Below are 112,933 nucleotides of genomic sequence, written 5' to 3' on the forward strand. Positions count from 1 at the left end.
CGGGCCGCGAAGTCCTCGTAACCCCGCTCGATCATCGCCTCGGGCGCCGGCGGGAACATCGCCACCAGGTGCCAGATCGCGGAGCCGGTGAAGCCGATGACGGTGTCGACGCCGAAGGCGGCCGCCGCACGCGCGGTGTCCTTCATCCGCTCCGCCGCCCGCCGCCGCACCCCCTCGGGCTCGCCGTCGCCCCACACCTCACCGGGCAGGATCGCCTCGTGGCGCTCGTCGATGATGGCGTCGCAGACCGCCTGCCCAACCAGGTGGTTGGAGATCGCCCAGCACTTCAGCCCGTACTTGTCCAGGAGCTGATGCCTGGACTCCACATAGCCGGGATCGCTGAACGCCTTGTCGACCTCGAAGTGGTCTCCCCAGCAGGCCAGTTCGAGACCGTCGTAGCCGAAGTCACGGGCCAGACGGCAGACCTCCTCCAAAGGCAGATCGGCCCACTGACCGGTGAAGAGCGTGAAGGTGCGCGGCATGTCCAGAGGCCTCCTCAGACCGCTATGGGCGTGTAGACGGAGTTCTTCTCGGCGCTCTCCTCCACCGCCGCGAGGACGCGCTGCACCTGGAGCCCGTCGGCGAAGGAGGGATCGGGACTGCGGCCCTCGGCCACGGCGTGGACCAGGTCGCGGGCCTGGTGGACGAAGGTGTGCTCGTAGCCGAGACCGTGCCCTGGCGGCCACCAGGCGTCCATGTAGGGGTGGTCGGGTTCGGTGACGAGGATGCGGCGGAAACCGGCATGCGCGCCGGGCTCCGTACCGTCGTGGTACGACAGCTCGTTGAGCCGCTCCAGGTCGAAGGCGAGCGAGCCGCGCTCGCCGTTGAGTTCCAGGCGCAGGGCGTTCTTGCGGCCGGTGGCGTAGCGGGTCGCCTCGAACGAGGCGAGCGCGCCGGAGGGGAAGCGGGCGGTGAACAGGGCCGCGTCGTCGACGGTGACCTCGCCGGTGCCCCCGGTCGCCGCTGCGGTCAGCCCTTGCGCCGCTCCGGCCAGCGGACGCTGTCGTACGAAGGTCTCGGTGAGCGCGGAGACGCCGGACAGCTGCTCGCCGGCCACGTACTGGGCGAGGTCCACGATGTGCGCGCCGAGGTCGCCGAGCGAGCCCGACCCCGCGTGCTCCTTGCGCAGCCGCCACGTCAACGGGAACTCGGTGTCCACGAGCCAGTCCTGAAGGTACGTCACCCGCACGTGGCGCAGCCGGCCGAGCCGTCCCTCGGCGACCATCCGGCGGGCCAGCGCGGTCGCGGGAACCCGGCGGTAGTTGAACCCCACCATCGCCAACTGTCCTCGCTGGTAACCCTCTTCGGCCGCCCGCACCATCGCCTCGGCCTCCTCGACGGAGTTCGCGAGGGGCTTCTCGCACAGAACGTGCTTCCCGGCGGCGAGCGCGGCGATCGCGATCTCGGCGTGGCTGTCACCGGGCGTGCAGATGTCGACGAGGTCGACGTCGTCCCGGGCGATCAGCGCCCGCCAGTCGGTCTCGGCCGCCGCCCACCCGTGCCGGTCGGCCGCCGCGCGCACCGCGGCCGCGTTCCGTCCGCAGATCGCGGCCAGGACCGGGCGCCGGGGCAGGTCGAAGACGCGCCCCACGGTGCGCCAGCCCTGGGAGTGGGCGGCGCCCATGAAGGCGTAGCCGACCATGCCGACGCGCAGCGGCGGCTTCTCGGCCTCGGCACCTTCTGACGCTTGCGGCTGTGCCATGCGGATGTCCTCCTCGTGCTTCGTCGGGGGGTGGCTCACCTGGGGCCTGCGCCACGGAACGCGGCGCGGGCCCCCGGAATGGCACGGCTCACTTGAAACCGGTGGGCATGTACTGGTCGACGTTCTCCTTGTCGACGACGGCGGAGTACAGGGTCAGTGAGGCAGGGATCTCGAACTCGGCCAGCCCGCCGACCCCCTTGCCCTGACCGAGCGCGCGGGCGAGGTCGATCGCGGAGGCCGCCATCGTCGGCGGGTACAGGACCGTCGCCTTGAGCACCCCGTCGTCCTGCTTGATGGCCTGGAAGGCGGAGAGCGCGCCCGCACCGCCGACCATGAGGAAGTCGTCGCGTCCGGCCTGCTCGATGGCGCGCAGCGCGCCCACGCCCTGGTCGTCGTCGTGGTTCCACAGCGCGTCGAACTTGGACTGGGCCTGCAGGAGCTGGGCCATCTTGGCCTGCCCCGACTCCACCGTGAACTCGGCGGCCTGGCGGGCCACCTTCTTGATGTTGGGGTAGTTCTTCAGCGCGTCGTCGAAGCCCTGGGTGCGCTGCTGGGTGAGCTCCAGGTTGTCCAGGCCCGCCAGTTCTATGACCCGGGCGCCGGACTTGTCCTTGAGCTTCTCGCCGATGTAGTGCCCGGCGTTCAGTCCCATGCCGTAGTTGTCGCCGCCGATCCAGCAGCGGTAGGCCTGCGGGGAGTTGAAGATGCGGTCGAGGTTGATGACGGGGATGCCCGCGCGCATCGCCTTCAGGCCGACCTGGGTGAGGGCCTTGCCGTCGGCCGGGAGGATCACGAGGACGTCGACCTTCTTGTTGATCAGCGTCTCGATCTGGCCGATCTGGGCGGCCGTGTCGTTGGAGCCCTCGGTGATCTCCAGGGTGACGTCGGAGTACTTCTTCGCCCGGCTCTTGGCGTTGTCGTTGATGGCGTTGAGCCAGCCGTGGTCGGCCTGCGGGCCGGCGAAGCCGATGGTGACGGGCTTGCCCGGCTTGTCGTCGGCGGCCGGCTGGTCGTTCGCGGCCGGCTCGTCGTCGGACTCGTTGCTCGTGCACCCGGTCAACAGGGCGCCGGCGGAGACGGCGGCGGCCCCGAAGAGCAGCCCTCTGCGGCTCGTAAGCTCTGACATGGCGGTGAACCCTTTCCTCAGGTCGTGCTCGCGGTACGGCGCTGGACCAGCACGGCGGCGACGATGATCGCGCCCTTGGCGATCTGCTGGACGTCGCTCTGCAGGTTGTTCAGGGCGAAGATGTTGGTGATCGTGGTGAAGATCAGGACGCCGAGCACGGAGCCGACGATGGTGCCCCGGCCGCCGCTGAGCAGCGTGCCGCCGATGATCGCGGCGGCGATGGCGTCGAGTTCGTAGAGGTTGCCGTTGGTGTTCTGGCCCGAGCCGGACAGGATGATCAGCAGGAAGGCGGCGATTCCGCAGCACAGCCCGGACAGCAGGTAGAGGTAGAGGCGCTGGCGGCGGACGTCGATGCCGGCGAGCCGGGCGGCCTCCGCGTTGCCGCCGACGGCGACCGTGCGGCGGCCGAAGGTGGTGCGGTTCAGGATCAGCCAGCCGATGAGCGTGACGACGGCGAAGACCATGACGAGCGGCGGGACACCGAGGACGTAGGCGTCGCGTTCGCCGAGGTCGAGGATGCTCGGGATGGTGACGATCTGTGTCTTGCCGTCGGTGATCTGCAGGGCGAGGCCACGCGCCGAGGCGAGCATGGCCAGCGTCGCGATGAACGGCACCATCGCGCCGTACGCGATCAGTAGGCCGTTGACCAGTCCGCAGCCGACGCCGACGAGCACCGCGGTGAACAGGACGCCGGCGAAGCCGTACTCCTGGGTCGCGACCGTCGTCGCCCACACCGAGGCCAGCGCGACGATCGCGCCGACCGAGAGGTCGATGCCCCCGGAGACGATGACGAAGGTCATGCCGACGGTGACGACGCCGATCACGGAGGCCTGGGTGAGGACGAGTTGGAGGTTGCGGGTGTCGAGGAACTCGTCGGGCTTGGTGATGCCGCCGATGAGGATCAGCGCGGCGAGCACGCCGAGGAGGGAGAGGGTGCGGACGTCGGCGCGGGCCCACATCCCCCGCCACGCCCCGGTCTGGCTCGCGGGCGGTACTTTGTCGGCGCTGTCCCTGGGCGGAGACATGGGCTGCGTCATGACGCCGGACTTCCTTCCATGACGAGGTCGAGGACACGGTGTTCGTCGAGGTCGCGGGCGGCCGCGGTGTGCACGACCCGCCCCTCGCGCAGCACCAGGACACGGTCGGCGAGGCCGAGCACCTCGGGCACCTCACTGGAGACGAGCAGCACGGCGAGGCCTTCGTCGGCGAGGCGCCGTACGACCGCGTAGAGCTCGGCGCGGGCGCCCACGTCGACGCCCCGGGTGGGTTCGTCGAGGAGCAGCACCCGGCAGCCGCGCAGCAGCCAGCGGGCGAGGACGGCCTTCTGCTGGTTGCCGCCGGACAGAGTGCGCACGGGCACGCCGGGGTTGTCGGGCCGCAGCGACAGCTCGCGGGTGGCGGCGCGTGCGGCGCGCAGTTCGGCGCCGCGGTCGAGCCAGCCCCCGCGGGAGAAGCGGGCCATGGAGGAGACCGAGACATTGCGGGTGACGGACTCCAGCATCAGCAGGGCCTGGGCCTTGCGTTCCTCGGGGGCGAGCCCGAGTCCGGCGCGGACGGCGGCGCGGACGCTCCCCGGACGCAACGCCTCGCCGTCAACCAGGACTTGGCCGGTCGAGGGCTTGCGGGCGCCGTAGATCGTCTCCAGGATCTCCGAGCGTCCCGAGCCGACCAGTCCGGCGAGACCGACGATCTCGCCGGGCCGGATCTCCAGATCCAGCGGCTCGAACTCGCCCTCCCGGGAGAGCGCTTGGACCTGGAGCACGGGCTGGCCCGTGGGTGCGGAGTCCGGTTGAGGAGGGAAGACGTACTCCACGTTGCGGCCGGTCATCAGCGCCACGACGTCCCGGGTGGGGGTCGACTTCGCGGGCAGTCCGACCGCCACCGCGCGGCCGTCCTTGAGCACGGTCACCCGGTCGCCGATGCGCCGGATCTCCTCGAGGCGGTGCGAGATGTAGACGACGGCGACGCCGTCGGCGGTCAGGTCGCCGACGATCCGGAACAGGTTGTCGACCTCGTCGGGGTCGAGTGCCGCGGACGGCTCGTCCATCACGATCAGCCGTACGTCGTGGGAGAGGGCCCGGGCCATGGAGACGATCTGCTGCTGGGCCGCCGACAACTCACCCACCAGCCGCCCGGGATCGATCTCGGAGTGCCCGAGCCGCTTGAGCAGAGCGGCGGTCGACTCACGCGCGCTCCTGCGTCGTACGACGAAACCGGCGGCCGTCGGTTCATGGCCGAGGTGGACGTTCTCGGCCACGGACAGGTGCTCCACCAGGTCGAGTTCCTGGTAGATGGTGGCGATGCCCAGCCGCATGGCGGCGATCGGCGAGCGCAACGTCACGGGCTTGCCGCGCCAGTTGATGGTGCCGTCGTCGGGCTGGTGGGCGCCGGCCAGCACCTTGATGAGGGTGGACTTCCCGGCGCCGTTCTGGCCGAGCAGACAGTGCACCTCCCCCGCCTGGACGTCGAGGTCGACACCGTCGAGGGCCCGGACACCGGGGAAGGACTTGGTGATGCCGGACATGCTGAGCAGCGATGGTTCTGGTGCCATGGGCTCCCCTTGGCGGGCGTGCGGGCCGGTTCAGGGCAGGGCGAAGCAGGGCGCCGTACTGGAGTGACTCGTGTAACGAGGTGATTGCGCGGGCTGTGGAAGCGTGCGGTTACGCGGGTGAGAACAGGTGGTCGCTGATGAGCCGGGCCGCGCCGATGACTCCGGCGGTGGGGCCCAACTCCCCCAGCACGATGGGCAGGTTGCCGGTCGCCAGGGGCAGCGACTGGCGGTAGACCTGGGTGCGGATCGCGGCGAGCAGAGTGTGGCCGAGGCCGGTCACCCCGCCGCCGATCACCACCAGGCCCGGATTGAAGAAGCTGACGAGTCCGGCGATGACCTGGCCGGTGCGGTCGCCGCCCTCGCGGATCAGGTCGAGGGCGGTGGCGTCGCCCGCGGCCGCCGCGGCGGCGACGTCGGCGGCGCTCAGGTCGCCGTTCGTCTCGAGCCGGGCTGCGAGTTCGGCCGACCGCCCCTGCTGGGCCGCCTCCAGGGCGTCCCGGGCGAGGGCCGCGCCACTGAAGTGGGCCTCCAGACAACCCCGGTTGCCGCAGGCACAGGGCCTGCCGTCAGGGACGGCCTGGATGTGCCCGATGTCGCCGGCGCTGCCCGTCGTACCGCGGTGGACACCGCCGCCGACGACGATGCCGCAGCCGATGCCGGTGCCGATCTTGACGCAGAGGAAGTCGTTCACGGAGCGTGCCACGCCCGCGTGCTGCTCCCCCATCGCCATCAGGTTCACGTCGTTGTCGACCATGACCGGGCAGCCGAGTTCCTGGCTGAGCGCCTCCCGCACCGGGAAGCCGTCCCAGCCCGGCATGATCGGCGGGGCGACCGGGACGCCCTCGGGAAAGCGGACGGGACCCGGGACGCCGATGCCGGCGCCGTCGTACCCCTCCGCGAGTCCGGTCGCCCGCAGTTTGGCGGCCATGGCGAGGACCTGCTCGAAGACCGCGACCGGGCCCTCCCGCACGTCCATCGGGTGGTTGAGGTGTCCGAGGATCTCCAGCTCGGCGTTGGTGACCGCGACGTCGACCGAGGTCGCGCCGATGTCGACGCCGAGGAAGCGGAGGCCCGGGTTGAGCCGGATGTTGTGGGAGCGCCGGCCGCCGCGCGATGCGGCGAGACCGTCGGCCACGACCAGGCCCGTCTCCAGCAGCCGGTCCACCTCCACGGCCAGCTTGGACCGCGACAGATCGACCTGATCGCCCAGCTGCGCCCGGGAGTTGGGGCCCCCGTCACGCAGCAGTTTGAGCAGCCGGGCCTGATGGGCGTTCGCGGGTCGCGCCGTCATCCGTCTCACGTGCCCCTCCCCGCCTCAATCGGCCACCGTTGCCGGGCTTTCGAGGGGAAGGTAGCAGCGGCTGCCGTGGCTGGGAAGAATCTGTGCACGAATTGCTGACGACTTCTTCCACTCACAGGACAAAGGGCGGCGCGGACAACCCCCGCAGGCGTACGGAGTGACCCCCGCAGGCGTACGGCGTCATGACCGCTGGCGCGCGTGGTACGACGTCCGCGTGTGCTCGGTGTGCTCGCGCATCAGCTCGGTGGCGCGCTGCTGGTCCCGGTCGGAGATCGCCGCGATGAGGCGGCGGTGCTCGATCCAGGACTGCTGCCCGCGCTGCCGGGCCACCGGCGTGTAGTACCAGCGCACCCGCCGGTCCACCTGGGCGGCGAGTTCGGCGAGGACGGCGTTGCCCGCGAGTTCCATGACCTTCGTGTGGAAGCGGGCGTTCATCGCGACCGCGCCGTCCACGTCGTCCGCCTCCACCGCGCGCTCGCCCTCGGCGCACAGTTCCTCCAGCACCGAGATCCCGGCCGCCCCGGCATTGGCGGCCGCCAGCCGGGCGGCCTCGGCCTCCAGCAGGGTGCGCACGGTGAGGAGCTGATCGGCCTCCTCCTCGGTGGGCTCGTGCACGAACGCGCCCTGGGCGGGCCGCAGATCGACCCACCCCTCGGTGTTCAGGCGTTGCAGCGCCTCGCGCACGGGCTGCCGGGACACACCGAGATGACCGGCGAGTTCGCTCTCGACCAGATGCTGGCCGGGGCGCAGCGCGCGGGTGGTGATGAGTTCGAGCAGGGCCTCGTAGACACGGTCCCGCAGCGGCCCGGGCCGTTCGAGCTTGGGCACCGCCCCCTGCGGAAGTCCTGTCGACAACATCGCGGTCCCCCTCCAGAGCCGTCGGACAGCAAGTATGGATTGTCTTTCGTCTACAGTCTACGGCGCACAAAGGCCAGGGAGAGGGGGAGTTGGCCTCGTCACACCCGGGCGAACGGCCCGCTCAGGGGCAGCGGACGACCTGTCCGGCGTACGACAGGTTCCCGCCGAAGCCGAACAGCAGGACCGGATCACCGGAGGAGATCTCCCCGCGCTCGACGAGCTTGGAGAGGGCCAGCGGGATGCTCGCCGCGGAGGTGTTGCCGGAGTGGGTGACATCGCGGGCGACGACGGCGTTCACCGCGCCGATCTTCTCCGCGAGCGGCTCGATGATCCGCAGGTTGGCCTGGTGGAGGACGACCGCGGCGAGATCGGCGGGCCCGAGCCCGGACCGCTCGCAGGCCTGCCGGGCGATCGCCGGGAGCCGGGTCGTGGCCCAGCGGTAGACGCTCTGCCCCTCCTGCGCGAACCGCGAGGGCGTCCCCTCGATCCGCACGGCATGCCCCATCTCGGGCACCGAACCCCACAGCACGGGCCCGATGCCGGGCTCCTCACCCGCGGAGCAGGCCTCGACCACGGCGGCCCCCGCCCCGTCGCCGACGAGCACACAGGTCGTCCGGTCGGTCCAGTCCGTCACGTCGGACATCTTGTCGGCGCCGATCACCAGGGCCCGGGTCGCGGCGCCCGCGCGGACGGTGTGGTCGGCGGTGGCCAGCGCGTGGGTGAAGCCGGCGCACACGACGTTGATGTCCATCGCGGCGGGCGAGGGGATGCCGAGCCGGGCGGCGACCCGGGCGGCCATGTTCGGGGAGCGGTCGACGGCCGTGGAGGTGGCCACCAGGACCAGGTCGATGTCGCTCGGCGCGAGCCCCGCCGCGGCGAGCGCCTTCGCGGCGGCCTGGGCCGCGAGCTCGTCGACGGGTTCGTCGGGCCCGGCGATGTGGCGCGTACGGATGCCGACCCGGGTGGTGATCCACTCGTCGCTGGTGTCGACCATGCCCGCCAGGTCCTCGTTGGTGAGCACTCTGGCGGGCTGATAGTGGCCGACGGCGGCGATGCGGGTGCCGTTCATCGTTGGTGATCCCCTTGAACCTCGGGTAGCGGGATTCACCAGTCTGATCAGTGACTCACCGGTACGGCGGCAGGTGATGCCACAGGAAACGGCCGCCGGCGTTGTCGGCTTCCGTCAGACTCTCGGACACTCGAACACTTCTCGAACGACTACCCGGTGAACAGCTGCGTCGCCTTCTGTACGAGTTCGTAGAGCCCGTAACACAGGGGTGCCCCCACCCACAGCCAGGCGAAGGCGATCAGGCCGCGCCGGTCAGGCGGACTCTGGCTGCTGTCGTTCGACATCGACGGCCTCCTGACGGGGTGCGGGGATGTGGTGGCGGGCGTGGACGGGCCGGACCAGTTCGTTGGCGACGAAGCCGACGGCCAGCAGGCCGATCATGATGACGAAGGAGAGTCCGTACAGTGACGCGCCGGTCTTGCCGGCCTCCTCCTGCCGGTCGGCGATCCAGTTGACGATCAGTGGCCCGAGGACACCGGCGGTGGACCAGGCGGTGAGCAGCCGGCCGTGGATGGCGCCGACCTGGTAGGTGCCGAAGAGGTCCTTGAGGTAGGCGGGGATCGTGGCGAAGCCGCCGCCGTAGAAGGAGAGGATCACCAGGGCGCAGAGGATGAACACCGGCTTGGAGGAGTCGCCGAACAAGGCGATGGAGGCGTACATCAGCGCGCCCACGCCCAGGTAGAGGCGGTAGATGTTCTTCCGGCCGATGAGGTCGGAGGTGGAGGACCAACCGATGCGGCCGGCCATGTTGGCGGCGGAGAGAAGGGCGACGAAGCCGGCGGCTGCGGTGGCTGACACCGTTGTCGACGTGTGGGCGAAGAAGTCCGTGATCATGGGGGCGGCCTTCTCCAGGATGCCGATGCCCGCGGTCACGTTCATGCAGAGGACGATCCACAGGCACCAGAACTGGGGGGTGCGGATCGCTTGGTTCGCTGTCACCTGTGGGCCGGTGAGGCCTTGTCGCGCGGTTCCCCGCGCCCCTGGTTCGGTTCTCGGGACCCTGACCAAGAGGACGCCCAGCGCCATGAACACGGCATAGGACAGGCCGTGGACCAGGAAGGCGAGGGCGATCCCGGAGGAGTCGCCGCCGAAGGACTCCAGCATCCGGGCGCTCCACGGCGAGGCGATCAGCGCACCCCCGCCGAAGCCCATGATGGCGATGCCCGTGGCCATGCCGGGGCGGTCCGGGAACCACTTGATCAGGGTGGAGACCGGCGAGATGTACCCGATGCCGAGGCCGATCCCGCCGACGAAGCCGTAGCCGAGGACGATCAGCCAGTACTGCTCGGTGGCCGCGCCGAGGGCGGACAGCAGGAAGCCGGAGGAGAAGCAGCACAGGGCGACGGTCATCGCCCAGCGCGGGCCGTTGCGTTCGACGAGCGTGCCGCCGAACGCGGCCGACAGGCCCAGCATGACGATGCCCAGCTGGAAGGGAAGCGCGCTCTGCGTGCCGCTGAGGCCGAGCGCGGATTCCAGGGGCGGTTTGAACACGGACCAGGCGTAGGCCTGGCCGATGGAGAGGTGGACCGAGAGAGCGGCGGGGGGAACGAGCCAGCGGCTCCAGCCCGGGGGCGCGACGGGGGGACTCATGATCCCGAACGGTAGGAAGCCGGCGGGTAGTTGAAAAGTGACCCGTCGACCGTATGCGATGAGCGGTATCCAACACGCGACGAACGGTCGGCCCGAACCCTTGTCGGCTCAACGGGCATACTGTAGACAATATTTCGTCGACACAGTTTCGACAGTGCGCCATCTCCGCGGTATCCCTCGAACCGAACGGAGCCCCCCGTATGAAAGTCGCAGTCCTCGGCGCCGGTGCGATCGGCGCCTACGTCGGTGCCGCGCTCCATCGCGCCGGCGCCGATGTGCATCTCGTCGCCCGTGGACCGCATCTGGCGGCCATGAGGCAGCACGGCGTGCGGGTGCTCAGCCCGCGCGGCGACTTCACCGCCCCGGTCCACGCCACCGACGACCCGGCCGAGATCGGCCCGGTGGACTACGTGTTCCTGGGGCTGAAGGCCAACTCGTACGCGGCGTGCGGGCCGCTGATCGAGCCCCTGCTGCACGACACCACGGCGGTGATCGCCGCCCAGAACGGCATCCCCTGGTGGTACTTCCACCGGCACGGCGGCCCCCACGACGGTCATCGTGTGGAGAGCGTCGACCCCGGCGGCGCGGTCAGCGCGGTGCTCGCGCCCGAACGGGCCATCGGCTGCGTCGTCTACGCGGCCACCGAACTCGAAGCGCCGGGCGTCGTACGGCACTTGGAAGGCACCCGGTTCTCCATCGGCGAGCCGGACCGCAGTGTGTCCAAGCGCTGTCTCGCCTTCGGCGAGGCCATGATCGCCGGTGGCCTGAAGTGCCCGGTCGAGCCCGACCTGCGCAACGACATCTGGCTCAAGCTGCTCGGCAACATCTCCTTCAACCCGATCAGCGCGCTGGCCCGCGCCACCATGCGGCAGATGTGCCTGCACGGCGGCACCCGCAAGGTGATCGAGACCATGATGGCCGAGACGCTCGCCGTCGCCGAGGGCCTCGGCTGCGAGATCGGCGTCTCCATCGAACGCCGGATGGCCGGCGCCGAGAAGGTCGGCGACCACCGCACCTCCACGCTCCAGGACCTGGAGCGCGGCAAGCCGCTCGAACTCGACGTCCTCCTCGCGGCCGTCGTCGAGTTGGCGGAGATCACCGGCGTGGACGTGCCCACCCTGCGCACCGTGCACGCCATCTCGGACCTGCTCGCGCTGAGGAGCGCCGCATGAGGAGCTTCCCATGAGGAAACGGCAACCCAAGACCTACACCCGGCTCACCCACCCGCTCGTCCGCGACTCCCGGGACGAGCCGTTGCGGCAGGCCGGCTGGGAGGAGGCCCTCGACCGCGCGGCGCGCGGCATCGAGCGCCACCGAGGCGCCTTCGGCATGTTCTCCTGCGCCCGGGCCACCAACGAGATGAACTACGTCGCCCAGAAGTTCGCCCGGGTCGTCATGGGCACCAACAACGTCGACTCCTGCAACCGGACGTGCCACGCGCCGAGCGTCGCGGGTCTGTCGGCCGCCTTCGGCTCCGGCGGCGGGACCTCGTCGTACGAGGAGATCGAGCACACCGACGTCATCGTGATGTGGGGCTCCAACGCCCGGTTCGCGCACCCGATCTTCTTCCAGCACGTGCTGAAGGGGATCAGGAACGGCGCCCGGATGTACGCCGTCGACCCGCGGCGGACGTCGACCGCCGAGTGGGCCGAGAGCTGGATGGGGCTGAACGTCGGCACCGACATCCCGATGGCCCACGCGATCGGCCGGGAGATCATCCACGCGGGCCTGGCCAACGAGGCGTTCATCGGGCGGGCCACCACCGGCTTCGAGGAGTACAGGGCGCTCGTCGAGCCCTGGACGCTCTCGCTGACCGAGAAGGTCACGGGCGTACCGGGCCCCGCGATCAAGGAGTTGGCGCACGCCTACGCCCGCGCCGAGCGCGCCCAGCTGTGCTGGACCCTCGGCATCACCGAGCACCACAACGGCACCGACAACGTCCGGGCGCTGATCAACCTGTCCCTGCTGACCGGGCACGTGGGTCGCTACGGCAGCGGGCTGCAGCCCCTGCGCGGCCAGAACAACGTGCAGGGCGGCGGTGACATGGGCGCCATCCCCAACCGGTTGCCCGGCTTCCAGGACATCCTCGACGCCGGGACCCGGCTGAAGTTCGAGGCCGCCTGGGACACCGTCATCCAGCCGCACTACGGGCTGAACCTGACGGAGATGTTCGAGGCGATGGAGGAGGGCACGCTCAAGGCGGTCTACTGCATCGGCGAGAACCCGGCGCAGTCGGAGGCCGACAGCGAGCAGGCGGTACGGCGGCTGCAGGCGCTCGACTTCCTGGTGGTCCAGGACATCTTCCTGACGAGGACCGCCGAGTTGGCGGACGTCGTGCTCCCCGCCACCGCCGGATGGGCGGAGACCGACGGCACCACGACCAACAGCGAGCGGCGCGTCCAGCGGGTGCGGGCGGCGGTCACCCCGCCCGGTGAGGCCCGCGAGGACATCGACATCCTCTGCGAGCTGGCGGCCCGGCTCGGCCACGACTGGAAGTACGCCGACGCCGAGGCGGTCTGGAACGAGCTGAGGTCGCTCTCCCCGGACCACTACGGGATGACGTACGAACGCCTGGAGGAGCACCAGGGCATCCAGTGGCCGTGTCCGAGCACCGAGGAACTCGAACCCGGTTATCTGCACGGCCGGTTGTGGGAGGCCGACCCCGCCAGGAGGGGCCGCCGCGCGCCGTTCGGCCTGGTCCAGCACGATCCGCCGGTCGACCTCACGGACGAGGAGTACCCGATCCGGCTGACCACCGGACGGCGCCTGGACTCCTACAACACCGGTGTGCAGAGCGGCGGTTACGCATCTCCTCTGCGCCGGGGCGAGTACATCGAGCTGTGCCCGGAGGACGCCGAGCGCTACGGCGTGGTGGTCGGTGAGGAGGTCCAGGTCAGCTCGCGTCGGGGATCCGTCGTCGCGCCGGTGTGGATCGACACCGCCCTGCGGCCCGGGCTCGCCTTCATGACCATGCATTTCCCCGACGAGGTGGACACCAACCAGCTGACGATCGAGGCGAACTGCCCGATCGCGGGCACGGCGGAGTTCAAGGCCTCGGCGATCCGGATCGAGAAACTCCCCGTCGCGACCATCGTGAGGTGACGCAAGTGGACCTGCACTTCGGCGACAGCAAGCCGACGGACGACGAACGCGCTGCCGTCGACGCCTTGTTGGGCCCGCCCGAGTCCTCCTGGGAGGGCGCCGACCGTTGCGACGCCGACCTGAGGTGGGCCAAGGGCGGCCGGGCGGCCCGGGACCGGAGGGACCTGCTGCTGCCGGGGCTGCACGCGATCAACGACCGCGTCGGCTGGATCAGCGACGGCGCCCTGGACTACCTCTGCCGCCGTCTGACGGTCCCGCCGGCGGAGGCCTACGGCGTCGCCACCTTCTACGCGATGTTCTCCGTCAAACCCCGTCCGGCCACCGTGCTCCACGTCTGCACGGACCTCGCCTGCGCGGCGGCGGGCGCGGCCGGGCTGTGCGCGGGCGTCGAGGCGAGCCTCGGCCCCGGGGTGCGCGTCGAGCGCAGCCCCTGCCTCGGCCTGTGCGAGCGGGCTCCGGCGGCGTTGGCGATCAGGGCGGGCGATCCGGTGCGTGCGGCCGTCTCGGCCCCCACGACCGTGCACGACGCCGTGCTCGCCGCGACCTCGCCGGACTCGGCGCCCGAGGAGCCGCCGGCCGCGCTGGCGGTGCCGCAGGCCGGGGACCCCGGACTGACCCTGCTCAGCCGCGTCGGCGTGGTCGACCCGGCCTCGCTCGACGACTACCGCGCCCACGGCGGCTACACCGCCCTGCGCCGGGCCTTCGAACTGGGCCCGGCCGGCGTGATCCGCGAGGTGACCGACTCGGGGCTGGTCGGGCGTGGTGGCGCCGCTTTCCCCACCGGCCGCAAATGGCAGGCGACGGCGTCCCAGCCCGACCGTCCGCACTACCTCGTCTGCAACGCCGACGAGTCCGAGCCCGGCACCTTCAAGGACCGAGTGATCATGGAGGGGGATCCGTACGCGCTGGTCGAGGCCATGACGATCGCCGCGTACGCGACGGGCGCCCACCGGGGCTACCTCTACCTGCGCGGGGAGTACCCGAGGGCGCTGCGGCGCCTGGAGCACGCCCTGGCGCAGGCACGTGCGCGCGGGCTGCTCGGGGAGGACATCCTCGGCCAGGGCTACGCCTTCGACATCGAGATCCGGCGGGGCGCGGGCGCCTACGTCTGCGGCGAGGAGACGGCCCTGTTCAACTCCATCGAGGGGTACCGGGGCGAGCCGCGCTCGAAACCGCCGTTCCCGGTGGAGAAGGGCCTGTTCGGCAAGCCGACGGTGGAGAACAACGTCGAGACACTGGTCAACGTGCTGCCGATCCTCACCATGGGCGCACCGGCGTACGCGGCGATCGGCACCGCGGGATCCACCGGCCCGAAGCTGTTCTGCGTGTCGGGGAGCGTGGCCCGGCCCGGCATCTACGAGCTGCCGTTCGGGGCGACGCTGGGCGAGCTGCTGGAGCTGGCCGGGGTACGCGCCGGGCTGCGCGCGGTGCTCCTGGGCGGCGCGGCGGGCGGCTTCGTACGGCCCGACGAGATGGACATCCCGCTCACCTTCGAAGGGACGCGGGAAGCCGGGACGACACTGGGTTCCGGGGTCGTCCTGGCCTTCGACGACTCGGTGCCGCTGCCCCGGCTGCTGTTGCGCATCGCCGAGTTCTTCCGCGACGAGTCCTGCGGGCAGTGCGTGCCGTGCCGGGTCGGGACGGTGCGCCAGGAGGAGGCGCTGCACCGGATCGCCGAGCGCACCGGTGCGGCCGCCGCCGAGGACATCGCCCTGCTCAGAGAGGTCGGCCGGGCGATGCGGGACGCCTCGATCTGCGGTCTCGGACAGACCGCGTGGAACGCCGTGGAATCCGCCATCGACCGACTGGGGGCGTACGAATGACCGCGATACCGCTGGGTGTGCCGCGCCGGCTCCTGGAGTTCACCGTCGACGGGGCGGCGGTGCGGGCCCCGGAGGGCTCGACGATCCTCGACGCCTGCCGGGCGGCCGGGAAGGACGTGCCCACGCTGTGCGAGGGGGACACGCTGCGGCCCAAGAACGCCTGCCGGGTGTGTGTCGTCGAGGTGGAAGGGTCCCGGACGCTGGTGCCCGCCTGCTCCCGGAAGGCCGAAGCGGGGATGGAGGTGCGGACGGGGACGGAACGGGCCCGGCACAGCCGGAAGATCGTCCTCGAACTGCTCGCCTCCTCGGTCGACCTGTCGACGACGCCCGAGGTCGCCGGCTGGATCAAGGAGTACGAGGCCAAGCCCGAGCGGTTCGGCCCGGACGCCGCCCGGGTCGACGAGGAGCCCAGGGTCGACAACGACCTGTACGTGCGCGACTACGGCAAGTGCATCCTCTGCTACAAGTGCGTGGACGCCTGTGGCGACCAGTGGCAGAACACCTTCGCGATCTCCGTGGCCGGGCGGGGCTTCGACGCCCGGATCGCGGTGGAGCACGACGCTCCACTGACCGATTCGGCGTGTGTGTACTGCGGGAACTGCATCGAGGTGTGCCCGACCGGGGCGTTGTCCTTCAAGTCGGAGTTCGACATGCGGGCCGCGGGCACGTGGGACGAGTCGGCGCAGACGGAGACGACCACGGTGTGCGCGTACTGCGGAGTGGGCTGCAACCTCACCCTCCACGTGCAGGACAATGAGATCGTGAAGGTCACCTCGCCGCACGACAATCCGGTGACCCACGGCAATCTGTGCATCAAGGGCCGCTTCGGCTACCAGCACGTCCAGAACCGGAACTGATCGGGGCTGATGGGGACATGGGACGAGTCACGGAACGACGCAAGGTGCTCCGCATCCGGGACGGGGCCGTCTCCACCCGCCCGGACACGCTCGTCGCCGAGGAGCCCCTGGAGATCCGGCTCAACGGCAAGCCCCTCGCGATCACGATGCGGACCCCGGGGGACGACTTCGCGCTCGCCGCCGGGTTCCTGGTGAGCGAGGGGGTGCTGGGGGCCGCTTCCGAGCTGCAGAACATCGTGTACTGCGCGGGGGCCACGGCGGACGGGTCCAACACGTACAACGTGGTCGACGTGCGGACGTCCTCGGGTGTCGTCCTTCCCGACATCACGCTCGAGCGGAACGTGTACACGACGTCGTCGTGCGGCCTGTGCGGCAAGGCCAGCCTCGACGCCGTGCGCACCACCGCCCGGTGGCCCATCGCCGACACTCCCCCGGTCCGCGTCGAGCCGGAACTGCTGGCGAGCCTCCCCGACCGGCTGCGCGCCGCCCAGCGGGTCTTCGACCGGACCGGAGGGCTCCATGCGGCGGCCCTGTTCTCCGAGGACGGGGAGCTGCTCGACATACGGGAGGACGTGGGGCGGCACAACGCGGTCGACAAGCTGGTCGGGCGGGCGCTCCAGAGCGGTGACCTGCCCTTGTCCCGCGCGATCCTGCTCGTCTCCGGACGGGCCTCCTTCGAGCTCGCGCAGAAGGCGGTGATGGCGGGGATTCCGGTCCTGGCGGCCGTGTCGGCGCCGTCGTCGCTGGCGGTGGACCTGGCGGCCGAGACCGGGCTGACCCTCGTCGGCTTCCTGCGGGGCGCCTCCATGAACGTGTACGCGGGTGAGGACCGGATCGCCCTGCGGGCCGCGGCCGCCCAGGGCTGACCGGTCCTGCCCCGCGACACGGCGGCGGGGCCCCGAAGGGCGGGGAGCGCCCCCTGCGCCCGAGGGGCCCCGCCGTGTCAGACGGTGAATCTCAGCTCCGCCGCCTTCACCACCGTGCCCAGTCTGGGGAAGTCCAGCCGGACCGAGGCCTCGTGCTCCGGGGCGGTGAACGCCGTCATCGCGTCCTCGACGAAGACCAGTTCGTAGCCGAGGTCGCCGGCCGCGCGTGCCGTGGACTCCACGCCGAGATTCGTGGCGATACCGCCGAACACCAGCGTCCTGACGCCCCTTTGCCGCAGCAGGTCGTCGAGGCCCGTGCCCTGGAAGCCGCCGATCGTCCGCTTCACCACCTGAAGGTCGCCCTCCTGGGCCAGGCCATCGGCCAGCGCGCTGCCGGGCGGCTGCTCGGCCACGTGCGGGCGTTCCACCCGGATCAGCGCCACCGACGCGCCCGCCGCTCGGCAGGCCGACGCCAGCTCGGCGCAGGTGGCGAGCACGTCCGTGCCCTTCCGGGGTTCCAGGGGCAGCGCGACGATGCGGTCCATCAGGTCGACCAGGACCAGAGCGGTGCGCGCGGGATCGAGTGCGAGAGGTGGGGTCATGACGGAACGTTAGCCCTCATGTGCCGTCGGTGCCGGAAAAGCCCGATCAACGGGCCCGTGAGCGCGGCGCGTTCGCGAGGCACCATGGACCCCATGCGCGTCGCCCACTAACGTCCGGGAGCGTGTCCGACGACGCGACGGCACGACACCGGACGGGAACCGGGCTCGGCCTGCTGCTGGCCCTGGTTCTCGGCGCCGTGCTGCTCACCGCCCTTCCGGAGGACGAGGGCGGGGGCGGGGACGCCTGCTCGGCCCGTACCGTGCGGGCCTGGGCCGCCGATGAGCGCCTCACCTCGGAGTTCGCGCGGTACGGCGACGACGCCTCCCGCACGGACGACTGGACCGGCGGGGACGGCACCCACTCGGTGCGGCTGCCGGACGGGCGGCTGCTGTGGCTCTTCTCCGACACCTATCTGGGGCACGTGTACGGGCCGCCCAATCCCGTCGGCGAGTCCTACGCCTGGCGTGACGCGGGGGCCCCGATGGTGCGCAACTCCGGGGTCGTCATGCGGGACAGGCGGCTGGAGAGCACCCTGCCCGCTCCCCTCTTCGGGGACCCGGCGCCCGGGCAGTGGCGCTGGCCGGTGGGGGCGCGGGTGGAGCCCCGGTCGCCCGGTTCCTCGGACCGTGTGCTGCGGGTCGTGCTGTGGGTGCGGACGACCGGTCAGGCTCCGTGGATCTACGGCGTCCCCACCGCCACCGAGGTCGCCACGCTGTCCCTGCCGGAGCTGCGGGTGGAGTCGGTGGTGAAGGTGTTCGACCAGCAGCAGGTCGCCGATCCGGCCCGGCGGGTGCTGTTCGGGACGACGCTGGTGGAGCGGGGAGGCTGGACGTACGTCTTCGGCGGCGACGACCGGCAGGCCGCCTCCCGTCCCGTGTCGCGGGCGTACGTGGCCCGGGTACCGGAGGGCGGGCTCGCCGATCCCGCGGCCTGGGAGTACTGGGACGGGAAGGAGTGGGCGGCGGGGGTCCGGCCGGGCGCCGTGCTCGGGGACGGCCGGCGCACGGGGGTCGGCAGCGCGTTCTCGGTGGTGCGGGAGGGGGGGACCTATGTCCTGTTCACCATGGCGGCCGGCTCGGCCGGGCTGACCACGGTGACGTCCTACTGGGCCTGCTCCCCCACCGGGCCCTGGCACGGTCCTGCCAGAACCTTCAGCCCCGCGCTGCCGGACGGACAGGTGGCGGCGTACAACCCGCAGACCCATCCCGAGCTGAGCGACGAGGGGCGGCTGGTGCTGAGTTACGACGTCAACTGGCTGGAGACCACCGGCGCCGCCGCCCAGCTCAGCCGGAACGTGTCCCTGTACCGACCGCGATTCTTGACTCTGCGGCTGGCCGCGCCTGCGGACTGACCGCTTCCTTGTCGTGCGAGCGGCGCTTGGCGATCACCGCGCAGACCATGAGCTGCATCTGGTGGAAGAGCATCAGCGGCAGCACGGCGAGAGAGGCGTGGGCGCCGAACAGGACACTCGCCATGGGCAGTCCGGAGGCGAGGGACTTCTTGGAGCCGGCGAACTGGATGGCGATGCGGTCCTCGCGGCCGAAGCGCAGGGCCTTGGCGCCGTACCAGGTGAGCAGGAGCATCACGGCCAGCAGTACGGCCTCGACGGCCAGCAGTCCGGCCAGCCGGCCGGGGCTGACCCGGTGCCAGACGCCCTGGACCATGCCGGCGCTGAACGCGGTGTAGACGACCAGCAGGATCGAGCCGCGGTCGACCAGGCCCAGGACCTTCTTGTGCCGGGTGACGAATCCGCCGATCCAACGGCGCAGCAGCTGTCCCGCCACGAACGGCACCAGCAGCTGCAGCACGATCTTCACGACGGAGTCGGCGGAGAAGCCTCCGCCGTTGCCGCCCAGCAGGCTCGCGGCGAGCAGCGGGGTGGCGACGATGCCGATCAGGGAGGAGAAGGAGCCCGCGCAGATCGCCGCGGGCACGTTGCCCCGGGCGATCGAGGTGAAGGCGATCGACGACTGGACCGTGGACGGGACCAGGGTGAGGAAGAGCAGGCCCTGGTAGAGGGGATCGGTCAGGATCACCGGGACCAGTCCGCGGGCCGCCAGGCCGAGCAGCGGAAAGACGAGGAAGGTGCAGGCCAGGACGGTGATGTGGAGGCGCCAGTGGCGCAGCCCGTCCAGCGCCTCACGGGTGGAGAGCCGGGCGCCGTAGAGGAAGAAGAGGAGGGCGATGGCGGCGGTGGAGGCACCGGAGGCCACGTCGGCGCCCGTCCCGCGGGCCGGCACCAGCGCGGCGAGGCCCACCGTCCCGAGGAGCAGGAGGAGGTACGGGTCGATCGGCATCCAACGCGGCCAACGCAGGCGTTTCACAGTGCTCCACTACTTCGCTGTACGTCCGGTTCCCGGGCACGGTCGTGCCCTCTCCATCGTCCTCCGCGGGGAGGCGATCGGGAATCCGGCATACCACTCTGACTGTCATCACGTTCCGCGATAACCTTGGGGCGTGTACGACCCCTCTCAGCTGCGGACGTTCCTGGCCGTGGCGCAGACCCTGAGCTTCACGCAGGCAGCCCGGCGGCTCGGACTGCGGCAGTCGACGGTGAGCCAGCACGTACGGCGGCTGGAGGACGCGACCCGGCGGCAGCTGTTCGCGCGGGACACCCACTCCGTGGAGCTGACCGAGGACGGCGAGGCGATGCTCGGCTTCGCCCGGCGGATCCTGGAGGTCCACGAGCAGGCGGCCGCCTTCTTCACCGGGACCCGGCTGCGGGGGCGACTGCGGTTCGGGGCGTCGGAGGACTTCGTCCTGACGCGGCTGCCCGAGATCCTCGAGGGCTTCCGGTACGAGCATCCGGAGGTCGACCTGGAGCTGACGGTCGAGCTGTCGGGAACGCTGCACGAGCAGCTGGCCGCGGGAAAACTCGATCTGGTGCTGGCCAAGCGCCGGCCGGAGGATCCGCGGGGCGAGCCGGTGTGGCACGACCGCCTGGTGTGGATCGGGGCCGAGCGGCTGCGGCTGGATCCCGAGCGGCCGGTGCCGCTGATCGTCTATCCGCCGCCCGGCATCACCCGCGCCCTGGCCCTGGAGGCGCTGGAGCGGCAGGGGCGCGAGTGGCGGATCGTGTGCACGAGCGGGAGTCTCAACGGCCTGATCGCCGCGGCCCGGGCGGGGCTCGGGGTGATGGCGCACTCCCGGGGCCTGATCCCGCCGGGGCTGGTGCGGATGCCGGAGCGGTCGGGTCTTCCGGCCCTCGGACGCGTGGACTTCGTACTGGTCCACGGGCAGCGGCGGACGGCCGCGCACGGGGCGGCGGAGGCTCTGGCGGCGTCGATCCTGGCGGGCGGGGAGCGGCTGCACCGGCGCTAGCGAGGTCGTACAGATTCCGTGGAGATTACGGCGCCGAAACTTACGCAACCGTCGGTTTTCTGTCCGACCCTTCCCCATGTGAGCGCATTTTCTGTGACTGACCAGTGCCGATCCGGGGCGCGGCCGGTCTTCCGCCCCCTCCCGCCCGTCCGGAGGGTGGGGTAGCTTTCACGGCCTGCGCGGAGCGTCACAAGGGAGCGGGAGCGGGGTTTGCGCGAGTTCACCAACCCTCCGTCGGCGTTGGCACCGCCGGTGGGCGGACTGGCCGACGTCGTGTTCCAGCGTGCCCAGGAGGATCCGGGCCACGTGGCGCTGGGCCGCAAGGACGAGGCGGGCAACTGGCGGGACGTGACCGCCGCCGAGTTCCGCGACGAGGTACTCGCCCTCGCCAAGGGGCTGCTCGCCCGGGGGATCCGGTTCGGCGACCGGGTCGCGATCATCTCCCCCACCCGTTACGAGTGGACGCTGTTCGACTTCGCCCTGTGGACGATCGGTGCCCAGGTGGTGCCCGTCTATCCGACCTCCTCCGCCGAGCAGTGCTTCTGGATGCTGCACGACGCGGAAGTGACGGCGGCGATCGTCGAGCACGAGGACCACGCGATGACCATCGCCACCGTCATCGACCGGCTGCCGCGCCTGCGCGAGCTGTGGCAGCTCGACGCGGGCTGCGTGCAGGAGCTGTATGACGCGGGCGCCCACCTCGACGACGAGGTCGTGCACCGGCACCGCCGGGCGGTGACCCCCGACTCGGTCGCCACGGTCATCTACACCTCGGGCACCACGGGCCGCCCCAAGGGCTGTGTCCTCTCGCACGGCAACTTCATGTACGAGGCGGACACGGTCATCGAGCGCTGGGAACCGGTGTTCCACTCGAAGAAGGGCGACGAGGCGGCGACCCTGCTCTTCCTGCCACTGGCCCATGTGTTCGGCCGTATGGTGCAGGTCGCCGCGATCCGCGGGGGTGTGCGGTTCGGGCATCAGCCGCAGATGAACGCCGCCGCCCTGCTGCCCGACCTCGCCGCGTTCAAGCCGACCTTCTTCCTCGCCGTGCCGTACATCTTCGAGAAGGTCTTCAACGCCGCCCGCCGCAAAGCCGAGAAGGAGGGCCGGGCCGGCGCCTTCGAGAAGGCCGTCGAGGTCGCGGTGAAGTACGCGGACGCCATGGAGGCCAAGGCCTGGGGGATCGGCCCCGGTCCTTCGGCGGGCCTGCGCATGCAGCACCAGCTCTTCGACAAACTCGTCTACGGCAAGATGCGCGCCGCGATGGGCGGGCGGATCCGGCACGCGATGTCCGGCGGCTCGGCGATGGACCGGCGGCTCGGACTGTTCTTCGCGGGCGCGGGGGTCCACATCTACGAGGGGTACGGCCTGACCGAGTCCACGGCCGCCGCCACCGCCAACCCGCCCGAGCGCACCCGGTACGGCACCGTCGGGCAGCCCATTCCGGGGATGACCGTGCACATCGCGGACGACGGCGAGATCTGGCTGAACGGCCCCAATGTCTTCCAGGGTTACCTCAACAACCCGAAGGCCACCGACGAGACCCTGCACGACGGCTGGCTGGCCACCGGTGACCTCGGCGCTCTGGACGAGGACGGCTATCTCACCATCACCGGGCGCAAGAAGGAGATCCTGGTGACCTCCGGCGGCAAGAGCGTCTCGCCCGGCCTGCTGGAGGAACGGGTCCGCGACCATCCGCTGGTCTCCCAGTGCATCGTCGTCGGCAACGACCGTCCCTACATCGCGGCCCTGGTGACCCTCGACCACGAGGCCGTGGAGCACTGGCTCGGCATGCGCGACAAGCCGCCACTGAGCGCGGTCGAGCTGGTGCGCGACGCCGACCTGGAGACGGAGGTGCGGCGGGCGGTGGTGGCCGCCAACACGCTCGTCTCGCAGGCCGAGTCGATCCGTACCTTCCGTATCCTGGCCCAGCCGTTCACGGAGGAACACGGGCTGCTCACCCCGTCGTTGAAGCTGAAGCGCAAGGCGATCGAGAGGGCCTACTCCGGCGAGGTGGAGGCCCTGTACCAGGCCTGACCTCAGACCAGCTGGTAGCCCTTCAGGTTCCGCAGCAACAGGTGGCAGTCCTGGAGCGAGCCCGAGGTGTCGCCCAGGGAACGGTAGATGCCCCACTTGGGGCGGACCCGGTCGGCCAGGAAGGTGTCGACGCCGGTCCTGCTCCGGTCGATCACCGTGGTGCCGCCGCTCCTGAGGATCCAGCGCACCGAACCCGACGTACCGTCGCCGACCTTGATCTGGAAGTCGACGTCGGTCCAGGAGTCGTGCAGCGGGGCGAGCGCGGTCCGGCCGATGAGGATGTCGGCGATGTGCAGCCTCAGTTCGACGGTCTGCACGCCGTCGACCCGGCGCAGGGACTGCACCACGATCGGCTGGGTGCCGGTGCCGGGCTGCTTCATCTGCATGATGTGCGTGAAGCTGGTCGTGGCCTTCAGTGAGCTGGGGATGTACATCCCGTACGTGATCCGCCAGGTCTGACCGGGGAGCCAGCGCAGAAAGCCGCTCGACGACGTGCGCAGGCCGGTGACCTCGTGGCGCTGGCGGTCCGTCGAGGTGTCCCGGTCCACCATGTGCATGGTGAACCGCCAGTTGTCGCCCTCCGGGCGGATGTGCGGCTGTCCGGCGGGGTGCGAGTCGGCCCGGTCGTCCTCGACGGTCTCGAAGGCGCCGAGACCGTCGCGGCTCGCCGACGGCGACCACTTCAGCTGCCAGGAGGCGGCCTGGGCGGGGCCGGCGGGCAGTCCGACGGCGGCGGCGCCGAGAGCGGCGCCGAGCAGGGTCCTGCGGGTGGGGGTCATGGCTGCTCCCTCAAGACGGTCGTACGAGTGGGGGGTTCATGTACATGTACGACGTTCACCATCGCGTTCGATGGCAAGACAAGAGGGTCGCCGCATGACGGGCCACGGTCAATACTGCGGACATATTCCGCGATCAGGAATGCAACACGGCCCGTGATCGTTGACGATGGGGAGTACCACCTGACGACAACCGTAAGGATCAAGAGCTCGTGAGCAGCAAGGTCCCCCCGATCATCCTCAACAACGGCGTCGAGATGCCCCAGCTGGGCTTCGGGGTCTGGCAGGTGCCGGACGACGAGGCGGAGCAGGCGGTCGCGACGGCGCTCGAGGCCGGGTACCGCAGCATCGACACAGCGGCGATCTACGGCAACGAGACGGGCACCGGCAAGGCCATCGCCGCCTCCGGCCTGCCCCGCGAGGACGTCTTCGTCACCACCAAGCTCTGGAACGCCGAGCAGGGGTACGACTCCACCCTGCGCGCCTTCGACGTGTCGCTGGCCAAGCTCGGCCTGGACTACGTCGACCTCTACCTGATCCACTGGCCGCTGCCGTCGAAGGACAAGTACGTCGACAGCTACAAGGCCTTCGAGAAGCTGCACGCCGACGGCCGGATCAAGGCGATCGGCGTCTCCAACTTCCTGCCGGAGCACCTGGAGCGGCTGATCGGCGAGACGTCGGTCGTCCCGGCCGTCAACCAGATCGAGCTGCACCCGCATCTCCAGCAGCACGCCTCCCGCGAGTTCCACGCGTCGCACGGCATCGCCACCGAGGCCTGGTCACCGCTGGGCCAGGGCAAGGGCCTGCTGGAGGTCCCGGCGATCGTGGCCATCGCCCGCAAGCACGACCGCACCCCGGCCCAGGTCGTGCTGCGCTGGCACCTCCAGCTCGGCAATGTGGTGATCCCGAAGTCCGTCACGCCGTCCCGGATCCGGGAGAACATCGACGTGTTCGACTTCAGCCTGGACTCCGAGGACCTGGCCGCGATCAGCGCGCTGAACGAGGACCGGCGGATCGGCCCGGACCCGGCGGCGTTCGACGTCGCCTGAGCCGGTTGTGCGGGTGGGCGGTCCGGGTGTCACGGGCCGCCCACCGGCAGGTCAGTTGGGCTGCCCGATCGGCCGTACGACGACCGTGTTGACGTCGACGCCCGCGGGCTGGCGGATCGCCCAGACGATCGAGTCGGCGAGCTGCTCCGCGGTGAGCAGATGGCCGGGCGGCAGGCTGCCGTAGCTGTCCCAGAACGGCGTCTCCACCCGCCCCGGCGCGATCAGCGTCACGCCGACCCCCCACTCGGTGACCTCGCGCCGGGTGTTCTCGGCGAGCCCGGTCACCGCCCACTTGGTCGCGCCGTAGATGTTGCCCGGCGTGGGCACGAACCCGGCGACACTGCCGACCAGCACGATCCGGCCCCGGGTCTCCTTCAGGGCGGCGATCGAGGCCCTGATGAGCAGCGCCGGACCGAGGACGTTGGTCAGGACCATCTCCGTCCAGCCGGCCGGGTCGCCCTCGGCGACCGAGTCGTGCGTGGCGATGCCCGCGTTGGCGACGACCGTGTCGATCCGGCCGAACGCCTTCAGCGTGGTCTCCACGGCACCCTGGATCCCCGCGTAGTCCGCGGCGTCCCCGACGATCGTCAACAGCCCCTTGGGATGGCCGAGTTCCTCGGCGAAGCCGCGCAGCCGGGCCTCGCCCCGGCCGGTGACGGCCACCCGGTGCCCGGCTTCCAGCAACTGCCGTGCCGCGGCGGCGCCGATGCCGCTGCCGCCGCCGGTGATGAGCGCGACCGGAGAGTCGGTGGTCATGGTGCGTTCCCCCCTGTGTGTCGATGTGTGCGGGGAGTCCATCAGTTGGAGCGCTCTCGAAGTCAAGCGTCTTCGCAGGTCTTCCGGTACGGCACCGAGGGCAGGAAGCGTCGCCACTCGGCCTCCGTGGCGCCGCCCTCCGCCCGCTCGCACACCTGCGCCGCCGCGCGTTCCGGCGCCAACGGGCTTGTTCTTACGGGCAGATGAGCGGTCAAGACGCGCAACACCCCTGAGCCGAAGGCGAGGTTCAGCACCGGGCCGTCTCCGACGGGCACGGTGGCGGCGGGGAGGGAGGGCGTGGCCGTCTCCCAGACCCGTACGGAACCGTCGAGGGCGCTCGCGGCGAGCAGGGAGCCGTCGGCGGAGAACGCCAGGGCCGCTCGGTCGAGGGTGGACGCCCCCGGGCGCAGCACCGCAAGTCGGCGCCAGGCCCGGGCGTCCCACAGGGTCAGCCGGCCCACGGTGTCCTCGGCTGCGAGGAATCTCCCGTCGGGGCTGAAGGCGGCGGTCCGCAGAAGGTCCTCGCCGGTGACACCCCCGGCCGCCGCGAGCGGACTGCCGTCGGTGGCGTCCACCAGGGTGCCTTCGCTCGTCAGGGCGGTACGGCGGGCGGGGTCGACCGCGACGGCCTCGACGCCTCCGACTCTTGGCGGCTCGCGCCCCGGTGCCCTCCGGTCGGTCCACGCCCGGTCGGCCAGCCCGTGCAGCGAGACGGTGCGGACGACGCTGGTGCGGCCGGTCTCCCGGTAGCGCAGGACGCCGGCGGCGAGATCCAGGCGGACGTCGCCGATCGCCGAGGAGGCGACGGGGACGGTGAGCAACGGCGCGGGTGGGCTGTCGTCGGCCGGGGCCGGGAGGTCCGGGCGCCACAGGGTCAGGGCGCCGGGGCCCCAGGCGAGGGCGTGGGCACCGGCGAACTCCACGCTGAGCGCGCCCTGCGACAGGGGCAGCCGCGGCCGTTCCCGCCGGGTACGGAAGTCCCAGGTCACGATCCCGTCGGCGGTACCTCCGGCCACGGCCCGCCCGTCGGGCGTGAAGGTGAGCGACTCCCCTTGGCAGAGCGCCCGCTGAGTGGCGCGGGGTGCCCCGGTGGGGACGGGGGTGCCGCGCGCCACGTCGAGGATCCGCAGCCTGGTGCCGTCCTGCCCGCACCAGGCCAGGTGCCGGTCGTCGCCGCTGAGCACCGGAAGAGGCCCGTCGTCCTCGCCGTCGGCGTAGTGGAGCAGCTTGCGCTGCCGCCGCGGGTCCCACACCTCCAGCGTGGCGCGCCCGCCGCCCGAGGCACGGTCCAGGCGCCGTACGAGGATGGTGCGGCCGCTGGGTCCGAACGCCATGTCGGTGTCGGTCCACGCACCGGTCGGCAGCCGGCGCCCGCGTCCGTCGGCCAGACCGACGATCACCACGCCGTCGCGGTCGCCGGACGGGCGCCGGGCGAGGAACCGGCCGTCGGGGCTGACGTCGACCACGCCCGCCGACAGGCCTTTCCGGGCCACCGAGCGCAGGCGCCGCTGGCGGGGCACATCCCACTGAACGGCCCTGTCCCGTAACACGGTTGTCAGGATCCGGCCGTCGCGGCTGAGCCATGCGGGCGCGTTCAGGGCCCGTCCGCCCTCCTCGGGCTGTACGAAGGCGGCTTCCTCGCTCTGCGCGGCTGCCGAGCGCAGGGCCGTGCGGGTCTCCGGCAGATCGGCGGTGCGCCAGGCGGCGAGGGCCAGCCGCATCGCGGTGCGCGGCTCGGTGGCGCGCAGGGTGTCCGCCAGAGCGGCGGCCCGACGGGCCTCGGCCTCGTCACGCTGTCGCGAACTGACCTCGCTCTGCCGCCAGGCCGCCGCCCCCGCGACCACCGCCAGACAGAGCAGCACCGCGAGGGCTCCGGCCAGCGTCCGCAGCCGACGGGCCGCCCGGGTCGCGGCGCGTCGGGCGGCCTGGTGGGCCTCGGCGCTCGCGGCGAGGAAGTCGCGTTCCAGGCGGCTCAGCCCGGTGCCGCCGCCACCGTCCCGGAAGGCCTCTCGTGCCTCCGTCAGCCGTATCCCCCGGTACAGCGCGTCCGCCTCCCGATCCAACTCCGCCCAGGCGTGGGCGGCTTCCGTGAGCCTGCGGTGCACGCGCAGCCGTTCGCGGTTCTCCTCGATCCAGCCGCGCAGCCGGGGCCAGGCGCGGATCAGGGCCTCGTGGGCGAGCTCGACGGTGTCCCCGTCGACGGTCAGCAGGCGTTCTCGCACCAGGCGTTCGAGCACCCGGGTGGTGGTCGTGTCGGCGTCCAGCTCGGTGCGGGGCACGGGCCGCCGGGTGTCCTCGGTGCCGTCGCCGGGCTGCACCAGGCGCAGTAACAGCCCCCGGGCCGCGATGGCTTCGGCGGGGGTACAGGTGGCGTAGGCCGCCTCGGCGGTGTGCGCGACGGCGCCGTGCACACCGCCGATGGCCTCGTAGGCGGCGAGGGTGAGGGCCTTGCCGGTGCGGCGGCGCCAGACCTCGCGCAGGGCGTGCGCCATCAGGGGCAGTCCGCCCGGCTCGCCCGCCACGTCGGCGACGATCCGGGCCGTCAGGGCGCGTTCCACGACCAGCCGACGGGCGGCGGCGGGCCGGACCACGGCCTCGCGCAGCCCGCCCGGCGACATCGGGCCGACCAGCAGGGCCGCGTCCCGCAGGGCCTCGGCGAGCGGGCCGTGCTCGGCGCAGCGCCCGTAGAAGTCGGCGCGGACGGCGATCACCACGCGCAGCCGGGAGGCGGGGTCGGTCGCGGTGAGCAACCGCGCGAGGAAACGGTCCCGTTCGGCCGGGTCGGCGCAGAGGGTGAACAGTTCCTCGAACTGGTCGACGACGAGGAGGGTGTCACCGGGCGCGTCGTACGGCGTGAACAACGGCTCGTGGGTACGGGCCGGATGCGGGCCCGGGGTGAGCAGCCGTATCGCCGCGGGCTTCAGGTCGTCCGCCGTCCGCAGGGCAGGCACCAACCCGGCCCGCAACAGGGAGGACTTGCCGCTGCCCGAGGCTCCGACGACCGCCGTGAAACGGGCCCGGGCGGTACGCCGGAGCAGTTCTCCGATCAGGTCGTCCCGGCCGTGGAAGTGGTCCCCGTCGCCGGTCCCGAAGCGGGCGAGGCCCGGATAGGGAGAGCCCTCCTCGTCGGGGCCGGCCGGAGCCCGTGTCTCGGCGAGCGCCTCCCGCAACCGCCGCGTCCACTCCTCCGGTTCGCCGCCGCACGCGGTGACGTACGCCGTGAGCACCGCGAGCGAGGGCAGGCGCACACCACCCGCCGCGGCGGCCAGGGTGGGCGCCGAATAGCCCGCGCGCCGCGCCATCGCGCGGTAGGTCAGTCCGCCCGTCTCGTCACGCAGCTTGCGCAGTTCGAGCGCGAACCGCTGGACCGGCCCCTCCCCCGGGTCGAGCGGTTTCTCCCTGCGTCCCATCCATGTCTCCCCCCGTTCGCCCCCATCACAAAGCTAACAACCCTCCCCCGGCGCATTGTTGGGCACCGCGGATCGGGGCTGCCCAACAATCCCCCGGCGCCTGGACTCGTCGGTGCACCTTCCCCTCACCGCACCGGAGCCGGCCATCGCCACCGCACACGTACCCGAGTCCGCCCTCCTGCCCGACCGGCCCTCGCGCATCCGCGTCGTACGGCCCGCCCCGCGCACCTCCGCCCCCGTGGTCCTCCTGCCGGTGGCGCTCTGCCTCGCCCTGGGTCTGTGGGGGGTGAGACGCGGCGGCAGCCTGTGGCGGGACGAGGCGGTGTCGTACGACATGGCGCGGCGCGACCTGCCCGACCTGCTGGCCACGCTCGCCCAGGCCGATGCCGTGCACGGCCTGTACTACCTGTTCCTGCACGGCCTGTTCCGGCTGTCCGGTGACCTGGACCCGCTGCTCGTGCTCCGGCTGCCCTCGGTACTGGCGGCCGCCGCGGTCACCGGCTTCGTCGCCCTGCTCGGCCACCGGCTGGCCGGCCCTCGCGCCGGGCTGCTCGCCGGGCTCGCGTTCGCCCTGCTGCCACCGGTTCAGCGGTACGCCCAGGAGGGCCGGAGTTACGCGCTGGTGTGCGCGCTGGTCGCCTGGGCGACGTACCTGCTGCTCGGCGCCGTGCGCGAGGGGAGACGCCGGGCCTGGGCCGGCTACGGCGCCCTACTGCTGACCGCTTGCCTGCTGCACGAGTTCGCCGTCCTGGCGGCCCTCGCCCACCTGGTGTGGCTGCCCCGGTCCGCCCGCCGGGCCGGCGCGACGACGCTCGGTGCCGTCGCCGTGGGCCTCGCCCCCCTGGCCCTGTTGAGCACGCGCCAGTCGGAACAGGTGTCCTGGATCGGCGGAATCAGCGCCGGAGCACTCCTCGGCTTCGCCGGAGTGACCCTGCTCGGCATCGCCTGCGCCGCGCTGATCAAGGGGCCCCTCCCCCGCCTCGCCCTGCCCCTGCTCGCCCTCCCGTCCCTGCTCCTCCTCCTGCTCTCCCTGATCAAGCCGCTGTACGTCGACCGCTACGTCCTCTACGGCCATCTGGGCACGGCCCTGCTGCTCGGCGCCGCCCTGGACCGCCTGCTGCGCGCCCGCCGCGTGCTGTGGACGGCTCTGGTGGTCCCGCTTCTGCTCCCGACGACGCTGGACCTGCGCACCCCCGACAGCCGCACGGACGACGTCACCGCGACAGCGGCGGCGATCGAGGGCTCGGACGCCGACGCGATCCTCTTCATGCCGTCCCGCCGCAGGGTGTGGACACTCACCGACCCAGGCTCGCTGCGGGGCAAGCGGGACCTGGTCCTGAGCGCCTCCCCGGCCGACTCCCACACGCTGTACGGCACGGAGCTGCCGGCCGGGGAGATCAGAGCCCGCCTGCTGACGGCGGATCGGGTCGTGGCACTGCGGGATCCGGCAGGTCAGCCCGTGGACGAAACCGCGCAGGAAGAGACGAAGCGCCAGGTGCTGGACCGCTACTTCGTGGAGTGCGAGACCCGAGCTCTGCAGGGCGCGCGCATCACCCTCTATGCCAGGCCGAACGCTTGCTGACCCAACTCGCGGGCGCGGGTGACCGCCCGGCCGGCCACAACGACGCCGCAACTCACGAGGTACGAACCGCGGTGTGCACCGTACGAGCGGCCAGGACGAACAAGTCCGACCGCTGATGGACACTCGCCTTGTCGTCAGGGTCGAGAAGCCTGTCGAGCGCGGCTCGATCCGCCGCGTCGAGCGAGTCCCCGAAGATCTCCCGGAACCGCCCGAACGTCGCCGCGGCGACCGCCCTCGCCCGGTCAGGCGCGGGGGCCGGCAGATCCAGCAGAAACGTCCGCGTACCCGTCGGTCTCAGACCGGCGGCGGCCATCAGCGCCCGCCAGTCCTCCGTCACCGCGACGCTCCCCGGCAAGGACGCCCGCATCGCCGCGAACCAGTCCTCCTGCAGCGCGTCCATCCGCGCCTCCAGACCCGGCCGCCCGACGCCGAAGTCGCGTGGCAGGAAGCGGCTCGGCAGCCCGCCCTCCACGAGGGCCAGCGTGCCGCCGACCGCCAGCCGCGCGGCGTAGGCCGCGATGGCCGCCTGCTGGTCGCCGAGGTGGTGCAGGCTGTGGCTCGCCCAGATCAGGTCGGCGGGGTAGTCCAGTTCGGCCATGACGTCCGGGAGTTCCCCGGTCAGCGTCGAGAAGCGGTCCGCGACACCGAGCCGCTCGGCCCGGGCACGGGCGCGCTCCAGCAGCGGTTCGGAGCCGTCGACGGCGACGACCCGGGCGCCGGGGAAGGCGTCGGCGAGCATGCAGGAGACGACGCCGGGGCCGCTGCCCGCGTCGACGACCAGACCCGGCTCGGACTGCTTTCCGCCCAGCCAGGCGAGCGCGTGCTCGGTGAGCGGGGTGTACAGCTCGGCCTGGGTCTCGAGGTGCTCGGCCATCGCGGCCCAGTCGATGTCCGTGTGGTCGTGGTGGTGATGCCCGTGCCTGCCGTGCTCGGGTGCGTGCTCGTGCGCCATGGGGTCAGCCTCTCCTCCGGATTCCGCCAGCGTGCGCCGACGCACCGGAGGGAGGCAATCGCTCTTGCCGTAACCGCAAAGGCGACCTGTGCCGGGGCCCGCGATCCCGGGCCCCGGCACGGTCGGCCGCACACCGCTATGCGTGCGGGTCCCCTTGCGTCGAGATGGTCATGCTCGTGACAAGTCGACGCTCACACGACTGCTGGAAGTTCTGAACGCGGGATGTCTCGCCTGAGCGACTCCTTGCGGCTCGGGCGGGTCGTGACGGACGCGCCGAGCGATGGAACCGCTCCCACTGGTGTCAACGAAGTTAGCGCCAAGTGACGGCAAAGGACAGGGGAGTTGCCGACTTTTGCACAAGCCCGCCTGTCGAATCTTTTCGACTCTTCAAGCATCTTGACCCCTTGCACCCCCGTCTCCACTATGGGAGCGCTCCCACTGGTTCAAGCCTTGACATCTCCGAGCCGCAAGGAGGAACCAGCACATGCATCCCCCACCCCGGAGACGAAGAGTGGTGAGGCGCGCCTGGACGGCCGTCGTCGCCGCTCTGGCGCTTCCGTTCACGCTGCTCGCGACAGGTACCACGCCCGCGCAGGCGGCCCCGCTCCAGTGCAGCGTGGACTACAAGACGAACGACTGGGGCTCCGGCTTCACCACGGACGTGACGATCACCAACCGCGGCAGCGATGTGATCGACGGCTGGACCCTGACGTACGCCTACACGGGCAACCAGAGGCTCAGCAACGGCTGGAACGGCACCTGGTCGCAGTCCGGCCAGGGCATCACCGTGAAGAACGCGTCGTACAACGGCCGGATCGCCGCCGGCGCCGCGGTCTCCACCGGGGCGCAGTTCAGCTACAGCGGCACCAACGCCGCGCCGAGCTCCTTCGCGATCAACGGCACCACCTGCACGGGCGCCCACCAGCCCCCGATCACGGTGCTGACCAGCCCGGCCGCGGGCGCGGTCTACTCGCAAGGCGACGCGGTACCGCTCGCGGCCACCGCGGCGGCGGCCGACAACGCCACCATCAGCAAGGTCGAGTTCTACGACGACACCACGCTGCTGGGCACGGACACGAGCGCGCCCTACTCGCTCTCGGTCTCCAGCTTGACCGTGGGCAGTCATTCCCTGCTGGCGAAGGCGTACGACAGCCTGGGCGCGTCCGCGGAGTCGACGCCGGTCGGCATCACGGTCGCCTCGGGACCGGCCGTGGTGGCCTCCACCACTCAACTGGCCGTGCAGCAGGGCAAGACGGGCACGTACGACGTCAAGCTGTCGACGCGGCCCTCGGCCGACGTGACCGTCACCACCGCCCGCGCGAGCGGCAACACCGGTCTGTCGGTGACCGGCGGGGCCTCGCTCGTCTTCACCCCCTCCAACTGGAACACCGCGCAGCGCGTGACCGTCACCGCCGACTCCTCCGGGACCGGCGCGGCGACCTTCGAGTCGACCGCGAACGGCCATGCCAAGGCCGCGGTGACCGTCACCCAGGTCGAGGCGTCGGGCGAGTACGACGCCCGCTTCCTGGAGCTGTACGGGAAGATCACCAACCCGGCGAACGGCTACTTCTCCCCCGAGGGCATCCCCTACCACTCGGTCGAGACGCTGATCGTCGAGGCCCCGGACCACGGCCACGAGACCACGTCGGAGGCGTACAGCTACCTCCTGTGGCTGCAGGCCATGTACGGCAAGGTCACGGGTGACTGGTCCAAGTTCAACGGGGCCTGGGAGATCATGGAGAAGTACATGATCCCGACCCACGCCGACCAGCCGACGAACTCCTTCTACAACGCCTCCAAGCCCGCGACCTACGCGCCGGAGCTGGACACCCCGAACGAGTACCCGGCCCGCCTCGACACCTCGGTGTCGGTCGGCTCGGACCCGATCGCGGCCGAGCTGAAGAGCGCGTACGGCACGGACGACGTGTACGGCATGCACTGGCTCCAGGACGTGGACAACGTCTACGGCTACGGCAACTCGCCCGGCAAGTGCGAGGCGGGGCCCGCGGACACCGGTCCGTCGTACATCAACACCTTCCAGCGCGGCGTGCAGGAGTCGGTGTGGGAGACGGTGCCGCAGCCGACCTGTGACGCGTTCAAGTACGGCGGTAGGAACGGGTACCTGGACCTGTTCACCGGTGACTCCTCCTACGCCAAGCAGTGGAAGTTCACCAACGCCCCGGACGCCGACGCGCGTGCGGTGCAGGCCGCGTACTGGGCCGACAAGTGGGCGGACGCGCAGGGCAAGGGAAGCCAGATCTCCGCGACCGTCGCCAAGGCCGCGAAGATGGGCGACTATCTGCGCTACGCCATGTACGACAAGTACTTCAAGAAGGTGGGCAACTGCGTCGGACCGTCGGCCTGCCCGGCCGGCACCGGCAAGGACTCCTCGTTCTACCTGCTCTCCTGGTACTACGCCTGGGGCGGGGCCACCGACACCTCGGCGGGCTGGGCCTGGCGCATCGGCTCCAGCCACACGCACGGCGGCTACCAGAACCCGATGGCCGCGTACGCGCTGGCCAACTACGCCGACCTGAAGCCGAAGTCGGCGACGGGACAGGCGGACTGGGCCAAGTCCCTGGAACGCCAGATCGAGTTCTACCGCTGGCTGCAGTCCAGCGAGGGCGCGATCGCGGGCGGGGCGACCAACAGCTGGGCGGGCCGCTACGCGACCCCGCCGGCCGGCAAGTCGACCTTCTACGGCATGTACTACGACCAGCAGCCCGTCTACCACGACCCGCCGTCCAACCAGTGGTTCGGCTTCCAGGCGTGGTCGATGGAGCGGGTGGCCGAGTACTACCAGCAGACGGGCAACGCGTCCGCCAAGGCGGTCCTCGACAAGTGGGTCGACTGGGCGCTCGCGCACACCACGATCAACCCGGACGGCACCTACCGGATCCCGTCGACGCTGCAGTGGTCGGGCCAGCCCGACACCTGGAACGCCACGAATCCCGGCGCCAACACGGGACTTCACGTCACCGTCGCCGACTACACCAACGACGTCGGAGTGGCGGCCGCGTACGCCAAGACCCTGACGTACTACGCCGACCGCTCGGGTGACACCCAGGCGGCGACGACGGCGAAGGCGCTGCTGGACGGCATGTGGGACAACCACCAGGACGCGCTCGGCATCGCCGTCCCGGAGAACCGCGCCGACTACAACCGGTTCGACGACCCGGTCTACGTCCCGAGCGGCTGGACGGGCACGATGCCGAACGGCGACGCGATCAACTCCTCGTCGACGTTCGACTCGATCCGTTCCTTCTACGAGGACGACCCGGCCTGGTCGAAGATCGAGGCGTACCTGGCCGGCGGCGCGGTCCCGTCCTTCACGTACCACCGCTTCTGGGCCCAGGCGGACATCGCCCTGGCCATGGGTTCGTACGCGGAGCTGCTCGAATAACCCGCCCCGCGAAGCGCTCCGCGGGTTGGGCCGTGTCCGACTGCGAGTCCGCACCGGTCGCGCAGTTCCCCACGCACTCACGGGCACGGCTCATCCCGGAGTCGCTCGGTGGTTCCGCGTACGAGGTCCCGTCACCTGACGGCGGGACCGACCAGCCGGGCGGCCCTCACCCGCACTGGGGGCCGCCCGGCACCTTTCACCCTGCACGGAAAGCGCTTGCCGCCACCTCCCGTCCGTCCACCCCCACCGGAAGGACTCCCGTGCGAAGAACCCGCATCCTCACGGCCGTGTTCGCGCTGGCGGCCGGCCTGCTCGCGGGCGCCCCGCCCGCGGTCGGCGCCGAGCCCGTCGAGAAGTCCGTGTCGATCACGGCCGACACCTACACCTGGAAGAACGCCCGGATCGACGGCGGCGGATTCGTCCCCGGCATCGTCTTCAACCGCACCGAGAAGAACCTCGCCTACGCCCGCACCGACATCGGCGGCGCCTACCGCTGGGTCGAGTCCTCCCAGACCTGGACCCCGCTGCTGGACTCGGTGGGCTGGGACGACTGGGGCCACACCGGCGTCATCAGCCTCGCCTCCGACTCGGTCGACCCGGACCGGGTGTACGCGGCCGTGGGCACGTACACCAACAGCTGGGACCCGGGCAACGGAGCAGTGCTGCGCTCCACGGACCGGGGCGCCGGCTGGCAGAAGGCGGACCTGCCGTTCAAGCTGGGCGGCAACATGCCCGGCCGGGGCATGGGCGAGCGGCTCGCGATCGACCCGAACAGGAACAGCGTGCTGTATCTGGGCGCGCCGAGCGGCAAGGGCCTGTGGCGGTCGACGGACTACGGCGCGACCTGGTCGCAGGTGACGAACTTCCCCAACGCCGGCAACTACGCCCAGGATCCGAGCGACACCAGCGGCTACGCCTCGGACAACCAAGGCGTCGTCTGGGTCACCTTCGACGAGTCCACGGGCACGCCCGGGAGCGCGACGCGGACGATCTACGTCGGGGTCGCCGACCTCCAGAACTCGGTGTACCGCTCGACGGACGCGGGCGCGACCTGGTCCCGTGTCGCCGGGCAGCCCACCGGCTACCTGGCCCACAAGGGCGTCCTCGACGCGACCAACGGACACCTCTACCTGTCGTACAGCGACAAGGGCGGTCCCTACGACGGTGGCAAGGGCCAGTTGTGGCGGTACGCGACGGCGACGGGCGCCTGGACGAACATCAGCCCGGTGGCGGAGGCGGACACCTACTACGGCTTCGGCGGACTCACCGTCGACCGGCAGGACCCCGGCACGGTCATGGCCACGGCGTACAGCTCCTGGTGGCCCGACACCCAGATCTTCCGCTCCACCGACTCCGGCGCCACCTGGACGAAGGCCTGGGACTACACGTCGTACCCCGACCGCGCCAACCGCTACACCATGGACGTCTCCTACTCCCCCTGGCTGACCTGGGACGCCCATCCCACCCCGCCCGAGCAGACGCCCAAACTCGGCTGGATGACCGAGGCGTTGGAGATCGACCCGTTCAACTCCGGTCGCATGATGTACGGCACCGGCGCGACGATCTACGGCACCGAGAACCTCACCAACTGGGACAGCGGCACCCGGTTCACCATCAAGCCGATGGTGCGGGGCCTGGAGGAGACGGCCGTCCAGGACCTGGCCTCTCCCCCGTCGGGCGCCCCGCTGCTCAGTGCCCTGGGGGACATCGGCGGCTTCCGGCACACCGATCTCACCAAGGTCCCGTCGATGATGTTCACCCAGCCGAACTTCACCACGACCACCAGTCTGGACTTCGCGGAGTCCGACCCGAACACGGTCGTCCGGGTGGGCAACCTGGACTCGGGCCCGCACATCGCGTTCTCCAGCGACAACGGCGCCAACTGGTTCGCGGGGACGGACCCTTCGGGCGTCAGCGGCGGCGGCACGGTCGCGGCGGCGGCCGACGGCAGCCGGTTCGTGTGGAGCCCGCAGGGCGCGGGCGTGCACCACGCGACGGGCTTCGGCACCTCATGGACCGCCTCCTCCGGGATTCCGGCCGGGGCGATCGTCGAGTCCGACCGGGTCGACCCGAAGGTCTTCTACGGCTTCAAGTCCGGCAAGTTCTACGTCAGTAAGGACGGCGGCGCGACGTTCACCGCCTCCGCCGCGACCGGCCTGCCGAGCGGCGACAGTGTCCGCTTCAAGGCCCTGCCCGGCGGCAAGGGCGATGTGTGGCTGGCGGGTGGCGCGAGCGACGGCGCGTACGGGCTGTGGCACTCGACGGACGGCGGTACGAGCTTCACCAAGCTGGCGAACGTGGAGCAGGCCGACACCATCGGCTTCGGAAAGGCGGCGCCGGGGGCGTCGTACCAGACGCTCTACACCAGCGCGAAGATCGGCGGGGTGCGCGGCATCTTCCGCTCCACCGACCGGGGCGCCACCTGGACCCGCGTCAACGACGACGCCCACCAGTGGGGTTGGACGGGTGCGGCGATCACCGGTGACCCGAGGGTCTACGGCCGGGTCTATGTCGCGACGAACGGCCGGGGGATCATCTACGGCGACTCGTCCGACAGCTCAGGCGGCACGGATCCCGGCCCCGACCCGACGCCGACCGGCGCCTGTGCGGTGACGTACAAGATCACCCATCAGTGGCAGGGCGGTTTCCAGGCGGACGTCCAGCTGACCAACACCGGCACGGGCGCCTGGTCGGGCTGGGCCCTGGGCTGGACCTTCCCGGGCGGCCAGACGATCTCGCAGATGTGGAACGCCGAGCACTCCCAGTCGGGTGCGGCGGTCACGGCCAAGAACGTGGGCTGGAACGCGAACGTGGCGGCCGGTGCCTCGGTGAGCTTCGGCTTCACCGGCAACTGGACGGGTACGAACGGCAAACCGACCGCCTTCAAGGTCGGCGGCCAGTCCTGCGCGGTGAGCTGACGGAGCGGAGGGGGCGCGTGCCGTACGCCGGTGCGCGCCCCTTCTTCCTGTCTCTACGTCACTTCACGTCACCGGCGAAGACGGACTCCTCCGAGTCCCAGTCGGGCGCGACCTCGACCTGGAGGAACGTCTCCTTCTTCGGGAGTTCGCAGGCCCACGGGACGGAGAGGGACCGGCCGGCGAGGATCTTGCTGTCGGGGAGGCCGTCGAGGCCCTCGTCGTAGATGGCCTCGCCCTCCTTGCCCTGGTCGCCGAAGACGCAGTTGACGGTCATCTGGTTGGCGTCGACCGTCGCGTCGGAGTTGTTGACCACCTTGATGGTGAACTTGACGTAGGGCGTGTTCTCCGGGGCCGCGTACTCACTGGACACCCCCCGGCCGAACCCGGAGAGACTGACCTCGACGTCGTTCTCGTATGCGACGGTGTCGGAGAGGCTGTAGGAGTCGCCGCTGCCGGCTTCCTCGGCGGCCGGCTCCTCGGACCCGGCGTCCGCGTCGGACCCGGACCCGGACTCGGACTCGGCGGCGGGGGCCGTCTTGGTGACGGTCACCGTGGGCGCGGGCTTGGCCTCGCTGTCGCCGCCGCTGACCCCGGCCGTGACGGCCGAGGCGAGCACCGCGGCGACCACGGCGGCGGCCGTGGCGATGAGGGCCGTACGCGGCCCCTTCCGCGGCGGGGGCGCGACCGGCGGCCCGTATCCGGGCATGGGCGGCGGCGTGAACTGCTGACTCATGATCCCCCCAGGGATTGCTGTTGAGAATTGAATCTTGCCTGGTGAAGGGGGGAATGTGGAGCCCTTGTGATGAAAACGTGCTGATGAGAGGGCGTCCTGCCCCCATCGGGTGCAGGACGCCGGGCCTCAGGGCGCGTACACCGCCGGACGCGGTGCCGTGGGCATGCCGTTGCCGAGGAAGAAGCTCGGGTGCGGCGGCTGGTTGTACGCGGTGTTCTGCCATGCCAGACCCGTGCGGTACATCGTGTCGTGCAGCAGGGTCGTGATCCTGGTGCCGGTCTCGTACGGCGTCGAGTAGATCCGCAGGGCCGTGTTGTCGCTGGTCGGCCAGATGACCTCCTCGCGCCAGTCGCCGAGGATGTCGCCCGACAGGGACGGCGTGGCCTTGGTGCCGTTGTTGGAGTGGACCGAGGCGCCGGTCAGCAGCCGGGTGTCCGACGAGACGCCGTACTTGTCGATCCGGGTGCCGTCGAGGAGTTCCCGCACCGGGTCCCCGTCCCACCAGGACAGGAAGTTGACGGAGGACGGCTCACGGCCCTTGATGGCCCCGGCCTCGTCCCGGATGCCCGTGTCCGACGCGGACCACAGTTCGGCCCCGTCGTTCCCGGCGTACACGTCCCCGGCCACACCCCGCCCGTTGTCGCAGCAGGCGGCGAGCTGCCAGCGGATGCTGCCGTTCGCGGGGTTGAGGTACAGCTCGGCCGGCTGGGAGGTGGACTCGGAGACCTTGAAGTACTCCAGGCCCGGGGTCGAGGGGTCGAGGTCGCCGAGGTGCTGGGCGTCGCCGTGGCCGGTCCTCGCGGTCCACAGGCCGTTGCCGTTGTCGTCGACCGCCATCGAGCCGTAGACGATCTCGTCCTTGCCGTCGTTGTCGACGTCCCCCACGGACAGGCTGTGCGAGCCCTGACCGTCGTACCCCTTGCCGGAGTTGGTGGAGGAGTTGGTGTCGAACGTCCAGCGGCGGGTGAAGGCGCCGTTACGCCAGTCCCAGGCGGCGATGACGCTCCGGGTGTAGTAGCCGCGCGCCATGATCAGGGAGGGCCGGACGCCGTCCAGGTACGCGGTGCCCGCCAGGAACCGGTCGACGCGGTTGCCGTAGGAGTCGCCCCACGACGACACCGTGCCGCGCGCCGGGACGTAGTCGACGGACTGCATCGCCCGGCCCGTCCGCCCGTTGAACATGGTCAGGTACTCGGGGCCGGAGAGGACGTAACCGCTGGAGTTGCGGTGGTCGGCGGACGGGCTGCCGATCACCGTGCCGCCCCCGTCGACCGTGCCGTCCGCCGTCTTCATCGCGACCTCGGCCATGCGGTCGCCGTCATAGTCGTAGACCTGGAACTGCGTGTAGTGGGCGCCGGAGCGGATGTTGCGGCCCAGGTCGATCCGCCACAGCCGGGTGCCGTCGAGTCTGACGCCGTCGACGATCGTGTTGCCGGTCCAGCCCGACTGGGAGTTGTCCTTGGCGTTGGTGGGCTGCCACTTCAGCACCAGGTCCAGGGCGCCATCGCCGTCGAGGTCGCCGACGGAGGCGTCGTTGGCCTCGTAGGTGTAGGCCACGCCGTCCGGGGTGGTGCCGCCCGCGGGCGGGCTGATCGGGACGTCCCTGTAGCCGGTGCGGAACTGGATCGCGTGGACGGAGTCGCCCTGCTCCACGCCGTTCACGACCGCGCGGACCGTGTAGTCGGCGTGCGCGGGGGCGCCGGAGTGGAAGTAGTTGGTGGAGCCGGTGACCGGGGTCGCGTTGACCTTCGTGCCCGCGCGGTAGAGGTTGAAGGAGACGCTGTCGGGGTCGGTGCCGAGCCAGCGCCAGCTGACCAGGTTGCCGCTGCCGGTGTGGACGCTGACCACGTCCGGTCGAGCGCCTCCACCTGGCGGGCGGTGGCGGCCGCGGCCGGGGTGGCGCCGGTGAGCGAGGTCAGCCCGGCGGCGACGAGCGCGGCCGTGGCGCCGAGCGCGGTCAGGACGGCCCTGCGTCTGCGGTGCTTGTGCGGGTGCTGCACGAGACGTACCTCCTGGGAGGACGGATGGGTTCCGTTCCCCCTCAGTCGCCGCTGTCGTCCGCGAAGTTGCCGTATTTCCGAGCCAGTTCGGCGACCGTACGCGCGATCCTCGTGCGCAGCTCGGTGGGCTGGAGCACCTCGACGTCCGTGCCGAGGCGCAGGAACTCGCCGTGGGCGTGGTCGACGGACTCGATCGGGACGGTGGCGCGGGTCCAGCCGTCGGGCTCGGTCCGCAGCTCGCGGGCCCTCGGGAGGGTCCGGCCCGGGGCCAGCCGGACCACCGCCTCGCTCCGGTACAGCCGGTCCTGGAAGTCGCGCTGGTACCGGTCCCAGTAGGCGGCGAGGTCGAAGTCGTCCGGGCGGCCGAACTCCTCCTCGGATGCGCGCAGTTCGAGGATCTGGTCGACTCGGAAGGTGCGCGGGCCGGGCCCGGCCACCACGTACCAGCGGCCCGCCTTCAGGACCAGACCGTACGGTTCGAGGCGGCGCTCGACGTCGGTGGGTTCGCGCCAGCGGCGGTACAGCACGTTCAGCACCCGGCTGTTCCAGACGGCGTCGGCGACGGCCGGGAGGAACGGGGTCTCGTCACCGTCGGCGTACCAGCCCGGGGCGTCGAGATGGAAGCGGCGGCTGATCCGGTCGGCCTGCACCGGGAGCGCGGCGCGCACCTTCAGCTCGGCGGCGGCCAGCAGCGAGCCGAGGCCCAGCTCGGCGGCCGGGCCCGGAACCCCGGCGAGGAAGAGGGCCTCGGCCTCGTCGGCGGTCAGGCCGGTGAGACGGGTGCGGTAGCCGTCCAGCAGGCGGTAGCCGCCCGCGTGCCCGGCGTCGCCGTACAGCGGCACTCCGGCCGCGCTCAGCGCCTCCACGTCCCGGTAGACCGTGCGGACGGAGACCTCCAGCTCCGCGGCGAGCTGGGCGGCGGTCATCCGGCCCCGGGTCTGGAGGAGCAGGAGGATCGAGACGAGACGGCTGGACTTCACTGACACATGATGTCAGTGAAGCCCTCCTAGCGTGCGGGCATGCCCTTCACGGAGAAACTGCTGACCGTGCCGCCGCCGATCGAGGTGGCGGGCCGCAAGATCAAGCGCTACCACGTCACCGCCGACCCCGCCGGAATCGCGCCGGAGGTGGCGGAGGCGGCGTACGCGATCCTGCCGAAACTGCTGCCGGAGGCCGACGGCACCCCGCCCGTGACCTTCGTGGTGCTGCACCGGGGCGGGGACACCGGCGCCTACCTCAACGCCTACAGCTGGGTGTGGGACAACGTGCTGCACTTCCGGGGCGCGGCGGCCGGCCAGCCGGTGCTGGGCTGCCCGGACCAGGACCCCACCCACTTCGTCCCCACGGACCGGCCCTGGATCGGCTGCGTCTGGGAACTGCCCCCCGTCCAGCACGAACGGGACGCCTGGGTACGGCACCTGCTGGCCCCCGAAGTGCCGGACCTGGAGGCCTACTTGACCGACTCGATGCCCGAGGGAACCACAGGAGAGCGTTCATGAGCACCGCGCACGACTTCGACTTCTTCCACGGGGACTGGGTGGTCCATCACCGCCGCCGCACCGACTTCCTCGACCCGGACAGCGACTGGGAGGAGTTCCCGGGCGCCTCGCGCTGCTGGAGCCTGTTCGACGGGGCGGCGAACATCGACGAGATCGACATGCCGCACCTCGGTTCCAAGGGTCTGACCCTGCGCCTGTTCGACCGGGAGACCCGGCAGTGGTCCCTGAACTGGTCCTCCAGCCGCAGCGGCAGGCTCTTCCCGCCGGTCGTGGGCCACTTCGACGGTGACCGGGGCGAGTTCTACGGCGACGACACCCTCCCCCACTCTCGGCTTCGCTCGAGCGGGGGCACCCCCGTCGGCAAGGACGTGCGGGTCCGCTTCGTCTGGTCGGGCGTCTCCCCGGCCACGGCCCGCTGGGAGCAGGCGTTCTCCCTCGACGGCGGAGAGACCTGGCTGACCAACTGGGTCATGGACTTCACCCGGCCTTCCGGAACGCCCGCAGGGTGAACACCGGATCGGGGCGGCGAAGCTCCGGGTCGGGGAGGGTTTCCAGGGCGGCGGCGAAGCGCTCGGTGAGCGGGTCGCCTGGCGCGAGCTGGGTGAACCAGCCGCGCCGCAGGTCGGCCGCGGTGCCACGCGGGCTGCGGCCCTGGCCGACGCCCGTGAAACGCGCGCTGCCGACGGCTTCCAGGCCGTGCTCGGCGGCGCGCGCCTCGACCCGGGCCGCGGCGTCGGGGGCGCCGCGGCGCGGGCGCGGGGCGAGGACGGTGTCGATGTCGCTGCCGACGTCATGGGCGGCCGCCTTGTCGACGGTCGTCACATAGACCCCGCCGGGCCGCAGCACCCGCGCGCATTCGGCGACCACGGCACCCATGTCGTCGCCCCGGTCGAGCAGATGCAGCAGCCACACACTGGTCACCGCGTCGAAGGTCCCGTCGGCGAACGGCAGCCGGCGGCTGTCGGCCAGCACGACCGCGCCGGGCAGCCGGGCCGCGGCCATCCGGGCCATTGCGTACGTCAGATCCGCGCCGGTCACCCGCAGCGCGGGCCGCGCCGCCGCGAGCCGCCGGGTGACGATACCGGTGCCGCAGGCCACGTCGAGGAGGCTCCCGGCACCCTCGGGAAGCAGCCCGAGCACCGCCTCGGCCGCGGCGGCGGCCCGGGGTTCGCCGCCGCGGGTCACGTCGTAGGCGTCGGCTTCCTTGTCGTAGTCGAGCACGCGCCCCTCACTCGGCCCCGTGCCCGGCGGCCAGCTCCTGGACCCGGCGCGCCAGCTCGAAGTCCTTCTCGGTCACCGCGCCGCCCACGCTGTGGGTGTTCACGGAGAGGGAGACGCTGTGGTAGCCGAGCGTGAGGTCGGAGTGGTGGTCGAGCTCCTCCTGGACCCGGGCGATGTGGACGACCATCGCGGCCGCCGCGAAGTGCGAGGACAGCCGGTAGGAACGGGCGATGCGGTCACCGTCGAGCGACCAGCCCGGCAACTCCGCGAGCCGGTCCTCGATCTCCTTCTGCGACAACGGTTCGACGGCCATGACGCCGCTCCTTCCTGGGCTGCGGGCTTCCCTTCCAGACTGCCACACAGGCAGGGCCGAAGCCCTGGTCAGAAGGGGTGCCTTCGCGGAGGTCCGCCCGCGGGCGGCGCTTCTTCGTCTACGGTCGTCATATGACCGTCACTTCCACCGACCGGGGCGTCGGCCCCCTCCTGCGGGCCTGGCGGGAGCAGCGCCGGGTCAGTCAGCTGGAGCTGGCCCTGCGCGCCGACTCCTCGGCCCGGCACATCAGCTTCATCGAGACGGGCCGGTCCCGGCCGAGCGAGGAGATGGTCCTGCGGCTCGCCGAACACCTCGACGTGCCGGTCCGGGAGCGCAACGCCCTTCTTCTGGCCGCGGGTTACGCCCCGCGCTACCCGGAGACCCCGCTGGACGACCCGGCGCTGGACGCGGTACGCGCCGGTATGGAGCGGCTCATCCAGGGCTACGAGCCGTATCCGGCCATCGTGGTGGACGCGATGTACAACGTGCAGGCGGCCAACCGGGGCATCCTCATGCTCCTCGACGGCATCCCGGAGCATCTGCTGGCTCCCCCGCTGAACGCCATGCGCCTGACCCTCCACCCGGAGGGACTGGCCCCGCGCATCCGCAACCTGCGCGAGTGGCGCGGCCATCTGCTCGCCCAGATGGAACGCCAGATCGCGCTGCACCGCTCGGAGCCGCTGCGCGAGCTGTACGAGGAGGTGGCCGGATATCCGGTGCCGGAGACCGGTGCGGGAACCGAGCCGGAGGAACCCGTCCCGTACTTCGCCCTGCCCTTGCAGATCGAGCACGAGGGCCGGACGCTGTCCTTCATCTCCTCGATCTCCACCTTCAACACCCCGATGGACGTGACGGTCGCCGAGCTGGCCATCGAGACACTGCTCCCGGCCGACCCGGCGACGGTCAAGTACCTTCAGACACTCCTGCCCTGACGGTTCCTCAGCGCCATGTGCTGAAGCACGGCGAACCCGGCCACGGTGAGCGCCTGGAGCACGGTCCACACCGCGCCGGTCGCGGTCGGCGACAGCCACACCGCGAGGGCGAGCAGACTGAGCGCGGCCCAGCCGAAGTTGGCCTCGACGACGACCCGCACGGGAAGCGTGCCGGGCCGCTCGCGCGAGGCAAGCCAGCCGACGCCACCGGCGTACACGGCGAGGAAAGCGCCGAGTCCGAGCAGCAGCCCGGAGTCCACTCCGAGCAGCCGCCCGAGCGGACCGGAAAGGGCGAGGTAGGCCAGGGCGTTGCCCCCGGTCACCACCGCGTCGAGGGCGAGGAAGCGGCGCAGCACGGCCTGCGGGTCGGAGGTCCGGGCGAGCACGGCGATCTGGTGCGCGGACATGACGAATCACCCTCCGTCGGGTAGGAGCTGTCGGACTGGAGCCGGTAGGGGAACCCGGGTCCCGGATCGGAGTGCGCCGACCCGGAACCCGGTGACTCAACGATCGCGCGCCCACCCGACCTGGTCGATTACCTCCCGGGTAATGCCGGTCCCGGCAGTGGCGAGCGCCTCACCGACGAACCCGTGAGAGCGGAAGCGGAACATGGCAGACTGCACGGGTACTTCGGCGCGTAGGGGAGGCGTGGCGTGAGTGAGCGGCGGCCTGCGCCGACCGTGGGTCAGGTGGTGCTGGGCAAGCGGTTGCAGGAGTTGCGCGAAGCGGCCGGGCTCAAACGCGAGGAGGCCGCGAAGGTCCTGCGGGTGGCCCCGGCGACGGTCCGGCGGATGGAGATGGCCGAGGTCTCCCTGAAGATCCCGTACGTACAGGTGCTGCTGGAGACGTACGGCGTGCCCGAGGAGGAGGCGGCCGCCTTCGTCTCGCTGGCCGAGGAGGCGAACCAGCCGGGCTGGTGGCAGCGGTACCACGACGTCCTGCCGGACTGGTTCAGCCTGTATGTGAGCCTGGAGGGCGCGGCGCGGATCATCCGCTCCTACGAGCCTCATTTCGTGCCGGGCCTGCTCCAGACCGAGGACTACGCGCGCGCTGTGCTGGAGGCCGGCACCATCGGGCAGACCGGGCCGGAGATGATCGAGCGGCACGTGTCGCTGCGGATGGAGCGGCAGCGCTTGCTGGAGAGCCCGGACCGGCCGCACCTGTGGGTGATCATGGACGAGACGGTGCTGCGGCGGCCGGTGAGCATCCACCCCTCGGTGATGCGCGAACAGATCGACAAACTGCTGGAGTTCGCCGAGCGGGACCGGATCACGCTGCAGATAGCCGAGTTCGCCCGCGGCCCGCACCCCGGCACGTACGCGCCCTTCACCCTCTTCCGGTTCGGCGAGCCCGAGCTGCCGGACATGGTGTTCACCGAGTATCTGACCGGCGCGCTGTACCTGGACTCCCGCACGGAGGTCGCGGCCCATCTGGAGGTCCTCGACCACATGTCCACGGGCGCCGCCTCCGCCGACCGCACCAGGAAACTCCTGAGGGAACGCCGCGTCGACTTCTGAGCGGCCGGCCCATCGGACCCTCGCCGCGGACGGGACGGTGCCGCGCGGGGCGCACGCCCCCGGGGCCCGGTCCCCTGCGTCCCCGGCTCCCGTGCTCTGACCCGTACGGGTGCCGTCAGCAGGTGCGCTCCCCGGCGCCGCCCTAGGTTCGAGACCACGGGCAAGCAAGGGAGCGCACGTGACCGACACCCAGACACCGCCCACGGAGCCCGGGGCGGCGCTGCTGAAGGCCGGGCGGTTCTTCCGGCCCGGTACTCCCGCGCCGGATCTGCACAGCGTCGCGCTGACCGGCGGGCGCGAGGCGGACGCCTTCTACCGGGACCGCTGGAGCCACGACAAGGTCGTGAACTCCACACACGGGGTGAACTGCACCGGTTCCTGCCGCTGGCAGGTGTACGTCAAGGACGGCATCATCACCTGGGAGACCCAGCAGACGGACTACCCGAGCGTCGGCCCCGACCGCCCCGAGTACGAGCCCCGCGGCTGCCCGCGCGGGGCCGCCTTCTCCTGGTACACCTACTCCCCCACCCGGGTCCGCCACCCCTACGTCCGGGGCGTACTGCTGGAGCTGTACCGGGAGGCCAAGCAGCGCCTGGGGGATCCCGTCCTCGCCTGGGCCGACATCCAGGAAGACCCCGAGCGCCGCCGCCGCTACCAGCGGACACGCGGCAAGGGCGGTCTGGTGCGGGCGAGTTGGGACGAGGCCGTGGAGATCGTGGCCGCCGCCCACGTCCACACGATCAAGGCGTACGGTCCCGACCGCATCGCCGGCTTCTCCCCCATCCCCGCGATGTCGATGGTCTCGCACGCGGCGGGCGCCCGCTTCCACTCCCTGATCGGCGCCCCGATGCTGTCGTTCTACGACTGGTACGCCGACCTGCCCGTCGCCTCCCCGCAGGTCTTCGGCGACCAGACCGACGTACCGGAGTCGGGCGACTGGTGGGACGCGGCGTACCTGATGATGTGGGGCTCGAACGTCCCCGTCACCCGCACCCCGGACGCCCACTGGATGGCTGAGGCCCGCTATCGCGGCCAGAAGGTCGTGGTGGTCGCCCCCGACTACGCGGACAACGCCAAGTTCGCCGACGAATGGCTCCATCCGCACCCCGGCACGGACGGCGCGCTGGCGCTCGCGATGGGCCATGTCGTCCTCAAGGAGTTCTTCGTCGACCGCGAGACGCCGTTCTTCACCGACTACGTACGGCGGTTCACCGACCTGCCCTTCCTGGTCACGCTCACCGAACGGGACGGCTCGCTCGTCCCCGGCAAGTTCCTGCGCGCCTCCGACCTGGGCCAGAGCGGCGAGGGCGCCGAGTGGAAGACGGTCGTCCTCGACGAGGTCACCGGACGCGCGGTCGTCCCCAAGGGCTCCCTGGGCTTCCGCTGGACGGATTCCGGCAAGGGCGACTGGAATCTCGAACTCGGCCACATCACACCGCGGCTGAGTCTCCACGGCAGCGGTGTCGCGGCCGGGGTCGAGGTGCTGCTTCCGCGGTTCGACACGGAGCAGGGCCAGGGAGACGTCCTGCGCCGGGGCGTCCCCGCCACCCGCCTCGGCGGCCCGGAAGGCCCCCTGGTGACAACGGTTCTCGACCTCCTCCTCGCCCAGTACGGCGTCTCCCGGCCCGGTCTGCCCGGCAGCTGGCCCGCCTCCTACGAGGACGCGGACGCGCCCGGCACCCCCGCCTGGCAGGAGGTGCACACCTCGGTCCCGGCCGCCAAGTGCGTCAGGATCGCACGGGAGTTCGCGCGGACCGCCGAGCGCTCCAAGGGCCGCTGCATGATCCTCATGGGTGCGGGCACGAACCACTGGTTCCACTCGGAGACGATCTACCGCGCCTTCCTCGCCCTGCTCCAGCTCACCGGCTGCCAGGGCCGCAACGGCGGCGGCTGGGCGCACTACGTCGGCCAGGAGAAGTGCCGCCCGGTGACCGGCTGGGCCACCCTCGCGGCCGGCTCGGACTGGTCCCGCCCGCCGCGCCAGATGATCGGCACCGCGTACTGGTTCCTCAACACCGACCAGTGGCGCTACGACCGCTTCACCGCCGACGTGCTGGCCTCGCCGCTGGGCGAGGGCCGGTTGGAGGGGATGACGGGCGCGGACTGCCTGGCGCTGTCGGCGCGGTCGGGGTGGATGCCGTCGTACCCGACGTTCGACCGCAATCCGCTGGAGCTGGGTGAGGCGTTCGGCGACCCGGTGGCGAAGGCGGTGGCCGAACTCCGCTCGGGCACCCTCAAGTTCGCCTGCGAGGACCCGGACGCGCCGGAGAACTGGCCACGGGTGCTGACCCTCTGGCGGGCCAATCTGCTCGGCTCGTCCGCGAAGGGCGCCGAGTACTTCACCAAACACCTGCTGGGCACGCAGTCGTCGCTGAGCGCCGAGGAGGCGCGGCCCGAGGAGCGCCCGCGTGATGTGACCTGGCGGGAGGAGGCTCCCGAGGGCAAGCTCGATCTGCTGCTGTCGCTGGACTTCCGGCAGACCTCCTCCACGCTGCTCTCCGATGTCGTCCTGCCGGCCGCGACCTGGTACGAGAAGCACGACCTGTCCAGCACGGACGTGCACCCCTACGTGCACTCCTTCACTCCGGCCGTGGACCCGCCGTGGCAGGCGCGCACCGACTTCGACACGTTCAAGGCCCTGGCCGAGAGGCTGAGCGAGCTGGCCGAGGGCCATCTCGGGGTGCGCAAGGACCTGGTGGCCTCGCCCCTCCAGCACGACACCCCGGGCGAGATCGCCCAGCCGGGCGGTGTCGTCCGGGACTGGAAGCGCGGCGAGTGCGATCCCGTGCCCGGGAAGACCATGCCGAACCTGACGGTCGTGGAGCGGGACTACACGAAGATCGGCGCGAAGTTCTCCGCCCTCGGCCCGCTGGTCGAGCGGCTGGGCCTGCCCGCCAAGGGAATCGCGCTGATGCCGGACGAGGAGGTCGAGCACCTGCGGCAGCTCAACGGCGTCGCGTTCGAGGACCGTCCGGCCCTCGACACGGCCGTGAAGGCGGCGAACACCATTCTCGCCCTGTCCGGCACCACCAACGGCCGCCTGGCCACCCAGGGATTCCGCACCTTGGAGGCGCGCACCGGTCAGGAGATGGCCCACCTCGCCGCCGAGCACGAGGGCAAGCGCGTCACCTACGCCGACACCCAGGCGGCACCGGTGCCGGTGATCACCTCATCGGAGTGGTCGGGCAGCGAGTCGGGCGGGCGCCGCTACACGGCGTTCACGCTCAACACCGAGCACCTCAAGCCCTGGCACACCCTCACGGGGCGCCAGCACTTCTTCCTGGACCACGACTGGATCCACGAGCTGGGCGAGGCGCTGCCGGTGTACCGGCCACCCCTGGACATGCACCGGCTGTTCGGCGAACCGCGCCTGGGCCCGGACGGCACCGCTGAGGTGACGGTCCGTTACCTCACCCCGCACAACAAGTGGTCCATCCACTCCGAGTACCAGGACAACCTGTTCATGCTGGCGCTCTCGCGCGGCGGCCAGAACATCTGGATGTCCCCGCAGGACGCGGAGGCGATCGGCGTCGTCGACAACGACTGGATCGAGGCCGTCAACCGCAACGGCGTGGTCGTGGCCCGCGCTGTCGTCTCGCACCGGATGCCGGCCGGCACGGTCTACCTGCACCACGCCCAGGAGCGCACGGTGAACGTGCCGAGGACCGAGGCCACCGGCGCGCGCGGCGGCATCCACAACTCCCTCACCCGGCTGATCCTCAAGCCGTCCCATCTCATCGGCGGCTACGCCCAGTTGTCCTGGGCCTTCAACTACCTGGGACCTACGGGCAACCAGCGTGACGAGGTGACGGTGATCCGCCGCCGCAGCCAGGAGGTCCAGTACTGATGCGTCCGATGGCCCAGATCGCCATGGTGATGAACCTCGACAAGTGCATCGGCTGTCACACCTGCTCGGTCACCTGCAAGCAGGCGTGGACCAACCGCCGGGGCATGGAGTACGTCTGGTTCAACAACGTCGAGACCCGCCCGGGACAGGGCTATCCGCGCCGCTACGAGGACCAGGAGCGCTGGCGCGGCGGCTGGGAGCTGAACCGCAGGGGCGCGCTGAAGCTGACGGCGGGCGGGCGGCTGCGCAAGCTCGCCGGGATCTTCTCCAATCCCAGGCTCCCCGAGATCAAGGACTACTACGAGCCCTGGACGTACGACTACAAGAACCTCACCGACGCCCCGCTCGGCGACGACTATCCCGTCGCACGGCCCGTCTCGCAGCTCGACGGCAAACCGATGAAGATCGAGTGGTCGTCGAACTGGGACGACAATCTCGCGGGCGCCCCCGCCTACGGCGACTTGGACCCGATGGTCGAGCGCACCCGGCAACAGGCCTCGGACAAGGTGCGGTTCGAGTTCGAGCAGACCTTCATGTTCTATCTGCCGCGCATCTGCGAGCACTGCCTGAACCCGTCCTGTGTGGCGTCCTGTCCGTCCGGCGCGATGTACAAGCGGGCGGAGGACGGCATCGTCCTGGTCGACCAGGACGGCTGCCGGGGCTGGCGGATGTGCGTGACGGGATGCCCGTACAAGAAGGTCTACTTCAACCACCGCACCGGCAAGGCCGAGAAGTGCACCCTGTGCTATCCGCGTCTGGAGGTGGGTCTGCCGACGGTCTGCTCGGAGACCTGCGTCGGCCGGCTGCGCTACCTCGGGGTCGTCCTCTACGACGCCGACAAGGTGACCGCCGCCGCGTCCGTCAAGGACGAGAAGGCGCTGTACGAGGCCCAGTTGGGGGTCTTCCTCGACCCGGAGGACGAGAAGGTCCGGCGGGCGGCGGAGCAGGCGGGGATCCCGTACGACTGGCTGGAGGCGGCCCGCCGCTCCCCCGTGCACAGACTGATCAGCACGTACCGGGTGGCGCTCCCGCTGCACCCGGAGTACCGCACGATGCCGATGGTCTGGTACATCCCGCCGCTGTCGCCGGTGGTGGACGCGCTGTCGGAGACCGGGCACGACGGCGAGGAGGCGGGGAACCTGTTCGGCGCGATCGACACGCTGCGCATCCCGCTGGAGTACCTGGCGGAGGTCTTCACCGCCGGTGACACCGCCCCGGTGCGAGCCTCGCTGGAGAAGCTCGCCGCGATGCGCTCCCACATGCGGGCCCTGAACCTCGGCGAGGTCCCCGACCCCTCGGTGCCGGCCGCCGTGGGCATGGAGCCGGACGAGATCGAGGAGATGTACCGGCTGCTGGCCATCGCCAAGTACGAGGACCGGTACGTGATCCCGACCTCCGCCGTGGGCGACGCCCGCCGCCTGGAGGAGTCCGCGCTGCCGCAGGACTGCTCCCTGGACTACGACGGCGGTCCCGGCATGGGCGGCGACGGACCGTTCGGCCAGGACTCGGGCCGCAGACTGCTGCCGCTGGTGTCGGTGGAGAACTTCCACGTGCTGCGCAGACGGCAGACCTCGGACGACGCGGAGGAGACGACCTGATGCCCTCGGACGCGGTGCTGTACCAGGCGGCTGCGCTCTGCCTGACCTACCCCGACGACGACTTCATCGCCCGGCTGCCCCTGCTGCGTGAAGCGGCTCCGCAGCTGAGGGAGTTCACCGACCACGCCGCGGTCACCGATCCCCGGGAACTGGCCGCGCACTATGTGCAGGTCTTCGACTTCAAGAACCGGCACAGCCTGTACCTGAGCTGGTGGCGGGACGGCGACACCCGGCGGCGCGGCATGTCGCTGGTCCGCTTCAAGGCGCTCTACCGTGACGCGGGCCTGGAGTTCAGCGGTGAGGAGCTGCCCGACTTCCTGCCCGCGGTGCTGGAGTTCGCCGCCCGCACCGGCAACACCGACCTGCTCACCGAGCACCGCGACGGCCTGGAGCAACTCCGCTCCCGGCTCACCGACTTCGGCACGCCGTACGCCACCGTCCTGGACGCCGTGTGCGCCACGCTGCCGACCACCCGCACCGGGGTGCGCCGATGACCACACTCCTCTGGGGCGTGCTGCCGTACGTCGCCTTCGCCCTGCTCGTCGCCGGGCTGGTCTGGCGCCACCGCTACGACAAGTTCGGCTGGACCACCCGCTCCTCGCAGGTCTACGAGTCCAAGCTGCTGAACATCGCCTCACCCGCCTTCCACTACGGCATCCTCTTCGTGCTGGTCGGTCACGTCATCGGCCTGTTCGTCCCGGAGTCGTGGACGGACGCCCTCGGGGTGAGCGAGCACACCTACCACCTGTTCTCCCTCTACGGCGGCACCGCCGCCGGGATCGTCACCGTCGCCGGGATCGCGCTGCTGGTCTACCGCCGCCGCACCCGGGCGCCGGTGTTCCGCGCGACCACCGCCAACGACAAGCTGATGTACCTGGTGCTGGTCGCGGCGATCGTGATGGGCCTGGTCGCCAAGCTGAGCCACTCCTCCGGCGACGGCTACGACTACCGTCATTCCATGGCCCCCTGGGCCCGCAGCCTGTTCACGCTGAGCCCGGACACCGGCCGGATGGAGGGCGTCCCGGTGCTGTACCAGGTCCACGCGGTGATCGGCATGGCGCTGATCGCGCTGGTGCCGTACACGCGGCTGGTGCACATGTTCAGCGCGCCGGTCCAGTACCTCTTCCGCCCGTACGTGGTCTACCGCACCCGGGACCCCCGACAGCTCGGCCCCCGTCCCGAACGGCGCGGCTGGGAGCGGGCCAAGTACTGAGGGCTCAGGGCGGCGGGGGCCCGGTGAGCTGTGCCTGGGCGGCTCTGCGGAAGGCGGTGACGAGCCGGCCGCGGTCGTCGGCGCGGGTCGCGAGGACGACGTGGCTGGGCTCCACCCCACGCAGGGGGACGTGGGTGACGTCCGGGCGCGGGCCGCGGCCGCCCGAGTCGGCGGTGATGGCGATCGCCTGACCGGAGGCGATGAGTTCGAACTTGTCCTCCAGGGCGGCGATTTCGGGGCCGTCGGGGGCGCGGCGGCCGTCCGGGCGGGGGTCGATGCGCCAGAAGGCCTCCCAGGCCGGATGGGCGCCCGGCACCCGCGGCAGGGGCTCGTCCGCGATGTCGTCGAGCGTGACGAACTCCTTTCCCGCCAGCCCGTGGTCGAGGGGCAGCACCACCACTCTGGGTTCGTCGTACAGGATCGTGACATGCAGACCCTCGGTCGGGATGGGCAGCCGGGTCACCACCGCGTCCGCCCGGTGGTCCAGCAGCGCCCGCCGGGCGTCGTCCCACTCGAGGTGCTGGGCCCGCACCTCGGCGTCCGGGTACCTGTGGCGCATTTCCCGCACGGCCGGGGTCACGATCAGGTTCGTCGTGTACCCGACGGTGATCCGGCTGGGTTCGGCGGCGGCCCGGGTGCGGGCCGCCGCCTGGCCCGCGGAGCGCAGCAGCGCCTTGGCGAGCGGCAGGAAGACCTCCCCGGCCTCGGTGAGCCGGCTGCCCTGGGGAGTGCGGTCGAGCAGCCGCGCGCCGAGCTGCTGCTCCAGCCGCCGGATCTGCCGGCTCAGGGACGGCTGGGCGACGGCGAGGGCGGCGGCGGCACGGCCGAAGTGGCGGTGCTCGGCGACCACGGTGAAGTACCGGACCAGGCGGAGGTCGAGGTCAGGCTCTGGCATGCGGTCAGCCTACCTTGACCTGCGGTGATGCCTGAAACGTATTGCTTGATGCGGAACAGGTCTTTGATCTGCGGTGATCGGCGGGCGCACGGTGGGGGAGTCACCGCTTCTCTCTCTGACCGAAGGGTCGCATCATGCGTGTGTTCGTCACCGGGGCCACCGGTTTCATCGGTTCCGCAGTCGTCGCCGAGCTCCTGGACGCGGGCCACCGGGTCGTGGGCCTGGCCCGCTCCGACCACGGCGCGGCGGCGCTGACGGCGGCGGGTGCGCAGGTGCACCGGGGTGACCTGGACGACGTGGAGAGCCTGCGGGCGGGAGCGGCGGGGGCGGACGGTGTGATCCACACCGCGTTCGTCCACGACTTCTCGGACTACGCGGGCGCGGCGAGGACCGATCGCCGGGCGATAGCGGCACTGGGCGAGACGCTGGAGGGCTCCGGTCGGCCGTTCGTGGTCACCTCCGGAATCGCGGGGGTCGGACCGGGCCGGGTGGTGACGGAGGACGACCCGGCGGCACCGGAATCGCCGCGCGGCTCGGAGGAGGCCTTGGCGTACGCGGACCGGGGGGTACGGGTCTCGGCGGTGCGACTGGCTCCCACGGTCCACGGCGAGGGCGACCACGGCTTCGTCCCCCGCCTGATCGAGATCGCCCGCGCCCAGGGCGTAGCGGCGCACCCCGGCGACGGCACCAACCGCTGGTCGGCCGTGCACCGCCTGGACGCGGCCCGTCTGTTCCGGCTGGCCCTGGAGGAGGCCCCGGCGGGAGCGAGGCTGCACGGGGTGGCGGAGGAGGGCGTGCCGGTTCGGGAGATCGCGGAGGCGATAGGCCGCCGTACCGGTCTGCCGGTGGCATCGGCACCGGCAGACCACTTCGGCTGGCTGGGCCCCTTCTTCGCCCTGGACCTTCCGGCATCCAGCGACATGACCCGCAAGCGCCTGGGCTGGCACCCCGAACACCCCGAGCTGCGTCAGGACCTGAACGCCGGGCACTACTTCGCACCCGCCGGACGTCGGTCCCCGACAGGCTCCTAGGCGGCGCCGCCCTTCTGGTCCTTCTCCTCGTCCACGATCTCCGCGTCCACGACGCCCTCGTCGTCCTGAGGTGCGGTCCGCTGCTCGGTGCCCTCCGGCGGGGTCTGCTGGGCCTGCGCGTACATGGCCTGCCCCATCTTCTGGCTGACGGTGGCGAGTTTCTCCACTCCCGTGCGCAACTCGGCGGTGTCGGCGTTCCGTTCCAGCAGCCCCTTGACCTCCGTGACCGCCGCCTCCACCTCGGACTTGGTGTCGGAGGGCACCTTGTCCTCGTTGTCCCGCATGAACTTCTCTGTCTGGTAGACGAGTTGCTCGGCCTGGTTGCGGGTCTCGGCCGCCTCCCGGCGCTTGCGGTCCTCCTCCGCGTACTGCTCGGCCTCCCGCATCATGCGGTCGATGTCGTCCTTCGGGAGGGCCGAGCCACCTGTCACCGTCATCTTCTGCTCGCGACCGGTCGCCAGGTCCTTCGCCGAGACGTGCATGATCCCGTTGGCGTCGATGTCGAAGGCGACCTCGATCTGCGGGACACCCCGGGGCGCGGGCGGCAGACCCGTCAGGTCGAAGACGCCGAGCTTCTTGTTGTACGCGGCGATCTCGCGTTCGCCCTGGTAGACCTGGATGCCCACCGAGGGCTGGTTGTCGGCGGCGGTGGTGAAGATCTCCGAACGCCGGGTGGGAATCGTCGTGTTGCGTTCGATGAGCTTCGTCATGATGCCGCCCTTGGTCTCGATCCCGAGGGACAGCGGGGTGACGTCGAGAAGCAGGACGTCCTTGACGTCACCGCGGATCACCCCGGCCTGGAGCGCGGCGCCGACGGCCACGACCTCGTCGGGGTTGACCCCCTTGTGCGGGTCCTTTCCGGTCAGCTCCTTCACCAGCTCCGTCACGGCCGGCATCCGGGTGGAGCCGCCGACGAGGATCACGTGGTCGACCGCGGCGAGCTTGATCCCGGCGTCCTTGACCGCCTGGTGGAAGGGCGTCTTGCAGCGGTCCAGCAGATCGGCGGTCAGCTCCTGGAACTGGGCCCGGGTCATCTTCTCGTCGAGATGCAGCGGCCCCTCCGCGGAGGCGGTGATGTAGGGCAGGTTGATCGTGGTCTCGGAGGACGACGACAGCTCGATCTTGGCCTTCTCGGCACCCTCGCGGAGGCGTTGCAGCGCCATCTTGTCGTTGCCGAGGTCGATGCCGTACTGCCCCTTGAACTTCTTGACCAGGTGCTCGACGACCCGCTGGTCCCAGTCGTCGCCGCCGAGGTGGGTGTCGCCGTTGGTGGCCTTGACCTCGATGACGCCGTCGCCGATCTCCAGCAGGGAGACGTCGAAGGTGCCGCCGCCGAGGTCGAAGACGAGGACGGTCTGCTCCTCGCCCCGGTCCAGGCCGTAGGCGAGGGCGGCGGCGGTCGGCTCGTTGATGATCCGCAGGACCTTCAGGCCCGCGATCTCCCCGGCCTCCTTGGTGGCCTGGCGCTGGGCGTCGTCGAAGTAGGCCGGGACGGTGATCACCGCGTCGGTGACGTCCTCGCCGAGGTAGGACTCGGCGTCCCGCTTCAGCTTCTGCAGCACCCGGGCCGACAGTTCCTGGGCGCGGTAGCGGGTGCCGTCGACCGAGCCCTCCTGCGGGAAGCGCCAGCCGCCGTCCCCCATGTAGCGCTTGACCGAGCGGGCGGTGCGCTCGACGTTGGTCACCGCCTGCCGTTTGGCCACCTCACCGACGAGCACCTCGCCGTTCTTGGCGAAGGCCACGACCGACGGTGTGGTCCTGGCCCCCTCCGCGTTGGCGACGACGGTGGGTTCGCCGCCCTCCAGCACGGCCACCACGGAGTTCGTGGTCCCGAGATCGATACCGACCGCACGTCCCATCGCTGTCCCCTTCCGCCAGGGCGCTTCCCGGACTCCAGCACAAAACTTGAGTGGGCTCTTGTCAATGGTGCCGCAGTACCCGGGGGTCGGTCAGCGAAGCGTGCGCTCGGGCTCCCTCGGCTCCCCGCGCAGGGCCACGGCCCGCCGGGGTCGGTCGGTGATCAGCACGTCCACGCGCGGGTGGTCGAGAAACGTCTTCATCAGGGTGTCCTCGTTGACCGTCCAGACCATGGTGAACAGGCCGTTCCGGGTCGCCTCGCGCAGCACGCTCGCGCGGGCGAGCTGCTGGTGCACGGCGACCCCGCCGGCCCCGCAGGCGCGCACCCGGCGCATCGGCAGGAGCTCGCTGAGCCGCGTCCCGGCCAGCCGGGCCCAGCCGACCTCGTCGCGATTGCGGCCGAGCGAGAGGGCCGTGCGGACCCTGGGGTAGGCCTCGGAGATCGCGGCGACGGAACGGTCCTCCAGGGTGGTGGCGACGAATCCGTCCACCCCGAGCAGGGCGACGGCCCGGTCGATCACCTCGCGCTCGTAGCCGACCTCCTTGAGGTCGAGGTGGCCGACGAGCCTGCCCGCGATCAGCTCCATGACCTCGTCGACGACCGGCACCAGGTATCCGGCGCGCTCGCTCAGCTCGGCGTGGGAGATCGCCGACAGCAGCGGTCCGGTGTGGTCGACGCGGGCGTCGTGGTAGACGGCGAGGACGCCGTCGGCCGTGCGCCGGATGTCGAACTCGACGTACTCCGCGCCGCTGAGCAGCGCGTCCTCGTACGCCTCCCAGGTGGCGGCTCCGGCGCGTTCGGAGCCGCCGCGGTGGGCGGAGACGGCGGGTCGTCGCGGCATGATCGTCAACTCCCGGAGGGGGAACGCGGTGCGGGCACCACAGGGGGCGGGTCGTCGGACGCGGGCAGCAGGGTGCCGGGCCGTCTGCCGACCCTGCGGAGCAGGACGTATCCGATGACGACCAGGACGACGAAGGGCAGCCAGGCCAGCGCGTACGCGGTGCCGTACCGGCCGAGGTCGATGATGGACCGTGCCTCGTCGACATCGGTGGCGTTCACGCCGAAGAAGGCGAGCAGCAGGGTGGGCGGCAGGGCTATCAGGGTGGCCGCGGCGACGAGCGCGGAGACGACCCGGTTCTGCCGCTCGTCGCGGTCGGCGAGGGCGGCGTCCAGGGCGGCCGAGCGGGCGTTGATGACCGAGGTCAGCCGCTCGACCATACGGGCCGAGTTGTCGAGGCTGTCGCGGATGCCGAGGGTGTCGCCCAGCGAGGACTGGAAGCCCTCCGTGAGCATCTCGGGGATCAGCAGGCTGTCGACGTACGCCTCGACCCCGAAGGCGAGGTCCAGCTGGAGTTCGTTGACACCCTCCGAGAGGCGGGAGATCAGGGTGCGGACCTCGGCGGCCGAGCGGGTGGCGGCCCGCTCGTTCTCCTTCATCATCGCGAAGGCCGCGAGCCGGGTGCGCTGCAGCACGGCCAGCGCGGAGATCATGCCGAGGGCGACCACGGCCAGGCCGTTCTCCACGTGTAAGGCCCAGCCCGCCTGGACGGAGACGCCCCGGCCGTGGGCGGAGAGGGTGACGCCGTGGTTCCTCAGGTTGGGCGGCACGCTGACCCGGAGGCGGTCGGCGGCCTCGGCCGGCATCCTGCCGCGGTAGATGATCCCGTTGAGCAGCGCCGACTGCCGGGACTCGTCACCGTGGGCGAGCAGCTCCTCGCGCAACCGGCCGCCGGGAAAGACGAGTTGGTGCACGTTCAGCCCGAAAGTCAGGGGCTCGGGCAGACCGAGGCGTTCGCGCAGGACCTCCAGCAGGGGCCGGTCGCCGAGTCGGAGGCGCTCGCGGGCGAAGCAGGTGGTGGCGAGCCAGGAGGCGACCGCGCCGGCGTCGGTGGCGCCGGCGAACTCGCAGTCCAGCAGCAGGGTGGCGTCCCCGCGCGGGGTGGCGACGACGAGGAGGTCGACACGGGCGAGGCGCAGACCGTGGTCGCCGTCGGGCAGTGTCAGCTCACCGGCGGCCAGGTGCTCGGTCAGCACCGGTACGGGCAGCACCGCCTCGCCGGACTCCAGGTGCGGTGCGAAGCGGCCGAACTGGAAACGCTCGACGAGCCCCCGCGGCGCCGGGTCCGGCGGGCGCACGCGACAGCCGAGGCTGAACAGCAGCAGAATCCGGGTCACTTCCCGAGAGCCGATGTCAAGCACCGTCTCGCTGCCCGCCGTTCCCGTCACCATCGCGGTCCTTCCGACTCACCGGCGTCCATGTCATACCCCGAACCGACGTCGCGCAGGCCGCCCGGGTGGACGACCTGCGCGAGCCATGATCGCGGAGTGCTGCCCGATGCTCAGGCGAGCTTCGCGGTGAGGGTGATCGGGACGGCCTTCAGGGCCTGGCTGACCGGGCAGTTGGCCTTGGCGTCCTCGGCGGCGGCGAGGAAGTCCGCCTCGCTGATGCCGGGCACCGTGCCCTCGACGGTGAGGTGGATGCCGGTGATGCCCTCACCCGGCTGGAAGGTCACGTCCGCGGAGGTGACGAGCTTGGTGGGCGGGGTGCCGGCCTTGTCCAGGCCGTTGGAGAAGGCCATGCAGTAGCAGCTGGAGTGGGCCGCCGCGATCAGCTCCTCCGGGCTGGTCTTGCCACCCGCCGCCTCGGCGCGCGAGGGCCACGACACCGGCTGCGCGGCGATGGCACCGGAGGAGTCGAAGGTGACGACGCCGTTGCCCTGGAACAGGTTGCCTTCCCACACGGTGTGTGCGGAGCGCGTGGTTGCCACGATGAATCCCTTCACTGAGGTCCCGTGTTCGGGGGTCCGTGGGTCCCATCCGATCACACTCCGGCTCAACTCACCCGGAAGACCGGCCCACGCGCGGTGAACGGCAGCCGCGCCCCCTGCGGGATCAGATAGGCGTGCTCGCGCTTCACCCGCAGCACGTCGCACCAGCCGTCCGTGATGATCAGTACCGGTGCCCCGGGCGGGAAGTCCTCGGCGCGCTGGAGGAGATCCACGCCCGGCTGGAGAACCGTCCCGCCCCGGCCGTGCACCCGCACCTTCCCGGCGATGTCCGTCACGGACACATAGCCCGCGTCGTGCGCGGCCGCGTCGCAGAACACGACCCTCGCGGCCGGTACGTCCCGGGCCTCGGCGTAGGAGGCGATGGCGCCGAGGGCCTTGCCGAGCAGGATCCGGTTCATGGAGCCGGAGGTGTCCAGGACCACGCCGAAGGTGCAGCGGGCGATCTCCTCCGGCGGGAAGTACCGTCCCGCGCGCGGGATGTCGGGCGTGGAGGCCTGCCGGCGCGCCGGGCGGGCGTACGTCCGTACCGGCTCCGGACGGGGCACGAACTCGTCGAACCAGCGGGCCAGTTGCGCGTCCCAGGGCAGCGGCGGATGGCTGAGCGTGCGGATCTCCTCGACCAGGCCGCCGGGCAGGAAGCCGCGCTCCTGCCGCTGGTGCAGGTCCAGGCCCTGGTGGAGGCCGCGGCGGTAGAACTCGTCGAGGTCGACGTAGTCGCACCGCGGTCCGAGCGGGCCGCCCAGAATGTCACCGACGCCCTTGCCGCGCAGGGTGGCCAGGCGCCGCATCCGGCGCAGGTCGCCGGCGAGCCGGTCGTAGACCTCCTCGGCGGACAGGCCCGCGAGCGTGGCGTCGTACAGGAGCCCCTCCGGCATCGTGCCGACGTCCATCTCCTTGAGCCAGCCGTTGATGACGTAGTCGCAGGCGACGTTGAAGAGGTAGGGGTCGCGGGCGCCGCAGCGGTCGCCGTGGCGCAGCGCGGCGTGCAGCATCTCGTGGGCGAGGACGAACCGCCACTCCTCGTCCTCGAGGGTGCGCAGCGGGTTGATGTAGATCTCGCCCGCCTCGGCGTTCACCGCGGCGACGGAGATGCCGTGGGCGCGCGCGAGTTCGGCGTCGGCGACCAGTGTGATCCCGGCCGCGATCCCGGCGAGCAGCGGGTAGGAGGAGACGAACCAGCTCAGGGCGCGCTGCCAGGGGCGCAGGGCGGCCGGTTCGCCGGTGAGGCTGTCGCGGCGGCCGCCCGCCATGTCCATCGCCGCGGACACGGTGCGGGTGAGCGCGGTGGCGAAGGCCAGCTGGTGGTCGGGCGGCTGCCCGTACCAGCCGTGCCACTCCACCAGACGCAGGTCGGGGGCGTCACCCGCGGTGCCGCTCCGCTCGTACACGGCCGGGACGCCGTCGCGGCGCCAGCGCGCGGCGAGTTGCTCCTCGTCCCCGTCGGGATAGGCGGCGGGCAGGTGTTCCGGGGCCTTGCCGACGGGGAAACCGAGCAGGAAGCGGTTGACGACGACGCAGCGGGCGACGAGTTCGCAGCGGTCGGGCTGCTCGCGCTCGCCCTTGGCGGCCGGGACATGGCCGAAGCCGAGGTGGAGGATGGCGTGGGCGAGGGCCCAGGCCCAGTCGGCCGGGTCGGCGATGCGGTCGGGGTGGGCGTGCAGGGTGGCGCTGGAGGTGACCCGGACGAGTCCCTCGCGCGGGGCCAGCTCGCAGCTCTCCTGGCGGCAGACGTCGAACTCCACCGCCGCCAGCGCCGGGTTGGCCTTCACCAGCCGCATCCCCTCGGCGAAGGCCTCGCCCGCGAGGTCCCGCTTCTTCTTCGGCCGCTCACGGCTCACCGGCGCGCCTCCACCAGGCGGGGCATGTCCCGGGCCGCCTCCACGAGGAACCAGGAGGGCAGCACCGGGTTGCCGTCGGCGTCGGAGGCGATGACGGTCTGGGCGACCTCGACGGAGATCTCCGCGAGCTGCACGAGCAGCGACTTGGCGCGGTAGGCGGTCTGGCGCCCGCTCGCCGACATGTGCTCCTTGGCGGCGGGCAGCTCCTTGATGAGGCGGCCGCGGAAGGAGTCGGCGAGGTAGTAGAGCAGATCGCGGTCGGCCAGGCGGTTCGGCCAGCGGGCGTCGCCCTTGATGATGGCCTCGATGCCGAACCGACTGCGGACGATCTTGACATAGCCGCAGAACGCGGTCGCGTGGGCGGGTGTCAGCGTGCCGTGCGCGAGGACCTTCAGGGTCTCCTCGTCCAGGCCGGGGCCGAAGGAGTGCAGCGCGTCGGAGAGCATGTGCCAGGAGCGGGGCGTGGAGAACGGCTCCTCGGTCTTGGGCGGCTTGGACCACAGGTGGTCGGGCCGGTCGGTGAGGTGGTCCACGACCCACGGGTGGACGTCGTTGCCCGCGGCCCAGGTCAGCCAGTCCTTGGGGGACGCCTCCAGGTGGACATGGGTGAGGCGGTTGACGAGCGCGGAGGCGATGGGCCGGGCGAGGGCGTTGTCGGTGGCGCGGTTTCCCGCCCCGATGACGATCGACCCCTTGGGCAGCTCGTAGTTGCCGATCCGGCGGTCCAGGATCAGCGAGTAGAAGGCCTTCTGCACATCCGGCGTGGCCGCGTTCAGCTCGTCCAGGAACAGGCAGTACGGCTCGTCCCGGGCGATCGTCTCCGGCGGGCAGAACACCGACCGCCCGTCCCGGATCTGGGGTACGCCGATCAGGTCCTCGGGCGCGAGCTGGGTGCCCAGCAGGCTCACGCACTCCAGGCCGAGCGACTCGGCGAAGTCCCGCACCAGGGAGGACTTCCCGATGCCGGGGGCGCCCCAGACGAAGACCGGCCGCACGGTGGCGAGGCCGAGGAGGAGTTCGGGGAGACGGGCGGGCGTGACGGTGACAGCAGCCTGCAAAGCAGAGGCTCCTCAGGGGTGTTCGAATGGGTTCGACGGTGAACAGTGTGTGCGTACGACCGTTTTGACGCACCCGGTTTTCACCCGGCCCGCGTCACGGGCACCCGCTTCTCAGGCCGCCCGTTCCCGCTCCCCACGCTCCTTGGCCGCCCGCTCCTTGGCCGCCCGCTCCACCGGCACCTGCGGCCCGCCCGACTCGTCCAGCCAGCGGCGCAGGACGCGGTGCACCTGCTCGGCACCGACGAGTTCCGTGCCGTCCTCGACCGGCGTGGACAGGGCGAGCGGGGAGAGCAGGAAGGGCCTGCCCTGGGCACCGCCGAGGCCGCCGTGCGAGCCGATCTGCTCCTCGAAGGCGAGGACTTCGCCGTCGGCCGGGTCGTACATGGAGTTGACCATGACGTCGGCGGTGTGCGGGAAGGAATGGGTGCGCCGCACGACCTCGGCGGCGCCGGGGCCGAAGGCGGCGAGCGGGCCGGGGTCCTGGTCGAGGCGGTCCAGGGGGATCTCGGTGCCGAAGGGGCCGAGCACGACCCCGCCGTGCCGCTCGCTGCGGACCAGCAGGAAGCCGACGCCGGGGTGGTTGGCGAGGGTGGTCAGCAGGGCCGGGTGGCGGGCGTCGATCTCCTCCTTGGTCATCCGGTGCGGGACGTCCGGGAAGGAGATCAGGCCGAGGTTGCCGGAGGCCAGCACCATCGGCTCCGAGTGGCGGGCGGGGCGGTGCCGCTCGCCGCGCTCCTCGACGGGGATCCGCAGCGCGGCCCGTACGGCGGCGCGGGCCTCGGCGCCGCTGTGGGTGCGCCGGGCCCGGCGCGGCACGGGCAGCCCGCAGCCGGCCCGGACCAGGTCGCCGAGGGTGAGGCCGTAGCGGGAGCGGAAGGTCTCGCCGGGGCTCTGCCCGTGGTCGGAGAGCACGACGATCCGGTACGGCCGCGGCGCGTGCTCGGCGACCTGCTCGATCAGTGCCAGAGCCGCGTCGAGGCGCTGGAGGACCTTCTCGGCGTCACGGCTGACCGGCCCGGAGTGGTGGGCGACCTCGTCGTAGGCGACGAGGTCGGCGTAGACGGCGGTGCGCCCGGCGAGCATGTCGCCCATCACCGCGGCGACGACGACGTCCCGTTCGACGATGGTCGCGAAGGCCCGGACGAGGGGGTAGAGGCCGCCGCGCGAGACCCGCGGGCGGGCCTTGCGCAGCCGGGCACGGGTGGACTGGCCGATCTCCCGGCCGACCTCGGCGACGAACGAGAGCGCGGTGCGCACCGCGTTCGCCGGATCGGAGAAGTAGGCGAAATAGCCCGCCCGGGAACGGTTCTCTCGGCTGCGGCGCCTGGTCGCGATGGACAGCACCAGGGCCTGCTCCTCGGCCCCGCCGCTGAACAGGTTGCCGCGGCTGGCGCCGTCGACCGTGAGCAGTCCGCTGCCCCCGAAGGCCTCGCCGGCCCGGCGCTGGAGCTCGGCGGCGCTGGTCGGGCGGTTGCAGACCATCACCTCGCGGGTGTCCTTCTCGTACCAGCGGAAGGCGGGGACGTCGAAGTTGCTGCCGTGCAGGATGCCGAGCTGACTGGCACCCGTCTGGCTGGACCAGTCGGTGCGCCAGGGGGTCAGCCGGTGGGTCGGGCGGTTCCCGTCGGTCCAGCGGGCGAGGGTCGGCATGAGCCCCTTGCCGACGGCGTCCCGCAGCACGTCGTGACCGACCCCGTCGAGCTGCATGAAGACGGTTCCGGGCGTGGACGGACACGGCGGCGCGCTGCCGCGCCGACGGTCGGCGAGGCGGTACAGCCGACGCCGGTAGGCGTCGTCGTCGCGTACGGCGAGGGCGGCGCCGGTGGCCGAGGCGACCGCCGACATCACGGCGGCGACCACCACGGCGGTCTCCCAGGCGGCGCCGCCGCGCTCGGCGGGGTTCAGCCGCAGGGCGACGAGCAGGAGGGCGCCGTTGAGGAAGAAGACCAGCAGACCGAGCACGAGCGCGGGCACCAGCAGCAGCAGCCGGACGAGCAGCGGCCAGGCCAGGGCCGACAGGACACCGAAGGCACCGGCGCCGAGGGCCGCGGTGACCGCGATCCGGGTGGCGCTGTCGCCGTCGGGGGACTGGAGCTGGAAGTCCGGCAGGATCCCGGCGAGCACCAGCATGGTGAGCGTCGACACCACCCACACCGCGACGCTGCGCCCGACCTGACTGGCCACCCGCCGCCAACGCCGCCCAACCACGCCCCGTACACCTCACGTCCCGACCCGACTGTCAGGCGGGCCTGCCTCCACCTTGTCATATGGACGCGCGGGAGCACGGGGTCGTTGCTAGCGACCGTCGTAGCCCGCCGTCGGCAGGGACAGGCGGCGGTGCACGTGGGCCTTCATCCGGGAGTCGTAGCGGGGCTCCGCGCTGCCCACCGTCTCCACCCGGACCCCGCGTCGGGCGCACTCGGCGGTGAACTCCTCGGCGGAGGACAGGGCGCTCTCCAGCACCCGGCGGCTGGGCACCACGAACAGGTCGACGCCGGGACGCACGCCGTCCCACAGCACGCAGTGGTCCGCCCGCAGTCCGCGCACCAGCAGTTCCCGGCTCACCGTGTATCCGTGCTCCGCCGCCCACCGCGCGCACATCGCGTGCTGGCTGCGGGAGTCCACCAGGAAGGGATCGGCGTCCAGTTCCTCCAGCGGCGTCAGACTCGCGATCGCCGTGACCCGCACCGGTCCCATGGGGTCCCCCTCACCTCCGGTTTCAGGCGCCGACACTACTCCTGCCCGTAGGCTTCGGGGGAGTCGCGCGAAGGAGGCAAAGAGGTGCCCGTGGAGATCACCTGGTGGGGTCACGCCACCTGCACGGTCGCCGACTCGGACGTACGCGTCCTGACCGACCCCCTGTTCGCACGCCGGCTCGCGCATCTGCGCCGCCGCCGGGGCGCGCTCCCCCCGCCCGGCGCCTGGCGCGCCGATGTCGCGCTCGTCTCCCATCTGCACGCCGACCACCTGCATGTTCCGTCCCTGGCTCGGCTCGCCGCGGGCACGCGCCTGGTCGTGCCCCGGGGCGCGCTCCGGGCCGTACCGGGTCTGCGCCGGCTCACGCATCTGCGGATCGCCGAGGTGCGGGCCGGCGATGTGACGCGTGTGGGTGGTCTGCGGGTGCGGGCCGTACCCGCCCGCCACGACGGACGGCGCCTGCCGGTGGGACGCCACCACTCCCCCGCCCTCGGCTACGTCATCGAGGGGGAGGCGCGCACCTACTTCGCCGGGGACACCGGACTGTTCGACGAGATGGCGCGGGAGGTCGGCCGGGTCGACGTGGCACTGCTGCCGGTGGGCGGCTGGGGGCCGTACCTCGGCGAGGGCCACCTCGACGCGGGGCGGGCGGCGGAGGCACTGGCCCGGCTCGCGCCCCGGAGCGCGGTGCCGGTGCACTACGGCACGTACTGGCCCATCGGCATGGACGCCGTGCGCCCCCATGAGTTCCATGCGCCGGGTGACGAGTTCGCGAGGCTCGCCGCCGAGCGCGCGCCGGGCGTCGCCGTGCACCGGCTCGGGCACGGGGAGCACGTACGGCTGGAGGTGTCCGCGTGAGCCTTTTCGCGGCGGCGTCCTCGACGGTGGCGGCCGAGTCCGCGCAGCAGGCGATCGGCTTGCCGACGCTGTTCGTGCTGGTCCTGCTCGGGGCGCTGGTGCCGGTCATACCGACGGGGGCGCTGGTGAGCACGGCGGCGGTGGTGGCGTTCCATCAGACGGCGCCGTTCACTCTGGCGATGGTCTTCGTCACGGCCTCGCTGGCCGCCTTTCTCGGTGACATGACGCTGTACTGGCTCGGACGGCGGGGGATGAAGTCCCGGAACGGGTCGCGGTGGTTGAAGGCGATCCGGTCCCGGGCGCCGGAGGAACGGCTGGAGCAGGCGCAGACGAAACTGACCGAGCACGGTGTCGCGGTGCTGGTGCTGTCCCGACTGGTTCCGGCGGGGCGACTGCCGGTGATGCTGGCCTGTCTGATCGCCGAGTGGCCCATGCGACGGTTCGCCCGGGGGAATCTTCCGGCGTGCCTGGCATGGGCCGTGACGTATCAGCTGATCGGGATTCTCGGTGGTTCGCTGTTCCCGGAGCCGTGGGAAGGGGTCGTGGCGGCGGTGGCGTTGACGCTGGTGATCAGCGCGGCGCCGAGTGTGTGGCGCCGGGTCCGGACCTAGTGCCGCGTCAGGACCCGCGAGCCTCCCACCGGCAGATCCCACAGGTCCTCCCTCGGCAGCCCCGCCTCCTCCCAGGCCGCCCGCACCCTCCTCAGCGGCTCCAGCACCGGCTCCGCCGACAGGACGAACGTGCCCCAGTGCATGGGCGCCATCCTGCGTGCCCCCAGGTCCCGGGTCGCCCGCACCGCCTCCTCCGGGTCGCAGTGGACGTCGCTGAGCCACCAGCGGGGGTCGTAGGCGCCGATAGGCATGAGGGCCAGGTCGATTCCGGGGTAGCGGCGGCCGATGCGGGTGAACCAGTGGCCGTAGCCAGTGTCACCCGCGAAGTACAGCCGTCGGCCCTCCTCGTCCGTCAGCACCCAGCCGCCCCACAGGCTGCGGCAGGTGTCGGTGAGGCTGCGCTTGGACCAGTGGTGGGCGGGCACGAAGTCGAAGCGGACGCCGTCCAGTTCGGCCGCCTCCCACCAGTCCAGTTCGGTGACGGTGGTGAAGCGGCGGCGGTGGAACCAGCGGGCCAGACCGGCTGGTACGAACACCGGGGTGTCGCGCGGCAGTCGGCGCAGGGTGGGGGCGTCCAGATGGTCGTAGTGGTTGTGGCTGATGACGACCGCGTCCACGGGCGGGAGCGTGTCCCAGTCGATCCCGACCGGGGTGATCCGGGCCGGGGTGCCGATGATGCGCCGGGACCAGACCGGGTCGGTGAGGACGGTGAGGCCACCGATCCGGACCACCCAACTGGCGTGTCCCGCCCAGGAGACGGCGAGGGTGCGGGCGTCGACGCGGGGCAGCGGGGCCGGTTGGCAGGGCAGCAGCGGGAGGTCCGCCAGGCCCTCACGGCCGGGGCGGATCGCGCCCTCGCGGGCGAACCGCGCCATGGCCTTCAGGCCGGGCAGCGGCGCCGTCAGGCGGTCGTGGAAGGTGCGCGGCCACACTCGCCGCTCGCCCAGGGGTCGGGGTTCGGCGAGCGGGGGCAACGGAGCGGTGGATGCGGGGCTGTCGCATTCCTTCGTGATCGACTCGGACCGCTGCGTCATCGAGGACGCGGTCGACTCGGACTGCTGCGTCATCGAGGAGACTCCCATCGCCGAGCATCGTCGCGGAGATCGTCGAAGACCGACTTCACATGGTTGAACGCGCCTCGCACATGGGGCAGTTCCAACGGCGAGGGTGAACCGAGGCATTCCGCGCGCTCCTCGTCGGTGCCGCCGAGGAGGTCCCCGGTGGACAGCCGCACGCGCGGTGCCGCGAGGTCGTCGCCGAACCGGTGTCCGCCGGGCGCGGGCATGCCGAGCCTGGCGGTGAGGAAGTCCTCCAGTTCCTGGGCGTCGCCGACGCCGTGCGCGCCGAGCGCGCCGCGCAGGGGGCCGAGGTCGACATAGAGATGCCGCCCGGCCTGCGGCGGGCGGGCGACGGCTCCGGCTTCGACGACGAGCGCGTGCAGGGCGGCGGCCACGCGTGCGTGCAGGGCCACGGCGGCGGTGCGGCGGGCGGTGACCGGTTCGGGTTCGGTGAGGGCGTATCCGGCCGCGGCGGCGACCGGCCCGGCGACCCGCGCGCCGAGCGCCGTGAGCACGTCGAGCACGCGCGCGTGGAGGCCCTCTCCGGCCTCGCCCGGCGGGAACCGGGCGACCGCGGCGGGCCAGCCGGGGGGCAGCAGCGCGCCGGCCAGGTCGGTGACGACGCTGACCCGTTCCGGGAGCATCTCGGCGGGGCTGAGCAGCACGGAGTCGTGCGGGGCGTGCCGGGTGTCCCGCCAGGTCTCGTCGCTGACCAGGTGCAGGCCCTCGCCCGCGGCGGCCTCGACGGTCTCGTGCAGCAGCTCCGGGGGCGCCACGGTGGCGGTGGGGTCGTCCGCGACCGACAGCACCAGCAGCCGCGGGTCACCGCCTTCGGCGCGGACCCGGCGCACGGTCTCCAGCAGGGCGTACGGATCGGGCACCCCACCGCTCTCGGCCGGGGTGGCGACATGGAAGACGGGTCTTCCCAGCAGGCGCGCGTACGGCGCCCACCAGGCCGCGCAGGGCCGGGGCACCAGGACGTCGCCGCCGAGCGCGGCGGTCAGCGCGAGCAGCAGGGCGTTCGCGCCGGGGGCCGCGACCACCCGGTCCGGTACGGCGGACAGACCGCGCCGGTCGAAGTGTCCGCAGGCGGCGTCGAGCAGGGCCCCTCCCCCGCCCACGGGTTCGCTCTCGGCCCGGCCGGCCGCAGCGGCGAGCACGGCGGACAGCTCGGGCAGCACCGGCAGCCCGTCCCCGGGCAGCGGTGGCCCGTACCGGACGGGGCCGTGGCTCTCGGGAACCCTCCGCGCCACCCTGACTCCCTCCTGGTGCGTGCGGGGCGACAGGGCGCCCCAGGGGTTCTGCGTACCCAGCGAGCCGGATCAGATGCCCCCCGTAGGCCCTCCGCGGCGCAGCCGGTACACGGCGCCTCCCGCGGCGGCCGCGATCAGCACCCCGCCCGCGACCAACAGGGGCACGGAGTCGGTGAAGGCGCCGCCCTCGCCGGCGTGCACGCCCTTCTGGATCACCGCCGGCGGGCAGGTCTCCCGGTGCGGCTCGGGACACGGCCGGGCGGAGTGCGTCGCACCGCCCTTGGCGACGGTGAAGGTCGCGCTCCACTGCTTGCCCTGCCCGCCGGGGGCGGCGGGACAGGTCCCGTCGACGGTCCAGGCGGTGTCGGGCCCCACGGAGTCGACCCCCTCCAGCTCCGCCGCGGAGACGATCCGGGCGGACCCCCGGTAGGCGGGCCCCCCGGCGCCCTCCTGCCCCGCGACCTGGTGCAGGGCGACCGTGCCCTCCTCGAAGGCCTGCGAGGTGGCGTCCATGGTGGGGGGCGCGGGCCCGCCGAGGGGATCGCAGGTGACGGAGACGGTGACGGATCCGCCCGGCTGCACGCTGCCCGGACTGACCTCCGCGGCCGGTTCCGCGAGGGCCGACGAGGCGGCGAACCCCAGGACGACACCGCCCAGGGCGAGGGCGGACAGGACACGGACGATGCGGCGCATGACGCGGGCTCCTCAACAACCGACGGCTGTGGGACGCGCGGCCACGCGCCCCACAGCCATCAGAGCCTCCTTGCCGCCACCCCGCGCGCGGCCGAACGCCATTGGCGGGACGAAGACGCCCGTGCGGGTGACACGGAACCTACGCCGCGTCCCGCAGCACCTGTTCCCGCACCCGCCCGCAGCACCGGCTGATCAGCCGGGACACGTGCATCTGCGAGATGCCCAGCTGCTCGGCGATCCGGCTCTGCGTCATGTCGCCGAAGAACCGCATGTACAGAATCGCCCGCTCCCGCTCGGGGAGTGCGGCGAGCCGCGGCTTCACGGCCTCCCGGTCCACCACCGTGTCGAGCGCCGGGTCAGCGGACCCGAGCGCGTCGCTCAGGGAGTAGCCGTCCTCGCTGCCGGGCAGTTCCGCGTCCAGGGACAGCGCCGTGAAGCTCTCCAGCGCCTCCAGACCGGCCTTGACGTCCGCCTCGGTCATGTCCGCGTGCTCGGCGATCTCCGCCACCGAGGGCCGGCGACCGGAGACGGTCTGCAGATCCTGGACGGCGAACCGGACCCGGTTACGGAGGTCCTGCACCCGCCGCGGCACGTGCAGCGTCCACATGTGGTCCCTGAAGTGCCGCTTTATCTCACCGGTGATGGTCGGCACGGCGTAGCTCTCGAAGGCGTTGCCCCGTTCGGGGTCGTACCGGTCGACCGCCTTCACCAGCCCGAGGGCCGCGACCTGGCGCAGGTCCTCGAAACTCTCGCCGCGGCTGCGGAACCGGCCCGCGAGCCGGTCCGCCATCGGCAGCCAGGCTTCGACGATCTTCTCGCGGAGTGTGTCGCGCTGCGGCCCGTCAGGCAGCGAGGCGAGCTTGCGGAACGCCTCCGCGGTGTCCGGGGCGTCATCGTGCGGGTGGTGCTTCGCGCTCACTCGTGTGGGCATGTGCGTCGCAACTCCCTATGTCCTGTGCTCTGGTTGGACGGTCACCGTGGGAGCGCGCGGCGGAACCGGACGGAACGCAGCCCGGGTCGACGATTCGCCGCTCCCACGGACGTGCCTCCTGTCCGAAGCACTGGGAGTGCGCCTGCCCGGGCCCTCACGCCGCAAACACCCCGTCCAGGGTTTTCGGCGGTCGCGCAGGGTGACTCGTAGGGCTGCCCGTCCGTACTCGTCCGGGAGGTCCGGCATGACCACCAAGGTCTCCGATCACGTACTGCAACGACTGCGCGAATGGGGGGTGGAGCATGTCTTCGGCTACCCCGGCGACGGCATCAACGGCCTGCTCGCGGCCTGGGGCCGGGCGGAGAACCGGCCGCGGTTCATCCAGTCCCGGCACGAGGAGATGTCCGCGTTCCAGGCGGTCGGCTACGCCAAGTACAGCGGACGGGTCGGAGTGTGCGCGGCCACCTCGGGACCGGGCGCCATCCATGTTCTGAACGGCCTGTACGACGCCAAGCTGGACCACGTTCCGGTGGTGGCGATCGTCGGCCAGACGCACCGGACCGCGATGGGCGGCTCGTACCAGCAGGAAGTCGATCTGCACACCCTGTTCAAGGACGTGGCCTCGGAGTTCGTGGAAACGGTGACCGTCCCCGAGCAGCTGCCGAACGTACTGGACCGGGCGATCCGCACCGCCTACGCGCGCCGCTGCCCGACCGCGATCATCATTCCCGGCGATGTGCAGGAGCTGGAGTACACCCCGCCCACGCACGAGTTCAAGATGGTGCCCTCCAGCCTGGACCGCAGTTCGTGGACCGCGGTCCCCTCGGAGGAGTCGCTCCAGCGGGCCGCGGAGATCCTCAACTCCGGTGACAAGGTGGCGATCCTGGTCGGCCAGGGCGCCGCCGGGGCACGGGCCGAGGTGGAGCGGATGGCCGAGCTGCTCGGCGCCGGCGTGGCCAAGGCGCTGCTCGGCAAGGACGTGCTGAGCGATGAACTGCCGTATGTCACCGGCTCGATCGGTCTGCTGGGCACGCGGGCGTCGTACGAGATGATGCGGGACTGCGACACCCTGCTGACGGTCGGGTCGTCCTTCCCGTACACCCAGTTCATGCCGGAGTTCGGCAAGGCGCGGGGGGTGCAGATCGACCTCGATCCGCACATGGTCGGGATGCGTTACCCCTACGAGGTGAACCTCGTCGGCGACGCGAAGGCGACGCTGGCCCGGCTGATCCCGATGATCGACGCCGAGCGCGGGCGCGAGTGGTACGACACCGTGTGCGACAACGTGTCGCGCTGGCGGGACATCATGGAGCGGCGGGCGAATCTGTCCGCCGACCCGATCAACCCGGAGTACGTGGCCCGGGCCCTCGATCCGCTGCTGCCCGCCGACGCCATCGTCAGCTCCGACTCGGGCTCGGCGGCGAACTGGTACGCCCGGCATCTGACGATGCGCCCCGGTATGCGCGGCTCCCTGTCCGGCACGCTCGCCACGATGGGCTGCGGGGTGCCGTACGCGATCGGCGCGAAGTTCGCGCATCCGGACCGGCCCGCGATCGCGCTGGTCGGGGACGGCGCGATGCAGATGAACGGGATGGCGGAGCTGATCACGGCGGCGAAGTACCGCGATCTGTGGGAGGACCCGCGCCTGGTGGTCGGTGTGTGGAACAACCGCGACCTCAACCAGGTCACGTGGGAGATGCGGGCCATGGGGGGCGCGCCGTCCTTCCTGCCCTCGCAGGAGCTCCCGGACGTGCGGTACGCCGAGTTCGCCCGCTCGCTCGGCCTTACCGGGATCCGGGTGGAGAAGCCGGAGGACGTGGAGGCGGGCTGGCGGGCCGGTCTCGAGGCGGACGGCCCGGCGGTGATCGAGTTCCTGACCGACCCCGCGGTCCCGCCGATCCCGCCGCACGCGACGTGGGACCAGATGGAGGCCACGGCCGCGTCGATCCTGAAGGGCGACGCGGACCGCGGCTCGATGATCAAGCAGGGCTTCAAGGCGAAGATGCAGGAGTTCCTGCCGGGGCGGGAGCGGAAATAGGCTCGCTCGCCTCCCTCGGCAGCAGCAGCTCCTCGTATCGGCCCAGCGCCATCAGAACGCCCAGCATCAACAACGGGATGATCACAACGAGCAACACCATGGCCAGTCCTTCCGCGGAGCGGTGCGCGGGGGGCGCGGACCGGGTCTCCGGACCGGCGCGAGGCAAACCCGGACGAGCCGTGTCGGCTGCCGTGCTTCGGGTACGCGGTGCGGACCCGCGAAGATCTGGAGGGAGTCATGCAGCGAGGCAGCGACCGACTGAGCGTCCACCGTGACGACGAGATGAAGCACGAACTCCAGGGCCTGCTCAGGTCCGGCCACCCCACGCGCGTGGAGGAGTGGCACGACCCCGAGCCCGGCGCCGACGACGATCCGCAGCTGGCGGGCGGTCCGGTGACACCCGGCGTGGGTGCGGTCTCCTTGCCGGCCGTACGCCAGGCACTGGCCCGGTACCTCAGCCGCAGCGCGTTCCCGGCGGGCCCCCGCGAGCTGGCCGGCACCCTGCGCCACGGCTACGCGCCCGACGCCCTGGTGGAGCCCCTGAACCACCTGCCGCGCTCGGCGCGCTACACCACCGTCCAGGAACTGGCGGAGGCCCTGACCGGCGGCGAGAGGGGCCGCCGCCATGGCTGACCTGGTACGGGAGGTCATGACCGCTGGCGTGGTCGCCGTCCGCCCGGACGCGTCGCTGGTGGAGGCGGCCCAGTTGATGCGCGCCCAGGACATCGGCGACGTGGTGGTGGCCGACGGCCAGCGGATCGTCGGGATGCTCACCGACCGTGACATCACGGTGCGCGCGGTGGCGGACGGCATCGACCCGCTGACCGTGAGCGTCGGGTCGGTGTGCAGCACCGATCCGGTGGTGGTCGCGCCGCAGGACCCGGTGCCGGCCGCCGTCGCCCTGATGCGCCGGCACGCGGTGCGCCGCCTGCCGGTCGTCGAGGACGGCCTGCCGGTCGGCATGGTCAGCCTCGGCGACCTCGCCGAGGCCCGGGACCCGGACTCGGCGCTGGCGGACATCAGCCGTGCCACGCCGGACGGCTGACCGCGTGGGCCGCGACCAAGCCGCCGAGATCACCGCCTCCGACGTCACCGTGGACGTCGGCGACGCGACCGTCCGCTATCTGCTGTACGGCCTGCTGCCGGGCTGGTTCCTGCCCGGCCTGGCCGACTGGGTGATGCACCGGCGCACCCGGATCGAGGAGACGGCGGGCACCAAGGAATCACTCATCCACGCCCTGATGATGACCGAGGTCGGCGTGCCCATCGCGCTGACCCTGCGCTACGAAGTCAACCCGATGCTGCTCGCCGTGCAGCTCGGCAGCACCGCGGCCCACGAGGCCACCGCGCTGTGGGACGTACGCACCGCCGAGGACAGCGGTCGCGAGGTCAAGCCGATCGAACAGCACATCCACAGCTTTCTGGAGTCCCTGCCGTTCGGCGCGCTCGCCTCGCTGATGTGCCTGCACGCCGACCAGGTCAGGTCGCTGCTGCGCGGGGGCCGGGGCGATCCGGACGCCTGGCGGCTGGTGCCGCGTCGGCGGCCGCTTTCCCGCGCGTATCTCGCGGGCATCGGGGCCGCGATCGGCGTCTGTGTGCTGCTGCCGTACGGCGAGGAGCTGCTGCGGTGCCGGCGGGCGGCGCGAAAGAGGAAGAAGGAGGACTGAACCATCATGCGCATCGCATTTCTCACCGCGCCCGAGGGCGTCGAGCAGGTGGAGCTGACCGATCCCTGGCAGGCGGCGGTGGACGCTGGTCACGAACCGGTGCTCGTGTCGACGAAGCCGGGGAAGATCCAGGCCTTCCACCACCTGGACAAGGCGGACACCTTCCCGGTGCAGGAGGTCGTGGGCGAGACGTCCGCCGACGCCTTCGGCGGGCTCGTGCTGCCCGGCGGGGTCGCCAACCCGGACTTCCTGCGGATGGACGACAAGGCCGTCGCCTTCGTCGCCGCCTTCTTCGAGCAGGGCCGGCCGGTCGCCGCGATCTGCCACGCGCCCTGGACGCTGGTGGAGGCGGACGTGGTCCGGGGCCGGGTGCTCACCTCCTGGCCGAGCCTGCGCACCGACATCCGCAACGCGGGCGGCACCTGGGTCGACGAGCAGGTCAAGGTCTGCGACCACGGCGCCAACAAGCTGATCACCAGCCGCAAGCCGGATGACCTGAAGGCGTTCTGCGAGACCTTCCTGGACGTCTTCGCCGAGGAGGCGGGCTGATGGATCACGACCCCAAGCAGGAACAGCGCGAGGCCTTCCGGGCGGACGACCCGGCCGGCGGGCCGCTCACCACCGACCAGGGCGTGCCGGTCGACCACACCGACGACTCGCTGGCCGCCGGTGAGCGCGGGCCGACCCTGATGGAGGACTTCCACTTCCGGGAGAAGCTCACGCGCTTCGACCACGAGCGGATCCCGGAGCGGGTCGTGCACGCGCGGGGGGCGGGGGCGTACGGCTATTTCGAACCGTACGAGTCCTGCGCGGAGTTCACCCGCGCGGCCTTCCTCCAGGACCCGGCCGTGCGGACCCCGGTGTTCGTGCGGTTCTCGACCGTGCAGGGGCCGCGCGGCTCGGCGGACACCGTGCGGGACGTGCGCGGATTCGCCACCAAGTTCTACACGTCCGAGGGCAATTACGATCTGGTCGGGAACAACTTCCCGGTCTTCTTCATCCAGGACGGCATCAAGTTCCCGGACTTCGTGCACGCCGTGAAGCCCGAGCCGCACAACGAGATCCCGACCGGGGCGTCCGCCCACGACACCCTGTGGGACTTCGTGTCGCTGCAGCCCGAGACGCTGCATGCGATCATGTGGCTGATGTCGGACCGGGCGATCCCGCGCAGTTACCGGATGATGCAGGGCTTCGGTGTGCACACCTTCCGGTTCGTCACCGCCGACGGGCGCGGCACGTTCGTGAAGTTCCACTGGAAGCCGCGGCTCGGGGTGCACTCGCTGGTGTGGGACGAGGCCCAGGAGTGCCAGGGCCGAGACCCGGACTTCAACCGGCGGGATCTGTGGGACGCCATCGAGGCGGGCGAGTACCCGGAGTGGGAGCTGGGCGTCCAACTGGTGCCGGAGGAGGACGAGTTCGCTTTCGACTTCGATCTGCTGGACGCCACGAAGATCATTCCTGAGGAGCAGGTGCCGGTACGGCCGATCGGCCGGATGGTGCTCAACCGCAACCCGGAGAACTTCTTCGCCGAGACCGAGCAGGTCGCCTTTCACACGGCGAACGTCGTCCCGGGCATCGACTTCACCAACGACCCGCTGCTCCAGGCCCGCAACTTCTCCTACCTGGACACGCAGCTGATCCGGCTCGGCGGCCCCAACTTCGCGCAGCTGCCGGTCAACCGGCCGGTCGCGCCGGTGCGCACCAACCAGCGCGACGGCTACGGCCAGAGCCAGATCCACCGGGGCACGAACTACTTCCCGAACTCCCTCGGCGGCGGCTGCCCGGCCCACGCGGGCGCCGGCACCGGTGCCTACACGCACTACGCCGAACGCGTCGACGGCGCCAAGATCCGGCGCCGCAGCCCGAGCTTCCAGGACCACTACAGCCAGCCCGCGCTGTTCTGGCACTCCATGAGCGACTGGGAGCGGCAGCACATCGTGGCCGCGTTCCGGTTCGAGCTCGGCAAGGTGGAGGCGCGGGCGGTGCGCAACCGGACGGTGGAGCAACTGGCCAAGGTGAACGGCGAGTTGGCGTCACAGGTGGCGAGCGGCATCGGGGGCGCGACGCCGTCCGGGGCCGAGGAGGGCACGAACAAGGTGCTCTCCCCCGCGCTGAGCATCGAGCGGCAGCGCGGCGACGGCTCCATCCGCACCCGGCGGATCGCCGCCCTCGTCACCGACGGCGTCGACGCCGACCAGCTGACGTCGGTGCGCGAGGCGCTCGCCGCCGAGGGCGCGGTCGTCGAGGCCCTCGCGCCCGCCGACGGCACCGTCGCGAGCGCGGACGGCGAGCGGTTCCCCGTGGACCGGGCGCTGCCCACCGTGGCGTCGGTGCTGTACGACGCGGTGCTGCTGCCCGGCGGCCCGGTGGGCACACCGCCCGCCGCGACCGACCCGGACGTGCTGCGCTTCGTGCGGGACGCCTACCGGCACGGCAAGCCGGTCGGCGCGCTCGGCTCGGGCGTGGGGATCCTGTCGTCGCTGGAGCCGGAGGGCCTCGACGTGTCGACCGAGTTCCACCGGGTGGTGGCCGACCGGGGCGTGGTGACCGACACCTCGCCGGGCACCGCGAGCGACGACTTCTGCCAGACCTTCGTGGCCGCGATCGCGGCCCACCGGCACTGGGACAGGGCTCCGCTGCGCCGCTGACGGCGACGGGAGGATCAGGTACCCGGGGCGTCCGGGGTCGCGGCTTCTCCGGAACCGCGGTCCCGGGCGCCCTCGCGGGTACGGCCGGAGGCGACGGGGCGGCGCGGGTTGCGACGGAGGTACTCGCCCTCCAGCTGGGCCATGCGTTCGTTGTGGGCGCGCAGTGCGTCGTTCGAGCCGTACAGGAGCGCGTCGTGGCGCGTGCGGTGGATGGTCTCCAGCTCCTTCATGAGCTGCTGGTCGTCCAGCCGGCTGGGGTCGACTCCGGTCATCGTGGCACCCCGCTCGTCGTGTCCCTGACCGAGGCCCGGGAGGGACCGTGGATCTCGCGTTCCTGAATCCACTGTACGAACATCCCGGGCACCGAGCCTCCGTGCGGGTCGGTGCCCGCTAGCGCGCCCGCTCCACCCGCCGCTCGTCCCACACCGGCTCGGCGGTCTCCCGCACCCGGCCGTCGCTGCCGAAGACCAGATAGCGATCGAACGCACGCGCGAACCAGCGGTCGTGGGTCACCGCCAGAACCGTGCCCTCGAAGGCCTCCAGCCCTTCCTGGAGGGCTTCCGCGGACTCCAGGTCCAGGTTGTCCGTCGGCTCGTCCAGCAGCAGCGCCGTCGCGCCCTCCAGCTCCAGCAGCAGGATCTGGAACCGCGCCTGCTGACCGCCGGAGAGCCGGTCGAAGGCCTGCTCCGCCTGCTGCGTCAGCTCGTAGCGGCGCAGCCGCGACATCGCGGCACCCTTGTCCTGCGCGTGCTCCTTCCACAGGATGTCCAGCAGCGTCCGCCCCGCCAGCTCGGGATGCGCGTGGGTCTGCGCGAAGTGGCCGGGCACGACCCGCGCACCCAGCTTCCACGCCCCGGTGTGCGCCACCTCCTCCCCCGCCAGCAGCCGGAGGAAGTGCGACTTCCCGGAGCCGTTGGAGCCGAGGACCGCGACCCGTTCGCCGTAGAAGACCTCCAGCGAGAACGGCTTCATCAGACCCGTCAGCTCCAGGGACTCGCACACCACCGCCCGGACGCCCGTACGGCCGCCCTTCAGCCGCATCGTGATGTCCTGCTCCCGCGGCGGCTCCGGCGGCGGTCCCGCTTCCTCGAACTTCCGCAGCCGCGTCTGGGCCGCCGCGTACCGCGAGGCCATCTCATGGCTCACCGCCGCCGCCTGACGCAGGGTCAGCACCAGCTTCTTCAGCTGAGCGTGCTTCTCGTCCCATCGCCGCCGCAGCTCCTCGAACCGCGCGAAGCGTTCGCGCCGGGCGTCGTGGTACGTCGAGAAGCCGCCGCCGTGCACCCACGCGTCCGCCCCCGTCGGCGACGGCTCCACCGAGACGATCTTCTCGGCGGCGCGGGCGAGCAGTTCCCGGTCGTGGGAGACGAACAGGACCGTCTTGCGGGTCTCCTTCAGCCGCTCCTCCAGCCACCGCTTGCCGGGCACGTCGAGATAGTTGTCCGGCTCGTCCAGCAGCAGCACCTCGTCGGTGCCGCGCAGCAGCGCCTCCAGCACCAGCCGCTTCTGCTCACCGCCCGAGAGCGTCCGCACCTGCCGCCACTGCGCCTTCTCGTACGGCACTCCCAGCGCGGCCATGGTGCACATGTCCCACAGCGTCTCGGCCTCGTACCCGCGTACCTCGGCCCAGTCGGCGAGGGCCTGCGCGTACCTCAGCTGCGCGGCCTCGTCGTCGACCGTCATGATCCCGTGCTCGGCGGTGTCGACGGCCTGCGCGGCCTGCCGGATCCGGGGCGGCGCGACCGACACCAGCAGATCCCGTACGGTCGTCTCGTCCCGTACGGACCCCACGAACTGGCGCATCACGCCGAGGCCGCCACTCACCGTGACCGATCCGCCGTGCGGCTTCAGCTCGCCGGAGATCAGGCGCAGCAGGGTCGTCTTGCCCGCGCCGTTCGGGCCGACCAGGGCCATCACGGACCCCTCGCCGACCCGGAAGGACACATCGCCGAGGAGCGGCCTCCCGTCGGGGAGGTGGTACTCCAGGTGCGCGGCTTCGAGATGTCCCATGAGGTGGCATTCTGCGGGTCGCCCCCGGCACCCGGCAAACCGTTATCCGGCGTCCTCCAGCGGCCGGCCCGCCGGACCGCCCTCGCCCGCCGGGGCCACGCTCGCGCCGGCCCACGACAGCGCCTTGAAACCGTCGGACGGCGAGCCCTCCAGGACCACCACACCGGTGTTGTCCAGCCGGTGCTCGGCGGCGAAGGCGATGTCCACGTTGTCCGCGCGGGCCGCCGTCCAGGTCCGGATGACCGCGCCGTGGCTGACCATCGCGACCGTGCCGGCACCGCTCGCCGCCGCCTCCGCGACCACGGCGTCGAACCGGGCGAGCACCTCCTCGCCGCTCTCCCCGCCGGGCATCCGCAGGCCCGTGTCCCCGGCCGCCCAGGAGAACGCCGTACGCATGTACAGCTCGCCCTGCTCGGTGTCGCCCGGCAGCAGCTCCAGATCGCCCGCGGAGATCTCCCGGAGGCCGTCCCGCACGACCGCCTCCAGTCCGCGCGCGGCGGCCAGCGGGGCGGCCGTGAGCAGCGTGCGCACCAGCGTGGAGACGTACAGGGCCTCGATGTCCTCGTCCGCGAGGGCCTCGGGCAGCGCGGCCGCCTGGGCCTCGCCGAGCGGGGTCAGACCCGGCCCCGGGACCGCCGTGTCCAGCAGGTAGTCGACGTTCGTGGGGGTCTGGCCGTGACGGACGAGGAGCAGACGCATTCAGGCCCTCCGGGGACGGGCGCGGCAAAGAAAGGGCCACTTCAGGGTACCCGTCACGGCATGAGCCCAGATGTCGACTTCACTCTGCCCACACCGGGCCGCCACGCGCTGCGGGACCGGCTCCTCGCCCTCGACTCCCGGCTGTTCGAGTTCGCCGCCGAGCAGCACTGGCCGGGCGCCGAGCGGGTGCTGCCCCGGCTGAGCCGGAGCGCCAACCACGGGGTGCTGTGGTTCGCGACCGGCGCCCTGATCGCGGCGACCCGCACCCCGCGGGCCCGCCGGGCGGCCGTGCGCGGACTCGCCTCGCTGAGTCTGGCCTCGCTGACCATCAACACACTCGGCAAGCGTTCGGTGCGCCGCCCGCGGCCGGTCCTGGATGCCGTACCGCATGTGCGGCATCTGAAGCGGCAGCCGATCACCACCTCGTTCCCGTCCGGGCACTCCGCGTCGGCGGCCGCCTTCGCGACCGGTGTCGCGCTGGAGTCGCCGGCCTGGGGGGCCGTGGTGGCCCCGGTCGCCTGGTCGGTGGCGATGTCCCGGGTCTACACCGGGGTGCACTTCCCGAGCGACGTCCTGGCGGGGGCCGCCCTCGGCGCTTGCGCCGCCTACGCCGTACGGGGCCTGGTGCCCACCCGCGCCCAGCTCCGCCCGCCGGCCCGGCCGCGTGCCGAGGTCCCGGCGCTGACCGAGGGCGAGGGCCTGGTCATGGTGGCGAACACCGGCTCGGGCACCGCCGAGCGGGTACGCGCCTTGCTGGACGTCCTGCCGGAGGCGGAGGTCGTGGAGTGCGAGCCCGGCGACGTGCGGGCGGAACTGGAGAAGGCGGCGGCGCACGCGAGGGTGCTCGGGGTGTGCGGCGGGGACGGCACGGTGAACGCCGCCGCCGAGGTCGCCCTGCGGCACGGGCTGCCGCTCGCGGTGCTGCCCGGCGGCACCCTCAACCACTTCGCCTACGACCTGGGCGTGGAGGACGTGCGCGACCTGGCCCGAGCCCTGGTGCACGGCCACGCGGTGCGGGTGGACGTGGGCCAGTTCCGCACCGGTGCGCGGCGGGGCGTGTTCCTCAACACCTGCAGCCTGGGCGTGTACCCGGAGCTGGTGCGCGAGCGGGACCGCTGGTCGCACCGGATCGGCGGCTGGCCGGCCGGAGTGCTCGCCGCCCTGCGCGTCCTGCGCGCCGACCGGCACCCCCTGGAGGCCCAACTGGGCGGCTCACCGCGGCCGTTGTGGCTGCTCTTCGCCGGGAACGGCACCTACCACCGGATGGGCCTGACGCCCGGCCGCCGGGTTGACCTCGCGGACGGCGTACTGGACGTACGCGTCGTGCACGGCGGCCGGCGCCCCGCGCTCCGGCTGCTCGCGGCGGCCGTCGCCGGCCCACTGACCCGCTCCCCCGCCCACGCGGCGGTCCAGGTCGGGCGACTGCGTCTGGCCGACGTCGGCCCGGGCTCGCTGCTCGCCTTCGACGGCGAAGTCACCGAGGTGGAGGGCGAGGTGACGCTGGAGAAGCTGCCCGAGGCGCTCACGGTGTACCGGCCACTGCCCGGCCACTGACGCTTCGTCAGTCCAGATGGCAAAACGCGGGTCTCATTATTCGACATGCACGCGTACGGTGGCGGCAGGACGACGAGACGAGGGGAACGCCATGCCGCAGCCGCGCGAGACCGCCGTATACACCCATGGGCACCACGAGTCGGTGCTGCGCTCGCACACCTGGCGCACCGCCGCCAACTCCGCGGCCTACCTGCTGGACTCGCTCGAGCCCCGCATGCGGATCCTGGACATCGGCTGCGGCCCCGGCACCATCACCGCCGACCTGGCGGCGCTGGTGCCGGACGGCCGGGTCACCGGGGTCGACCGGGCCCCCGGCATCCTGGCGCAGGCCCGGGCCACGGCGGCCGAACGGGGCCTGCACAACGTCGACTTCGCGGTCGCCGACGTGCACGCGCTGGAGTTCCCCGACGACAGCTTCTGCGTCGTCCACGCGCACCAGGTGCTCCAGCACGTCGGAGACCCGGTCCAGGCGCTGAGGGAGATGAGACGGGTGACGAGGCCCGGCGGGTTCATCGCGGTCCGGGACTCGGACTACGCGGCCATGACCTGGTACCCGGCGTCCCCGGGGATGGACGACTGGCTGGACCTGTACCGCCGGGTGGCCCGCGCCAACGGCGGGGAGCCGGACGCGGGCCGACGGCTGAAGTCCTGGGCGCTCGACGCCGGCCTGACCGACATCACGGCCACCTCGGCCACCTGGACCTTCGCCTCCCCGGCGGAGCGGGCCTGGTGGAGCGGCCTGTGGGCGGACCGCACGCTCGCCTCCGCCTACGCGGACCGGGCCGTCGAGGGCGGCCACGCCTCCCCGGAACAGCTGCGCGCCGTCGCGGACGCCTGGCGGGCCTGGGGCGAGCGGGCGGACGGCTGGTTCAGCGTTCTGCACGGAGAAATTCTGTGCCGCACGTAGGCCTGAAATAAGGAATTCCGGTAACTCGGCCAGCAGGAGGTATCACACTATGGTTCCTGTTCTGCTGGTTCTGCTTCTGGCGCTCATTCTGTTCGGTGCCGGATTTGCAGTGAAAGTGCTCTGGTGGATTGCGCTGGCAGTTCTCGTCCTCTGGTTGCTGGGATTCCTGATGCGCGGCACCACTGCCGCCGGGGGCAGGGGCCGCTGGTACAGGTGGTGACGGGCCCGGGAGGCTTACTCCCGGGGGAGCAGCGGTCCGAGCGGCCCGAGGTCCAGATTGAGGTCCTCGGGCCGCAGTCCGTACCGCTCGCGCAACTCGGTCATCCGCTCCTCGAGCAGCATCAGGGTGAGCCCGATGCGCTCCTCCTGCTCCTCACTGAGACCGCCCTCGTCGAAGCGGCGCAGCGCCTGGCGCTCCATGAGCTGGCGCAACAGCTCCACCACGGTGAGCACGAGCTTGATGAGATCCCGCTCCACGGTGTCGGGGTCGAGGTCCAGCCGCTCCCGGGCGCTCACATCGACCCCTCGAAGGGCGAGGGCACATTGGCGTTCACCGAGCTGATCAGCGCGTTCAGGTCGATACGCACGAGGTCCACGTCGGCGATGCGCAAAGTGATGTCGCCCGTGATGACGACCCCGCCGGCCAGCAGCCGGTCCAAGAGGTCCACCAGGGCGACCTCACGGCGTTCGATGACGGTCACTGCCTCTCGTCCCCCGTTCCCTCCGTCTCGTTCCCCGTCTCTTCTCCGGTGAAGGAGTAGGCCGCCCAGGGCCCGGTGAGTTCCACGCGAATTCCCGGGGCCTCGTCCTTCGTGCGGTCCACCAGTTCCACGAATTCCTCGGATTCTCCGCGGGGCACCAGATAAGCGGCGTTCAGTACGTTCTGTCCCGAGGCGCCGGAAAGCTCAGAGCTCTGGGGATTGTGCAGCCGGGAATCCTCCGCGTATGAGGAGAGCGTCGAGTGCAGCCGCCCGGCGAATTCCGTGGCCTGCTGCCAGCTGTGCTCATGGGAACGGGTCTGCTGGGCCCGCCGGCGCAGATAGTCCCGGCCCGTGGCGGGCTTCTCCACGGGTGCGGCGGTGTCCTCCGGCTCGGCCTCGACGTAGACCTTGACGCCCCACTCCACCCGGCCCTGGAGCCGGTCCAGGGTGCGCAGGAAGTACGCCTCACGGGACTCCATCATCGTGCGCAGGGCGCTGTCGTCCCGGAAGACGGTGGCGAGCCGGAGCGGGAGCGGGGTGGTGACGACGGTGAGCGCGTCGATGACACCCTGGTGGGCCCTGGCCGTCGCGGTGAGCCAGTCCAGGTCCTCCAGATGGGAGCGCAGCGGCTCCTCGGCGAAGTCCCGCTCCGGCACGACGCTGTAGACGGCGATCAGGCCGTGGTGGGTCAGCTGCCTCGGGGGCTGTCCGACGACCCCGGTCAGCTGGGACTGCAGGGCCGACCGGAAGGGCCGGCAGATGGCGTACACATAGCGCAGTCCCGGCATCAGACCTCCTCCTGCCCGCGGCTGGGCTCAAGTTGGGCCAGCCGCTCGCGCAACTCGGCGTTCTCCCGCGCGAGTTCGTCGCGCCGGGCCCGCGAGGACAGCGCCGGATCGTCCTCCCACCAGTCGATGCCCATCTCCCGCGCCTTGTCGACGGAGGCGACGATCAGACGCAGTTTGATCGTGAGCAGCTCGATGTCCAGCAGGTTGATCCGGATGTCACCCGCGATGATCACGCCCTTGTCGAGGACGCGCTCCAGGATGTCGGCGAGGTTGGCGCCGCCGCCCTGGCCATAGGGTTCGGGAAGCCGGCCGGGGACCGTCATCGGCGGCTCCCGGTGTCGGCGTAGTCGTCCTCGGGCTCGTCCTCGTACTCTTCCTCGTCCTCCAGCTCGTCCTCGTCGACGGGCTCGTCCTCGTCGACCGGCTCGTCCTCGTCCACGGGCTCGTCCTCGTCCACGGGCTCGTCCTCGTCGACCGGCTCGTCCTCGTCCACGAACTCGTCCTCGTCGACCGGCTCGTCCTCGGCGACGGGCTCGTCGTCGTGCTCCTCTTCGGTGTCGTCCTCGTAGCCGCCCTCCGCCTCGTCCTCGTCCTCGTGGGCTTCCTGCGACTCCTCCTGCTCGAGCGCGTCCTCGTGGCTGACGACGACCTCGCCGTCGCGGATCTCCCCGCGCCAGCCGTCCTCGACCTCACCCTTCAGCGTGACGTACCGGACGTAGTTCTTCAGGTCGAGCCGGGCCCGGCGGCCCTGGGCGCGCCAGATGTTGCCGGTCTTCTCGAACAACCCCTGGGGGTAGTACTCGATCACCAGCAGGACCCGGGTGAGCTGGTCTGCGAGCCGGTGGAAGGAGACGACTCCCTTCGTCGTGCCCTTGGCGCCCTCCGAGGTCCAGACGATCCGGTCGTCCGGCACCTGTTCCTTGGTCTGCGCCTTCCAGCTCCGGTTGGACCAGAAGACCTTCAGCTGCCAGTCGGAGGTGGTGTCGTCGGCGCGGCTCGCGCTCTTCACACCCTTCGCGAACGTGCTGAAGTCCTGGTACTGGGTCCACTGGTCGTACGCCGTGCGCAGGGACACCCCGACGTCGACGTACTCCATGATGACGGTGGGCTTCTTGCCCGCACCGCCCTTGCCCTTCCCCTTGCCCTTGCCGCCGAGGCCCTTGAACGCCTCGACCACGCTGTCCTTGGCGCGCGAGGCGCCGAGCTCCAGCGCGCTGCGCAGCGGGCCCTTGCCCTCGGCGAGCTTGCGGCCGCCGTCGAGGGCGAGTTGGGCGAACCCGGGGCTCTTGCCGTCCGCTATGTCGTTCAGTTTCAGCGTGGTCTCGCCGAGCTTGCGGCCCGCGCCGACCAGCAGGCGCTGGGCCTGTGCGGCGAGGTACTCCTGCACTTCCGCCTTCAGCCGGTCGGCGGCCTCGCTCTGGGCCAGGGAGGACACGCGTCCCACGGGCTCGCTCATCACTCACCACCGCCCTTCCGGGTCCCGGCGCCGGCCCCGCGGGCCGCGCCACGGGCGGCGGCGGTCTTCTTCGCCGCGCCCGAGCGGGTGGCCTTCTTCGCGGTCCTCGCCGGTGCCTTCTTGGCTGCCGCCTTCTTGGCCGGTGCAGCCTTCTTCGCCGCGGTCTTCGCGGTCTTCTTCGCCGCCGCCTTCTTCGCCGGAGCCTTGGCCGTCCTCTTCGCGGGCGCGGCCTTCTCGCTCCGCTCCCGCCGCGGCCCGGACTCCTCCTCCGAGGCGTCGTCGTGGTCCTCTTCGTCCTCGTCGTCGTACGCCCCGGAGCGCTCGTCCTCGTCGGCGTACTCCTCGTCGTCCTCCCCGTCGAGATCCGGTGCCACGCCGGCCAGTTGGTCGCGCACCTCGGCGGTGCGGCCGTGCAGCCGGTCGGCGAGCGAGTCGAGCTGCCGCTCGACCATCGCACCGCTCGCGGCCTTGCCGACGCCGCGCAGGTCCTCGCGCAACTGGTCCCCGATCTCCTTGAACTGCGGGTTCTGCAGCAGTTGCTGGGAGGCCAGCTCCGCGAGCGCCCGCGGGTTCAGGCGCATCCGCTTGCCGGCCACGAGGGTGCCGACGGCGAACGCGAGTTTCATCTTCTTCGTCCGTCCGAGGACGTATCCGGCCCCGATCGCCAGGCCGAGTCCCGCTCTGTTCATCGTGTCGTCTCCAGCCGTTCGAGGAGTTCGTCCTCACGCCGGTCGAACTCCTCCTCGTCGATCTCGCCCGCCTCCAACTGCTCCTCCAGGCGGGCGAGTTCCTTCCTCACTGTGGCCGGGTCGTAGTAGATGCGCTCCGCCTCGTTCAGCACCTGCCCGATCACCCACGCACTGCCGCGCACCGGGGCGAAGGGCAGCAACAGCACTTCGCCGATCAGTCCCATCCCACTCACTCCTCGGGGGCGCCCAGGGTGGCCGCGGGCCCCGTCGGCCCGGGCTCCACGAAGCTGTACGGCGGCAGCGGGCCGTTGAGCCGCACCTCCAGGTGCGGATGGCTCTGGCGCAGTTCCTCCACGGCGGCCAGGAAGACCTCGGCGGTGTCCCGGTCGACCAGGAAGGAGATGTTGGCGAGCCAGCCGCTGGACTCGGGGCCGTTGCTCACCGCCGACGCCTTGGCCTCGAGGATCCGCTGGACATCGGCGGCGTCCTCGGCCTCGCGGGCCTTCACCGCGGCCACCACCATCTCGCCGAGCTGCAGCTTCTGGTCGTAACTGCCGCCGCCAGCCTGCCGGTTGGCCTCCGTCAGGGAGCGGATCTCCGGGCTCTGCGACATCACCCGGTGCAGTACGGCCTCTTCGTCGTGGCTCGCCTTGACGTTGTACTCGACCTTGCCGTCCAGCGTGCGCAGCCGTTCCTGGTAGTGGTCGGCGCGCTCGGCGAGCACGCCGGTGACCGTGTCGTCGTCGGGGGCGACACTGCCGAACCGCATGGGCAGCACACAGCCCGCGGCACCGGTCTCGGCGAGGACGTTCTGGTGGGCGAGCAGGTCCCTGCGCTTGGGGCGCAGTCCCTCCGGGGCGTCACTGACGAGGGCGGCCAGCGGGCCCTCCTTCAGCACACGCACGGGGAGCGCCGGGTCGCCGACGCCGGTCATGTCCTCGGGCAGCGCGGGATGCGAGCTCGCGGTGATGCCGTACACGTACGTGCTCACTCCTGCTCCTCCTTCCGGCGCGAGGCGGTGGACTTGCGGGTACGCGGCCGCGACTCGGCCTCGCCCTCGCCCTCGCCACGGGCCTGCTTGAAGGCGCCGGAGATCGTCTCCGCGGCTCCGGACAGCGCGCCCTTGGACTTGCCGCGGGCGCCGGACTCGGTGATCTGGCCGACCACGTCGGGCAGGCCCGGGCTCTTGCGCGGACCGGCCTCCAGGTCGAGGCGGTTGCACGCCTCGGCGAAACGGAGATAGGTGTCGACGCTCGCGACGACGACCCTGACGTCGATCTTGAGGATCTCGATGCCGACGAGGGAGACACGCACGAACGCGTCGATGACGAGCCCTCGGTCGAGAACGAGCTCCAGGACGTCGTAGAGGCCGCTGGAGCCACCTCCGCCGCCGCTCTGTTGTGCCGGTACAACGGTCATGCCGAACGTTCCTCCTGTTCCGGGATCGGGGTGGGTGCGGGCCGCGGCCTAACGGCCGCCGGACCGACGCGGGTCGGAGCGCCCTCGTTCGTAGCGGCGGACCCGCCGGTAGCCGGTGAGCTGGCCGTCCGGGTCGAGATCGACCTCGTAGCTCGCGAGCAGGCTCATGGTGTCCGGCACGCGGGCCAGTTCCAGGACCTCGATCTCCAGCGTCCAGCCGTCCTCCGTCTGGTTGAAGGACGAGACCGACTCGGCGGTCATGCCGGTGAGCTCGGCCAGCTGGACGCGAGCCTGGCGCAGCACGTCCATGGGGGTCGGCCGGTCGGCCGCCCCACCCTTGTCGTTGTCGGATGTCTTGGGTGTGTTCTGTGAATTAGTCATGGCGCCTCGCTCGCCGAGTGGCCCGAGAGGCGTTGGTCAAACCCTCGGTTTTGCGTGCCCTCGCCACGGAGGGCGTCGAGTTTGCGTCGGGCGGGGCCGAGAGCGCGGCCCCGGCGGAACACGTCGGCCCAGGGGTTGGTGCGGGCCTGCTCCACGGCGTCGGCGACGGACCAGCGCCGGGCGTCCAGGCCGGGATCGTCCAGCGCGGTCCAGTCGACGGGGACGGCGACGGGGGCGCCGGGCAGGGCGCGGACGGTGAAGGGCACCACCGCGGTCTGCGCGTAGCCGTTGCGCTGGACGTCGAGGTAGAGACGGTCACCGCGGTCCTTCTTGCGGGCGGCGGTGGTGAGCTTGCCCGGGTGAGCCGCGGCGAGGTGCTCGGCGGCGTCGTGCGCGAACCGCCGTACCTCGTCGAAGTCGTGATGGCCGTTCAGCGGGACGATCACATGCAGTCCGCGCGAACCGGTCGTCATGAGGGCCGAGGGCAGGTTCAGTTCGTCCAGCAGCTCGCCCAGCAGCCAGGCCGCCTCCCGTACTTGCTCGAAGTCGTCGTCGGCCGGGTCGAGGTCGAACACCATCCGGTCGGGCCGGTCGAGGCGTCCGACGCGGGAGAGCCAGCGGTGCAGGGTGACGCAGGCCTGGTCGGCGAGGAGCACGAGGGTGGCGGTGTCCTCGCAGACGGTGTGGCGGACGGTGCCGTCCTCCTTGGGCACCTCGACGCGGGTGACCCAGTCGGGGAAGGTGTCGGGGGCGTTCTTCTGCATGAAGCGGGGTCCGTCGAGCCCGTCGGGGTGCCGCTCCAGCATCAGCGGGCGGCCGCGCAGGTGCGGCAGCATGAAGGGGGCGACGGACCGGTAGTAGTCGACCAGATCGCCCTTGGTGTACTCCTTCGAGCCGCCCTCGCCGGGGAAGAGCACCTTGTCCGGGCGCCGGACCTCGACCGTGCGCCGCCCGGCCCGCACCTTGCGGACGTCGTTGTCGCTCACGGCACGATCGCCTCGGCCACCAGCAACCGGCCGGCCGCCGCGATCGACTCGGCGTCGATGCCCGCGGCGTGCAACTGTTCGTCGGGAGACGCCGAGCCGGGCATCGTACGGACCGCGAGGCGAACCAGGCGCGGCACCGGGCGCCCGTCGACGAACGCGTCCATGACGGCGTCGCCGAGGCCGCCCTCCTCGTGGTGGTCCTCCACCGTGATCAGACAGCCGGTCTCCTCGGCGGCCCGGCGCAGGACGATCCGGTCGACGGGCTTGACCGAGTACAGGTCGATCACCCGGACCGGGATGCCCTCGCGGTCCAAGGCCTCCGCGGCGGCCAGCGCCTCGTGCACGGTGACGCCCGCGGCGACGAACGTCATCCGGTCCGCGGCGGAGGAGCGCAGCACCTTGCTGCCGCCGACCGGGAACTCCTCGTCGGGGCCGTAGATCACCGGGCTCGCGCCACGCGAGGTGCGCAGGTAGCGGATGCCGTCCAGGCCCGCCATGGTGGCGACGAGCCGGGCGGTCTGGTTGGCGTCGCACGGATACAGCACGGTCGAACCGTGCACCGCCCGCATCATCGCCAGGTCCTCCAGCCCCATCTGCGAGGGCCCGTCCTGGCCGATGGCGACACCCGCGTGCGAGCCGACGAGGTTGATCCCGGCACCGCTGACGGACGCCATGCGGATGAAGTCGTGGGCCCGCGTGAGGAAGGCCGCGAAGGTGGCGGCGTAGGGCACCCAGCCGCGGGAGGCCAGCCCGACAGCGGTGGCGACCATCTGCTGCTCGGCTATGTAGCACTCGAAGTACCGGTCGGGGTGTTCCTTGGCGAACAGCTCCGCGCGGGTGGAGTCGCCGACCTCGCCGTCCAGGGCGACCACATCGCCGCGGCCGGAGCCGAGCGCGGCGAGGGCCTGGCCGTAGGCGTCCCGGGTGGCGACCTTCTCGGTGTCGCTCATCTCGAACCTGGGCAGCTCGTAGTCGCCCGTGCGTACGGCGTGCAGGATGCGGGCGGCATGCGGTTCCCGCACCCGGACCCGGCCCTCGCGCCGCCCGCCGAGCTCGGCGACGGCCTGCTCGGCGTCCTTCAGCGGCTTGCCGTGCAGACCTTCGCGGTCCTGTACGGCCTCCACGCCCTTGCCCTTGAGGGTGCGGGCGAGAATCGCGGTGGGCTGCCCGGTGGTGGACCTGGCCTCGCCGTAGGCGCGGTCGATGGCGTCCACGTCATGTCCGTCGACCTCCACGGTGTGCCAGCCGAAGGCCTGGAAGCGGCGGGCGTAGGCGTCCAGGTCGTGGCCGTGCCGGGTCGGGCCGCGCTGGCCGAGCCGGTTGACGTCGACGATGGCGGTCAGGTTGTCCAGATGCTCGTACGCTGCGTGCTCGGCGGCCTCCCACACGGAGCCCTCGGCCAGCTCGCTGTCCCCGCACAGCACCCACACCCGGTAGTCGATGCGGTCGAGGCGCTTGCCCGCGAGCGCGATGCCGACGCCGACCGGCAGGCCCTGCCCGAGCGATCCGGTGGCCGTCTCCACCCAGGGGATCCGGCGGGGTGTGGGATGCCCTTCGAGCGCGCTGCCGAGCTTGCGGAAGGTGAGCAGTTCGGCGTCCTCGACGACCCCCGCCGCCTTGAACGCCGAGTACAGAAGGGGGGTCGCGTGTCCCTTGGACAGCACGAAGCGGTCGTTGCCGGGGTGGGCGGGGCGGTCGAAGTCGTAGCGGAAGTGGTGGGCGAGGAGGACGGCCATCAGGTCGGCGGCGGACATCGACGAGGTCGGATGGCCGGATCCCGCGGCGTCGGAGGCGCGCACGCTGTCGACCCGCAGTTGCTGCCCCATCTCGACGAGTTCATCGGTGTTCATGAGTCTCCTTCCGCGGGCCGGCCGTCGGGGCGTGTCCCGGACGGGATGTCCTCACGCCGCACGGGCCCCGGCGGCTCGGTGTGCGCACGACCGTGCCGGTCCTTCGCCGGTTCCCCGCCGGGCTGGTTCCTCGCCGGTTCCCCACCCGGCTGGTTCCTCGCCGGTTCCCCACCCGGCTGGTTCTTCGCCGGTTCCCCACCCGGCTGGTTCTTCGCCGGTTCCCAGCCCGGCTGGTTCCTCGCCGGCTCGCGCATCGGTTCCTCCGTGTGTTTCTCCGGTTGCCCCGGCGCCCGCACCAGCTCCGGCGAGGCCGTGTCCAACGGCACCGACCAGGACCGCACGAGGCCCAACTGAACGGCCTGGCGCGGGAGTACGGCGTCCAGGAGCCAGTCGGCGGCGACGCGGACCCGGTTGCCCGGCATCGCCGCGAGGTGGTAGCCGCGGGTGACCGCGCCGGCGGCGACGCCGGACAGGGGCAGACCGAGCGGGTTGGCTGCGGCCTTGACCCCGCCGAGGTCGACGGCGAAGCCCAGGTCGCGGTGGCGGTAGGCGCGGGGCTCCCCGATCCCGAGCGAGGCGGCCACGTTGCGGGCCGCGACCTTGCCCTGTCGCCAGGCGTGCTGCGCCGTCATCGGCGTGTACGCGCCGGGATTCTCCAGATCCGGTACGGCGGCCGCGTCCCCGCAGGCGAACAGCTCGGGGCGACCCGGTACCCGCAGGTGCGGGTCGACCAGCAGCCGGCCGCGTTCCATGGGCAGCTCCAGCGACTGCGCGAGCGGATCGGGCCGCACCCCGACGCACCAGACCAGGGTGCGGGTATCGATGAACTCGCCGTCGGTGAGCAGCACGCCGCCGTGCGTGGCCTCCTTCACCGAGGTGCCCATCCGTACGTCGACGCCCCGCTCGCGCAGCACCCTGTCGGCGGTGCGCGAGAGCCGCTCGTCCAGCTCGGGCAGGACCCGGTCGGCGATGTCCAGCAGCAGCCAGCGTGGCCGCATTCCCGTCCGCATCGGGTGCTTGCGCACCTGGGAGTCGGTGAAGAGCTGCCCCTGGGCCGCGACCTCCGTGCCGGTGTAACCGGCGCCGACCACGACGAACGTACAGCGGGCCGAGCAGCACTTGGGGTCGTCGGCGGTGGTGGCCAGCTCCACCTGGCGGGTCACGTGGTCCCGCAGGTACAGCGCCTCGGGCAGGCTGCGGAAACCGTGCGCGTGCTCGGCGACGCCCGGGATGGGCAGCAGCTTGTTGACGCTGCCGGCGGCCAGCACCAGCCGGTCGAACTCCAGGCTGCCGGGCTCGCCCTCGGGACCGCTGTAGTGCACGGTGTGCCCGTCGAGGTCGATCGCGTCCGCCTCGCCGAGCACCAGCCTTACGTGCGGCAGGGTGCCGGAGAGCGAGACGGTCACCCGGCGTGGCTCCAGGATCCCGGCGGCGACCTGGGGCAGCAGCGGCAGGTACAGGAAGTAGTCGGTCGGGTTAAGCAGGGTGATCCGGGCTCGGTGCCGGGTGAGCCGGGACAGGACGCGGGCCGTCCGGTACCCGGCGAATCCGGCGCCGACGATCACGATGCGGGGTCGGCTCACGATGTGGTCCTCCGGAGCTGTCGCGACTCTCGGGAGTCTTCCGCGTAACCCTGGTCAGGGCCGCCAAACGTCATGGCGCGCGGCCCGGTTTCCGGCCGCGCCCCCGGGTACCCGGGACGGCGACCCGTCCCCGCCGCCCGGCGCGGCAGTCCCGGAGGAGTCCCCCTATGCCCGAGTACGGCTACTTCCTGTCGTGCGAGGAGTTCCGGCCGGCCGATCTCGTCGAGCAGGCGAGGATGGCGGAGCAGGCTGGATTCCAGTCGCTGTGGATCTCGGACCACTACCACCCGTGGAACGACGCGCAGGGCGAGAGCCCGTTCGTGTGGTCGGTGATCGGCGCGCTCTCGGAGGCGGTGTCGCTGCCGGTCGAGACGGCCGTGACCTGCCCGACCGTACGGATCCACCCGGCGGTGATCGCCCAGGCGGCCGCGACCGCCGCCGTGATGACCGATGGCCGCTTCCGGCTCGGCGTCGGCACCGGCGAGGCTCTGAACGAGCACATCCTCGGCCATGTGTGGCCGCCCGCGCGGGTGCGTCTGGAGATGCTGGAGGAGGCGATCCAGGTGATGCGGCGGCTGTTCTCCGGCGAGGAGGTCAGCCACTACGGCACCCACTACCAGGTGGAGAACGCCCGCCTGTACACGGTCCCGGAGGAGCCCGTGCCGATCGACGTCTCCGGCTTCGGCCCGGCGGCGACGGCGCTGGCTGCCCGGGTGGGCGACGGCTACATCACGATGACGCCGGACGAGGACATGGTGGCCCAGTTCCGCAAGGGCGGCGGAGGCGCCAAGCTCGTCAGCGGCGGGACGAAGGTCTGCTACGGCACCGACCGTGACGAGGCCGTACGCACGGTCCGGCGGCTGTGGTCCAACCAGTTCCTGCCCGGCGAGATGGGCCAGATCCTGCCCTCGCCGAAGCACTTCGAGCAGCTGGAGCCGCTGGTCACCGAGCAGACGGTGAGCGAGAACGCGGTGTGCGGGGACGACGTCGACGAGCATGTGGCGGCACTGACCGCCTTCGCGGACGCGGGCTTCGACCGGGTCTACGTCAATCAGATCGGCCCCGACCAGCGCGGCTTCTTCGACTTCTACCGCACGAAGGTGCTGCCTCAGCTGAACCGGTGACGAAGGGCCCGCCCGAGGCGGACGGCACGCGGGCCTGGGACGCCACGACCGCGGTGAGCGCCGAAGTGACCGCGGCCCACACGGCCAGGAGGTGGCGGAGTTCCGGGTGGCCCGCCGCGGACCAGTCGGCGCCCTAGCGGCGGACCAGCCGGCGTGCCGCGAGCACGGCCGCACCCACCGCCAGGGCGCCCCCCACGCGGTTCCGGTTGCGGGACACCCAGTCCTGGGGGCTGCCCGCGTGCGACTCCTCGTCGAAGCGGCCGTGCGCCCCGAAGTCCCGGCCGTGGGGACCGTCGGCCGGGGTCCAGAGGTTGCCGGGGCCGGTCTGGCGGCCCTCGTCCTGCTGGGACTCGAAGCCGCTGCGGGCGAGATAGCGGTCGAGGAGGCCAGGGGCGACGGCGTTGGTGATCAGCGTCGCCGCGGTGGAGCCGCCCACCCAGTACTCCCGACGGCGCCCGTGCCCGGCGGCGTGCACGACCGCCCGTGCGGCCACCTCCGGCTGGTACACGGGGGCGACCGGCCGGGCCCGGCCCGGCAGCCGGTTCACCACCCAGTCGAACTGCGGGGTGTTGAGCGCGGGCAGCTGCACCATCGTCGTGCGCACCCCGCTCCCGTCGCGGAGCAGCTCGCAGCGCAGCGACTCGTTGAATCCCTGGATGGCGTGCTTGGCCCCGCAGTACGCGGACTGCAGGGGAATCCCCCGGTAGGCGAGGGCGGAGCCGACCTGCACGATCGTGCCCCGGTCGCGCGGCAGCATGTGACGCAGCGCAGCCCGGGTGCCGAACACATAGCCCAGATAAGTCACTTCGGTCACCCGCCGGAACTCGTCCGGAGTGATCTCGGTGAACGGGGCGTAGATCCCGGCGAAGGCGTTGTTGACCCATACGTCGATCCGCCCGAAGGCGTCGGCGACCTGCTGGGCCGCGTCCTCCACGGCCTTGGCGTCCGCCATGTCGACGTTCACGACGAGCGCCTCACCGCCCGCCCGCTGCACGTCGTCCGCCGCTGCGGAGAGACCCTCGCGCCCCCGGGCCAGCAGGGCGACCCGGTCGCCCCGCGCGGCGAAGGCCACCGCCGCGGCCCGGCCGACGCCGCCGCTGGCCCCGGTGACGACGACGGCCCTGTGCCGCCTCGGCGGGCTGAAGTCCCACGGCCGGGCCACGCCGCGTCACGCCCGGTGGTGCGGCTGCTCGGGGTCGATGCCGTCGGCACGCGGCGGGCTCTCCGGCTCGGCCGGGGCGCCGGGGGGCGTCGCGGGGGCGCCGGTCGGCATCGGCGGATACGGCAGACCCATGCCGCTCGGCGGGGCGGGCGGCGCGGTGCCGCCGACGACGCGCCCGGGCGGGGCCGGATCGGTGTGGGGCCGGTCGGCGTGCGGCTTCGCGGCGCCGCGCAGCAGGTAGGCCACGACGCCGAGGATCACCGCGGTGATCAGCGCGGCGGCCCAGCCGGGCAGGGCCAGCCCCAGCGCGAGGCCCAGGGCGAGCGCGACGGCCGCGCCCGCGTACAGGGCCACGGTGCCGGAGGCCGCGTACAGCATCGCCGTACGCCGCTGCCTCCGGGTCTGCTCGCGCAGCTCGTCGCGTATCGTCTCGCGCGCCACCTGCGCCAGCTCGTCGACCAGATGTTTGTCCAGATGCTCAAGGTGATCGAACCGCTCCATGGCCGCCGGGTACCCGCGCCCACCGCCGCGTAACGCGGGCCCTGTGGAGATCACGCGAAACGATCTCCGCGCCCGCGGCGCCCCAACTAGGCTCGTCCCCATGGAGATTCTGGGAGCCACGCTGCGCGTGTGCGTCGAGGACCTGGAGGCCGCGGTCCCCTTCTACGAGCGCCTGGCGGGCGGCCGGGCCCTGCGCTTCGAGCGGGGCGGGGTGCAGGTGGCCGCGGTCGGCTGCTTTCTGCTGATGAGCGGCCCGGAGGCGGAGCTGGAGGTGCTGCGCAAGGTCGCCGCGACGATCGCCGTGAAGGACGTCGAGGAGACCCGGGACGTGCTCGTCGAGCTGGGTGCCAGGGTGATCGCGGGCCCGCTGCCGACCCCGGCGGGCCGCAACCTGATCGCGATGCATCCGGACGGCGCGGTCTACGAGTACGTGGACCGGCAGTCCTAGACCGTGCCGGGGAGTCCGTCCCGCGGAACCGGACCGTTGGACGGGCCTACGGCCTCATCTCGGCGGTGAGCGCCCAGCGTTCGTGGTCGCGCCAGGCGCCGTCGATGAAGAGCATGCCCGGGGAGAAGCCCTCGTAGCGGAAGCCGCAGGCGGCGGCCAGGGCGATGGAGGCGGTGTTGCCGGGCTGCACGTTGATCTCCAGCCGGTGCAACCCCAGCGCCCCGAAGGCGTGCCCCACCACGAGGTCCAGCGCCTCCCGCATCAGGCCCCGCCCCGCGGCGTGCGCGAAGGCGCCGTAGCCGAGGGCGCCGCTCTGGAAGGCGCCCCGGACGATGTTGTTGATGTTGACGAACCCGGCGAGCGAGCCGCCGTCGCTCTTCTCGCACACCAGGAAGCCGGCCCTGGTCGGGTCCTCGATCAGGCGGCCCGCGTAGGCGGCGTAGTCGGAGGCGGTGTCGGGCGGGAAGAGCCAGGGGTGGTGCAGGTCCTTGCTCTCCCGGGCCCGCGCGGTGAACTCGGCGGCGTCGTCGTGACGGAAGGGCCGTATGCCCACGCGCGGGCCTTCGGCGAGGTACGGGGTCTGCGGCATCCGGCCAGCCTACGGCGGCCTACTTGCGCCGGCTCATGAAATACGCCCCGCACAGTGCCCCGATCAGGCCGGTGGCCAGCAGCGCGGTCCACAGCGGCATCGTGACCAGGGGGATGATCAGGCGGATCTCCGTCTCCTGGGTGTTCTCGAAGATGAAGATCAGGGCTAGGACGGCCAGCGTCAGCACGGCGATCCGCGCGGGCGTGAACGCCGGGTTCCGGCCGCCCTTCCCACCGACCTTGCCGCGGCCGCTCTCGGAGGTCTTCGGACTCATACCACCAGGGTGCGCCGGAAGCCCCACTCACGCACGGTGAGGGGCGAGGCGGGGGGGTCAGCCGCCGACGACCGGCAGCCGGAGCACCCCTGCGTCCCGGGGCGCGCTGACCACGGTGACCGTCTCGCCCCAGGCGCAGCGGACGCAAGGGGTCGGGAACGCCGGCCCTTCACCGTGACCCTTCCCGGGATCGTGCACCAGTACGAGCAGGGGCACCGGCTGCGGTTCGCGGCCGCGTGCCATGGTGTGACACGTGTCGTCGTGACGGGCGTTTCTTGACCGGAGTTCAGCGCAGCGCGGGCTCGTCCAGTGTCAAGGTGCCCGCGTCCGCGTCCAGTTCGGCCGTCAGGCCGAAGGGGATCGTCAGCGCGTCCGGGCAGTGCCCGAACCCGAACTCCTCCACCACCGGGACCCCGAGCCCGCCGAGCCGGTCGAGGAGCAGGGGGCGCACCAGGTCGTACGCGTCGCACTCGGCCCACGAGCCCAGCAGCACCCCGCGCACGCCGTCGAGCCAGCCCGCGCGCAGGAGTTGGGTGAGATACCGGTCGAGGCGGTACGTCTCCTCCCCCACGTCCTCCAGACAGAGCAGCCCGCCCCGCGCGGACGGCCGTGCCTCCGGGGTGCCCAGTTCGGCGGCGAGCAGGCACAGACAGCCGCCCAGGGTGACCCCGCGCGCCCGTCCCGGCACCATGGCCCGGCCGCCGGAGCCGATCTCTCGTACCGTCTCCGGGGCGAACAGGGTGGCCCGCAGATGCTCCTGGGCCCGCGGGCTCTTGACGAAGTCGATGCCCGCCGCCATCGGGCCGTGCAGGGTGGCAAGGCCGAGCCGGACGGCGAACGCCTCGTGCAGCACGGTGAGATCGCTGAAGCCCACGAACACCTTCGGCCCCGCGGCCCGCATGGCCTCCCAGTCGAGCAGGCCGACCAGCCGCTGGACGCCGTATCCGCCGCGGGCGCAGAACACGGCGGACACGGACGGGTCGCACCAGGCGTTCTGCAGGTCGGCGGCCCGGTCGGGGTCCGTCCCGGCGAGATAGCCGAACCCGGGGTGCCGGTCCAGCACATGGGGTGCCACGACCGGGTCGAGGTCCCAGCCGCGCAGCACGTCGAGCCCGGCCTGGAGCCGTTCCTCGGGCACGGGCCCGCTGGTCGCGACGACCGCGACCCGGGCGCCGGGAGCGAGGCGGGCGGGGCGGACGAGTTGCTTCACTTGGCGAGCTCCAGGGTGGGGATGCCGGGCGGGTCGATGCCGAACACCTGAGCGTAGAGGGACAGCTCGGACTCCAGGACCCGGACCATGGTCTCCGCGCGCCGGAAGCCGTGCCCCTCCCCCTCGAAGGCGATGTACGCGTGCGGCACCCGTCGCCCCGCCATCCGCTCCAGGAACCGCTCGCACTGCGCGGGCGGGCAGATCACGTCGTCCAGGCCCTGGAGCAGGAGGAACGGCGCCGTGATCCGTTCGGCGTGCTCGGTCGGTGACCGCTCCGCGTACCGGGCGGGCACCTCGGCGCGCGGCCCGACCAGGCTCTCCAGGTACTGGGACTCGAAGTCGTGGGTCTCCCCGTCGGCCCACGCGGCGAGATCGAGGATGGGGTAGATGATCGTGCCGCAGGCGTAGACGTCGGTGCCGGCCAGCGAGGCCGCCGCGGTCCACCCGCCCGCGCTGCCGCCGCGCACCGCGAGCCGGTCGCGGTCGGCGGTGCCCTCGTCGGCGAGGGCGAGCGCCACGGCAGCGCAGTCCTCGACGTCGACCAGGCCCCACTGCTCGCGCAGCCGCTCGCGGTACTCCCGGCCGTATCCGGTCGAACCGCCGTAGTTGACCTCGGCGACACCGATGCCGCGTGAGGTGAAGTAGGCGATCTCCAGGTCCAGGACGAGGGGCGCGCGCCCGGTCGGCCCGCCGTGCGCCCATACGACGTACGGCGCGGGCCGGCCGCCGGGGGCGACGCAGCCGGGGTTGTGCGGCGGGTAGACGTGCGCGTGGATCTCGCGTCCGGCGGGTCCGGTGAAGGTGCGGATCTGCGGCTCGGGGTAGTAGGCGGGGTCCACGGGGTCATCGTGCTCGGCGCCGATGACCCGGGCCCGGCCGGTCCGGGTGTCCAGCTCGACCACCTCGTGGGCGCTGCGCGGGCTGGCCCCGACCGCGACCACCCGCTCGCCGTGCGCCGCGAGGGTGGGCGCGAACTCGGTCCAGGGCCCGGCCGCGTCCACGACCTCGCCGGTCTCGGGGTCCAGTATCCCGAGCGCGCTGGCGCCCCGGCCGTGCACGACGGCGATCAGTCCGCTCTCCAGCGGGGCGAACCAGCGGTGGCCGAGCTTCCACAGCGGACCGCCGAACTCCTCCTCGCGCGGGCACAGGGGCACGCCGTCGCGGTACAGGTTCCACCAGCCGGTGCGGTCGCCGGCGTACAGCAGGGATCCGTCGGGCGCCCAGTCCACCTGGGCGATCGACTCCTCGGGCCCGCCCGCGACGGTCCGCGCCCCGGACAGCAGCCCCTCCTCCACGTCCGCGACGACCAGCTCGGTCCCGTCCCACGGCATCCGCGGATGGTCCCAGGCCAGCCAGGCGGCCCGCCGCCCGTCGGGCGAGAGCCGCGGCCCGGTGACGAACCGGTGGGCTTCGTCGGAGAGTTCCCGGACCGCGTCCCGGTCCGCCGCGGCCGACCCGTCCAGCGGTACGGCGGCCAGGACGCGCCGCACGTCGGTCGGCCCGTCCCCCGTGAACTCCTCCAACACGCACCACACTTCACCGCGGTCGAGGAGCAACTGCGGTTCGGCCCAGCGCAGTCCGCCGCCCACCGGGGAGACCGGGGTGAGCGGTCTCGGGTCGCCGCCGGGCGCGTACCGGTACAACCGCTGGTCGGCGAAGTCGACGAAGACCACGAGAGGTTCGCCGACCACCATGACCCCGGCCCAAGGGCGGCCGCCGTACTCGATGACCCGGCTGCGCACGTTCCACGGCGGCGGCAGCACCGACTCCTGGGAGCCGTCGGCGCGGCGGCGCACCAGGGTCCGGCGGCCGCCCTCGGTGGGGCGTGGCTCGGTCCACCACACCTCGTCCCCGACGAAGCCCACGTACTCGGGGTGCCCGTCGTGCGCGGCGGCGAGGGCCGCGTCGATGGGCGAGGGCCAGGAACCGTACGGCAGCGTCTGCACGTTCTCCCCCAACTCGCTCAGGCCGTCCGCAGGAAGCGGTCCAGGACACGGACGCCGAAGTGCAGCGCCTCGACGGGGACGCGTTCGTCGACGCCGTGGAAGAGCGCCTGGTAGTCGAAGCCCTCCGGCAGTTTCAGCGGCGCGAACCCGTACCCGGTGATGCCGAGGCGCGAGAACTGCTTGGCGTCGGTGCCGCCGGACATGCAGTACGGCACGACGTGCCCCTCGGGCGCGAACTCCTGGACGGCGGCGCGCATCCGGGCGAACGTCGGCGAGTCCACCGGCGCCTGGAGGGCCACCTCACGGTGGTGGAACTCCCATTCCACGTCAGGCCCGGTGAGCCGGTCCAGGGTGGTGCGGAACTCCTCCTCGCCGCCCGGCAGATACCGCCCGTCGACGTAGGCGGTGGCCTCACCGGGAACCACGTTGATCTTGTAACCGGCGTCCAACATGGTCGGGTTGGCGCTGTTGCGGACGGTGGCGTCCACCAGGGAGGCGGCCGGGCCGAGCTGCTTGAGCAGCCCGTCCACGTCGTCCAGGTCGGGCCTGACGCCGTAGAGGGCGGCGAGCTCGGTGAGCGCGGCCTGAACCGTCGGGGTGAGTCTGAGCGGCCACTCGTGCTCGCCGATCCGGGCGACGGCGGCGGCGAGCCGGGTGACCGCGTTGTCCCGGTTGACCTTGGAGCCGTGCCCGGCCCGTCCGCGCGCGGTGAGCTTCAGCCAGCCGGTGCCCCGCTCCCCGGCCGCGATCGGGTAGAGCTCCCGTCCGGAGCCGTCGTGGAAGGTGAACGCCCCCGACTCGCTGATCCCCTCGGTGCAGCCCTCGAACAGGCCGGGGTGCCGGTCGGCGAGGAACCCGGACCCGTCCTCGGCACTGGCCTCCTCGTCGGCGGTGAACGCGACGACGACGTCCCGCCGGGGCCGCACGCCCTGGCGGGCCCAGGAGCGGACGACGGCGAGGATCATCGCGTCCATGTTCTTCATGTCGACGGCACCGCGCCCCCACACGACGCCGTCGCGGATCTCCCCGGAGAAGGGGTGCACGCTCCAGTCCGGCGCCTCGGCGGGCACCACGTCCAGATGACCGTGCAGCAGCAGCGCGTCCGCGCCGGGATCGCTGCCCTCGATCCGCGCGACGACGTTGGTCCGGCCCTTGGTGCGCTCCAGCAGGGTGGGCTCCAGCCCCGCCTCGGCCAGCCGGGCGGCGGCGTACTCGGCGGCCGGCCGCTCCTGGCAGTCACCGCCTCCCCGGTTGGTGGTGTCGATGCGGATGAGCTCGGACGTGAACGTCACGACCTCGTCCAGTGCCTGCCGGTCAGCCATACTGCTCCTCCACAGCCGCCGAGACGATCGTGGTGACCGCCTTGAAGGTCCGGATCCCCTCGTACATGGTCCCGCTGGTGTACGCCACCTTCCGCTCCCCGATCCGCTCCACTCCGGGTACCACGGTCGCGGCCATCGACAGATGCTCGGCGTCGAACTCCACCGCCACCGTGAACGGTCCGCCCCGGACGGGCTCGTGGCGGACCGCCAGGGCGGCGCCTTCCTTGGCGGCGGCCCGGATGTCGGCGAAGGTCCGGTTCGGGGTGCGGCAGACGGCCGCGTACCGCGAGACGTGGTCCTTCACGGCCACCTTGGGCGCCTCGGGGGCGTAGCCGAGGGCGTCCTCGCAGGCCAGGTCGTCGCCGGTGACCAGCACCACGGGGACCCCGTACTCGGCGACGACATGGGCGTTGAGCAGCCCCTCGCTGGCCCGTACGTCGTTCACCCACACCCCGGTGATGGAGTTGGCGAGGTAGGTGTGGGCGAGGACGCCCTCCATGCCGGCGCCCGCGTGATAGCCGACGAAGGCGATGCCGTCGACGTCGCCGTGCTGCACCCCTTCCACCATGGACAGGGACTTGTGCCGTCCGGTGAGCATCTCGGCCCGCTCGTCGAGCCGTTCGAGGAGGAGGTTGCGCATGGTCCAGTGCGCCTCGTTGATCAGGACCTCGTCCGCGCCGCCGTCGAAGAAGCCGAGGACGGCGGCGTTGACGTCCGAGGTGAACATCGAGCGGCAGCGCTCCCACTGCGGGGTACCGGGCAGCACGTCGGCCGGCCAGGTCACCCCGGTGGCGCCCTCCATGTCGGCGCTGATGAGGATCTTCATGCCCTGTCACGTTACGCGCCGCGAGCGGGCCCGGCCAGGAAGCGCCGTGAGCTCGTGCGAAAGCGGTCCACCAGGATGCCGACGGAACGGGGCGCACGGGGGTCCGGCGCCCGGGAGCCGGGCGGTGCCCGGTCGCCCTGCCGTTCCTAGTCGCGGCCCACGACCAGCCACTTCGACGGCAGTTCGATCCGGGTGCCGTCGGGGAGGTACTCCGTGGTGGCGAGGGGGAGTTCGCCCGAGGCCAGCACCGAGAGGCCGGCCGTGCGTACGTACTCCAGGACCGCGTCGTCGGCGACCTCGCCGGGGGCGATGCCGTGCTGGAAGACGGGGGCCAGTTTGGGCGGCGGGCCCGAGGGGCTCTGGGCGAGGCCCATCAGGACCGGCTTGGCGGCCTCGGCCAGTTCCACGAGCAGGGCCCGCCCGTCGGTGCCGACGAGGGTGGCGATGCCGTCCACGAGGGACTGCCGGTCGTCGGGCTCCGCCTGGTGCAGGACGCCCCGCATGTAGACGTTGGCGTCGCCCAGCTCCGCGTGCAGCGTCTGCGCCTCGTCCTTCTCCCCCGCGTCCAGGACCCGGTAGGCGGCCAGGCCCGCGGGGTCGGCGTGGCGGGCGCGGTCGATCGCCGAGGCGGACAGGTCGACGCCGAGGACGTGCGGGAAGCGGTCGGCGAGGTAGCGGGTCTGGGTGCCGTTGCCACAGCCGAGGTCCACGAGCGGCAGCGTCGGCGCGGTCAGGTGCGGTTCGAACAGGGCCAGATGCGGGCCGACGGTCAGGGCCGGCTCGGCGTCCCAGAACACCGCCCCCTCCTCCTCGGGGGCCGCCCGCCAGAAGCCCTCCCAGGCCTCCCGGTACCGACTCGTCACGCTCATGCCCAACTCCCCAGGGTGCGACGGCAGCCCGCCGCGAAGTGACGGGCGAGTACGGTTTATCGCGCCCCGCGCTTCGCTTCAAGAACGCGGCGCATTCCTTCACGCCGCATTCGATCCGCGTACGCCCCCACACGCCTCGCGCGCCCCGGGACCGGTCAGCGGCGCGGGAGGGTCAGCTCGAACCAGACGGTCTTCCCGGCGCTCGTCCGGCTGGTACCCCACTCGCGTGCGAGGGTGCTCACCAGGCGCAGCCCACGACCGAACTCGTCGGTCGGACCGGCGCTCAGCAGCGTCGGCAGCTCGTGGTCGTCGTCGTCCACCTCGCACAGCAGGGTGTCGCCGCGTACCAGCCGGAGATCGACGGGACGGCTGTGCGAGTGCCGCAGGGCGTTGGTGACGAGTTCGCTGACGAGCAGCTCGCCGACATCCGCGAGCCGGGCCAGACCCCAGTCGTGCAGTTGCTCGCGGACGACCGCGCGGGCCCGGCCGACCTGGAGGGGGTCGCGGGAGAACCGCCACTCGGCGACGTCCTCCGGCGCGATGCCGTTGAGCCGGGCCATCAGCAGGGCGACGTCGTCCTTGCGACCACCGCGGGTGTTGAGCGCCCGGATGATGGTGTCGCAGGCGTCGTCCATCGACGCGGCCGGGTGGGCGGCGGACTCGCACAGGGTGGCGAGTCCCACGCCGATGTCCTCGCCGCGCACCTCGACCAGACCGTCGGTGCACATCACCAGCCGGTCGCCGGGCTCCACCCGTACGCGGACCGCCTCGAACGGCACCCCGCCGACTCCTATGGGCGCGCCCGTCGGCAGGTCCAGCAGCTCGCTGCGCCCGTCCTCGGCGCGCACCAGCACCGGTGGGATATGGCCCGCGTTGGCGATCTGCAGCTCGCCGACGATCGGGTCGTACACGGCGTAGAGACAGGTCGCGAGGTAGGTGTCGCCGAGCCGCTGGGCGAGGTCGTCGAGGTTGCGCAGGAGCTGGGCGGGCGGCAGGTCGAGAGCGGCCATGGTCTGTACGGCCGTACGCAACTGGCCCATCATCGCCGCCGAGTTGAGGCCGTGGCCCATGACGTCACCGACGACGAGGGCGGTGCGGGCGCCGGGCAGTTTGACGGAGTCGAACCAGTCACCGCCGACGCGCCCGAGCAGCGTGCCCGGCAGATAGCGGGTGGCGATGTCGCAGCCCGACATGCGCGGCGGGATGTGCGGCAGCATGCTGTCCTGGAGGGTCTCGGCGACGCTCTCCTGGAAGGTGTACATCCGGGCGTTGTCCAGCACGAGGCCCGCGCGGGCGGCGAGTTCGGCGCCGGTGACGCGGTCCATGTCGTTGAAGACGGGCCGCTCGGGGTGGCGCAGCAGGATCATGAAACCGAGGACCACATTGCGCGCCTTGAGCGGGACGACGAGCATGGAGCGGCCGGTGATCAGCGGCCGGATGTCCCGCTTCTCGAACTGGGAGGCGATGGCGTGGCCCATCTCCTCGCTGATGCGCGGCACGAGGACGGGCTCGCCGCTGGTCATGCACTGGAAGAACGGGGTGTGCGCCGGGAAGGGCATGGCCTCGCCGACCGGTACGACGTCGTCCCAGCGGCCGGGTTCGTCGGTGTGCTCGATGGCGACCCGGTGCCACATGGTGGTGGTGTCCGGCACGCCGTCGGGGAACCCCTCGCCCGCGACGACCTGTTCGCGCAGATAGGTGCCGGCGACGTCGGTGAAGCGGGGGACGACGGCCCGGCTGACCTCGAGGATGGTCCGGGAGAGATCGAGGGAGGTGCCGATGCGGCCGCTGACCTCGTTGAGGAACTCCAGGCGCTCGCGGACCGCCGCGTACTCCAGGTCCACGGCGTCCTGGGTGTCCTCCTCGGCCACGGGCAGCCCGAGCACCGCGGCGCGGTCGGCGCGCTCCCGGCGGGCCCGGCGCTCGGCGCGGCGCGGGACGCCCCAGTCGGGGGTCACGGGCACCCGGTCGTTCTGGCTGAACTCCAGGATGGGATAGCCCAGTTCCAGGATCTGCGCGACGATGCGGGAGCCTTCGCCCACGCTCATGCTGGGCAGGATCTCGGGCAGCCGGCGGGCCAGCTCGTCGGCGCCGGGGAAGTCGGTGTGCAGGGCGAACCCGGGCGTGATGCGCTCGCATCCGGCGCCGTCGGCGCCCTGTTGCTGCAGTCCGTCCGCGTCGGCCGCGAGCACCAGCAGCCGCTCGCGCCCCGGCCCGACCAGGGGGTACGCCCACCACAGCACGTCGGAACGGACGTCACCCGGCACGGTGAGGCGGGCGCGGCCCGCCGCGGGGTAGCTGAGCCGTCCGTCGAGCGAGGACTCCAGATCGGGCCCCAGTCCGTCGTAGGCCGCGTAGGCGCCGTACGAGGTCGTGTCGGTGTCCTCGTGCAACGCCCCGGAGACGGGCAGCAGATCAGCGGCGGGGCGCCCGATGGCGTCCTCCTTGCCGACTCCGAACAGCCGCCGCGCGCCGGTGCTCCAGTGGGACACCAGGCCCTCACGGTCGACGACGACGACAGCCAGCGGCATCCGGCCGCTCGCGCCGTCCCCAGCTCCGCGGCTGGAAGGGTCGTCCCTCTCGATGCCACGGTCCATGGCCAAGGCCTCTCTCCCCACGGCTTGGCAAGATCTACGCCGCCGACACCACGGTACGGCGAGAGCCGGTGGTGATGTGGGGCAATAAGGGAATTGACTCACGCCGACGCACAACCGGCGTGCCCTGCGGTGCGCGGCACGGCGCCTCAGTCCTCGTGCCCCAGCTGAAGGTCCCGTTCCGTACGCCCGCCCCCGGCCACCTGGAGCACCGTGGCGACCGGCGGGTAGCCCGCGGCGATCACCGTGTACTCGCCGGAGGAGAGGTCCACGAACCGGAAGGTGCCGTCCGGGCCCGTGGTGAGCGTGTCGACCACGTTGCCCGCCGCGTCCAGCAGGGTCACGCGGGCGTCCTCGACGGGCCGTCCGCCGCTCGCCCGGACGGTTCCGCGCAGGACGGCTCCCCCGGCCAGCTCGATGTCCTGCCGGGTCTCCCGCGCGGCCTGCACGGTCACCGGCAGCGCGGCCGGCCGGAAGGCGGGGGCGCTCGCGGCGAGCGTGTACTCCCCGGCCACCAGCTCGGTGATGACGTAACCCCCCTCGCGCCCGCTGCGCGTGGTGGCGACGACCTCACCGTGGACGTTGGTGAGCGTGACCGTCGCCTCCCGCACGGGAGTTCCGTCCGCGGTCAGCACACCGCCCGCCAGGCGTCCCGCGCCGCCGAGGACGACGTCCAGCTCGACCGGGCGTTCGCCGACGGTCACGGAGACGGCCTGCGGCTGGTGTCCGCCCGCCGCGGCGATGAGGACGTACGACCCCGCCCCCGGAGTGGACAGCGCGTACCGCCCGTCCTCGCCGCTGGCGCCCCGGCCGATCTGCTGTCCGGTGACGTCGATGAGGGTGAGCGCCGCTCGCGGCACGACGGTTCCGTCGGGGTGCTGCACCGTGCCGCAGACGGGGATCCCGGCGGCGTGGGGCGAACGAGCCTGCGGGACCGGCGCGTTCGTCGGGGCGGGCGCGGGCTCTGTTGCGGCGATGGGGTGGGACACCAGTGGTTTCTCCTTGAGGAAGAAGGCGATCAGCAGGCCCAGGACGAGTACCGGCACGAGGTAGAGGAAGATCCTCGGCATGGCGTCGGCGTAGGCCTGGATGTAGTAGTCGCGCAGCGCCGGCGGCAGCGCGTGGACGGCCTGCGGGGTGATGGACTCGGGGTCGGGCAGCCCGGCACCGGTGTCCGCGGGCAGCCGGTCGGCCAGGGCGTCGCCGAGCCGGTCGGCGAAGAGCGTGCCGAAGATCGCGGCGCCGACGCTGCCGCCGATCTGCCGGAAGTAGTTGTTGGCGCTGGTCGCGGTGCCGAGGTCGGCGGGGCGCACGGAGTTCTGCACGGCGAGGATCAGCACCGGCATCACCATGCCGATACCGGCGCCGAGGACCGCCGTCCAGAGGCTGTAGTGGAGTCGGGGCGTGTCGGCGTCGAGCCGGGACAGCAGCCACATGCCGACGACGGAGAGCACGCCGCCGAGGACGGGGTGGATCTTGTAGCGCCCGGTGTGGGTGATGAGCTGTCCGGAGACGATGGAGGCGCCGACGATGCCGCCCATCATCGGCAGCATCAGCAGCCCGGACTCGGTGGCGGACGCCCCGTCGACCATCTGCAGATAGGTCGGCAGATAGCTGGCGGCGCCGAACAGCGCCACGCCGACCACCACGCCCACCAGGCCGGTGACGTTGAAGACGGAGTCCCTGAACAGCCGCAGCGGGATGAGGGGTTCGGCGGCGAAGTGCTCGGCGACGAGGAAGAGCACGGTGGCCGCCGCCGCGCCCGCGCCGAGCCCGAGGATGACCCGTGAGTCCCAGGCGTACTCGGTGCCGCCCCAACTGGTCAGCAGCACCAGGCAGGTGGAGGCGGCGGCGAGCAGCAGAGAGCCGAGGAGGTCGAGCCGGGGCTTGGCCGTCGGCTTCGGCAGCTTCAGTACGACGGCGACGACGGCGAGCGTGACGATGCCGAAGGGGACGTTGACGTAGAAGCACCAGCGCCAGGAGAGGTGGTCGGTGAAGTACCCGCCGAGCAGCGGTCCGGCGACCGAGGCGAGGCCGAACGCGGCGCCGATCAGGCCCATGTACCGGCCGCGCTGCCGGGGCGGCACGATGTCGGCGATGATCGCCTGCACCCCGATCATGAGCCCGCCCGCTCCGACACCCTGGACGGCCCGGTAGGCGATGAGCTGGTCCATGGTCTCGGCCCGCCCGGCGAGCGCGGAGCCGACGACGAAGACGACGATCGCGAACTGGAAGACGCTCTTGCGGCCGAGCAGGTCGCCGAGTTTGCCGTAGATCGGCAGGCCGATGGTGGAGGTGAGCAGGTAGGCGGTGATCGCCCAGGACATCCGGTCCAGGCCGTGCAGCTCGCCGACGATCTTCGGCAGCGCGGTGGCGACGATCATCTGCTCCAACGCGGCCAGCAGCAGCGCGAGCATCAACCCGACGAAGACCAACCGCACGCGGCGGGGGCTGAGTTCGCCGTCCTCCGCCCGGTGCGGCGCGGGAGGCTCGGGGGGTGTCGCGACCGGTCGGTCCTTCACCGGAGTCGTCCCGCCCACGTACCGCTCCCCTCGTCGCGCCTGCCGCGCAAATTCCCGCGTAATGCGACAACTGCGAGCAAGCACGACGAGTTACGGCAGACCGGTGCGGCTCACCAGGAACCACCCGATCCGGTGAGCGGGGTCAACGCCCCTCGGACACCGGGGACTTACTTCTCCACCTCGGCGGCCAGCTTCTCCAGCAGGGCGTCGTAGATCCGGCCGAGGCCCTTGGGGGCGAAGGTCTTCTCGAAGAAGCCGCCGATACCGCCCGCGCCCTGCCACGTGGTGTGCACGACGACCCGGGACCTGCCCTCGCCGGCCGGGGTGACCCGCCAGGTGGTGACCATGGAGGAGTTGCGGTCCTTCTCGACGAGCTCGCCGTCGTTGGGCTCGCTGACCTCCAGCAGACAGTCGCGCACCCGCTTGCTGGTGGCCTGGAGCTTCCAGTGGACGAGGGTGCCCTCGCCGTCGCCGCCCTGGCGCACCTCGTACTCGCTGAAGTGCTCGGTCAGCACCTTCTGCCGCGTGCCGCTGTAGTCGGCGAGGGCGTCGAACACCTTCTCCGCGTCCGCCGCGACGACCCGCTCCGTAGTGGCCTCGACCTGCGCCATTGACTTCCTCCAGGGAGTGACTTGCTCGGGGATCGAGCAAAGCCAACCACCCCATGACCCGGCCGCCCAAATCGAGGTCGCACGATCAAGGGAACATGTGTTCTATTCTGTGGTCAGTGCTACCGAGGAGGCCTCATGCGCTGGGAGAACCTCGCCCTGGAGTCCGACCACAGCCGGGCCGACGCCGCCCTGTTCGGCGCCGACGCGGTGATCACCCGTACCTTCGACACCCCGGAGTTCCGCGGGATCACCTTCCACGAGATCCGGGCCCGCTCGATCATCAACCGGGTGCCGGGGGCCTCCCGCATGCCGTTCGAGTGGACGGTGAACCCCTACCGCGGCTGCTCGCACGCGTGCGTGTACTGCTTCGCCCGCAAGACCCACAGCTATCTGGACCTCGACACCGGGCTCGGCTTCGACTCCCAGATCGTGGTCAAGGTGAACGCCCCGGAGCTGCTGCGCCGCCAGCTCGGCTCCCGGCGCTGGCTGGGCGAGCACATCGCGATGGGCACCAACGTCGACTGCTACCAGAGGGCCGAGGGCCGCTACCGGCTCATGCCGGGCATCATCGGCGCCCTGCGCGACCACGCCAACCCCTTCTCGATCCTGACCAAGGGCACGCTCATCCTGCGCGACCTGGAGCTGCTGAAGCAGGCGGCCGCGGTGACCGACGTCGGGATCTCCGTCTCGGTCGGCTTCACCGACGCCGAGCTGTGGCGCACCGTCGAGCCGGGCACGCCCGCTCCCGAGCGGCGCCTGGAGGTCGTACGGATCCTCGGCGAGCACGGCATCGGGTGCGGGGTGCTGATGGCGCCGGTGATCCCGTTCCTGAGCGACGGCCCGGCCCAACTGCGGGCCACCGTCCGCGCGATAGCCGCGGCCGGCGCGACCTCCGTGACGCCGCTCGTGCTGCACCTGCGCCCGGGCGCCCGTGAGTGGTTCATGGCCTGGCTGGAACGCCACCACCCGTACCTGGTGCGCCGCTACAAGCGCCTGTACGCGGACGGCGCCTACGCCCCGAAGTGGTACCAGCGCCGGATCACCCGTCAGGTGCACGAGCTGGCCGAGGAGTACGGCATCGGCCCCACCCGCGCGGGCATGCCGCGCCGGATCCGGGAGCCGGAGCCGCCGCTGACCGAGGCCCGGCCGACGGAGCCGGTTCAGCTCTCACTGATCTGAGAGCCTCCGATCCGGGGGCCTCCACTCCGGGGGCATCCGATCTGGGCGCATCCGAGCGCATCGATCGCCCCAATTGGGTCAAGTATTGCCAGAACACGTTCTTCCGGACGGGCTTTCCGGGACGATGCGGCGTGGACCGTGACCCTCGCGGTCCGAACACCCTCCGTCCTGGGAGGACTCGATGAGAAAACGCGCAGCCGTGCTGTGCGCTGCCGCCGCCGTCGTGGCCGGGTCGTTCACGGCCGTTCCCGCCGAGGCGAGCGGATCGCACCCGGCGCCGAAACTCGCCTGGAAGAACTGCGGCACCACCACCTACCCGAAGCTCCAGTGCGCTTCCCTCAAGGTGCCGCTCGACCACACGAATCCGCACGGGCGGAAGATCACCCTCGCGCTCTCCCGTGTGCCGCACACCGCGAAGAAGTATCAGGGCCCGCTGCTGGTCAACCCCGGCGGCCCGGGCGGCAGCGGCCTCACGCTCGCCGGCTTCGTGGCGTCCACCCTGCCCAAGGAGGTCGCGGCCCAGTACGACGTCATCGGCTTCGACCCGCGCGGGGTCGGCAAGAGCAAGCCCGCCCTCGACTGCAGGCCCGGCCACTTCGCCCCGGTGCGCCCGGACTCGGTGCCGAGCACCCGGGCGATCGAGAAGGCCAACCTCAAGCGCGCGCACGCCTTCGCGAAGGCCTGCGCCGACCGGCACGCGGACCTGCTGCCGTACATCAACACGGTCAGCACCGTGCAGGACATGGACTGGATCCGGCACGCGGTGGGCGCCGAGCGCATCAACTACTTCGGTTACTCGTACGGCACCTATCTCGGCGCGGTCTACGCCAAGCTCTACCCCGAGCGGGTACGGCGCCTGGTGCTCGACTCGGTCGTCGACCCCACGGGGGTCTGGTACGAGGACAACCTCGCGCAGGACTACGCCTTCAACGACCGTCACCTCGCCTTCATGGCGTGGGTCGCCAAGCACCACGCGACCTACAAACTGGGCACCGACCCGGCGAAGATCGAGAAGAAGTGGTACGCGATGCGGGCCGCGCTGGCGAAGAAGCCGGCCGGCGGCAAGGTGGGCCCCGCCGAACTGGAGGAGACCTTCCTGCCCGGCGGCTACTACAACGGCTACTGGCCCTATCTGGCCGAGGCGTTCGCGGCGTACGTCGGCGACAGGAACACCGATCCGCTGGTGGAGGCGTACGACAACTTCGCCGCCGTCGACGCCGCGGGCGACAACGGCTACAGCGTCTACACGTCCGTCCAGTGCCGGGACGCCGACTGGCCGCGGGACTGGCGGCAGTGGCGGGACGACAACTGGGCGGTGTACGCCAAGGCACCCTTCATGGCCTGGAGCAACGCCTGGTACAACGCCCCCTGCGCGTTCTGGTCGACGGGCTCCCTGCACCCGGTGAACGTCGCCAACGGGGACCTGCCGCCGGTGCTGCTGTTCCAGGCGACCGGGGACGCGGCGACGCCGTACCACGGCGCCGTGACGGTGCATCGGATGCTGCACCGCTCCAGCCTGGTGGTGGAGCAGGGCGGGCAGAACCACGGCATCTCGCTGAGCGGGAACGCCTGCCTGGACAAGCATCTGGCGAGGTACCTGACCGACGGCACCGTGCCGCGCGGCGGTGGTGAGGTCGACGCGGTGTGCGACGCGCTGCCCGACCCGAAGCCGCTCAACTCGACGTCGCCGTCCGCCAGCCGGGGCGCGACCCTGCACGGTCTGCTCGGCTTCCGCGGCTGAGCGCACCCCTCGGGGGCGGGCGCCGTCGGACCCATGGTCCACCATGGACCCATGAGTGAGCCGACCAGGATTCCCGCCCCCGAAGGGCTGGCCCCCGCCGCGCAGTACAGCCATGTGGTCATGGGCACCGGCCGCCTCGTCGCCGTCGCCGGCCAGCTTCCCCTGGACGAGAAGGGCGATCTGGTCGGCGCGGACGACCCGGCCGCCCAGGCCCGCCAGGTCTTCGAGAACCTCAGGCGCTGCCTGGCCGCCGCCGGAGCCACCTTCGCCGATGTCGTCAAGCTCACCTTCTACGTCACGGACCTCGCGGACCTCCCCGCGATCCGCGCGGCCCGCGCCGAGCACATACCCGACGACCGGCTGCCGGCCGCGTCCGCGGTCCAGGTGGCGGGGTTGGTCAGGCCCGAATTCCGCATGGAGATCGAGGCGTTCGCGGTGGTGGCCGAGTGAGGGACGTCCGCGTCCGGGAGATGGTGTACGCCGACTGCGACCGCGTGGCCGAGATCCGCGTCGGCGGCTGGCGCGCCGCGTACCGGGGCCTGATGCCGCAGCCCTTCCTCGACGGCCTCAGCGTCGCGAAGGACGCCGAGCGGCGGCGCGAGCGGTTCGGGCGGGGCGAGGTGGTGAACCTGATCGCCGAGCGGGAGGGCATCGCCGTCGGCTGGGCCTGCCACGGTCCGTACCGCGAGGGCGACAGCCGTACGGGGGACGCCGAGCTGTACGCGATCTACGTGGACCCGGCTCGGTACGGCGGCGGGATCGGCCAGGCCCTCCTGGCCGAGTCGATACGGCGCTGCACGGCCGCGGGCCGGCCGCGCATGCTGCTGTGGGTGCTCAAGGACAACACCGCTGCCCGGCGCTTCTACGAGCGGGCCGGGTTCCGCCCCGACGGCGCCGAGGAGCCCTTCGAGGTCGCCGGCGTCCCGGTCCCGGAGGTCCGCTACGCAGGGGAGTTGACCACCGGCTGACGCGACTCCGGGATCCTGCTGACGCGACCCCGGAATCCGCTGATGCAACCCCCGGATCCAGCTGACGCGACCCGGGATCCCGTTGATTCGACCCCGGGATCCCGCTGACGCAACTCCCGGATCCAGCCGACGCGACCCCGGAATCCCGCTGACGCAACTCCCGGAGCCAGCCGACGCGACCCGGGATCCCGTTGATTCGACCCCGGGATCCCGCTGACGCAACTCCCGGATCCGGCTCACGCGACCCCGGGATCCCGCTGACGCAACTCCCGGAGCCGGCTCACGCGACCCCGGGATCCCGCTGACGCAACTCCCGGAGCCGGCTGATCCGACTCCCGGATCCGGCTCACGCGACCCCGGGATCCCGCTGACGCAACTCCCGGAGCCGGCTGATCCGACTCCCGGAGCCGGCTGGCTCAACTCTGGGATCCGGCTGACTCATCCCTCGGGCCCGGCTGGGAGGGGATCCGGGCCAGCGCGTGCACCGCCGCCTCCGCGAGCGCCGGATGGGCCAGCGCCTCGTGCAGCACGGTCCGGGCGCGGGCGTCGCCGAGGGCGCCGAGGCCCTCGACACAGGCGAGCGCCACCCGGCGGTAGGGGTCGTGCGGGCGCAGCCGCCGCTCCAGAGTGGTGATCAGCGCGGGAACCGCCTCGGGGGCCCGGAGTCGGACCAGCAGCCGGACCGGGTACAGGGCGTAGGCGACGCGCAGTTCGTTCGTGGCGAGGGCCGCCGCCGCCCGTGCCGTACGAGGGTCGCCGAGCCGCGCCAGCGCGTGCGCGGCGGACGCGCAGCGCTGGGGGTCCCGGTGGTTCAGGAGCAGGACGAGGGCTTCGAACGAGCGCCGGTCCCCCGCGAGCCCGAGCCGGAACGCGGCCAGTTCCCTGGCCCACAGCGACTGGCCCGGCGCGACGAGGAGCTCGGCCAGTGCGTCGAGGTCCCCGGTGCCCGCGAGCCGCTCGAAGCCCGCTCCCCCGCCGGACTCCCGCCGTAAGCGCTCCGTGAGTGATCGCAACTCTTCGTCCATGACGCGAGCCTATGGGCGCCCGGGCCGTCCCGGGACCTACATCACAAAGACGGTGAAGGCCGGGGACTGGCGCGCTCGTTACTCGCGGGTTAATCTCAGACGAGCGAGCTACCCGCTCGCGCTCCACCCGCGGTGGCCTGGTGACGCAGCCGCCACGGGAAGTCGGTTCGGTACATCAGGTACCGCCAGTACGACTCGGCCACGGGACAGGGCCGGTCGGCCATCACCGTTTCACCGGACGTGTGCGCGTCCGGTCGACGGCACCGGGCGTGTGCGCTCGCAGCCCGGATCACACCCGCATTTCATCCGCACCCGGTGCGCCCCTTCGGCGCACCCGGGCGCGCTCCCAGTCGTCACCCTCATTCCTGGAGTCCCGCGATGGCCACTCCCCTGTCCGACACCCCTTTGTCCCCGATCCGGACCGTCGCCGTCGTCGGCCTCGGCACCATGGGCACCGGCATCACCGAGGTGCTCGCCAAGGCCGGCCGCGAGGTCGTCGGCATCGACATCAGCGAGGCCGCGGCGGCCCAGTCGGTCGCCGCTCTGGAGGCC

General features: G+C 71.8%; 103 protein-coding genes and 1 pseudogene (1 of these 104 cut by a window edge). 39 read left to right on the forward strand and 65 right to left on the reverse strand.

The genetic code is table 11. From position 1 onward, the window contains the following. From ACWDRW_RS19980 to ACWDRW_RS20025, 10 genes are all read right to left on the reverse strand, one after another. Positions 1-482: sugar phosphate isomerase/epimerase family protein (locus ACWDRW_RS19980; protein ID WP_451724899.1), on the reverse strand; the 482-nt coding region annotated here is incomplete at its 3' end. 14 nt (positions 483-496) lie between these two features. Beyond that, positions 497-1,702, reverse strand: coding sequence for a Gfo/Idh/MocA family protein (locus tag ACWDRW_RS19985; protein ID WP_451724901.1), 1,206 nt, complete (start codon positions 1,700-1,702; stop codon positions 497-499). Between the two features lie 88 nt (positions 1,703-1,790). Continuing rightward, a complete protein-coding gene (locus tag ACWDRW_RS19990; RefSeq protein WP_451724902.1) occupies positions 1,791-2,828 on the reverse strand; it encodes a substrate-binding domain-containing protein in 1,038 nt (345 codons plus the stop codon). Between the two features lie 17 nt (positions 2,829-2,845). Further along, a complete protein-coding gene (locus ACWDRW_RS19995) occupies positions 2,846-3,865 on the reverse strand; it encodes an ABC transporter permease (RefSeq protein ID WP_451724904.1) in 1,020 nt (339 codons plus the stop codon). Continuing rightward, on the reverse strand, positions 3,862-5,379 hold the full coding sequence (locus tag ACWDRW_RS20000) for a sugar ABC transporter ATP-binding protein (RefSeq protein WP_451724905.1): 1,518 nt from the start codon (positions 5,377-5,379) through the stop codon (positions 3,862-3,864). The genes ACWDRW_RS19995 and ACWDRW_RS20000 overlap by 4 nt, the downstream gene beginning before the upstream one ends. A gap of 109 nt (positions 5,380-5,488) precedes the next feature. Continuing rightward, on the reverse strand, positions 5,489-6,670 hold the full coding sequence (locus ACWDRW_RS20005) for an ROK family protein (RefSeq protein WP_451724908.1): 1,182 nt from the start codon (positions 6,668-6,670) through the stop codon (positions 5,489-5,491). 189 nt (positions 6,671-6,859) lie between these two features. Then, positions 6,860-7,537, reverse strand: coding sequence for a GntR family transcriptional regulator (locus tag ACWDRW_RS20010; protein ID WP_451724910.1), 678 nt, complete (start codon positions 7,535-7,537; stop codon positions 6,860-6,862). A 121-nt stretch (positions 7,538-7,658) separates the two neighbouring features. Beyond that, a complete protein-coding gene (locus tag ACWDRW_RS20015; protein WP_451724913.1) occupies positions 7,659-8,606 on the reverse strand; it encodes a beta-ketoacyl-ACP synthase III in 948 nt (315 codons plus the stop codon). Positions 8,607-8,755: 149 nt separating this feature from the next. Beyond that, positions 8,756-8,890: an MFS transporter small subunit gene (locus tag ACWDRW_RS20020; RefSeq protein ID WP_260859755.1), complete on the reverse strand. Its 135-nt coding sequence runs from the start codon at positions 8,888-8,890 to the stop codon at positions 8,756-8,758. Beyond that, positions 8,859-10,196 (reverse strand): OFA family MFS transporter, encoded by a 1,338-nt coding sequence (locus ACWDRW_RS20025; protein WP_451724915.1) that lies wholly within the window; start codon positions 10,194-10,196, stop codon positions 8,859-8,861. The genes ACWDRW_RS20020 and ACWDRW_RS20025 overlap by 32 nt, the downstream gene beginning before the upstream one ends. Before the next feature lie 200 nt (positions 10,197-10,396). Between ACWDRW_RS20025 and ACWDRW_RS20030 the strand changes: the two genes are divergently transcribed. Genes ACWDRW_RS20030 through fdhD form a run of 5 tightly spaced genes read left to right on the forward strand, consistent with a single transcriptional unit; the run spans position 10,397 to position 16,844 of the window. Further along, positions 10,397-11,368, forward strand: coding sequence for a 2-dehydropantoate 2-reductase (locus ACWDRW_RS20030; RefSeq protein ID WP_451724918.1), 972 nt, complete (start codon positions 10,397-10,399; stop codon positions 11,366-11,368). Positions 11,369-11,378: 10 nt separating this feature from the next. Continuing rightward, entirely contained in the window at positions 11,379-13,298 is a 1,920-nt protein-coding gene (locus ACWDRW_RS20035; protein ID WP_451724920.1) for a molybdopterin oxidoreductase family protein, read from the forward strand. 5 nt (positions 13,299-13,303) lie between these two features. Further along, entirely contained in the window at positions 13,304-15,121 is a 1,818-nt protein-coding gene (locus ACWDRW_RS20040) for an NADH-ubiquinone oxidoreductase-F iron-sulfur binding region domain-containing protein (RefSeq protein WP_451725116.1), read from the forward strand. Continuing rightward, complete coding sequence (locus ACWDRW_RS20045) at positions 15,118-15,978, forward strand: 2Fe-2S iron-sulfur cluster-binding protein (protein ID WP_451724922.1); 861 nt, start codon at positions 15,118-15,120, stop codon at positions 15,976-15,978. Before ACWDRW_RS20040 ends, ACWDRW_RS20045 begins: the two co-directional genes overlap by 4 nt. A 17-nt stretch (positions 15,979-15,995) precedes the next feature. Further along, the gene (gene fdhD, locus ACWDRW_RS20050) at positions 15,996-16,844 is read left to right on the forward strand and encodes a formate dehydrogenase accessory sulfurtransferase FdhD (RefSeq protein ID WP_451724924.1); all 849 of its coding nucleotides are present in this window, start codon (positions 15,996-15,998) and stop codon (positions 16,842-16,844) included. A gap of 77 nt (positions 16,845-16,921) precedes the next feature. Here fdhD and ACWDRW_RS20055 read toward each other — a convergent pair whose 3' ends face one another. Then, a complete protein-coding gene (locus ACWDRW_RS20055; RefSeq protein WP_451724925.1) occupies positions 16,922-17,446 on the reverse strand; it encodes an isochorismatase family protein in 525 nt (174 codons plus the stop codon). A gap of 122 nt (positions 17,447-17,568) precedes the next feature. On the opposite strand from ACWDRW_RS20055, the gene ACWDRW_RS20060 reads away from it, so the two are divergent. Further along, positions 17,569-18,798 carry a DUF4185 domain-containing protein gene (locus tag ACWDRW_RS20060; RefSeq protein WP_451724928.1) on the forward strand — a complete coding sequence of 410 codons (1,230 nt, stop codon included), beginning with the start codon at positions 17,569-17,571 and terminating at the stop codon, positions 18,796-18,798. On the opposite strand, the gene ACWDRW_RS20065 is transcribed toward ACWDRW_RS20060, so the two are convergent. Further along, on the reverse strand, positions 18,731-19,744 hold the full coding sequence (locus ACWDRW_RS20065; protein WP_451724929.1) for a bile acid:sodium symporter family protein: 1,014 nt from the start codon (positions 19,742-19,744) through the stop codon (positions 18,731-18,733). The two genes, ACWDRW_RS20060 and ACWDRW_RS20065, sit on opposite strands and share 68 nt — an antisense overlap. 160 nt (positions 19,745-19,904) lie before the next feature. Between ACWDRW_RS20065 and ACWDRW_RS20070 the strand changes: the two genes are divergently transcribed. After that, positions 19,905-20,768, forward strand: a complete 864-nt coding sequence (locus ACWDRW_RS20070) for a LysR substrate-binding domain-containing protein (protein ID WP_451724932.1) — start codon at positions 19,905-19,907, stop codon at positions 20,766-20,768. Positions 20,769-20,978: 210 nt separating this feature from the next. Next, a complete protein-coding gene (locus ACWDRW_RS20075; protein ID WP_451724934.1) occupies positions 20,979-22,805 on the forward strand; it encodes an AMP-dependent synthetase/ligase in 1,827 nt (608 codons plus the stop codon). A 2-nt stretch (positions 22,806-22,807) separates the two neighbouring features. Here ACWDRW_RS20075 and ACWDRW_RS20080 read toward each other — a convergent pair whose 3' ends face one another. Then, positions 22,808-23,584, reverse strand: coding sequence for a Tat pathway signal sequence domain protein (locus ACWDRW_RS20080; protein WP_451724936.1), 777 nt, complete (start codon positions 23,582-23,584; stop codon positions 22,808-22,810). Positions 23,585-23,793: 209 nt separating this feature from the next. Here ACWDRW_RS20080 and ACWDRW_RS20085 point away from each other — a divergent pair, with 209 nt between their 5' ends. Next, the gene (locus ACWDRW_RS20085; protein ID WP_451724939.1) at positions 23,794-24,630 is read left to right on the forward strand and encodes an aldo/keto reductase; all 837 of its coding nucleotides are present in this window, start codon (positions 23,794-23,796) and stop codon (positions 24,628-24,630) included. A 51-nt stretch (positions 24,631-24,681) separates the two neighbouring features. Here the strand turns inward: ACWDRW_RS20085 and ACWDRW_RS20090 are convergent, their stop codons facing one another. Both ACWDRW_RS20090 and ACWDRW_RS20095 read right to left on the reverse strand, forming a co-directional pair. Beyond that, positions 24,682-25,386 (reverse strand): SDR family oxidoreductase, encoded by a 705-nt coding sequence (locus tag ACWDRW_RS20090; RefSeq protein WP_451724940.1) that lies wholly within the window; start codon positions 25,384-25,386, stop codon positions 24,682-24,684. A gap of 62 nt (positions 25,387-25,448) precedes the next feature. Then, positions 25,449-28,796, reverse strand: a complete 3,348-nt coding sequence (locus ACWDRW_RS20095) for an nSTAND1 domain-containing NTPase (protein ID WP_451724942.1) — start codon at positions 28,794-28,796, stop codon at positions 25,449-25,451. Between the two features lie 112 nt (positions 28,797-28,908). Between ACWDRW_RS20095 and ACWDRW_RS20100 the strand changes: the two genes are divergently transcribed. Continuing rightward, complete coding sequence (locus tag ACWDRW_RS20100; RefSeq protein WP_451724944.1) at positions 28,909-30,378, forward strand: glycosyltransferase family 39 protein; 1,470 nt, start codon at positions 28,909-28,911, stop codon at positions 30,376-30,378. Positions 30,379-30,430: 52 nt separating this feature from the next. Here the strand turns inward: ACWDRW_RS20100 and ACWDRW_RS20105 are convergent, their stop codons facing one another. After that, positions 30,431-31,330 carry a class I SAM-dependent methyltransferase gene (locus ACWDRW_RS20105; protein ID WP_451724947.1) on the reverse strand — a complete coding sequence of 300 codons (900 nt, stop codon included), beginning with the start codon at positions 31,328-31,330 and terminating at the stop codon, positions 30,431-30,433. A gap of 484 nt (positions 31,331-31,814) precedes the next feature. On the opposite strand from ACWDRW_RS20105, the gene ACWDRW_RS20110 reads away from it, so the two are divergent. Then, a complete protein-coding gene (locus ACWDRW_RS20110; RefSeq protein WP_451724949.1) occupies positions 31,815-34,733 on the forward strand; it encodes a glycoside hydrolase family 48 protein in 2,919 nt (972 codons plus the stop codon). Positions 34,734-34,993: 260 nt separating this feature from the next. Then, on the forward strand, positions 34,994-37,651 hold the full coding sequence (locus ACWDRW_RS20115) for a cellulose binding domain-containing protein (RefSeq protein ID WP_451724950.1): 2,658 nt from the start codon (positions 34,994-34,996) through the stop codon (positions 37,649-37,651). 58 nt (positions 37,652-37,709) lie between these two features. On the opposite strand, the gene ACWDRW_RS20120 is transcribed toward ACWDRW_RS20115, so the two are convergent. From ACWDRW_RS20120 to ACWDRW_RS20130, 3 genes and pseudogenes are all read right to left on the reverse strand, one after another. Continuing rightward, positions 37,710-38,384, reverse strand: coding sequence for a hypothetical protein (locus ACWDRW_RS20120; RefSeq protein ID WP_451724952.1), 675 nt, complete (start codon positions 38,382-38,384; stop codon positions 37,710-37,712). A 126-nt stretch (positions 38,385-38,510) separates the two neighbouring features. Then, a pseudogene (locus ACWDRW_RS20125) lies at positions 38,511-40,384 on the reverse strand (rhamnogalacturonan lyase). Positions 40,385-40,425: 41 nt separating this feature from the next. Next, positions 40,426-41,364, reverse strand: a complete 939-nt coding sequence (locus ACWDRW_RS20130; RefSeq protein ID WP_451724955.1) for a helix-turn-helix transcriptional regulator — start codon at positions 41,362-41,364, stop codon at positions 40,426-40,428. A 39-nt stretch (positions 41,365-41,403) separates the two neighbouring features. On the opposite strand from ACWDRW_RS20130, the gene ACWDRW_RS20135 reads away from it, so the two are divergent. After that, positions 41,404-41,883, forward strand: coding sequence for a hypothetical protein (locus tag ACWDRW_RS20135; protein ID WP_451724958.1), 480 nt, complete (start codon positions 41,404-41,406; stop codon positions 41,881-41,883). Continuing rightward, complete coding sequence (locus tag ACWDRW_RS20140; protein ID WP_451724959.1) at positions 41,880-42,392, forward strand: hypothetical protein; 513 nt, start codon at positions 41,880-41,882, stop codon at positions 42,390-42,392. Before ACWDRW_RS20135 ends, ACWDRW_RS20140 begins: the two co-directional genes overlap by 4 nt. On the opposite strand, the gene ACWDRW_RS20145 is transcribed toward ACWDRW_RS20140, so the two are convergent. Together ACWDRW_RS20145 and ACWDRW_RS20150 are read right to left on the reverse strand one after the other, a co-directional pair. Continuing rightward, the gene (locus tag ACWDRW_RS20145; RefSeq protein ID WP_451724962.1) at positions 42,361-43,104 is read right to left on the reverse strand and encodes a class I SAM-dependent methyltransferase; all 744 of its coding nucleotides are present in this window, start codon (positions 43,102-43,104) and stop codon (positions 42,361-42,363) included. The two genes, ACWDRW_RS20140 and ACWDRW_RS20145, sit on opposite strands and share 32 nt — an antisense overlap. Before the next feature lie 7 nt (positions 43,105-43,111). Beyond that, positions 43,112-43,417: a 4a-hydroxytetrahydrobiopterin dehydratase gene (locus ACWDRW_RS20150; protein WP_451724965.1), complete on the reverse strand. Its 306-nt coding sequence runs from the start codon at positions 43,415-43,417 to the stop codon at positions 43,112-43,114. A 131-nt stretch (positions 43,418-43,548) separates the two neighbouring features. Here ACWDRW_RS20150 and ACWDRW_RS20155 point away from each other — a divergent pair, with 131 nt between their 5' ends. Further along, the gene (locus ACWDRW_RS20155; RefSeq protein WP_451724966.1) at positions 43,549-44,349 is read left to right on the forward strand and encodes a helix-turn-helix domain-containing protein; all 801 of its coding nucleotides are present in this window, start codon (positions 43,549-43,551) and stop codon (positions 44,347-44,349) included. Here the strand turns inward: ACWDRW_RS20155 and ACWDRW_RS20160 are convergent. Continuing rightward, positions 44,331-44,756: a hypothetical protein gene (locus ACWDRW_RS20160; protein ID WP_451724967.1), complete on the reverse strand. Its 426-nt coding sequence runs from the start codon at positions 44,754-44,756 to the stop codon at positions 44,331-44,333. The two genes, ACWDRW_RS20155 and ACWDRW_RS20160, sit on opposite strands and share 19 nt — an antisense overlap. 246 nt (positions 44,757-45,002) lie before the next feature. On the opposite strand from ACWDRW_RS20160, the gene ACWDRW_RS20165 reads away from it, so the two are divergent. From ACWDRW_RS20165 to narI, 5 genes are all read left to right on the forward strand, one after another. Next, entirely contained in the window at positions 45,003-45,866 is an 864-nt protein-coding gene (locus ACWDRW_RS20165; protein WP_451724968.1) for a helix-turn-helix domain-containing protein, read from the forward strand. Positions 45,867-46,044: 178 nt separating this feature from the next. Further along, a complete protein-coding gene (locus tag ACWDRW_RS20170; RefSeq protein WP_451724969.1) occupies positions 46,045-49,713 on the forward strand; it encodes a nitrate reductase subunit alpha in 3,669 nt (1,222 codons plus the stop codon). Beyond that, on the forward strand, positions 49,713-51,311 hold the full coding sequence (gene narH / locus ACWDRW_RS20175; protein WP_451724972.1) for a nitrate reductase subunit beta: 1,599 nt from the start codon (positions 49,713-49,715) through the stop codon (positions 51,309-51,311). The genes ACWDRW_RS20170 and narH overlap by 1 nt, the downstream gene beginning before the upstream one ends. Next, positions 51,311-51,805 (forward strand): nitrate reductase molybdenum cofactor assembly chaperone, encoded by a 495-nt coding sequence (narJ, locus tag ACWDRW_RS20180; protein WP_451724975.1) that lies wholly within the window; start codon positions 51,311-51,313, stop codon positions 51,803-51,805. Before narH ends, narJ begins: the two co-directional genes overlap by 1 nt. Next, complete coding sequence (gene narI / locus ACWDRW_RS20185) at positions 51,802-52,524, forward strand: respiratory nitrate reductase subunit gamma (protein WP_451724977.1); 723 nt, start codon at positions 51,802-51,804, stop codon at positions 52,522-52,524. Before narJ ends, narI begins: the two co-directional genes overlap by 4 nt. Positions 52,525-52,528: 4 nt before the next feature. On the opposite strand, the gene ACWDRW_RS20190 is transcribed toward narI, so the two are convergent. Next, positions 52,529-53,419, reverse strand: coding sequence for a LysR substrate-binding domain-containing protein (locus tag ACWDRW_RS20190; RefSeq protein ID WP_451724978.1), 891 nt, complete (start codon positions 53,417-53,419; stop codon positions 52,529-52,531). 134 nt (positions 53,420-53,553) lie between these two features. Between ACWDRW_RS20190 and ACWDRW_RS20195 the strand changes: the two genes are divergently transcribed. Next, positions 53,554-54,450 (forward strand): SDR family oxidoreductase, encoded by an 897-nt coding sequence (locus ACWDRW_RS20195; protein WP_451724980.1) that lies wholly within the window; start codon positions 53,554-53,556, stop codon positions 54,448-54,450. On the opposite strand, the gene dnaK is transcribed toward ACWDRW_RS20195, so the two are convergent. From dnaK to ACWDRW_RS20235, 8 genes are all read right to left on the reverse strand, one after another. Further along, complete coding sequence (gene dnaK, locus ACWDRW_RS20200) at positions 54,447-56,309, reverse strand: molecular chaperone DnaK (RefSeq protein ID WP_451724982.1); 1,863 nt, start codon at positions 56,307-56,309, stop codon at positions 54,447-54,449. The two genes, ACWDRW_RS20195 and dnaK, sit on opposite strands and share 4 nt — an antisense overlap. Positions 56,310-56,399: 90 nt before the next feature. Further along, entirely contained in the window at positions 56,400-57,149 is a 750-nt protein-coding gene (locus tag ACWDRW_RS20205) for a glycerophosphodiester phosphodiesterase family protein (protein WP_451724985.1), read from the reverse strand. Between the two features lie 5 nt (positions 57,150-57,154). Further along, entirely contained in the window at positions 57,155-58,537 is a 1,383-nt protein-coding gene (locus ACWDRW_RS20210; RefSeq protein WP_451724986.1) for a CorA family divalent cation transporter, read from the reverse strand. A gap of 110 nt (positions 58,538-58,647) precedes the next feature. Beyond that, positions 58,648-59,076, reverse strand: a complete 429-nt coding sequence (locus tag ACWDRW_RS20215) for an OsmC family protein (protein WP_451724987.1) — start codon at positions 59,074-59,076, stop codon at positions 58,648-58,650. A 65-nt stretch (positions 59,077-59,141) separates the two neighbouring features. Continuing rightward, positions 59,142-60,875, reverse strand: coding sequence for a vWA domain-containing protein (locus ACWDRW_RS20220; RefSeq protein ID WP_451725118.1), 1,734 nt, complete (start codon positions 60,873-60,875; stop codon positions 59,142-59,144). Between the two features lie 56 nt (positions 60,876-60,931). Beyond that, complete coding sequence (locus tag ACWDRW_RS20225) at positions 60,932-61,993, reverse strand: ATP-binding protein (RefSeq protein WP_451724989.1); 1,062 nt, start codon at positions 61,991-61,993, stop codon at positions 60,932-60,934. A 111-nt stretch (positions 61,994-62,104) separates the two neighbouring features. Continuing rightward, positions 62,105-64,201, reverse strand: coding sequence for a phage holin family protein (locus ACWDRW_RS20230; protein ID WP_451724990.1), 2,097 nt, complete (start codon positions 64,199-64,201; stop codon positions 62,105-62,107). Positions 64,202-64,288: 87 nt separating this feature from the next. Then, positions 64,289-64,690: a hypothetical protein gene (locus ACWDRW_RS20235; protein WP_451724991.1), complete on the reverse strand. Its 402-nt coding sequence runs from the start codon at positions 64,688-64,690 to the stop codon at positions 64,289-64,291. A gap of 84 nt (positions 64,691-64,774) precedes the next feature. On the opposite strand from ACWDRW_RS20235, the gene ACWDRW_RS20240 reads away from it, so the two are divergent. Both ACWDRW_RS20240 and ACWDRW_RS20245 read left to right on the forward strand, forming a co-directional pair. Next, positions 64,775-65,548 carry an MBL fold metallo-hydrolase gene (locus ACWDRW_RS20240; protein WP_451724993.1) on the forward strand — a complete coding sequence of 258 codons (774 nt, stop codon included), beginning with the start codon at positions 64,775-64,777 and terminating at the stop codon, positions 65,546-65,548. Next, on the forward strand, positions 65,545-66,159 hold the full coding sequence (locus ACWDRW_RS20245; protein ID WP_451724996.1) for a DedA family protein: 615 nt from the start codon (positions 65,545-65,547) through the stop codon (positions 66,157-66,159). Before ACWDRW_RS20240 ends, ACWDRW_RS20245 begins: the two co-directional genes overlap by 4 nt. Here the strand turns inward: ACWDRW_RS20245 and ACWDRW_RS20250 are convergent. From ACWDRW_RS20250 to ACWDRW_RS20265, 4 genes are all read right to left on the reverse strand, one after another. Further along, positions 66,156-67,226, reverse strand: a complete 1,071-nt coding sequence (locus ACWDRW_RS20250) for an MBL fold metallo-hydrolase (protein ID WP_451724998.1) — start codon at positions 67,224-67,226, stop codon at positions 66,156-66,158. The genes ACWDRW_RS20245 and ACWDRW_RS20250 overlap by 4 nt on opposite strands. Beyond that, positions 67,223-68,470, reverse strand: coding sequence for an aminotransferase class I/II-fold pyridoxal phosphate-dependent enzyme (locus tag ACWDRW_RS20255; RefSeq protein ID WP_451725001.1), 1,248 nt, complete (start codon positions 68,468-68,470; stop codon positions 67,223-67,225). The genes ACWDRW_RS20250 and ACWDRW_RS20255 overlap by 4 nt, the downstream gene beginning before the upstream one ends. A 69-nt stretch (positions 68,471-68,539) precedes the next feature. Further along, complete coding sequence (locus ACWDRW_RS20260) at positions 68,540-69,163, reverse strand: hypothetical protein (protein WP_451725003.1); 624 nt, start codon at positions 69,161-69,163, stop codon at positions 68,540-68,542. Positions 69,164-69,302: 139 nt separating this feature from the next. Beyond that, entirely contained in the window at positions 69,303-70,094 is a 792-nt protein-coding gene (locus ACWDRW_RS20265; protein ID WP_451725004.1) for an RNA polymerase sigma factor SigF, read from the reverse strand. A gap of 244 nt (positions 70,095-70,338) precedes the next feature. Between ACWDRW_RS20265 and ACWDRW_RS20270 the strand changes: the two genes are divergently transcribed. From ACWDRW_RS20270 to ACWDRW_RS20295, 6 genes are all read left to right on the forward strand, one after another. Then, on the forward strand, positions 70,339-72,132 hold the full coding sequence (locus ACWDRW_RS20270) for a thiamine pyrophosphate-requiring protein (protein WP_451725007.1): 1,794 nt from the start codon (positions 70,339-70,341) through the stop codon (positions 72,130-72,132). Between the two features lie 237 nt (positions 72,133-72,369). Beyond that, entirely contained in the window at positions 72,370-72,765 is a 396-nt protein-coding gene (locus tag ACWDRW_RS20275) for a DUF2795 domain-containing protein (protein WP_451725009.1), read from the forward strand. Then, entirely contained in the window at positions 72,758-73,177 is a 420-nt protein-coding gene (locus ACWDRW_RS20280; protein WP_451725011.1) for a CBS domain-containing protein, read from the forward strand. Before ACWDRW_RS20275 ends, ACWDRW_RS20280 begins: the two co-directional genes overlap by 8 nt. A 4-nt stretch (positions 73,178-73,181) precedes the next feature. Continuing rightward, entirely contained in the window at positions 73,182-73,799 is a 618-nt protein-coding gene (locus ACWDRW_RS20285; protein WP_451725012.1) for a diguanylate cyclase, read from the forward strand. A 6-nt stretch (positions 73,800-73,805) separates the two neighbouring features. Further along, positions 73,806-74,348 carry a type 1 glutamine amidotransferase domain-containing protein gene (locus ACWDRW_RS20290; RefSeq protein WP_451725014.1) on the forward strand — a complete coding sequence of 181 codons (543 nt, stop codon included), beginning with the start codon at positions 73,806-73,808 and terminating at the stop codon, positions 74,346-74,348. Then, the gene (locus ACWDRW_RS20295; protein ID WP_451725016.1) at positions 74,348-76,447 is read left to right on the forward strand and encodes a catalase; all 2,100 of its coding nucleotides are present in this window, start codon (positions 74,348-74,350) and stop codon (positions 76,445-76,447) included. Before ACWDRW_RS20290 ends, ACWDRW_RS20295 begins: the two co-directional genes overlap by 1 nt. Before the next feature lie 14 nt (positions 76,448-76,461). On the opposite strand, the gene ACWDRW_RS20300 is transcribed toward ACWDRW_RS20295, so the two are convergent. The 3 genes from ACWDRW_RS20300 to ACWDRW_RS20310 all read right to left on the reverse strand — a co-directional run bounded on the left by ACWDRW_RS20300 (position 76,462) and on the right by ACWDRW_RS20310 (position 79,156). After that, positions 76,462-76,719: a DUF6158 family protein gene (locus ACWDRW_RS20300; RefSeq protein ID WP_451725018.1), complete on the reverse strand. Its 258-nt coding sequence runs from the start codon at positions 76,717-76,719 to the stop codon at positions 76,462-76,464. Between the two features lie 118 nt (positions 76,720-76,837). Next, complete coding sequence (locus ACWDRW_RS20305; RefSeq protein ID WP_451725019.1) at positions 76,838-78,457, reverse strand: ABC-F family ATP-binding cassette domain-containing protein; 1,620 nt, start codon at positions 78,455-78,457, stop codon at positions 76,838-76,840. Between the two features lie 42 nt (positions 78,458-78,499). Next, positions 78,500-79,156 (reverse strand): histidine phosphatase family protein, encoded by a 657-nt coding sequence (locus tag ACWDRW_RS20310; RefSeq protein WP_451725021.1) that lies wholly within the window; start codon positions 79,154-79,156, stop codon positions 78,500-78,502. A gap of 60 nt (positions 79,157-79,216) precedes the next feature. Here ACWDRW_RS20310 and ACWDRW_RS20315 point away from each other — a divergent pair, with 60 nt between their 5' ends. The 3 genes from ACWDRW_RS20315 (at position 79,217) to ACWDRW_RS20325 (ending at position 81,837) form a co-directional block, all read left to right on the forward strand. Then, positions 79,217-80,710: a phosphatase PAP2 family protein gene (locus ACWDRW_RS20315; RefSeq protein ID WP_451725022.1), complete on the forward strand. Its 1,494-nt coding sequence runs from the start codon at positions 79,217-79,219 to the stop codon at positions 80,708-80,710. A gap of 91 nt (positions 80,711-80,801) precedes the next feature. After that, complete coding sequence (locus tag ACWDRW_RS20320) at positions 80,802-81,617, forward strand: methyltransferase domain-containing protein (protein WP_451725024.1); 816 nt, start codon at positions 80,802-80,804, stop codon at positions 81,615-81,617. Positions 81,618-81,666: 49 nt separating this feature from the next. After that, on the forward strand, positions 81,667-81,837 hold the full coding sequence (locus ACWDRW_RS20325) for a hydrophobic protein (protein ID WP_451725026.1): 171 nt from the start codon (positions 81,667-81,669) through the stop codon (positions 81,835-81,837). Positions 81,838-81,851: 14 nt separating this feature from the next. On the opposite strand, the gene ACWDRW_RS20330 is transcribed toward ACWDRW_RS20325, so the two are convergent. Genes ACWDRW_RS20330 through ACWDRW_RS20390 form a run of 13 tightly spaced genes read right to left on the reverse strand, consistent with a single transcriptional unit; the run spans position 81,852 to position 91,470 of the window. Further along, entirely contained in the window at positions 81,852-82,133 is a 282-nt protein-coding gene (locus ACWDRW_RS20330) for a gas vesicle protein K (RefSeq protein ID WP_451725028.1), read from the reverse strand. Further along, complete coding sequence (locus tag ACWDRW_RS20335; RefSeq protein ID WP_451725029.1) at positions 82,130-82,318, reverse strand: gas vesicle protein; 189 nt, start codon at positions 82,316-82,318, stop codon at positions 82,130-82,132. Before ACWDRW_RS20335 ends, ACWDRW_RS20330 begins: the two co-directional genes overlap by 4 nt. Next, positions 82,315-83,106: a GvpL/GvpF family gas vesicle protein gene (locus ACWDRW_RS20340; RefSeq protein WP_451725030.1), complete on the reverse strand. Its 792-nt coding sequence runs from the start codon at positions 83,104-83,106 to the stop codon at positions 82,315-82,317. Before ACWDRW_RS20340 ends, ACWDRW_RS20335 begins: the two co-directional genes overlap by 4 nt. Next, on the reverse strand, positions 83,106-83,429 hold the full coding sequence (locus ACWDRW_RS20345) for a gas vesicle protein (protein WP_451725033.1): 324 nt from the start codon (positions 83,427-83,429) through the stop codon (positions 83,106-83,108). Before ACWDRW_RS20345 ends, ACWDRW_RS20340 begins: the two co-directional genes overlap by 1 nt. Continuing rightward, positions 83,426-84,562 carry an SRPBCC family protein gene (locus ACWDRW_RS20350; RefSeq protein WP_451725035.1) on the reverse strand — a complete coding sequence of 379 codons (1,137 nt, stop codon included), beginning with the start codon at positions 84,560-84,562 and terminating at the stop codon, positions 83,426-83,428. The genes ACWDRW_RS20345 and ACWDRW_RS20350 overlap by 4 nt, the downstream gene beginning before the upstream one ends. Then, positions 84,562-85,251, reverse strand: a complete 690-nt coding sequence (locus ACWDRW_RS20355) for a DNA primase (RefSeq protein ID WP_451725037.1) — start codon at positions 85,249-85,251, stop codon at positions 84,562-84,564. The genes ACWDRW_RS20350 and ACWDRW_RS20355 overlap by 1 nt, the downstream gene beginning before the upstream one ends. Beyond that, positions 85,248-85,475: a gas vesicle protein GvpG gene (locus ACWDRW_RS20360; RefSeq protein WP_451725039.1), complete on the reverse strand. Its 228-nt coding sequence runs from the start codon at positions 85,473-85,475 to the stop codon at positions 85,248-85,250. Before ACWDRW_RS20360 ends, ACWDRW_RS20355 begins: the two co-directional genes overlap by 4 nt. Positions 85,476-85,480: 5 nt before the next feature. Next, positions 85,481-86,242: a GvpL/GvpF family gas vesicle protein gene (locus tag ACWDRW_RS20365; protein ID WP_451725042.1), complete on the reverse strand. Its 762-nt coding sequence runs from the start codon at positions 86,240-86,242 to the stop codon at positions 85,481-85,483. After that, a complete protein-coding gene (locus ACWDRW_RS20370) occupies positions 86,239-86,670 on the reverse strand; it encodes a gas vesicle structural protein GvpA (RefSeq protein WP_451725044.1) in 432 nt (143 codons plus the stop codon). Before ACWDRW_RS20370 ends, ACWDRW_RS20365 begins: the two co-directional genes overlap by 4 nt. A gap of 48 nt (positions 86,671-86,718) precedes the next feature. Beyond that, a complete protein-coding gene (locus ACWDRW_RS20375; protein WP_451725045.1) occupies positions 86,719-87,051 on the reverse strand; it encodes a gas vesicle protein GvpO in 333 nt (110 codons plus the stop codon). After that, on the reverse strand, positions 87,048-88,037 hold the full coding sequence (ligD, locus tag ACWDRW_RS20380) for a non-homologous end-joining DNA ligase (RefSeq protein ID WP_451725047.1): 990 nt from the start codon (positions 88,035-88,037) through the stop codon (positions 87,048-87,050). Before ligD ends, ACWDRW_RS20375 begins: the two co-directional genes overlap by 4 nt. Then, positions 88,034-89,887 (reverse strand): transketolase, encoded by a 1,854-nt coding sequence (locus ACWDRW_RS20385; RefSeq protein WP_451725049.1) that lies wholly within the window; start codon positions 89,885-89,887, stop codon positions 88,034-88,036. The genes ligD and ACWDRW_RS20385 overlap by 4 nt, the downstream gene beginning before the upstream one ends. Then, on the reverse strand, positions 89,884-91,470 hold the full coding sequence (locus tag ACWDRW_RS20390) for an NAD(P)/FAD-dependent oxidoreductase (protein ID WP_451725050.1): 1,587 nt from the start codon (positions 91,468-91,470) through the stop codon (positions 89,884-89,886). Before ACWDRW_RS20390 ends, ACWDRW_RS20385 begins: the two co-directional genes overlap by 4 nt. Positions 91,471-91,637: 167 nt before the next feature. Here ACWDRW_RS20390 and ACWDRW_RS20395 point away from each other — a divergent pair, with 167 nt between their 5' ends. Then, on the forward strand, positions 91,638-92,594 hold the full coding sequence (locus ACWDRW_RS20395) for a TIGR03557 family F420-dependent LLM class oxidoreductase (RefSeq protein WP_451725052.1): 957 nt from the start codon (positions 91,638-91,640) through the stop codon (positions 92,592-92,594). A gap of 133 nt (positions 92,595-92,727) precedes the next feature. On the opposite strand, the gene ACWDRW_RS20400 is transcribed toward ACWDRW_RS20395, so the two are convergent. Further along, a complete protein-coding gene (locus tag ACWDRW_RS20400) occupies positions 92,728-93,756 on the reverse strand; it encodes an SDR family oxidoreductase (protein WP_451725055.1) in 1,029 nt (342 codons plus the stop codon). A gap of 6 nt (positions 93,757-93,762) precedes the next feature. Continuing rightward, positions 93,763-94,257, reverse strand: a complete 495-nt coding sequence (locus ACWDRW_RS20405; protein WP_451725057.1) for a phage holin family protein — start codon at positions 94,255-94,257, stop codon at positions 93,763-93,765. Positions 94,258-94,357: 100 nt separating this feature from the next. Between ACWDRW_RS20405 and ACWDRW_RS20410 the strand changes: the two genes are divergently transcribed. Then, the gene (locus ACWDRW_RS20410) at positions 94,358-94,705 is read left to right on the forward strand and encodes a VOC family protein (protein ID WP_451725060.1); all 348 of its coding nucleotides are present in this window, start codon (positions 94,358-94,360) and stop codon (positions 94,703-94,705) included. 46 nt (positions 94,706-94,751) lie between these two features. Here ACWDRW_RS20410 and ACWDRW_RS20415 read toward each other — a convergent pair whose 3' ends face one another. The 11 genes from ACWDRW_RS20415 to ACWDRW_RS20465 form a co-directional block, all read right to left on the reverse strand. Beyond that, complete coding sequence (locus ACWDRW_RS20415; protein ID WP_451725061.1) at positions 94,752-95,294, reverse strand: GNAT family N-acetyltransferase; 543 nt, start codon at positions 95,292-95,294, stop codon at positions 94,752-94,754. Positions 95,295-95,313: 19 nt separating this feature from the next. Next, entirely contained in the window at positions 95,314-95,568 is a 255-nt protein-coding gene (locus tag ACWDRW_RS20420) for a DUF1049 domain-containing protein (RefSeq protein WP_451725063.1), read from the reverse strand. A gap of 57 nt (positions 95,569-95,625) precedes the next feature. Further along, positions 95,626-95,811, reverse strand: a complete 186-nt coding sequence (locus tag ACWDRW_RS20425; RefSeq protein ID WP_451725064.1) for a hypothetical protein — start codon at positions 95,809-95,811, stop codon at positions 95,626-95,628. 43 nt (positions 95,812-95,854) lie between these two features. Continuing rightward, positions 95,855-96,778, reverse strand: a complete 924-nt coding sequence (locus tag ACWDRW_RS20430) for a S66 peptidase family protein (RefSeq protein WP_451725065.1) — start codon at positions 96,776-96,778, stop codon at positions 95,855-95,857. Beyond that, a complete protein-coding gene (locus ACWDRW_RS20435) occupies positions 96,775-98,724 on the reverse strand; it encodes a dipeptidyl-peptidase 5 (protein ID WP_451725066.1) in 1,950 nt (649 codons plus the stop codon). The genes ACWDRW_RS20430 and ACWDRW_RS20435 overlap by 4 nt, the downstream gene beginning before the upstream one ends. A 17-nt stretch (positions 98,725-98,741) precedes the next feature. Beyond that, on the reverse strand, positions 98,742-100,046 hold the full coding sequence (locus ACWDRW_RS20440) for a M20/M25/M40 family metallo-hydrolase (protein WP_451725069.1): 1,305 nt from the start codon (positions 100,044-100,046) through the stop codon (positions 98,742-98,744). After that, positions 100,039-100,872: a M55 family metallopeptidase gene (locus ACWDRW_RS20445; RefSeq protein ID WP_451725071.1), complete on the reverse strand. Its 834-nt coding sequence runs from the start codon at positions 100,870-100,872 to the stop codon at positions 100,039-100,041. Before ACWDRW_RS20445 ends, ACWDRW_RS20440 begins: the two co-directional genes overlap by 8 nt. Positions 100,873-101,018: 146 nt before the next feature. Then, positions 101,019-101,741, reverse strand: coding sequence for a class I SAM-dependent methyltransferase (locus ACWDRW_RS20450; protein WP_451725073.1), 723 nt, complete (start codon positions 101,739-101,741; stop codon positions 101,019-101,021). 155 nt (positions 101,742-101,896) lie between these two features. After that, positions 101,897-104,338 carry a SpoIIE family protein phosphatase gene (locus ACWDRW_RS20455; RefSeq protein ID WP_451725120.1) on the reverse strand — a complete coding sequence of 814 codons (2,442 nt, stop codon included), beginning with the start codon at positions 104,336-104,338 and terminating at the stop codon, positions 101,897-101,899. Between the two features lie 146 nt (positions 104,339-104,484). Then, positions 104,485-106,875: an MFS transporter gene (locus tag ACWDRW_RS20460; protein ID WP_451725075.1), complete on the reverse strand. Its 2,391-nt coding sequence runs from the start codon at positions 106,873-106,875 to the stop codon at positions 104,485-104,487. A 149-nt stretch (positions 106,876-107,024) separates the two neighbouring features. Beyond that, positions 107,025-107,468, reverse strand: a complete 444-nt coding sequence (locus tag ACWDRW_RS20465; RefSeq protein WP_451725076.1) for an SRPBCC family protein — start codon at positions 107,466-107,468, stop codon at positions 107,025-107,027. Positions 107,469-107,603: 135 nt separating this feature from the next. Between ACWDRW_RS20465 and ACWDRW_RS20470 the strand changes: the two genes are divergently transcribed. From ACWDRW_RS20470 to ACWDRW_RS20485, 4 genes are all read left to right on the forward strand, one after another. Then, the gene (locus ACWDRW_RS20470; protein WP_451725078.1) at positions 107,604-108,647 is read left to right on the forward strand and encodes an Rv2578c family radical SAM protein; all 1,044 of its coding nucleotides are present in this window, start codon (positions 107,604-107,606) and stop codon (positions 108,645-108,647) included. 181 nt (positions 108,648-108,828) lie between these two features. Next, positions 108,829-110,388 (forward strand): alpha/beta hydrolase, encoded by a 1,560-nt coding sequence (locus tag ACWDRW_RS20475; protein ID WP_451725079.1) that lies wholly within the window; start codon positions 108,829-108,831, stop codon positions 110,386-110,388. Positions 110,389-110,439: 51 nt separating this feature from the next. After that, positions 110,440-110,838, forward strand: a complete 399-nt coding sequence (locus ACWDRW_RS20480) for a RidA family protein (RefSeq protein WP_451725081.1) — start codon at positions 110,440-110,442, stop codon at positions 110,836-110,838. Positions 110,839-110,858: 20 nt separating this feature from the next. Further along, positions 110,859-111,356, forward strand: a complete 498-nt coding sequence (locus ACWDRW_RS20485; protein ID WP_451725121.1) for an N-acetyltransferase family protein — start codon at positions 110,859-110,861, stop codon at positions 111,354-111,356. Between the two features lie 416 nt (positions 111,357-111,772). On the opposite strand, the gene ACWDRW_RS20490 is transcribed toward ACWDRW_RS20485, so the two are convergent. Further along, positions 111,773-112,381: an adenylosuccinate lyase gene (locus tag ACWDRW_RS20490; protein ID WP_451725083.1), complete on the reverse strand. Its 609-nt coding sequence runs from the start codon at positions 112,379-112,381 to the stop codon at positions 111,773-111,775. A gap of 378 nt (positions 112,382-112,759) precedes the next feature. Between ACWDRW_RS20490 and ACWDRW_RS20495 the strand changes: the two genes are divergently transcribed. Then, positions 112,760-112,933, forward strand: partial view of a 3-hydroxyacyl-CoA dehydrogenase family protein gene (locus ACWDRW_RS20495; protein ID WP_451725085.1) — the beginning only. The gene runs 1,632 nt beyond the window's last position; the window shows 174 of its 1,806 coding nt (coding positions 1-174); its start codon is at positions 112,760-112,762; its stop codon lies off the right edge, out of view.

It is taken from the genome of Streptomyces sp. NPDC003635, assembly GCF_053587635.1.

Excerpts from the sequence above, each read along its gene's own strand:
- ACWDRW_RS20420 (WP_451725063.1), bottom strand. The coding sequence starts at position 95,568 with ATGAGTCCGAAGACCTCCGAGAGCGGCCGCGGCAAGGTCGGTGGGAAG.
- ACWDRW_RS20260 (WP_451725003.1), bottom strand. The coding sequence starts at position 69,163 with ATGCGCCGCATCGTCCGTGTCCTGTCCGCCCTCGCCCTGGGCGGTGTC.
- ACWDRW_RS20250 (WP_451724998.1), bottom strand. The coding sequence starts at position 67,226 with ATGACGCAGCAGTCCGAGTCGACCGCGTCCTCGATGACGCAGCGGTCC.
- ACWDRW_RS20310 (WP_451725021.1), bottom strand. The coding sequence starts at position 79,156 with ATGCGTCTGCTCCTCGTCCGTCACGGCCAGACCCCCACGAACGTCGAC.
- ACWDRW_RS20295 (WP_451725016.1), top strand. The coding sequence starts at position 74,348 with ATGGATCACGACCCCAAGCAGGAACAGCGCGAGGCCTTCCGGGCGGAC.
- ACWDRW_RS20065 (WP_451724929.1), bottom strand. The coding sequence starts at position 19,744 with ATGCCGATCGACCCGTACCTCCTCCTGCTCCTCGGGACGGTGGGCCTC.
- ACWDRW_RS20320 (WP_451725024.1), top strand. The coding sequence starts at position 80,802 with ATGCCGCAGCCGCGCGAGACCGCCGTATACACCCATGGGCACCACGAG.
- ACWDRW_RS20405 (WP_451725057.1), bottom strand. The coding sequence starts at position 94,257 with ATGGAGCGGTTCGATCACCTTGAGCATCTGGACAAACATCTGGTCGAC.
- ACWDRW_RS20010 (WP_451724910.1), bottom strand. The coding sequence starts at position 7,537 with ATGTTGTCGACAGGACTTCCGCAGGGGGCGGTGCCCAAGCTCGAACGG.
- ACWDRW_RS20135 (WP_451724958.1), top strand. The coding sequence starts at position 41,404 with ATGCCCTTCACGGAGAAACTGCTGACCGTGCCGCCGCCGATCGAGGTG.
- ACWDRW_RS20270 (WP_451725007.1), top strand. The coding sequence starts at position 70,339 with ATGACCACCAAGGTCTCCGATCACGTACTGCAACGACTGCGCGAATGG.
- narH (WP_451724972.1), top strand. The coding sequence starts at position 49,713 with ATGCGTCCGATGGCCCAGATCGCCATGGTGATGAACCTCGACAAGTGC.
- ACWDRW_RS20280 (WP_451725011.1), top strand. The coding sequence starts at position 72,758 with ATGGCTGACCTGGTACGGGAGGTCATGACCGCTGGCGTGGTCGCCGTC.
- ACWDRW_RS20375 (WP_451725045.1), bottom strand. The coding sequence starts at position 87,051 with ATGACTAATTCACAGAACACACCCAAGACATCCGACAACGACAAGGGT.
- ACWDRW_RS20485 (WP_451725121.1), top strand. The coding sequence starts at position 110,859 with ATGGTGTACGCCGACTGCGACCGCGTGGCCGAGATCCGCGTCGGCGGC.
- ACWDRW_RS20325 (WP_451725026.1), top strand. The coding sequence starts at position 81,667 with ATGGTTCCTGTTCTGCTGGTTCTGCTTCTGGCGCTCATTCTGTTCGGT.
- ACWDRW_RS20110 (WP_451724949.1), top strand. The coding sequence starts at position 31,815 with ATGCATCCCCCACCCCGGAGACGAAGAGTGGTGAGGCGCGCCTGGACG.
- narJ (WP_451724975.1), top strand. The coding sequence starts at position 51,311 with ATGCCCTCGGACGCGGTGCTGTACCAGGCGGCTGCGCTCTGCCTGACC.
- ACWDRW_RS20090 (WP_451724940.1), bottom strand. The coding sequence starts at position 25,386 with ATGACCACCGACTCTCCGGTCGCGCTCATCACCGGCGGCGGCAGCGGC.
- ACWDRW_RS20340 (WP_451725030.1), bottom strand. The coding sequence starts at position 83,106 with ATGCCGGGACTGCGCTATGTGTACGCCATCTGCCGGCCCTTCCGGTCG.
- ACWDRW_RS20360 (WP_451725039.1), bottom strand. The coding sequence starts at position 85,475 with ATGGGACTGATCGGCGAAGTGCTGTTGCTGCCCTTCGCCCCGGTGCGC.
- ACWDRW_RS20370 (WP_451725044.1), bottom strand. The coding sequence starts at position 86,670 with ATGACCGTTGTACCGGCACAACAGAGCGGCGGCGGAGGTGGCTCCAGC.
- ACWDRW_RS20000 (WP_451724905.1), bottom strand. The coding sequence starts at position 5,379 with ATGGCACCAGAACCATCGCTGCTCAGCATGTCCGGCATCACCAAGTCC.
- ACWDRW_RS20160 (WP_451724967.1), bottom strand. The coding sequence starts at position 44,756 with ATGTCCGCGCACCAGATCGCCGTGCTCGCCCGGACCTCCGACCCGCAG.
- ACWDRW_RS19990 (WP_451724902.1), bottom strand. The coding sequence starts at position 2,828 with ATGTCAGAGCTTACGAGCCGCAGAGGGCTGCTCTTCGGGGCCGCCGCC.
- ACWDRW_RS20210 (WP_451724986.1), bottom strand. The coding sequence starts at position 58,537 with ATGGTGACGGGAACGGCGGGCAGCGAGACGGTGCTTGACATCGGCTCT.
- ACWDRW_RS20465 (WP_451725076.1), bottom strand. The coding sequence starts at position 107,468 with ATGGCGCAGGTCGAGGCCACTACGGAGCGGGTCGTCGCGGCGGACGCG.
- ACWDRW_RS19985 (WP_451724901.1), bottom strand. The coding sequence starts at position 1,702 with ATGGCACAGCCGCAAGCGTCAGAAGGTGCCGAGGCCGAGAAGCCGCCG.
- ACWDRW_RS20005 (WP_451724908.1), bottom strand. The coding sequence starts at position 6,670 with ATGACGGCGCGACCCGCGAACGCCCATCAGGCCCGGCTGCTCAAACTG.
- ACWDRW_RS20425 (WP_451725064.1), bottom strand. The coding sequence starts at position 95,811 with ATGGCACGCGGCCGCGAACCGCAGCCGGTGCCCCTGCTCGTACTGGTG.
- ACWDRW_RS20055 (WP_451724925.1), bottom strand. The coding sequence starts at position 17,446 with ATGACCCCACCTCTCGCACTCGATCCCGCGCGCACCGCTCTGGTCCTG.
- ACWDRW_RS20205 (WP_451724985.1), bottom strand. The coding sequence starts at position 57,149 with ATGCCGCGACGACCCGCCGTCTCCGCCCACCGCGGCGGCTCCGAACGC.
- ACWDRW_RS20120 (WP_451724952.1), bottom strand. The coding sequence starts at position 38,384 with ATGAGTCAGCAGTTCACGCCGCCGCCCATGCCCGGATACGGGCCGCCG.
- ACWDRW_RS20415 (WP_451725061.1), bottom strand. The coding sequence starts at position 95,294 with ATGCCGCAGACCCCGTACCTCGCCGAAGGCCCGCGCGTGGGCATACGG.
- ACWDRW_RS20015 (WP_451724913.1), bottom strand. The coding sequence starts at position 8,606 with ATGAACGGCACCCGCATCGCCGCCGTCGGCCACTATCAGCCCGCCAGA.
- ACWDRW_RS20080 (WP_451724936.1), bottom strand. The coding sequence starts at position 23,584 with ATGACCCCCACCCGCAGGACCCTGCTCGGCGCCGCTCTCGGCGCCGCC.
- ACWDRW_RS20395 (WP_451725052.1), top strand. The coding sequence starts at position 91,638 with ATGCCCGAGTACGGCTACTTCCTGTCGTGCGAGGAGTTCCGGCCGGCC.
- ACWDRW_RS20095 (WP_451724942.1), bottom strand. The coding sequence starts at position 28,796 with ATGGGACGCAGGGAGAAACCGCTCGACCCGGGGGAGGGGCCGGTCCAG.
- ACWDRW_RS20235 (WP_451724991.1), bottom strand. The coding sequence starts at position 64,690 with ATGGGACCGGTGCGGGTCACGGCGATCGCGAGTCTGACGCCGCTGGAG.
- narI (WP_451724977.1), top strand. The coding sequence starts at position 51,802 with ATGACCACACTCCTCTGGGGCGTGCTGCCGTACGTCGCCTTCGCCCTG.
- ACWDRW_RS20030 (WP_451724918.1), top strand. The coding sequence starts at position 10,397 with ATGAAAGTCGCAGTCCTCGGCGCCGGTGCGATCGGCGCCTACGTCGGT.
- ACWDRW_RS20155 (WP_451724966.1), top strand. The coding sequence starts at position 43,549 with ATGACCGTCACTTCCACCGACCGGGGCGTCGGCCCCCTCCTGCGGGCC.
- ACWDRW_RS20490 (WP_451725083.1), bottom strand. The coding sequence starts at position 112,381 with ATGGACGAAGAGTTGCGATCACTCACGGAGCGCTTACGGCGGGAGTCC.
- ACWDRW_RS20275 (WP_451725009.1), top strand. The coding sequence starts at position 72,370 with ATGCAGCGAGGCAGCGACCGACTGAGCGTCCACCGTGACGACGAGATG.
- ACWDRW_RS20345 (WP_451725033.1), bottom strand. The coding sequence starts at position 83,429 with ATGACGGTCCCCGGCCGGCTTCCCGAACCCTATGGCCAGGGCGGCGGC.
- ACWDRW_RS20305 (WP_451725019.1), bottom strand. The coding sequence starts at position 78,457 with ATGGGACATCTCGAAGCCGCGCACCTGGAGTACCACCTCCCCGACGGG.
- ACWDRW_RS19995 (WP_451724904.1), bottom strand. The coding sequence starts at position 3,865 with ATGACGCAGCCCATGTCTCCGCCCAGGGACAGCGCCGACAAAGTACCG.
- ACWDRW_RS20220 (WP_451725118.1), bottom strand. The coding sequence starts at position 60,875 with ATGCGGCTGGTGAAGGCCAACCCGGCGCTGGCGGCGGTGGAGTTCGAC.
- ACWDRW_RS20300 (WP_451725018.1), bottom strand. The coding sequence starts at position 76,719 with ATGACCGGAGTCGACCCCAGCCGGCTGGACGACCAGCAGCTCATGAAG.
- ACWDRW_RS20350 (WP_451725035.1), bottom strand. The coding sequence starts at position 84,562 with ATGAGCGAGCCCGTGGGACGCGTGTCCTCCCTGGCCCAGAGCGAGGCC.
- ACWDRW_RS20450 (WP_451725073.1), bottom strand. The coding sequence starts at position 101,741 with ATGAGCGTGACGAGTCGGTACCGGGAGGCCTGGGAGGGCTTCTGGCGG.
- ACWDRW_RS20410 (WP_451725060.1), top strand. The coding sequence starts at position 94,358 with ATGGAGATTCTGGGAGCCACGCTGCGCGTGTGCGTCGAGGACCTGGAG.
- ACWDRW_RS20020 (WP_260859755.1), bottom strand. The coding sequence starts at position 8,890 with ATGTCGAACGACAGCAGCCAGAGTCCGCCTGACCGGCGCGGCCTGATC.
- ACWDRW_RS20475 (WP_451725079.1), top strand. The coding sequence starts at position 108,829 with ATGAGAAAACGCGCAGCCGTGCTGTGCGCTGCCGCCGCCGTCGTGGCC.
- ACWDRW_RS20355 (WP_451725037.1), bottom strand. The coding sequence starts at position 85,251 with ATGAACAGAGCGGGACTCGGCCTGGCGATCGGGGCCGGATACGTCCTC.
- ACWDRW_RS20150 (WP_451724965.1), bottom strand. The coding sequence starts at position 43,417 with ATGGCCGTCGAACCGTTGTCGCAGAAGGAGATCGAGGACCGGCTCGCG.
- dnaK (WP_451724982.1), bottom strand. The coding sequence starts at position 56,309 with ATGGGACGTGCGGTCGGTATCGATCTCGGGACCACGAACTCCGTGGTG.
- ACWDRW_RS20470 (WP_451725078.1), top strand. The coding sequence starts at position 107,604 with ATGCGCTGGGAGAACCTCGCCCTGGAGTCCGACCACAGCCGGGCCGAC.
- fdhD (WP_451724924.1), top strand. The coding sequence starts at position 15,996 with ATGGGACGAGTCACGGAACGACGCAAGGTGCTCCGCATCCGGGACGGG.
- ACWDRW_RS20190 (WP_451724978.1), bottom strand. The coding sequence starts at position 53,419 with ATGCCAGAGCCTGACCTCGACCTCCGCCTGGTCCGGTACTTCACCGTG.
- ACWDRW_RS20455 (WP_451725120.1), bottom strand. The coding sequence starts at position 104,338 with ATGGACCGTGGCATCGAGAGGGACGACCCTTCCAGCCGCGGAGCTGGG.
- ACWDRW_RS20195 (WP_451724980.1), top strand. The coding sequence starts at position 53,554 with ATGCGTGTGTTCGTCACCGGGGCCACCGGTTTCATCGGTTCCGCAGTC.
- ACWDRW_RS20105 (WP_451724947.1), bottom strand. The coding sequence starts at position 31,330 with ATGGCGCACGAGCACGCACCCGAGCACGGCAGGCACGGGCATCACCAC.
- ACWDRW_RS20265 (WP_451725004.1), bottom strand. The coding sequence starts at position 70,094 with ATGCCCACACGAGTGAGCGCGAAGCACCACCCGCACGATGACGCCCCG.
- ACWDRW_RS20025 (WP_451724915.1), bottom strand. The coding sequence starts at position 10,196 with ATGAGTCCCCCCGTCGCGCCCCCGGGCTGGAGCCGCTGGCTCGTTCCC.
- ACWDRW_RS20035 (WP_451724920.1), top strand. The coding sequence starts at position 11,379 with ATGAGGAAACGGCAACCCAAGACCTACACCCGGCTCACCCACCCGCTC.
- ACWDRW_RS20480 (WP_451725081.1), top strand. The coding sequence starts at position 110,440 with ATGAGTGAGCCGACCAGGATTCCCGCCCCCGAAGGGCTGGCCCCCGCC.
- ACWDRW_RS20385 (WP_451725049.1), bottom strand. The coding sequence starts at position 89,887 with ATGAACACCGATGAACTCGTCGAGATGGGGCAGCAACTGCGGGTCGAC.
- ACWDRW_RS20045 (WP_451724922.1), top strand. The coding sequence starts at position 15,118 with ATGACCGCGATACCGCTGGGTGTGCCGCGCCGGCTCCTGGAGTTCACC.
- ACWDRW_RS20445 (WP_451725071.1), bottom strand. The coding sequence starts at position 100,872 with ATGAAGATCCTCATCAGCGCCGACATGGAGGGCGCCACCGGGGTGACC.
- ACWDRW_RS20290 (WP_451725014.1), top strand. The coding sequence starts at position 73,806 with ATGCGCATCGCATTTCTCACCGCGCCCGAGGGCGTCGAGCAGGTGGAG.
- ACWDRW_RS20140 (WP_451724959.1), top strand. The coding sequence starts at position 41,880 with ATGAGCACCGCGCACGACTTCGACTTCTTCCACGGGGACTGGGTGGTC.
- ACWDRW_RS20315 (WP_451725022.1), top strand. The coding sequence starts at position 79,217 with ATGAGCCCAGATGTCGACTTCACTCTGCCCACACCGGGCCGCCACGCG.
- ACWDRW_RS20440 (WP_451725069.1), bottom strand. The coding sequence starts at position 100,046 with ATGGCTGACCGGCAGGCACTGGACGAGGTCGTGACGTTCACGTCCGAG.